Origin of the sequence: Kribbella voronezhensis (genome assembly GCF_004365175.1) — a bacterium.
Lineage (GTDB): Bacteria > Actinomycetota > Actinomycetes > Propionibacteriales > Kribbellaceae > Kribbella > Kribbella voronezhensis.
In genome coordinates, this window is record NZ_SOCE01000001.1 from 1,773,330 (window position 1) to 1,886,695 (window position 113,366).

The 113,366-nt window shown below is 67.7% G+C and carries 107 protein-coding genes, 1 pseudogene and 1 riboswitch (2 of these 109 cut by a window edge); of the genes and pseudogenes, 56 read left to right on the forward strand and 52 right to left on the reverse strand.

What is annotated here, in order from left to right; translation table 11 throughout:
• The 9 genes from EV138_RS07880 to EV138_RS07920 form a co-directional block, all read right to left on the reverse strand.
• A protein-coding gene (locus tag EV138_RS07880) for a DUF3618 domain-containing protein (protein WP_133977741.1) crosses the window boundary here: on the reverse strand, positions 1-566 show its 5' portion. Its footprint begins 55 nt before the window's first position; the window shows 566 of its 621 coding nt (coding positions 1-566); it begins with the start codon at positions 564-566; its stop codon lies beyond the left edge, outside the window.
• Complete coding sequence (locus EV138_RS07885) at positions 542-967, reverse strand: phage holin family protein (RefSeq protein ID WP_133977742.1); 426 nt, start codon at positions 965-967, stop codon at positions 542-544. Before EV138_RS07885 ends, EV138_RS07880 begins: the two co-directional genes overlap by 25 nt.
• Before the next feature lies 1 nt (position 968).
• Positions 969-1,742 carry an ATP synthase subunit B family protein gene (locus EV138_RS07890; RefSeq protein ID WP_133977743.1) on the reverse strand — a complete coding sequence of 258 codons (774 nt, stop codon included), beginning with the start codon at positions 1,740-1,742 and terminating at the stop codon, positions 969-971.
• A gap of 280 nt (positions 1,743-2,022) precedes the next feature.
• Positions 2,023-2,409: a hypothetical protein gene (locus tag EV138_RS07895; protein ID WP_133977744.1), complete on the reverse strand. Its 387-nt coding sequence runs from the start codon at positions 2,407-2,409 to the stop codon at positions 2,023-2,025.
• Complete coding sequence (locus tag EV138_RS07900) at positions 2,406-3,128, reverse strand: hypothetical protein (RefSeq protein WP_238158002.1); 723 nt, start codon at positions 3,126-3,128, stop codon at positions 2,406-2,408. The genes EV138_RS07895 and EV138_RS07900 overlap by 4 nt, the downstream gene beginning before the upstream one ends.
• A gap of 46 nt (positions 3,129-3,174) precedes the next feature.
• Positions 3,175-3,618: an Hsp20/alpha crystallin family protein gene (locus EV138_RS07905; protein WP_133977745.1), complete on the reverse strand. Its 444-nt coding sequence runs from the start codon at positions 3,616-3,618 to the stop codon at positions 3,175-3,177.
• A 113-nt stretch (positions 3,619-3,731) separates the two neighbouring features.
• Positions 3,732-4,205 carry a GNAT family N-acetyltransferase gene (locus EV138_RS07910; RefSeq protein ID WP_133977746.1) on the reverse strand — a complete coding sequence of 158 codons (474 nt, stop codon included), beginning with the start codon at positions 4,203-4,205 and terminating at the stop codon, positions 3,732-3,734.
• Entirely contained in the window at positions 4,202-4,822 is a 621-nt protein-coding gene (locus EV138_RS07915) for a TetR/AcrR family transcriptional regulator (protein WP_133977747.1), read from the reverse strand. The genes EV138_RS07910 and EV138_RS07915 overlap by 4 nt, the downstream gene beginning before the upstream one ends.
• Positions 4,823-5,031: 209 nt before the next feature.
• Positions 5,032-5,658, reverse strand: coding sequence for a hypothetical protein (locus tag EV138_RS07920; protein WP_133977748.1), 627 nt, complete (start codon positions 5,656-5,658; stop codon positions 5,032-5,034).
• 88 nt (positions 5,659-5,746) lie between these two features.
• Here EV138_RS07920 and EV138_RS07925 point away from each other — a divergent pair, with 88 nt between their 5' ends.
• The 6 genes from EV138_RS07925 (at position 5,747) to EV138_RS07950 (ending at position 11,879) form a co-directional block, all read left to right on the forward strand.
• Positions 5,747-7,678, forward strand: coding sequence for a thiamine pyrophosphate-binding protein (locus EV138_RS07925; RefSeq protein ID WP_133977749.1), 1,932 nt, complete (start codon positions 5,747-5,749; stop codon positions 7,676-7,678).
• Between the two features lie 29 nt (positions 7,679-7,707).
• On the forward strand, positions 7,708-8,418 hold the full coding sequence (locus tag EV138_RS07930; RefSeq protein ID WP_133977750.1) for a flavodoxin family protein: 711 nt from the start codon (positions 7,708-7,710) through the stop codon (positions 8,416-8,418).
• A 74-nt stretch (positions 8,419-8,492) separates the two neighbouring features.
• On the forward strand, positions 8,493-9,134 hold the full coding sequence (locus EV138_RS07935; RefSeq protein ID WP_238158003.1) for an RNA polymerase sigma factor: 642 nt from the start codon (positions 8,493-8,495) through the stop codon (positions 9,132-9,134).
• Positions 9,131-9,364 (forward strand): anti-sigma factor family protein, encoded by a 234-nt coding sequence (locus EV138_RS07940; protein WP_133977752.1) that lies wholly within the window; start codon positions 9,131-9,133, stop codon positions 9,362-9,364. The genes EV138_RS07935 and EV138_RS07940 overlap by 4 nt, the downstream gene beginning before the upstream one ends.
• A gap of 34 nt (positions 9,365-9,398) precedes the next feature.
• On the forward strand, positions 9,399-10,592 hold the full coding sequence (locus tag EV138_RS07945) for a cation:proton antiporter (RefSeq protein WP_133977753.1): 1,194 nt from the start codon (positions 9,399-9,401) through the stop codon (positions 10,590-10,592).
• Between the two features lie 99 nt (positions 10,593-10,691).
• Positions 10,692-11,879, forward strand: a complete 1,188-nt coding sequence (locus tag EV138_RS07950; RefSeq protein WP_133977754.1) for a tannase/feruloyl esterase family alpha/beta hydrolase — start codon at positions 10,692-10,694, stop codon at positions 11,877-11,879.
• Here EV138_RS07950 and EV138_RS07955 read toward each other — a convergent pair.
• Positions 11,876-12,376 (reverse strand): DinB family protein, encoded by a 501-nt coding sequence (locus EV138_RS07955; protein ID WP_133977755.1) that lies wholly within the window; start codon positions 12,374-12,376, stop codon positions 11,876-11,878. The two genes, EV138_RS07950 and EV138_RS07955, sit on opposite strands and share 4 nt — an antisense overlap.
• A gap of 82 nt (positions 12,377-12,458) precedes the next feature.
• Between EV138_RS07955 and EV138_RS07960 the strand changes: the two genes are divergently transcribed.
• Positions 12,459-13,049, forward strand: a complete 591-nt coding sequence (locus EV138_RS07960; RefSeq protein ID WP_133977756.1) for a helix-turn-helix domain-containing protein — start codon at positions 12,459-12,461, stop codon at positions 13,047-13,049.
• Here the strand turns inward: EV138_RS07960 and EV138_RS07965 are convergent.
• Positions 13,039-13,794: a lysozyme family protein gene (locus EV138_RS07965; protein WP_202866668.1), complete on the reverse strand. Its 756-nt coding sequence runs from the start codon at positions 13,792-13,794 to the stop codon at positions 13,039-13,041. The two genes, EV138_RS07960 and EV138_RS07965, sit on opposite strands and share 11 nt — an antisense overlap.
• A 219-nt stretch (positions 13,795-14,013) precedes the next feature.
• On the opposite strand from EV138_RS07965, the gene EV138_RS07970 reads away from it, so the two are divergent.
• On the forward strand, positions 14,014-17,244 hold the full coding sequence (locus tag EV138_RS07970; RefSeq protein ID WP_133977758.1) for a TIM-barrel domain-containing protein: 3,231 nt from the start codon (positions 14,014-14,016) through the stop codon (positions 17,242-17,244).
• A gap of 3 nt (positions 17,245-17,247) precedes the next feature.
• Here EV138_RS07970 and EV138_RS07975 read toward each other — a convergent pair whose 3' ends face one another.
• Positions 17,248-17,676, reverse strand: coding sequence for a hypothetical protein (locus EV138_RS07975; RefSeq protein ID WP_133977759.1), 429 nt, complete (start codon positions 17,674-17,676; stop codon positions 17,248-17,250).
• Between the two features lie 141 nt (positions 17,677-17,817).
• Between EV138_RS07975 and EV138_RS07980 the strand changes: the two genes are divergently transcribed.
• A complete protein-coding gene (locus EV138_RS07980; RefSeq protein WP_133977760.1) occupies positions 17,818-19,014 on the forward strand; it encodes a serine hydrolase domain-containing protein in 1,197 nt (398 codons plus the stop codon).
• Here EV138_RS07980 and EV138_RS07985 read toward each other — a convergent pair.
• Positions 19,011-20,246: a Gfo/Idh/MocA family protein gene (locus EV138_RS07985; RefSeq protein ID WP_133977761.1), complete on the reverse strand. Its 1,236-nt coding sequence runs from the start codon at positions 20,244-20,246 to the stop codon at positions 19,011-19,013. The two genes, EV138_RS07980 and EV138_RS07985, sit on opposite strands and share 4 nt — an antisense overlap.
• Positions 20,247-20,321: 75 nt before the next feature.
• Between EV138_RS07985 and EV138_RS07990 the strand changes: the two genes are divergently transcribed.
• From EV138_RS07990 to EV138_RS08015, 6 genes are all read left to right on the forward strand, one after another.
• Complete coding sequence (locus tag EV138_RS07990; protein ID WP_133977762.1) at positions 20,322-21,503, forward strand: ROK family transcriptional regulator; 1,182 nt, start codon at positions 20,322-20,324, stop codon at positions 21,501-21,503.
• A gap of 83 nt (positions 21,504-21,586) precedes the next feature.
• Positions 21,587-22,837, forward strand: a complete 1,251-nt coding sequence (locus tag EV138_RS07995; RefSeq protein ID WP_133977763.1) for an ABC transporter substrate-binding protein — start codon at positions 21,587-21,589, stop codon at positions 22,835-22,837.
• 1 nt (position 22,838) lies between these two features.
• Positions 22,839-23,810, forward strand: a complete 972-nt coding sequence (locus EV138_RS08000; protein ID WP_238158004.1) for a carbohydrate ABC transporter permease — start codon at positions 22,839-22,841, stop codon at positions 23,808-23,810.
• Positions 23,803-24,612, forward strand: coding sequence for a carbohydrate ABC transporter permease (locus EV138_RS08005; RefSeq protein ID WP_133977764.1), 810 nt, complete (start codon positions 23,803-23,805; stop codon positions 24,610-24,612). Before EV138_RS08000 ends, EV138_RS08005 begins: the two co-directional genes overlap by 8 nt.
• A gap of 30 nt (positions 24,613-24,642) precedes the next feature.
• On the forward strand, positions 24,643-26,391 hold the full coding sequence (locus tag EV138_RS08010) for a DUF4832 domain-containing protein (protein WP_133977765.1): 1,749 nt from the start codon (positions 24,643-24,645) through the stop codon (positions 26,389-26,391).
• Positions 26,392-26,406: 15 nt separating this feature from the next.
• A complete protein-coding gene (locus tag EV138_RS08015) occupies positions 26,407-27,828 on the forward strand; it encodes a DUF4832 domain-containing protein (protein WP_133977766.1) in 1,422 nt (473 codons plus the stop codon).
• A gap of 3 nt (positions 27,829-27,831) precedes the next feature.
• Here the strand turns inward: EV138_RS08015 and EV138_RS08020 are convergent, their stop codons facing one another.
• Positions 27,832-29,451, reverse strand: a complete 1,620-nt coding sequence (locus tag EV138_RS08020; RefSeq protein ID WP_166678527.1) for an alpha-L-fucosidase — start codon at positions 29,449-29,451, stop codon at positions 27,832-27,834.
• A 134-nt stretch (positions 29,452-29,585) separates the two neighbouring features.
• On the opposite strand from EV138_RS08020, the gene EV138_RS08025 reads away from it, so the two are divergent.
• Positions 29,586-30,866, forward strand: coding sequence for a sensor histidine kinase (locus EV138_RS08025; RefSeq protein WP_133977768.1), 1,281 nt, complete (start codon positions 29,586-29,588; stop codon positions 30,864-30,866).
• On the forward strand, positions 30,863-31,516 hold the full coding sequence (locus EV138_RS08030) for a response regulator transcription factor (protein ID WP_133977769.1): 654 nt from the start codon (positions 30,863-30,865) through the stop codon (positions 31,514-31,516). Before EV138_RS08025 ends, EV138_RS08030 begins: the two co-directional genes overlap by 4 nt.
• Here EV138_RS08030 and EV138_RS08035 read toward each other — a convergent pair.
• Entirely contained in the window at positions 31,513-33,798 is a 2,286-nt protein-coding gene (locus EV138_RS08035; protein ID WP_202866669.1) for a carbohydrate-binding protein, read from the reverse strand. The genes EV138_RS08030 and EV138_RS08035 overlap by 4 nt on opposite strands.
• 131 nt (positions 33,799-33,929) lie before the next feature.
• Between EV138_RS08035 and EV138_RS08040 the strand changes: the two genes are divergently transcribed.
• A complete protein-coding gene (locus tag EV138_RS08040; protein WP_238158005.1) occupies positions 33,930-34,307 on the forward strand; it encodes an ester cyclase in 378 nt (125 codons plus the stop codon).
• Positions 34,308-34,477: 170 nt separating this feature from the next.
• Here the strand turns inward: EV138_RS08040 and EV138_RS08045 are convergent, their stop codons facing one another.
• The 4 genes from EV138_RS08045 to EV138_RS08060 all read right to left on the reverse strand — a co-directional run bounded on the left by EV138_RS08045 (position 34,478) and on the right by EV138_RS08060 (position 39,409).
• The gene (locus tag EV138_RS08045) at positions 34,478-34,678 is read right to left on the reverse strand and encodes a hypothetical protein (RefSeq protein WP_133977770.1); all 201 of its coding nucleotides are present in this window, start codon (positions 34,676-34,678) and stop codon (positions 34,478-34,480) included.
• A gap of 50 nt (positions 34,679-34,728) precedes the next feature.
• Positions 34,729-35,703 carry a GNAT family N-acetyltransferase gene (locus tag EV138_RS08050; RefSeq protein ID WP_133977771.1) on the reverse strand — a complete coding sequence of 325 codons (975 nt, stop codon included), beginning with the start codon at positions 35,701-35,703 and terminating at the stop codon, positions 34,729-34,731.
• A 108-nt stretch (positions 35,704-35,811) separates the two neighbouring features.
• Positions 35,812-37,593 carry an ABC transporter ATP-binding protein gene (locus EV138_RS08055; protein WP_133977772.1) on the reverse strand — a complete coding sequence of 594 codons (1,782 nt, stop codon included), beginning with the start codon at positions 37,591-37,593 and terminating at the stop codon, positions 35,812-35,814.
• Positions 37,586-39,409: an ABC transporter ATP-binding protein gene (locus EV138_RS08060; protein WP_238158006.1), complete on the reverse strand. Its 1,824-nt coding sequence runs from the start codon at positions 39,407-39,409 to the stop codon at positions 37,586-37,588. The genes EV138_RS08055 and EV138_RS08060 overlap by 8 nt, the downstream gene beginning before the upstream one ends.
• A gap of 346 nt (positions 39,410-39,755) precedes the next feature.
• Between EV138_RS08060 and EV138_RS08065 the strand changes: the two genes are divergently transcribed.
• A complete protein-coding gene (locus EV138_RS08065) occupies positions 39,756-40,382 on the forward strand; it encodes a SecDF P1 head subdomain-containing protein (RefSeq protein WP_133977774.1) in 627 nt (208 codons plus the stop codon).
• Positions 40,383-40,410: 28 nt separating this feature from the next.
• On the opposite strand, the gene EV138_RS08070 is transcribed toward EV138_RS08065, so the two are convergent.
• The 6 genes from EV138_RS08070 to EV138_RS08095 all read right to left on the reverse strand — a co-directional run bounded on the left by EV138_RS08070 (position 40,411) and on the right by EV138_RS08095 (position 44,012).
• Positions 40,411-40,773 carry a hypothetical protein gene (locus tag EV138_RS08070; RefSeq protein WP_133977775.1) on the reverse strand — a complete coding sequence of 121 codons (363 nt, stop codon included), beginning with the start codon at positions 40,771-40,773 and terminating at the stop codon, positions 40,411-40,413.
• Positions 40,760-41,053: a hypothetical protein gene (locus EV138_RS08075; protein WP_133977776.1), complete on the reverse strand. Its 294-nt coding sequence runs from the start codon at positions 41,051-41,053 to the stop codon at positions 40,760-40,762. The genes EV138_RS08070 and EV138_RS08075 overlap by 14 nt, the downstream gene beginning before the upstream one ends.
• A 1-nt stretch (position 41,054) precedes the next feature.
• The gene (locus EV138_RS08080) at positions 41,055-42,284 is read right to left on the reverse strand and encodes an NRAMP family divalent metal transporter (RefSeq protein WP_133977777.1); all 1,230 of its coding nucleotides are present in this window, start codon (positions 42,282-42,284) and stop codon (positions 41,055-41,057) included.
• A complete protein-coding gene (locus EV138_RS08085; RefSeq protein ID WP_133977778.1) occupies positions 42,281-42,712 on the reverse strand; it encodes a BAR domain-containing protein in 432 nt (143 codons plus the stop codon). The genes EV138_RS08080 and EV138_RS08085 overlap by 4 nt, the downstream gene beginning before the upstream one ends.
• Before the next feature lie 70 nt (positions 42,713-42,782).
• Positions 42,783-42,938 carry a CsbD family protein gene (locus EV138_RS08090; protein ID WP_238158007.1) on the reverse strand — a complete coding sequence of 52 codons (156 nt, stop codon included), beginning with the start codon at positions 42,936-42,938 and terminating at the stop codon, positions 42,783-42,785.
• A 99-nt stretch (positions 42,939-43,037) separates the two neighbouring features.
• Complete coding sequence (locus tag EV138_RS08095; RefSeq protein ID WP_202866670.1) at positions 43,038-44,012, reverse strand: RNA polymerase subunit sigma-70; 975 nt, start codon at positions 44,010-44,012, stop codon at positions 43,038-43,040.
• Positions 44,013-44,145: 133 nt separating this feature from the next.
• Here EV138_RS08095 and EV138_RS08100 point away from each other — a divergent pair, with 133 nt between their 5' ends.
• The 4 genes from EV138_RS08100 to EV138_RS08115 all read left to right on the forward strand — a co-directional run bounded on the left by EV138_RS08100 (position 44,146) and on the right by EV138_RS08115 (position 46,751).
• The gene (locus EV138_RS08100) at positions 44,146-44,721 is read left to right on the forward strand and encodes a dihydrofolate reductase family protein (protein ID WP_133977781.1); all 576 of its coding nucleotides are present in this window, start codon (positions 44,146-44,148) and stop codon (positions 44,719-44,721) included.
• Positions 44,722-44,907: 186 nt separating this feature from the next.
• Complete coding sequence (locus EV138_RS08105) at positions 44,908-45,831, forward strand: endo-beta-N-acetylglucosaminidase H (RefSeq protein ID WP_133977782.1); 924 nt, start codon at positions 44,908-44,910, stop codon at positions 45,829-45,831.
• A 65-nt stretch (positions 45,832-45,896) separates the two neighbouring features.
• Positions 45,897-46,427, forward strand: a complete 531-nt coding sequence (locus EV138_RS08110; RefSeq protein ID WP_166678528.1) for a GNAT family N-acetyltransferase — start codon at positions 45,897-45,899, stop codon at positions 46,425-46,427.
• A 120-nt stretch (positions 46,428-46,547) separates the two neighbouring features.
• A complete protein-coding gene (locus EV138_RS08115; RefSeq protein WP_133977784.1) occupies positions 46,548-46,751 on the forward strand; it encodes an antitoxin in 204 nt (67 codons plus the stop codon).
• Between the two features lie 50 nt (positions 46,752-46,801).
• Here the strand turns inward: EV138_RS08115 and EV138_RS08120 are convergent, their stop codons facing one another.
• Positions 46,802-47,650 carry a DinB family protein gene (locus EV138_RS08120; protein ID WP_133977785.1) on the reverse strand — a complete coding sequence of 283 codons (849 nt, stop codon included), beginning with the start codon at positions 47,648-47,650 and terminating at the stop codon, positions 46,802-46,804.
• A gap of 84 nt (positions 47,651-47,734) precedes the next feature.
• On the opposite strand from EV138_RS08120, the gene EV138_RS08125 reads away from it, so the two are divergent.
• From EV138_RS08125 to EV138_RS08150, 6 genes are all read left to right on the forward strand, one after another.
• Positions 47,735-48,406, forward strand: coding sequence for a GntR family transcriptional regulator (locus EV138_RS08125; RefSeq protein ID WP_133977786.1), 672 nt, complete (start codon positions 47,735-47,737; stop codon positions 48,404-48,406).
• The gene (locus EV138_RS08130; protein ID WP_133977787.1) at positions 48,403-49,413 is read left to right on the forward strand and encodes a 1-aminocyclopropane-1-carboxylate deaminase; all 1,011 of its coding nucleotides are present in this window, start codon (positions 48,403-48,405) and stop codon (positions 49,411-49,413) included. The genes EV138_RS08125 and EV138_RS08130 overlap by 4 nt, the downstream gene beginning before the upstream one ends.
• Before the next feature lie 49 nt (positions 49,414-49,462).
• Positions 49,463-49,993 carry a type 1 glutamine amidotransferase domain-containing protein gene (locus EV138_RS08135; protein ID WP_133977788.1) on the forward strand — a complete coding sequence of 177 codons (531 nt, stop codon included), beginning with the start codon at positions 49,463-49,465 and terminating at the stop codon, positions 49,991-49,993.
• Positions 49,994-50,097: 104 nt separating this feature from the next.
• A complete protein-coding gene (locus EV138_RS08140) occupies positions 50,098-50,583 on the forward strand; it encodes a pyridoxamine 5'-phosphate oxidase family protein (protein WP_133977789.1) in 486 nt (161 codons plus the stop codon).
• Entirely contained in the window at positions 50,580-51,269 is a 690-nt protein-coding gene (locus EV138_RS08145) for a DsbA family oxidoreductase (protein WP_133977790.1), read from the forward strand. The genes EV138_RS08140 and EV138_RS08145 overlap by 4 nt, the downstream gene beginning before the upstream one ends.
• Positions 51,266-51,967 carry an MBL fold metallo-hydrolase gene (locus EV138_RS08150; protein ID WP_133977791.1) on the forward strand — a complete coding sequence of 234 codons (702 nt, stop codon included), beginning with the start codon at positions 51,266-51,268 and terminating at the stop codon, positions 51,965-51,967. Before EV138_RS08145 ends, EV138_RS08150 begins: the two co-directional genes overlap by 4 nt.
• Here the strand turns inward: EV138_RS08150 and EV138_RS08155 are convergent.
• Genes EV138_RS08155 through EV138_RS08170 form a run of 4 tightly spaced genes read right to left on the reverse strand, consistent with a single transcriptional unit; the run spans position 51,935 to position 56,605 of the window.
• Positions 51,935-52,951 carry a LacI family DNA-binding transcriptional regulator gene (locus EV138_RS08155; RefSeq protein WP_133977792.1) on the reverse strand — a complete coding sequence of 339 codons (1,017 nt, stop codon included), beginning with the start codon at positions 52,949-52,951 and terminating at the stop codon, positions 51,935-51,937. The genes EV138_RS08150 and EV138_RS08155 overlap by 33 nt on opposite strands.
• A 29-nt stretch (positions 52,952-52,980) precedes the next feature.
• Positions 52,981-53,883: a carbohydrate ABC transporter permease gene (locus EV138_RS08160; RefSeq protein ID WP_133977793.1), complete on the reverse strand. Its 903-nt coding sequence runs from the start codon at positions 53,881-53,883 to the stop codon at positions 52,981-52,983.
• Positions 53,880-54,947 (reverse strand): ABC transporter permease, encoded by a 1,068-nt coding sequence (locus tag EV138_RS08165; RefSeq protein WP_238158008.1) that lies wholly within the window; start codon positions 54,945-54,947, stop codon positions 53,880-53,882. Before EV138_RS08165 ends, EV138_RS08160 begins: the two co-directional genes overlap by 4 nt.
• Positions 54,948-54,955: 8 nt before the next feature.
• Positions 54,956-56,605: a type 2 periplasmic-binding domain-containing protein gene (locus tag EV138_RS08170; protein WP_202866671.1), complete on the reverse strand. Its 1,650-nt coding sequence runs from the start codon at positions 56,603-56,605 to the stop codon at positions 54,956-54,958.
• Positions 56,606-57,111: 506 nt separating this feature from the next.
• Positions 57,112-57,224: riboswitch (guanidine-I (ykkC/yxkD leader) on the forward strand.
• A 54-nt stretch (positions 57,225-57,278) separates the two neighbouring features.
• On the opposite strand from EV138_RS08170, the gene EV138_RS08175 reads away from it, so the two are divergent.
• From EV138_RS08175 to EV138_RS08205, 7 genes are all read left to right on the forward strand, one after another.
• On the forward strand, positions 57,279-58,841 hold the full coding sequence (locus EV138_RS08175; RefSeq protein ID WP_133977795.1) for an amino acid permease: 1,563 nt from the start codon (positions 57,279-57,281) through the stop codon (positions 58,839-58,841).
• Positions 58,838-59,440, forward strand: coding sequence for a DUF1989 domain-containing protein (locus EV138_RS08180; RefSeq protein WP_133977796.1), 603 nt, complete (start codon positions 58,838-58,840; stop codon positions 59,438-59,440). The genes EV138_RS08175 and EV138_RS08180 overlap by 4 nt, the downstream gene beginning before the upstream one ends.
• Positions 59,437-60,054, forward strand: coding sequence for an urea amidolyase associated protein UAAP2 (locus EV138_RS08185; RefSeq protein ID WP_133977797.1), 618 nt, complete (start codon positions 59,437-59,439; stop codon positions 60,052-60,054). The genes EV138_RS08180 and EV138_RS08185 overlap by 4 nt, the downstream gene beginning before the upstream one ends.
• Entirely contained in the window at positions 60,054-62,003 is a 1,950-nt protein-coding gene (locus EV138_RS08190) for a 5-oxoprolinase/urea amidolyase family protein (RefSeq protein ID WP_202866672.1), read from the forward strand. The genes EV138_RS08185 and EV138_RS08190 overlap by 1 nt, the downstream gene beginning before the upstream one ends.
• Entirely contained in the window at positions 62,000-63,592 is a 1,593-nt protein-coding gene (gene atzF / locus EV138_RS08195) for an allophanate hydrolase (RefSeq protein WP_133977798.1), read from the forward strand. Before EV138_RS08190 ends, atzF begins: the two co-directional genes overlap by 4 nt.
• 108 nt (positions 63,593-63,700) lie before the next feature.
• On the forward strand, positions 63,701-64,045 hold the full coding sequence (locus tag EV138_RS08200) for a UBP-type zinc finger domain-containing protein (RefSeq protein WP_133977799.1): 345 nt from the start codon (positions 63,701-63,703) through the stop codon (positions 64,043-64,045).
• A gap of 12 nt (positions 64,046-64,057) precedes the next feature.
• Positions 64,058-65,047, forward strand: a complete 990-nt coding sequence (locus tag EV138_RS08205; RefSeq protein ID WP_133977800.1) for a sigma-70 family RNA polymerase sigma factor — start codon at positions 64,058-64,060, stop codon at positions 65,045-65,047.
• On the opposite strand, the gene EV138_RS08210 is transcribed toward EV138_RS08205, so the two are convergent.
• From EV138_RS08210 to EV138_RS08220, 3 genes are all read right to left on the reverse strand, one after another.
• Positions 65,040-65,978: a TIGR03560 family F420-dependent LLM class oxidoreductase gene (locus EV138_RS08210; RefSeq protein ID WP_133977801.1), complete on the reverse strand. Its 939-nt coding sequence runs from the start codon at positions 65,976-65,978 to the stop codon at positions 65,040-65,042. The two genes, EV138_RS08205 and EV138_RS08210, sit on opposite strands and share 8 nt — an antisense overlap.
• A 71-nt stretch (positions 65,979-66,049) precedes the next feature.
• Positions 66,050-66,871 (reverse strand): ABC transporter permease, encoded by an 822-nt coding sequence (locus EV138_RS08215; RefSeq protein WP_202866673.1) that lies wholly within the window; start codon positions 66,869-66,871, stop codon positions 66,050-66,052.
• 11 nt (positions 66,872-66,882) lie between these two features.
• Positions 66,883-67,647: an ABC transporter ATP-binding protein gene (locus EV138_RS08220; protein WP_133977803.1), complete on the reverse strand. Its 765-nt coding sequence runs from the start codon at positions 67,645-67,647 to the stop codon at positions 66,883-66,885.
• 185 nt (positions 67,648-67,832) lie between these two features.
• Between EV138_RS08220 and EV138_RS08225 the strand changes: the two genes are divergently transcribed.
• Positions 67,833-68,786, forward strand: coding sequence for a GbsR/MarR family transcriptional regulator (locus EV138_RS08225; RefSeq protein ID WP_133977804.1), 954 nt, complete (start codon positions 67,833-67,835; stop codon positions 68,784-68,786).
• Here the strand turns inward: EV138_RS08225 and EV138_RS08230 are convergent.
• Entirely contained in the window at positions 68,755-69,873 is a 1,119-nt protein-coding gene (locus EV138_RS08230) for an NAD(P)/FAD-dependent oxidoreductase (protein WP_166678529.1), read from the reverse strand. The two genes, EV138_RS08225 and EV138_RS08230, sit on opposite strands and share 32 nt — an antisense overlap.
• A gap of 107 nt (positions 69,874-69,980) precedes the next feature.
• On the opposite strand from EV138_RS08230, the gene EV138_RS08235 reads away from it, so the two are divergent.
• A complete protein-coding gene (locus EV138_RS08235) occupies positions 69,981-71,621 on the forward strand; it encodes a DUF8189 domain-containing protein (RefSeq protein ID WP_133977805.1) in 1,641 nt (546 codons plus the stop codon).
• 43 nt (positions 71,622-71,664) lie between these two features.
• Here EV138_RS08235 and EV138_RS08240 read toward each other — a convergent pair whose 3' ends face one another.
• Positions 71,665-72,429 (reverse strand): DUF2231 domain-containing protein, encoded by a 765-nt coding sequence (locus EV138_RS08240; protein WP_238158009.1) that lies wholly within the window; start codon positions 72,427-72,429, stop codon positions 71,665-71,667.
• A 167-nt stretch (positions 72,430-72,596) separates the two neighbouring features.
• Entirely contained in the window at positions 72,597-73,424 is an 828-nt protein-coding gene (locus tag EV138_RS08245) for an SAM-dependent methyltransferase (protein WP_133977807.1), read from the reverse strand.
• A 372-nt stretch (positions 73,425-73,796) separates the two neighbouring features.
• Between EV138_RS08245 and EV138_RS08250 the strand changes: the two genes are divergently transcribed.
• Positions 73,797-74,030 (forward strand): DUF397 domain-containing protein, encoded by a 234-nt coding sequence (locus EV138_RS08250; RefSeq protein WP_112249185.1) that lies wholly within the window; start codon positions 73,797-73,799, stop codon positions 74,028-74,030.
• A gap of 238 nt (positions 74,031-74,268) precedes the next feature.
• On the opposite strand, the gene EV138_RS08255 is transcribed toward EV138_RS08250, so the two are convergent.
• Both EV138_RS08255 and EV138_RS08260 read right to left on the reverse strand, forming a co-directional pair.
• Positions 74,269-74,454 carry a hypothetical protein gene (locus EV138_RS08255; RefSeq protein ID WP_020390521.1) on the reverse strand — a complete coding sequence of 62 codons (186 nt, stop codon included), beginning with the start codon at positions 74,452-74,454 and terminating at the stop codon, positions 74,269-74,271.
• Positions 74,455-74,480: 26 nt separating this feature from the next.
• Entirely contained in the window at positions 74,481-74,672 is a 192-nt protein-coding gene (locus EV138_RS08260; protein WP_133977808.1) for a hypothetical protein, read from the reverse strand.
• Positions 74,673-75,140: 468 nt separating this feature from the next.
• Between EV138_RS08260 and EV138_RS08265 the strand changes: the two genes are divergently transcribed.
• Positions 75,141-76,016, forward strand: a complete 876-nt coding sequence (locus tag EV138_RS08265) for a Sco1979 family transcriptional regulator (RefSeq protein ID WP_133977809.1) — start codon at positions 75,141-75,143, stop codon at positions 76,014-76,016.
• Between the two features lie 27 nt (positions 76,017-76,043).
• Here EV138_RS08265 and EV138_RS08270 read toward each other — a convergent pair whose 3' ends face one another.
• Both EV138_RS08270 and EV138_RS08275 read right to left on the reverse strand, forming a co-directional pair.
• A complete protein-coding gene (locus EV138_RS08270; protein WP_133977810.1) occupies positions 76,044-76,670 on the reverse strand; it encodes a DUF2461 domain-containing protein in 627 nt (208 codons plus the stop codon).
• A gap of 4 nt (positions 76,671-76,674) precedes the next feature.
• Positions 76,675-77,544 carry a LysR family transcriptional regulator gene (locus EV138_RS08275; protein WP_238158010.1) on the reverse strand — a complete coding sequence of 290 codons (870 nt, stop codon included), beginning with the start codon at positions 77,542-77,544 and terminating at the stop codon, positions 76,675-76,677.
• A gap of 131 nt (positions 77,545-77,675) precedes the next feature.
• Here EV138_RS08275 and EV138_RS08280 point away from each other — a divergent pair, with 131 nt between their 5' ends.
• Positions 77,676-78,626, forward strand: coding sequence for a quinone oxidoreductase family protein (locus EV138_RS08280; RefSeq protein WP_133977811.1), 951 nt, complete (start codon positions 77,676-77,678; stop codon positions 78,624-78,626).
• A 40-nt stretch (positions 78,627-78,666) separates the two neighbouring features.
• Here EV138_RS08280 and EV138_RS08285 read toward each other — a convergent pair whose 3' ends face one another.
• The 5 genes from EV138_RS08285 to EV138_RS37925 all read right to left on the reverse strand — a co-directional run bounded on the left by EV138_RS08285 (position 78,667) and on the right by EV138_RS37925 (position 87,156).
• Positions 78,667-78,957, reverse strand: a complete 291-nt coding sequence (locus EV138_RS08285) for a hypothetical protein (RefSeq protein ID WP_166678530.1) — start codon at positions 78,955-78,957, stop codon at positions 78,667-78,669.
• A gap of 234 nt (positions 78,958-79,191) precedes the next feature.
• On the reverse strand, positions 79,192-81,954 hold the full coding sequence (locus tag EV138_RS08290) for a TIM-barrel domain-containing protein (RefSeq protein WP_238158011.1): 2,763 nt from the start codon (positions 81,952-81,954) through the stop codon (positions 79,192-79,194).
• Positions 81,955-82,034: 80 nt separating this feature from the next.
• On the reverse strand, positions 82,035-85,343 hold the full coding sequence (locus tag EV138_RS08295) for a TIM-barrel domain-containing protein (RefSeq protein ID WP_133977814.1): 3,309 nt from the start codon (positions 85,341-85,343) through the stop codon (positions 82,035-82,037).
• Positions 85,344-85,531: 188 nt separating this feature from the next.
• Positions 85,532-86,713, reverse strand: a complete 1,182-nt coding sequence (locus EV138_RS08300; protein ID WP_133977815.1) for an ROK family transcriptional regulator — start codon at positions 86,711-86,713, stop codon at positions 85,532-85,534.
• Positions 86,714-86,835: 122 nt separating this feature from the next.
• Entirely contained in the window at positions 86,836-87,156 is a 321-nt protein-coding gene (locus tag EV138_RS37925; RefSeq protein WP_238158012.1) for a hypothetical protein, read from the reverse strand.
• On the opposite strand from EV138_RS37925, the pseudogene EV138_RS38575 reads away from it, so the two are divergent.
• Positions 87,076-87,276, forward strand: a pseudogene (locus EV138_RS38575) (GNAT family N-acetyltransferase); the annotation flags it as partial. The gene EV138_RS37925 and the pseudogene EV138_RS38575 sit on opposite strands and share 81 nt — an antisense overlap.
• A 20-nt stretch (positions 87,277-87,296) precedes the next feature.
• Here the strand turns inward: EV138_RS38575 and EV138_RS37930 are convergent.
• A complete protein-coding gene (locus tag EV138_RS37930; RefSeq protein WP_238158013.1) occupies positions 87,297-88,583 on the reverse strand; it encodes a hypothetical protein in 1,287 nt (428 codons plus the stop codon).
• Positions 88,580-89,650 (reverse strand): XRE family transcriptional regulator, encoded by a 1,071-nt coding sequence (locus EV138_RS08310; RefSeq protein ID WP_133977817.1) that lies wholly within the window; start codon positions 89,648-89,650, stop codon positions 88,580-88,582. The genes EV138_RS37930 and EV138_RS08310 overlap by 4 nt, the downstream gene beginning before the upstream one ends.
• A gap of 485 nt (positions 89,651-90,135) precedes the next feature.
• Here EV138_RS08310 and EV138_RS08315 point away from each other — a divergent pair, with 485 nt between their 5' ends.
• The 9 genes from EV138_RS08315 to EV138_RS08355 all read left to right on the forward strand — a co-directional run bounded on the left by EV138_RS08315 (position 90,136) and on the right by EV138_RS08355 (position 102,008).
• Complete coding sequence (locus tag EV138_RS08315) at positions 90,136-90,504, forward strand: hypothetical protein (RefSeq protein ID WP_133977818.1); 369 nt, start codon at positions 90,136-90,138, stop codon at positions 90,502-90,504.
• 172 nt (positions 90,505-90,676) lie between these two features.
• A complete protein-coding gene (locus tag EV138_RS08320; RefSeq protein WP_133977819.1) occupies positions 90,677-92,893 on the forward strand; it encodes a glycoside hydrolase domain-containing protein in 2,217 nt (738 codons plus the stop codon).
• On the forward strand, positions 92,890-94,200 hold the full coding sequence (locus EV138_RS08325; protein WP_133977820.1) for a glycosyltransferase: 1,311 nt from the start codon (positions 92,890-92,892) through the stop codon (positions 94,198-94,200). The genes EV138_RS08320 and EV138_RS08325 overlap by 4 nt, the downstream gene beginning before the upstream one ends.
• Positions 94,201-94,279: 79 nt before the next feature.
• On the forward strand, positions 94,280-95,488 hold the full coding sequence (locus tag EV138_RS08330) for an ROK family transcriptional regulator (protein ID WP_133977821.1): 1,209 nt from the start codon (positions 94,280-94,282) through the stop codon (positions 95,486-95,488).
• Between the two features lie 236 nt (positions 95,489-95,724).
• The gene (locus tag EV138_RS08335; RefSeq protein ID WP_238158014.1) at positions 95,725-96,570 is read left to right on the forward strand and encodes a carbohydrate ABC transporter permease; all 846 of its coding nucleotides are present in this window, start codon (positions 95,725-95,727) and stop codon (positions 96,568-96,570) included.
• Entirely contained in the window at positions 96,563-97,387 is an 825-nt protein-coding gene (locus EV138_RS08340) for a carbohydrate ABC transporter permease (protein ID WP_133977823.1), read from the forward strand. The genes EV138_RS08335 and EV138_RS08340 overlap by 8 nt, the downstream gene beginning before the upstream one ends.
• A 21-nt stretch (positions 97,388-97,408) precedes the next feature.
• Positions 97,409-98,665 carry an ABC transporter substrate-binding protein gene (locus tag EV138_RS08345; protein WP_133977824.1) on the forward strand — a complete coding sequence of 419 codons (1,257 nt, stop codon included), beginning with the start codon at positions 97,409-97,411 and terminating at the stop codon, positions 98,663-98,665.
• An 8-nt stretch (positions 98,666-98,673) separates the two neighbouring features.
• Positions 98,674-99,807 (forward strand): glycoside hydrolase family 15 protein, encoded by a 1,134-nt coding sequence (locus EV138_RS08350; protein ID WP_238158015.1) that lies wholly within the window; start codon positions 98,674-98,676, stop codon positions 99,805-99,807.
• On the forward strand, positions 99,807-102,008 hold the full coding sequence (locus EV138_RS08355) for a glycoside hydrolase family 31 protein (RefSeq protein ID WP_133977826.1): 2,202 nt from the start codon (positions 99,807-99,809) through the stop codon (positions 102,006-102,008). The genes EV138_RS08350 and EV138_RS08355 overlap by 1 nt, the downstream gene beginning before the upstream one ends.
• On the opposite strand, the gene EV138_RS08360 is transcribed toward EV138_RS08355, so the two are convergent.
• Positions 102,005-105,172 (reverse strand): hypothetical protein, encoded by a 3,168-nt coding sequence (locus EV138_RS08360; protein ID WP_133977827.1) that lies wholly within the window; start codon positions 105,170-105,172, stop codon positions 102,005-102,007. The genes EV138_RS08355 and EV138_RS08360 overlap by 4 nt on opposite strands.
• A gap of 109 nt (positions 105,173-105,281) precedes the next feature.
• Between EV138_RS08360 and EV138_RS08365 the strand changes: the two genes are divergently transcribed.
• The 3 genes from EV138_RS08365 to EV138_RS08375 all read left to right on the forward strand — a co-directional run bounded on the left by EV138_RS08365 (position 105,282) and on the right by EV138_RS08375 (position 107,055).
• Complete coding sequence (locus EV138_RS08365; protein WP_133977828.1) at positions 105,282-105,758, forward strand: ArsR/SmtB family transcription factor; 477 nt, start codon at positions 105,282-105,284, stop codon at positions 105,756-105,758.
• Positions 105,758-106,696 (forward strand): cation diffusion facilitator family transporter, encoded by a 939-nt coding sequence (locus EV138_RS08370; protein WP_133977829.1) that lies wholly within the window; start codon positions 105,758-105,760, stop codon positions 106,694-106,696. The genes EV138_RS08365 and EV138_RS08370 overlap by 1 nt, the downstream gene beginning before the upstream one ends.
• A gap of 68 nt (positions 106,697-106,764) precedes the next feature.
• On the forward strand, positions 106,765-107,055 hold the full coding sequence (locus EV138_RS08375; protein WP_133977830.1) for a DUF1905 domain-containing protein: 291 nt from the start codon (positions 106,765-106,767) through the stop codon (positions 107,053-107,055).
• On the opposite strand, the gene EV138_RS08380 is transcribed toward EV138_RS08375, so the two are convergent.
• Entirely contained in the window at positions 107,052-107,579 is a 528-nt protein-coding gene (locus EV138_RS08380) for a CGNR zinc finger domain-containing protein (RefSeq protein WP_133977831.1), read from the reverse strand. The genes EV138_RS08375 and EV138_RS08380 overlap by 4 nt on opposite strands.
• A 76-nt stretch (positions 107,580-107,655) precedes the next feature.
• On the opposite strand from EV138_RS08380, the gene EV138_RS08385 reads away from it, so the two are divergent.
• A complete protein-coding gene (locus tag EV138_RS08385) occupies positions 107,656-108,501 on the forward strand; it encodes an alpha/beta hydrolase family protein (protein WP_133977832.1) in 846 nt (281 codons plus the stop codon).
• Positions 108,502-108,558: 57 nt separating this feature from the next.
• Here the strand turns inward: EV138_RS08385 and EV138_RS08390 are convergent, their stop codons facing one another.
• The 3 genes from EV138_RS08390 to EV138_RS08400 all read right to left on the reverse strand — a co-directional run bounded on the left by EV138_RS08390 (position 108,559) and on the right by EV138_RS08400 (position 112,369).
• Complete coding sequence (locus EV138_RS08390) at positions 108,559-110,157, reverse strand: ABC-F family ATP-binding cassette domain-containing protein (RefSeq protein WP_133977833.1); 1,599 nt, start codon at positions 110,155-110,157, stop codon at positions 108,559-108,561.
• Positions 110,158-110,273: 116 nt separating this feature from the next.
• Positions 110,274-111,689, reverse strand: coding sequence for a HAMP domain-containing sensor histidine kinase (locus EV138_RS08395; RefSeq protein WP_133977834.1), 1,416 nt, complete (start codon positions 111,687-111,689; stop codon positions 110,274-110,276).
• Positions 111,686-112,369 carry a response regulator gene (locus tag EV138_RS08400; RefSeq protein ID WP_133977835.1) on the reverse strand — a complete coding sequence of 228 codons (684 nt, stop codon included), beginning with the start codon at positions 112,367-112,369 and terminating at the stop codon, positions 111,686-111,688. Before EV138_RS08400 ends, EV138_RS08395 begins: the two co-directional genes overlap by 4 nt.
• Before the next feature lie 167 nt (positions 112,370-112,536).
• Here EV138_RS08400 and EV138_RS08405 point away from each other — a divergent pair, with 167 nt between their 5' ends.
• Positions 112,537-113,366 carry the 5' portion of an ABC transporter substrate-binding protein gene (locus EV138_RS08405; RefSeq protein WP_133977836.1) on the forward strand. Its footprint extends 961 nt past the window's final position, so the window shows 830 of its 1,791 coding nt (coding positions 1-830); its start codon is at positions 112,537-112,539; the stop codon falls past the right edge of the window.

The following is a 113,366-nucleotide window of genomic DNA, read 5'->3' on the forward strand; positions in this document are numbered from 1 at the left end:
GCCACCTGGTGGGCCGCCGAGCGTCCGTCGTCGGCCACCTCGGTGGCTGCCTGGGAGGCCGACTGCTTGACGTTCTCGACCGCCTGCTGCGCCGGCTCCTGGAGATTCTCCTTCATTTCCTGGGCTACGTGCGCGGCCTCTTCCTTCAAGGGCGCGGCGGCTTCCATCGCCTTGTCCTTGGTGTCCTGGGCCAGCTCGCGTTCCTTGGTCGAAGGCGGCACCGCGGCGGCCGCGACCCAGCCGGCCGCGAAGGCGATCACGCCGGCCGCGAGCGGCGTACCGCGGGTCCGTGCCCGGGCCATGTCGGGTGCCGAACTGACCGCGTCACCGACCCTGCTGCCTGCGTCCTGCACGGTCGACACCGCCGATCCGGCCGTACTGCCGACCGATTCCGCCGAGCCCATCACGTGCTCCTTGAGCCGGTGGACGCCGCCGCGGGCGCGCTCCACCCGCCGCCCGACCACCCGGCTGGGACTGACCTTCTCAGTCAGCGCGTCCACATCACGCCCGACGTTGCGCCGGGTCTGCTCGATGCTGCGCTTCAGCTCTTCCGGGTCTTCAGCCATTTCGCGTCCTCCTTGAGTGATTCGACCGTCTGGTCGGGTTTCGGGCTGACCTCCTGCAGTTCCTTGCGTCCCCTCGCCGCCAGCACCGCGGCGACGATCGCCCAGAGAACGGCGACGATGAGGGCGGCCCAGATGAGATCCATCGCCTCGTCCAGGGCCCACATCACCGTGAGCGAGACGAACAGCGCCACCATCCAGCCCGCGAACGCCGCGCCGCCGAGCATGCCGGCGCCCTTACCGGCCTTCTTCGCCTCTGCCTGGAGTTCAGCCTTGGCCAGCGCGAGTTCCTGGCGGGTCAGCTGGCCCAGATCGTTGGTCAGCTGCGAGACCAGCTCACCGACCGATTCGTCCATCGACGCCCGATGCGGGCTGCTGCCGGGTGGTAATCCGTCGACGGTCATGTCACTGCACCTGTCCCGGCCCGAAGCGGGGCGTCACGGGAGCCCCCGGGTCCGGGTCGGGCGCTACCGGGGTGGGCATCGGAGGAGGCATCGTCTCCCCGGCCGGCTGAGTCGGGACCGGCGGAGGCGGGGTGGTCGTACCGACCGGCGCGGCGCCCATCGGAGCCGCCGGCGGCGGGACGAGATAGTCGCTGCCCTGCTGCCCGGGTGTGCTCAGGCCGTTCGGCGATGCCGGCCTGCCATACGAGCCGAAGTCGCTCTGCGTATCGGTGCTACCCGCTGCCAGCGCACGCGTCAGCCGGCCGGCGACGACACCGGCAGCCGCGGCCACCAGGAGGAAGGTGCCCGGCCTGCGGCGCGCGAAGCCGCGAACCTCGTCGAGCAGTTCACCAGGCTCGTGGTTCTGCAGGAAGTCCGCCGCCTGGTGGCTGAAGTCGGCGCCGTGATGCGCCAGCTGTGCGCCGAGCCCGGACTGGCCGTGCTGGGCCATCCCGCGGAGCTCGTCGCCCACCGAACGGAGGCTGTCGGCCGCCCGCTGCTTCTGCTGGCCGGCCTGACCGACCAGTTCGTCCCGCGTCTGACTCGCCAGTCGCCGGGTCTGCTCGCGGGCATCCGACGTCACGTACGACGCCTTCTCCTTCACCGATTCCGCGACCTGGCGGGCCGCATCGGCCGAGGTCTCCTTCAGCTGCCCGGCTTCGTCCCGGGCTGTGCCGGTGACACCTTCGGTGGGCGGACTGTCGATATCCGCATGGTGGTTCGTCGTGGGCGACATGCAACTACTCCCTTCAGGAGCTGTAGTTGACGTCGCGAGACAACAGCCGGGTCCGCGCAATCAGCTGGACGGCTGGGGAATCTGCGGGTGGCCCGCCGGGAACGGCGAGGGCCGCGACAACTGTGCCTCGCGACTGGAACGAGAGGAATGAAGTGGCACACTTCCGTACCACCGCCGAAATCTGAGGGGCCTGTACCCCTAGGCAAACAGGCCTGTCAGCTCATCGGTGTCAGTTCGTTCCGATCGTCAAGCAACGAAGGGTTGTCGCCCCCGTCCCGGTTCAGCCGGCGATCGCGTAGAGAGAGGTCGCGCGGCCGGCCGCCGTACCCAGGTGCGGATCCGGATCGAGGAGACGGATGCAGGTGCCGGTGCGGTCGGCGAAGACGGCGTACCGGCCCAGGGAACTGGTGATCGGAGCGATCAGCCAATCGAGGTCGGAATGTGCCTCGAAGAAGGTGTCCACGTCGCCGACGTCGTACACACCACCGCAGCCCAGCGCGGCTTCAGCAGGGTCGCGGACGAGCACGATTGTCGCCTCGCCACGCGGTGGCGCGAGCAACGCGGTGTCGTCATCGGGCCAGGCGACCGGGTCGAGGCCGAGGGTGCGGTAGTAGTCGACACTGGCCTCCAGGTGTTCGACCGGACGGCATTCGAACAGCAACTTCATCGCTTTCCCTCCTGCTTGGTCTGCTCGGCCGGTTCCTGACCCGGTCGGCGCCGGCCCGCCTCTCGTACGGCGAGAGTCCGGGCGCCGATGTCCGAGATGCGGTCCGCCAAGGCCGGGTGATCACGGGTGAGCTGTACGCCGGCTGCCGCGAGCGGGCCGAGCAGCGCGGCGGAGTCGTTCTGGCCCAAGGCGTCATGGACCCGATCGACGCTGGCCTGCGCGGGACTGTCGAGATCGGCCAGCGAGGCCACCTGCCCGGCGAGCCGGCGCAGGTCGGCCGCGTTCTCCCTCGCCCAGACGGCCACCGCCCGGTCGCTGGCCCGCTGCTCCCGCGCGGCCTGGACCCGCTGCTCGCCGTTCATCGTCGGATCGGCGGCATTCGGGCTGATCCTCAGATACCGGCGCTCGGCCGCCTGCCTGCTGGCCACGCCGAGCGCCGGCGCGAGCTGGGCCCAGCTGACCCCGCCGGCTCGCGCGGCGTCGATCAGCCGGGGCTCCCACTGGCTCAGCTGCTCCCGCACCTCGCGGAGCCGGACGAGGGCATCGAGCACCTCGGCCGGGTCCCTGTCGTCGAGGCCGGCCAGCACATCAACGAGGAACGCCACAGCGGCGCCGGCGTCGATGTCGGCGCCGGTCTCAGCGTCTGTCTCGGGGCCGGTCTCGGCGCCTGTCTCTGGGCCGCTCTCGTCCAGCTGGTTCGGGTTCGCGGTCTCAGCCATGTCCAGGTCCTCGGGTCGGAGTGGCCGCAGGCATCGCGGCCGCGGCTCAGGCGTCGATCTGCTGCTGCTCCGACGACGCGCCGCCGATACTGATCTTGCGGGGTTTCGCCTGCGCGGCGACCGGGATCCTCACGGTCAGTACGCCGTTGTCGTACGCCGCCTCGATCCGGTCCGCGTCCAGGGTGTCGCCCAGGAACAACTGCCGGGAGAAGACGCCCAGCGGGCGCTCGGCCACCTGCATCTCCACGCCCTCGGCGACCGCGGCCGGCCGGCGCTCGGCCTTCACCGTCAACACGTTCCGCTCGACGTCCAGGTCGATGGCCTCGGCCGGCACACCCGGCAGATCGAAGACCACGACGAATTCGTCGCCCGACCGGTAGGCGTCCATCGGCATCGGGTTCGGCTTGGACCAGGTGCCGGCGCTCGTACCGCCGGTCATCAACTGGGCCAGCCGGTCGAACTCACGGAACGGGTCAGTGCGCATCAACATCGTTCCACCTCCAGACCATTCGACTTGTCGGTGTCAACACGCAGCAGTTTTATACCCCGTCATCGATTCGATGACAAGTCCTCTGTCGTCACCTTGATGACACCGTGTCGCGCTCAGAGGTCCTGGTCCAGCCAGACCCGGTCCCGCAGCGGAATACCGTCGATGACGATCCCCTCGGGATACCCCTCAGCGGGCCCGAACACGTCCCGCTCGACCTTCAACAGCCGGAATCCCTGGCGCTGGTAGAAACGAAGATTGCCGGTGTCAGCCGAGGCCGTGGACACCGTGATCCGGCGTACACCACGCTCGCGGCAGCGCCGAAGCGCGGCCGCCACGAGTGCGCGGCCGACCCCAGTACCACGGTGCGTCTCGGCCACCGCCAAGCTCTTCAGCTCGGCCTCGTCACCGTCGCCGACCAGCTGCAGATGCCCGACGACCTCACCGCCGTCGTCGGCCACGAGGATGTCACCGAGACCGAGGTACGCATCGATCCCCTGCTCGGAGTCGTCAGCCTCGCGAAAGAGCGGCCGCAGCACCTCCCGATCCCCCTCGAAGAGCCGAATGCGCGGTTCGCGGGCGGGCGTCATCGCACACCACCGGTGGAGCTGAGGCTGCGGAGGTGGTCGATCATGGTGTTGACAGCGGTCCGGAGCGGCGCCGGATCCCGACGAATCTGACTGAGCAGCAGACCACCCTGTACTGCGGCCAGCAGGGCAACCGCCAGTTCGCCGGGGTCGGCGTCCGCGGCGAGTTCGCCGCGGTCCTGCATCCGCTCCAAGCCGCTACGCAGTAGCCCTTCCCACGACTCGAAAGCGCTGGCCAGCTGGACCCGCGCCACCGGATCGGCCTCGGACAGGTCGCTCGCGAGCGAGCCCAGCGGGCAGCCGCCGACACACTGCACCTTGGTCAGGAGGCCGATCATCAGGTCCCGCCAGTCGCCCAGACCCTCGAGGTCGTCCAGCCGGTCGAGGCCCTCGTGCTGGATGCCCATCACCTGCCCGGCCTGGTGATCGACCACGGCGAGAACCAGCGCGTCCTTGCCCGGGAAGTAGTGGTAGAGCTGCGACGGACTGACGCCGGCGGTGACCTGGATGTCCTCGATCGTCGTCCGGGCGACCCCCTGCTCCAGCATCAGCCGCGCTGCGGCCTGCACGATCCGATCACGCGTCACCTGCCCTTTGCGGGTCAACCTGTCCGTCGCCATGGTTCGAGGGTACACAAAATTTTGGAGTTGATACTCCATTTTTGGATCCGCAGGATTGGAGCATCTACTCCAGAGCTACCGATGGGACAGTGAAATCCCTCGCCCACCACCTGCGAACGACCATCCACACCGGCCTCACCTGCAGCTACGACCCAGGCCCCACCGAGAGTCCACACTGGATTCTCGACTGAGGCTCACCCAGCGACGCCCTAAGCAGCGCCTGCCTGCCGTTGACCAGTGCGGAAGAAGGCGAGCACATCGTCTGGGGTGGGGAGGTCGGCCATGGGGCGCGTGGCCCCGAAGGGGGCGTTCCAGAAGTCGCCGGTGCGCGGGCTCCATGGGCCGACGTACGCGTACGGCTCGGGGATGGCGTCGTCGCCCGGTGAGACGCCGTAGTTGATCTCGTCCAGCGTGATGGCGACATCGAAATGCTCCGGCCACAGGACCGGGGTGGCGTCGGGGTCGAGGGCGCGCAAGGCGGCGTCACCGCGGGCGAAGGCGTCGGCGATGAGGCGCGCCGCCGCCGGGTCGAGCTCGATCCGGGAGTCCGGCGCGATCTTCGGGCCACCGGAGTAGACGTCGTCCAATCGGGTCGCCTCGACGCCGGCCTGCTTCGCGCGCTCGGCAAAGGTCCCGCCGGAGAGCTCGAACGACCCACCCGGTACGACGAGCAGGTCGCCGACCACGCTGAGGTCGGGCGCCGTGACCGTCGCGAACCCACCCGGTACGACGCGTAGCCGGATTCCACCACCGAGGCGGTGCTGCGGGCCGGCCAAAATCAGCTCGGCCACCCCGTGCAGAGCTCGTCGCGTGCTCACCAGTTTCTGTTCGTCCATGGTTCTGAGTCTCCTCGTGTAACGCCCGGCGCCCTGACGGCACTGATCCTTCAGACACGTTCGTGTCGCCGAGGTGGGGAGGCGTTACATGGCCGAGGACGGCTGGCATCGGGTCGAACCCGTCGACGTACCGGAGGACGGCCGGGTTCGCAGTGTGGTCGTGGACGGCCGGAGCGTCGCTCTGGCGCGCTGCGGGGCCCGGCTGGGAGCACTGGACAACCACTGTCCACACCAAGGCGGCCCGCTCGGGGAGGGCTCGATCGAGAAGGGTCTGCTGCGCTGCCCTTGGCACGGGTACGACTACGACCCGATCACCGGACAACCGCCCGAGGGGTTCTCCGACGGGGTGACCGCCTATCCCGTCGACGAACGAGCCGATGGGGTCTACGTCCGGCTTCCCGGCGTACCGGAGGAGGTGCGGACGGTGTCGGACGTGCTGGTCGAGACGTTGGTTGCCCATGGCATCAGTCATGTCTTCGGGATGGTCGGGCATTCCAACCTCGGGTTCGCCGAGGCGATGCGTCGCGCGGAGGAGCGTGGCGAACTCACCTACATCGGCATCCGGCACGAGGGTGCCGCGGCCTTCGCGGCCGGCGCCTACGGCAAACTCACCGGCCGTCCCGCCGCCTGCTTCGCCATCGCCGGCCCCGGTTCCACCAACCTGCTGACCGGCCTGTACGACGCCAAGCTCGACGGCTCCCCCGTTCTCGCCGTCTCCGGCCAGGTCCCGTCCAAGGTGCTCGGTCGCGGCGCGTTCCAGGACCTCGATCTCACCGCGGTCTTCAAGGACGTGGCGGTCTCGAGCACCGCGATCCAGGCCGGCAGCGACCACGCCGAGCTGGCCGGTCTCGCGGTGAAGCACGCGATCGACGGCCGGGGCGTGGCTCATCTGGTGCTGCCGGACGAGGTCCAGGTGCTGCCCTCGGACTCTCCCGCGGCAACGCCTCGCGGACGGCTGTCGGCCCGCCGGATCCGTCCGGACGAGGACGCGTTGACACGGGCCGCAACGCTGATCCGCGACGCCCGCAGGCCGGTGATGATCGTCGGCCACGGCGCGCGCGGAGCAGAAGCCGAAGTACGCCTGCTCGCCGAGCACCTCAACGCTCCGGTGCTGACCACCTTCAAGGCCAAGGGGCTCGTACCGGACACACATCCGCTCGGCGCCGGAGTCCTCGGTCGCAGCGGAACGCCGGTGGCCAGCTGGCTGATGAACGAGTCCGACCTGCTCCTCGTCGTCGGCGCCTCGTTCTCCAACCACACCGGCATCGCGGCGTACAAGCAGATCGTGCAGCTCGACGACGACCACGCCGCGATCGGCCGGTTCGACGCCGTCACGGTGGACGTGCTCGGCGACGCGGCACTCAGCCTCACCGCCCTGATCGACCGGCTGCCGGAGACGAAGGCCACGGATCAACGTCTCGACGTCGCCGAGCGCTGGGCGATCTGGCGGGCGGAGAAGGCGCGACGGGTGAACGACGACCGCGGTCGCGGTGTCTCGGCGGCCGCCGTCTTCGACGTACTCTCCCGGCACCTGCCCGCTGACGCGGTCGTGACTGTTGACGTCGGCAACCATGCCTACTCGCTGGGCCGGTATCTGGAGTCGAAAGGCCAACCGGTGTTGATGTCCGGCTACCTCGGCTCGATCGGCTTCGGTTATCCGGCGGCACTGGGCGCCTGGGCGGCAGCACCCGGCCGCCCGATCGTCGCGGTCACCGGCGACGGTGGCTTCGGCCAGTACGCCGCCGAGCTGACCACCGCGGTGAAGTACGGCATCGGCATCAAGCACGTGCTGCTGAACAACAACGCACTCGGCAAGATCAGCAAGGAACAACTGGCCGCCGACTATCCCGTCTGGCACACCTCACTCGTCAACCCCGACTGGGCGCAGTACGCCCGTCTCTGCGGCGCGACCGGACTGCGGGTCGACCGCCGCGAAGACCTCGAGGCGGCGATGACCGAACTGTTCGCGACCGACGGCCCTGTCCTGCTCTGCATCGAGCAGGACGCCGAACTGCTGTGAATCCCCTGACCCACAAGGAGAAAACCGCAATGACCGACACCCGGTACGACGACCTGCGCGCGTTGTTCGTCAACTGCACCCTGAAGCGTTCGCCCGAGCCGAGCAACACCGAGGGTCTGGTCGAGGTGAGTCGCAGGATCATGGAGAAGCACGGTGTCCAGGTCGACGTGATCCGCGCGATCGACCACGACATCGCGACCGGCGTCTGGCCCGACATGACCGAGCACGGCTGGGAAGTGGACGAATGGCCGGCGATCCAGGAGAAGGTGATGGCGGCCGACATCCTCGTCATCGCCGGCCCGATCTGGCTCGGCGACAACAGTTCCGTCACCAAGCAGGTGATCGAGCGGCTCTACGGCAACTCCTCGATCCTCAACTCCGCGGGCCAGTACGCGTACTACGGCCGCGTCGGCGGCTGCCTGATCACCGGCAACGAGGACGGCGTCAAGCACTGCGCGATGAACATCCTCTACAGCCTGCAGCATCTCGGCTACACCGTTCCGCCGCAGGCCGATGCCGGCTGGATCGGCGAGGCCGGCCCGGGACCGTCGTACCTCGACGAAGGTTCCGGTGGACCCGAGAACGACTTCACCAACCGCAACACCACCTTCATGACCTGGAACCTGCTGCACCTGGCCCGGATGCTCAAGGACGCGGGCGGCATCCCGGCGTACGGTAACCAGCGGTCGGAGTGGGACGCGGGCTGCCGCTTCGACTTCGAGAACCCGGAGTACCGCTGACGCGCCGTACCGGTAAGGCAGGGGTAATGAGCCGAACGCCTTCCAGCGCGGGGTTCGTCCACTACCTTCGAGCTGTGGTCACAGCCCTGCCGCCGGACGAGGTCCTGGTCGCCGCTCTCCGAGCCGGCGACGAGGAGGTGTTCGCGCGGCTGCTGGACGGCTGGTCCGCCTCGATGCTGCGGCTCGCGCGCAGCTTCGTGTCGACGGCCGCCAGTGCCGAGGAGGTCGTCCAGGACACCTGGCTGGCCGTCTTCCAGGGCGTCGGCGGGTTCGAGGGCCGGTCGTCGCTGAAGACGTGGGTCTACCGGATCCTGGTCAACACCGCACGCAAGCGCGGCGTCCGCGAGCAGCGCACAGTGCCGTGGGCGAGCCTGAGTACCGACGACGGGCCGACTGTCGCCCAGAGCCGCTTCCGCGGCCCGGAGGATCCGTACCCCGATGGGTGGCTGACGTTTCCGAAGGTCTGGCCGAGCACCGAGAGCGAGGTGCTCGCCAAGGAGGTGCGAGGTGTCGTGGCCGCCGCCCTGAAAGGGCTCCCGGCCAGGCAGCAGGTGGTCCTGACGCTACGCGACATCGACGGCCAGAGCGCGGACGAGGTCTGCAGCCTGCTGGAGATCTCGACCGCCAACCAGCGCGTCCTGCTGCACCGCGCCCGGGCGGCCGTCCGCAGCCACCTGGAGCAGTACTACGCGGCGACGACGGGCGGCGCCTCATGACGTGTGCCCAGCTGGTCGAACTCGTCACCGCCTTCCTCGAAGGAACCCTGGACAGCGAGACCGAACGACGGTTCGTCGAACACCTGGCGATGTGCGAGGGCTGCGAGATCTATCTCGACCAGATCCGCCGCAGTATCGACGAAGTGGGCCGGCTCCGCGCGGAAAGCCTCTCCGAGGAGACCCGCGACCGGCTGCTCGACGCCTTCCGCAACTTCCCGCGCGACAGCTAGTACCTGCGCGCCTGCTGCTTCACGAGGGGCCGCAATGCCGGATGTCCAGTTCACCAACCTCTTCGCCGTCGTCCTGGTCGCGCTGCTGGCGCCGCTGCTGCTCGGGCTCGCACCACGACTGCGGATCCCGGCCGTTGTCCTCGAGATCGTCGCCGGCATCGCGCTGGGACCGCACGGCCTCGGCCTCGTCGACATCGATTTGCCGGTCCAGATCGTCTCGCTGCTCGGCCTCGGCTTCCTGCTCTTCCTGGCCGGACTGGAAATCGACGTCCACCGGCTGCGCGGCCCGGTACTGCGGCTGGCCCTGCTCGGCTACCTGATCACGCTGGTGCTGGGCGGTCTCGCCGGCGCCGGGTTCGCCGCGGCCGGCTGGGTGCACAGCCCGTACCTGCTGGCGGTCACCTTGTCCGCGACCTCGCTCGGCTTGGTCGTGCCGGTGCTCAAGGACGCCGGCCAGGTCGACGGCGAGGTCGGGCAGTCGACCATCGCGGCCGCCTCGATCGCCGACTTCGCCGCCGTGCTGGTGCTGTCACTGCTCTTCTCCACCGAAGGCGGCAGCGCGGGCGAGCGGCTGGTGATGGTGGCGCTGTTCGCCCTGCTGGTAGCGACCGCGGGGTTGGTGGTCTCGACCGCGGCCCGCTCACGACGGATCGGAGCCACCTTGGTGAGGTTGCAGGACACTACGGCCGAGATCAGGGTTCGGGCCGCTGTGGTGCTCCTCGTCGCCTTCGTCGCGCTGGCCGAGCAGTTCGGCCTGGAGACCATCCTCGGAGCGTTTCTGGCCGGTGCCGTCGTCGGGCTGGTCGATCGCGACTCCAGCTCGCACCCGCAGTTCCGGGTGAAGCTCGCGGCGCTGGGCTACGGCTTCCTCATCCCGGTGTTCTTCGTCACCAGTGGCCTACGGCTCGACCTCGGCGGGCTGCTGGCCGATCCGGCGGCGCTCCTTCGGGTCCCGCTGTTCCTCCTGGCGCTCCTGGTGGCCCGCGGCGTACCGGCGTACCTGTCGATCCGGGCCCTCGGCGCACGCTCGACCGCCGCCATAGCGTTGCTCCAGGCAACCTCTTTGCCGTTCATCGTGACCGCGACCCAGATCGGCGTCACGACCGGCCTGATGTCCCCCGTCACTGCCGCCGCCTTGACCTGCGCCGGTCTCGTGTCCGTCCTGGTCTTCCCTGCCATCGCCCTCACCCTCCTCAAGCAACCCGCCGACGAAGAAGCAGTCTCGTGAGGTCACATCATTCGGGCGTCGGTTGTGTGGTCCGACCATGCTGCTGGTCCGGTGGCGGCCTCCTACCGTGTCAGGCGAAGCCGACCGGGAGGACCCGCCATGCGCCGCCGCCACGCTGTACCTGTCGCCGTGCTGACTGCACTGCTCCTCGCCTGCAGTCTCACCCCACCTGCTGCCGCTGAAGCCTGCCCGGGGATTCGGGTGCCTGGCGCGGAGTACCGGGAGGTTGTCTGTCTGGGGGATCTGACGACCGCTGGGACCGTGGCTTCGGGGCATACGAATCCAGCCGACTTCGCGGGGCTGACCCATGCGGGACTGCCCCCGCAGTCCGGGGTACCGGGCGTTCAGATCGACGGATACTTTCCCGACACCTCGCACACCAACACGAACCACGGCTGGAATCACGACTCGCAGTTCGTACTGCGCCTCCCCGCCAACTGGAACGGCGGCCTGGTGGTGACCGGCTCGCCCGGCGTACGGGCGCAGTACGCGAACGATCGCGCGATCTCCGACTACGTGCTCGCCAAGGGCTATGCGTTCGCGGCGACGGACAAGGGCAACACCGGCGCGAACTTCTTCACCGACGGCGTCAAGCCGGGCGACGCGATCGTCGAGTGGAACCAGCGGACCACGCAACTCACCCGGGCTGCCCGGGCAGTCGTCGCCCAGCACTACCACCGGCCGCCACGCCAAGTGATTGCCGCCGGCATCTCCAACGGCGGCTACCTGGTTCGCTGGCAACTGGAGAACCATCCCGAGCTGTACACCCGCGGCGTCGACCTGGAAGGCACCTTGTGGACAGCCGACGGTCCCAACCTGCTGACCTTCCTGCCGCCCGCAATCAGGGGCTATGAGCAACAATCTCCGGCACAGGTGGTCGCGGCGGGCTTCGATCCGCGGTCGGACTTCCTCTGGGACTACCACTACGCCGTCTACTGGAAGCTGACCCAGCGGATCTACGCGGCCGAGCTCGACCCGACGTACACGGGCAGCGAGGCGTCGTACGACTACGCGAGTCGCCCTGCCGCCCACCAGGCCGTACGCCGGATCGCGCTGACCGGCCGCATCGGACGCCCCCTGACCACCATCCACGGCACCCTCGACAGCCTGCTGCCGATCTCCCAGGATTCCGACGTGTACGCCGAACTGGTCCGCCACGCGGGCCGTTCAAGCCTGCACACCTATCGCCGGATCGAGGATGGCAATCACGTCGACGGCCTCGTGGACGCCTATCCGGACAGGCTCGTCCCCCTGGTCCCCCTCCTCCAGCAGGCAATCGCCCGCTAGCGGCCGGTGGTGCCGTCGAGTTGTTCGCGGAGGATGTCTGCGTGGCCCGCGTGGCGACCGGTCTCCTCGATCAGGTGGATCAGCAGCCATCTCATCGACGGCGGTTCTCCTTTCCGAGGAGTCCGGGGCGCGGGCCGAGTCAGGTCGGTGTAGCCGGCGATGACCTCGTTCGACCGGCTGACGGCTTCGCGGTACGCCGTGACGACGGTCTCCACCGTGTCGGTCGGGACCGGCCGCATCGTCGCAGCCCAACTCCGGACGTCCTCGCCCAGGAAGTAGAACCGCTCGACAGCCGTCAGGTGCTTGACCAGCCCGAGCACATTGGTGCCCGAGGCAACTCCAGCCGTCCGGACCTGCGGTTCAGGCGCTCCGACGACCTTCTCGACGATCGCACCTCTGAGGTAGTCGAGAAACGCCAACAAGACCGTCAATTCGTCACCATCGGTTCGCGGCGGACCGGTGTCCGCCCGCCGAGCCTCGACAGTCTTCGTGACCATAGGTTGTCACCTCCGATCGCCAGCGTGCAGTGCGGGCGAGCGACCTTGCAAGGAAAATTGCGGATCCGCAATCATGGGAAGCATGGCAACCACCGAGGAAGACGTTCTTGCCGGCGTAGGACCACGGCTGCGAGCCCTGCGCCGGGCGCGAGGGGTCACGCTGGCCGACCTGGCCGCCGAGACGGGTCTGACGGCGAGCACGTTGTCCCGGCTCGAGACCGGGAAACTCCGCCCCACGCTGGAACAACTGCTACCGCTGGCCCGCGCGCACGCCGTACCGCTGGACGACCTCGTCCAAGCCCCCTTGACCGGTGATCCCCGCATCCATCTGCGGCCCGTCCGGCGATTCGGGCTGACCGTGGTGCCACTGACCAGGCGGCCGGGTGGAATCCAGGCCTACAAGGTGATCTATCCGCCCGCGAACCGGAAGCGCTCGATCAAGCTCCAGACCCACGAAGGGTACGAGTGGTTCTACGTCCTCAACGGGCAGGTTCGCCTCATCCTCGGCGACCAGGATCTGCTCCTCGACGCCGGTGAGGCGGCCGAGTTCGACACCCGGCTGCCGCACGCGATCAGCAGTGCCGGAAACCAGCCGGCCGAACTGCTCACCTTGTTCGGAGCGCAAGGCGAGCGCGCCCATCTCGCCCCAGCGCCGGTGAGGGTCAACTCCTGACGGCGTCCCCGGCCTTCGTCCAGTTCTCGTGCAGTTCGTCGAGGTAGGACTGGGCCTGCGCGCCCGGCTTCGCGCCGGCCGCGAAGGCCCGCATGTTCCGCGCGCCGGTGTTGTAGCCGAGGGCAAGCAATTCGTCCCGGCCGAACTTCCCGCCGGTACGACGAGGCAGCCGGGCCGCGAGGTCGTGCAGGTGCCAGGCAGCCGCCTCGATCGCGAGGTCCGGATGATCGGGCAACTCGTCCCAGCGCCGGCCGGCGAAGGAACGGCCGCGCCTGACCTCCTCGAAGGCGGCTCGGTGCATGTTGGCGATCCCGAACGCCGCGTCCGGCTTGAAGTGCTGCCACGAGCGTTCGAGCTCCGGGTCGTGCGGCTTGTAGTCCTCGTTGTAGAGGATCGCCATCAGCAACTGAGCGCTCACTCCGGCCCGAGCCGCCGACCCACGAACCTGGACGGCGAAGTGCGCCGGATCGTAGTTCACGAACCAGTCCCCGGAAGCCTCACCACTCGGCTCCGGCGTGACCGTCGGCTCGGACGAACCACCCGGCTTCACCGTGCCACCAGGCTTCACCGTGCCACCCGGCTTCGATGTCGCACCAGGCTTCGGTGTGGCACTCGGCTTCGACGCGGCGCTCGGCGTAGCGGCAGCCGTGGGAGTGGACGGCGTCTTCGGTGAATCGTCCCCGCGGGCAGCCCACGCCGCGACCACAACGGCCCCGATCGCCACCCACCACCAGCCCTTACTCACCCACACCTCTCATCGACCCGGCACCGGACCACCAACGATACCGAGCACTCCACGCCCGGCCCGGCAACCTGCCCCGACCGGCTCAGGTGACACATCCGAGCCACCAATCGGCGAACAGGGGCGACGACCTCTGGACACGCTCCGCTCAGGTGTGGTCACATTCCGCTGCGACAGATTTACAACGCTGTAAATTTCCTCCTCCAGGAACGGAGTTCCATCGTGCGGACGAGAACAGCGACCACCTTCCGCCGGCTCTGCGCCCTCGCCCTCGCCGCCTGCGCGATCGCCGCGAGCACAGTCGCCCTGCCCGCCTCATCCGCCACCGCCACCGCGGACAGCCGGACGATCGTCGCCGGCAACGCCCGGTTCCAGGTGCTCTCCCCGACGCTGATCCGGACGGAGTACGCCGGTGACGGCCAGTTCCAAGACGCTTCGACCTTCAACGCCGTCGGCCGCAACGCCTTCCCTGCAACGCCCTTCACCTCATCGATCTCCGGCGGCGTCCTGACCATCCGGACGCGGGCGACAACCCTGACGTACCGGCTCGGCTCCGGCCCGTTCGACGCCGGCAACCTCAGCCTCAACCTCAACGCCGGAACCGCCGGAACCGCCGGGACCGCCGCGGTCGCCGCCGCGCCCTGGCATCGCCTGACCTGCCCGGTCGGCGCGCTCTGTGAAGCCGAAGACCTCACCGCCGACGGCCTCGGTACCGCGACCGACCACAACGGCTACACCGGCGGCGGATTCCTCGCCGGGTTCGAAACGACCGGCGCACAAGCCTCGGCAGACGTGAGCGCCACCACGGCAGGCACCTACACGCTGACCACGCGGTATGCCAATGGCACCGGCGGCGACGGCAAACACGAAGTACGGACGCTCAGTCTGTCCGTCGACGGCGGCGCGCCGACCACGCTGACCTTCGCGCCGACCGACGGCTGGGATTCGTGGGCGCTCGCGTCGGCTCCGATCACGCTCGGTGCCGGGCATCACGTCGTACGACTCAGCCGGTCCGCCGCCGACTCCGGGAACGTCAACGTCGACAGCTTCGCGATACTCAAGGCCGGCTCCGGCTATCCGCCTGCGAGCGCACGCGCGTACGGCGACTGCGCGTTCGGGGTCAGCTGCGAGGCAGAGGCCGGGCTGCCCGGTGGCTCGGCCAAGCTGGCGAGCGACCACCCGGCGTACGCGGGACGCGGCTTCATCGACGAACTCAACGACGGGTCGAGCCTCACCCAGCGCATCGTCGGCGTTCCCGCGGACGGCACCTATCAACTCTCCCTCCGCTACGCCAACGGCACCGGGGGCGACGGCAAGCACGAGACCCGGACCGCCGCCGTCACGGCAGCCGGCGTGACCCGTACGGCGTCGTTCCCCGCGACCACCGACTGGGACACCTGGAGCACCACCTCGGTCCCCGTCGACCTCAAGGCGGGCACGAACGAGGTCGTCCTCGGCTGCCCTGGTACGACGAGTTGCCACGTGAACCTCGACACGCTCGCGGTCACCACCATCGGCGTACCGGCTCCGCAGCCGCACCTCGCCCTCGGCGGATACCGTCGCGGGCTGGACGGTGTGAACGGCGACAACGGCACGCCCTCCACCACCGAGGGACTCCTCCATCGAGACGGCTGGTACCTCCTCGACGACACGACCTCGGCGCTCTACGACACCGGGAGTCGCAGGACAACGCAGCGACCGGCGCACGGCGCGAGCCCGTACCAGGACGGCTACGTCTTCGCATTCGGCCATGACTACAAGGCGGGCCTCGGCGATCTGGCAACGCTGACCGGACCACCGCAACTGCTCCCCCGGTGGGCGTACGGCGTCTGGTACTCCGAGTACTTCGATCGCACCGCCGCCGACTACCGCGACACCATCCTGCCGCGGTTCCGCGCCAACGGCGTACCGCTGGACGTGCTCGTCACCGACACCGACTTCAAGGCACCGGACACCTGGAACGGCTGGCAGTTCGACCGGACGAAGTTCCCCGATCCGGCCGGGTTCTTCGCCTGGTCGAAGTCACAGGGGCTGCACAACAACCTCAACGTCCACCCGAGCATCATGGGCTCCGACCCACAGTTCGCCCAGGCACAGGCCACCGCGAAGGGGAAGCTGACCAAATCCGGCTGCGGCACGGACTGCTACGTCTTCGACTGGAGCGACCCCGACCAGCTCAAGGCCTACCTCGACCTGCACCGCGAGATGATGCGACAGGGCAACGACTTCTGGTGGCTCGACTGGTGTTGCGACAGCTCTCGCTCCAGCCTGCCCGGCGTCACGCCGGACGCCTGGATCAACCAGCAGTACGCCGATCTCGCCGCGCCCGCGATCGGCCGCGGGTTCGTCATCTCCCGGGCCTACGGGTCCTTGCAGGCCGGTGGTTACGGCGGCCCGATCGGTCTGGCGACCGGTCCGTGGGCGGACAAGCGGAGCACCTTGCACTTCACCGGTGACACCTCGTCGACGTGGGGCACGCTGGCGATGGAGGTCGGCGTGACGCCGGCCGAATCCGCGGCGACCGGCATGTCCGCGATCAGCCACGACATCGGCGGCCACAACGACACCACCGGCCTGCCCGGCAGCGAGATCTACACGTCCGGCGGGCAACAGCGCCGTACGGCCAAGCTGCCCGACGACATGTACGCGCGCTGGGTCCAGCTCGGCACGTTCCAGCCGATCGACCGGTTGCACAGCAATCACAGCGACCGGCTCCCCTGGCAGTACGGTACTGCGGCGGCGCAGTCGGCGACCCGATTCCTCAACCTGCGCGAGAATCTGGTGCCTTACACCTACACGCTCGCCCAGCAGGCGGCGACGACCGGCGTACCGGTGGTCCGGCCGACGTACCTGGAGTATCCGGAGGAACCGACGGCGTACACGGCCGCCGGCAGCGAGTACTTCTACGGGCCCGATCTCCTGGTCGCTCCGGTGACGACGCCGGGGACGCAGGCGACCACCACCGTCTGGTTCCCGCCCGGCCAGTGGACGGACTACTTCACCGGCAAGACGTACGCCGGTGGAACGACCCAGCAGATCACGACCGGCCTCGACACCATGCCGGTGTTCCTCCGGGCCGGCGGCATCATGACGACGCGCACCGCGAACGTGGCGAACGACGGACAGAACCCGTTGACCAAGGCAACGGCAACCGTTGCCACCGGCGCCAACGGAACGTTCACGCTCTACGAGGACAACGGCTCGACGACGAACAAGTCGCAGAGCACGAGGACCGGGCTCACCTACACGGAGAATCATGGCAGGCACACGCTGACCATCGGCCCCTCACAAGGCCGGTTCCCAGGTCAGGTGAGCGCACGGGAGTGGACGGTCAAGTTCCTCGGCGTACCGACGGCACCCGCCAAGGTCAGCGGCAGCCGCAACTGGTCCTGGGACGCGACCACCCGGAGCCTCACCGTGCAGGTCAGCTCCACCCACCGGATCTCGTTCTGAGACTCAGTCGAAGGGACCCGAGCCCGGCTCGACGTTACCGCCGCCGAGCAGCTCCGAACCGTCGGTGGTCCGGCCGGGCTCGGGGATCCTGTCGGCGTACCGCTTGACCCGGGCGATCGCGAGCAGGATGGGAAGGCCGACGAGGCCGACGACGAGCAGCAGTACGCCGGGGAGCCGGTAGCCGGGATCGCGCAACAGCAAGATCCCGGCTACCGCCGCGCCTGCCGCCACCGCGCCCCACGGGCCGATCGTCCAGCGCCGCGCCATCCCGGCGACCGCCAGCCAGCCCGCCACCACGGCGACCACGGCCGCGGCAGTCGACGCCGCGCTCTCGTCGAGCGTCGCCGCGGCCACCAAGGCCGCGACCAGGACGAGGAGAGCAAGCCAGGCAGGAACCCGTGGCGCTGGTCGCGGATCGCGCAGTTCGGTCACGGCGACTCACAGTACAAGCCCCCGATCCGGCCCGGCAAAGGTAGAGCCTGCTGTAGCCCGATCCGCCCGGCAGCTGGATGGTTCGGCGACCGCTCCGTTCCTAGCGTTGGGACCAACCACAACGTCCCTCAAGGAGCAGTCATGACCGAGCCCTCCCGCCCAGATCTCAAGCACCGCATCCGCCTGTCCGGCAAGCGGTTCGCGGTGGCCGTGACCGCGGTCGCGGCGCTCACCGGTCTTGCCGGTGCGGCGAACCTCACCTCGGCCGCACCAGAGGCCGAAGCCGCGACCAGCCGTCCGCACAGCGCCGTCCAGGGCAGTTTGGACAAACTTGTCCAGGGCAACAGTTTTCCCGGCGCCATCGCCACCGTCCGGGATCGATCCGGCCACGTCCGCACCTACACGGCAGGCGTCGCGGACCGTACGACGGGTGCGCGGATCGCGCCCGACGGCCGGGTCCGGATCGGCAGCAACACCAAGCCGTTCACCTCGACCGTCGTCCTGCAGTTGGTGGGCGAAGGAAAGATCGGCCTCGACACCCCGATCGAGAAGTATCTTCCGGGCATGGTCCGGGGCAACGGCATCGACGGTCGTCGGATCACCGTCCGGCAGGTGCTGCAGCACACCAGCGGGATCCCGGACTACGACGACATCCTGGTCGACTTCCTGCCGCTGCAGCACACCTACTGGGAACCGCGCGAGATGGTCGACGTCGCGCTGCGCAGGAAGGCTTCCTTCCCGCCCGGTAAGGGCTGGGAGTACAGCAACACCAACTACATCCTGGCCGGCCTGATCGCCCAGAAGGTCACCGGCCGCCCGATCGGCGAGGAGATCACCCGCCGGGTGATCAATCGTGCGGGACTGCGCGACACCTACTGGCCCGCCTTGGGCGACCAGCGCATCCTCGGTCCGCACCCGCACGGCTACTACAAGACCACGCCCGACGGCAAGGAAGCCGACGTCACCGAACTCGATCCGTCCCTCGGCTGGTCCGCGGGTCAGATGATCAGCACCCCCGCGGACCTGAACCGCTTCTTCACCGCTCTCATCGACGGCAAGCTGCTGAAACCCGCGCAACTCAAGGAGATGCTGACGACCGTGGACGCACCCGACTTCGACGTCGTCGGCGGTTCGCGGTACGGCCTCGGTATCGCCCAGCTCAAGCTGTCCTGCGGGGGCACCGCCTGGACCCACGGTGGCGACATCTTCGGCTTCGAGACCCGCAACGCCGTCACCACTGACGGCCGTGAGGCGGCCATCGCGGTCACCGCCATGCCCACCACCATCGACGACGCCAAGCGAGTCGCGCACTCTCTCGACACCGCGCTTTGCAGCTAAAGAGAAACGACAGTGCCGGTCGTCCGGGCCTCTTCGGCGGCCCAGACGACCCGGTGCGTCGCAAGGCTGGTGACAGCGTCGGTGGGCAGCAGGGCCGGATCGTCTGACGCGACCGCTCGCAAGAAGGTGGCCGTGAGTTCCTGGTCGCCGCCACCGTGACCGTCGCCATCGGCTTCCGGTACGGCGAGGAGCTCTTCCGCGCCGGTCCGGAAGTCGACCAGCCGGATCGTGCTGCCGTCGCCGTCCAGGAAGCCGTGCGTACCGAGGAGTCTGGTCCGGCGATGCTCCATCGGCGTGAACGCGCTCATCGTGAACGAGCAGGTGGCGCCGTCGGCGAACTCCAGGTTCACCACCTGATGGTCGACGACGTCGTTGTCACAGGCATACACGCATCTGCCGTACGGCCCGGTCCGGAGCGCCTCCAGTACGCCGGCTTCCGTACGCTCGTCCGTCACCGCGCCGAGCGGCCAGAAATGCTGATCAGGCTCAGCCAGGCAGTCGAGATAGAGACGCTTGGCCGAATACGGGCAGGTCGGCTCCAGCGGACAGTCGAGGCATCGGGCCGCGGCCCCGGCCGGTCGCTCGGACGCCCGGAAATGGGTGAGGCTACCGAACGAACTGACCCGCGCCGGCGCGGCGCCGAACAGGTGCACCAGCCAGTCGAGATCGTGGCAGGCCTTGGTGAGCAGCATCGGCGCCGAGGTGTCCGCTCGCCGCCAGTGGCCGCGGACGAACGAATGCGCCTGATGCCACCAGCCGACCGGTTCCAGGTGCTGCACGTTCACCAGCCGGCCGATCCGGCCGGACCCGAGCAATTCCTTCACCATCCGCGTGTACGGCGTGTATCTCAGCACATGGCACACCGCCAGGATGATCCCGTTGCGTTCCGCAGCGGTCGCGATCGCGGCGGCATCCTGCTCGGTCGTCGCCATCGGCTTCTCCAGCAGCAGGTGATAGCCGAGATCCGCCAACCGCACGGCGGGAGCCCGATGCAACTGGTCCTGCGTCGCGATGATCGCCGCATCGGCCAGCCGTCCGGCGTCCGCGAGCTCGGCCCAGTCGGCGTACAGACGCTCGGGCGGTACGCCGAACTCGGTGCCGAGCGCCGATCGGCGACCCGGATCCGGCTCGGCGATCGCGGTCACCCGGGCCGCCCCGGAGCCGACCGCGCCGCGAGCGTAGAGCTGGCCCCGCAGGCCGCCGCCGACCAGGGCTAGAGTCACGGTTGTCATGGAATCCTTTCCCCGAGTTATTAAGGAGTCCATCATTATTGACATCAAAGACGACGAACCTCAAGGGGCGGGACGATGACCGAGGAGCCGAGCGGCGGCGACCTGTCGAGGCTGCGGCAGCTCAACGCACAGGCGGTCCTGCGCGCGCTGCGCGACGACAAACCGCTGACACTGACCGAGCTGGCCAAGCGAACCGGCCTGTCCAGGGCCTCCACCGAGGACGTCGCCCGGGAGCTGATCGAGCGCGGCTGGGTGGCCGAGGCCGAGCCGACCGCCGGGACCGTCGGCCGGCCCGCCCGGCGCTACCGGTTCCGCGCCGATGCGGGGCGAGTGCTCGGCGTCGACATCGGCGGGCACTCGATCCGGGCTCTGGTCACCGATCTCGACGGTGAGGTCCAGCACTCCACCAGTGTCGCAGTGACGCCCCAGCTCGGCCGCAAGGAACGCCTCGCCGCGCTGGACACCTGCGTGGCCGCGGCACTCACCGGCGCCGACGTGACCGCCGGGCAGATCTGGTCGACCGGCGTTGCCACCACCGGCCTGGTCGACGGAACCGGAAAGGTGATGCTGTCCGACTCGCTGGCCGAGTGGACCGGCGTCGACCTCGCGGCCCATCTCCGCAAGCTGGTCGGAGCGCCCGCTCGCGTGGAGAACGACAGCAAAGTGGCCGCACTGGCCGAATCGTGGCGTGGCGTGGCCCGGCACGCGAAGGACGTGGTGTTCCTGCTGGCCGGCGTACGGACCGGTACCGGCCTGATCATCGACGGCAAGCTGCATCGGGGCTTCGGCAACGCCGCCGGTGAGATCGGCGCCCTGCCGGCGATCGGCTGGCTCAAGGCTCCCGACCAGTTGCGCGCCTGGGCCGGCGGCAAGGACGAGTTCGAGGACGTCTTCCTGGCCGCCCGCAACGGCGATCGCGCGGCCGTCCGCGCGGTCCGGCGCTACACCCGCGACATCGCGATCGGCGTCTCGGCGCTCATCCTCACCCTCGATCCGGAGTTGTTGGTGATCGGCGGTGGCTTCTCCCGGTCGGCGGATCTCGTCCTCCAGCCGCTGCGCGCCGAGCTGGATCGCTGGTGCCTGCGGACACCCGAGATCAGGGTCTCGACCTTCGGCGACGAAGGGGTGGCGCTCGGCGCCGTCCGGCTCGCACTCGAACAGGTCGAGTCCCGCCTGTACGACGGCACGGAGCTCTCGCCGGCCGGCATCGCGGGCGCCTCCGGGCGACGGGCCTCCGGTTCGGCCGGCGAGAGGTGATCGGCGCCGACCCCTTGACATAATTTCCCTGGACTCCATGATTAATCCAATCACCGGGATGTGTCTGGAGGACCAGGATGTGGATGTCGAAGAGGCTGGGCGCGGTTGCGCTCGCGACGTTGCTGGCCGTGTCGGCCTGTTCGGGCGGCGGTGACGGCAAGGCAGCCGCCACCGACCCGAACGCGAAAGTCACGCTGTCGTACGGCGTCTGGGACGCCAACCAGAAGCCGGTGATGGAGACGCTGGCCGGCGAGTTCACCAAGACCCACCCGAACATCACCGTCCAGGTCCAGCTGACGCCGTGGGCCGACTACTGGACCAAGCTCAAGGCCGCCGTGACCGGTGGCGCAGCGCCGGACGTGTTCTGGATGAACGGTCCGAACTTCCAGCTCTACGCCTCGAACAAGGTGATCGCGCCGATGCCGGGCGACGCTGACCTGTCGGTCTATCCCAAGCCCCTGACCGACCTGTACACCTTCGAGGGCAAGCCGTACGGGCTGCCGAAGGACATGGACACCGTCGCGGTCTGGTACAACAAAGTGCTCTTCGACGCGAAGAAGCTCCCGTATCCCAAGGACGACTGGACCTGGGCGGACTTCACCGAGACCGCGGCGAAACTCAGCGACCCGGCCAAGGGCGTCTACGGCACCGCCGCCCAGTTGGGCAGCTTCCAGGAGTACCAGTACGACACGATCGCGCAGGCCGGCGGCTACGTGATCTCGCCGGACGGCAAGAAGTCGGGGTACGGCGACCCGAAGACCATTGCCGGCCTGAAGTTCTGGACCGACCTGATCGAGCAGAAGTCCTCGCCCGATCTGAAGACGATGACCGACACCACCCCGATCCAGCTCTTCGAGGCCGGCAAGATCGCGATGTACTGGGGCGGTTCGTGGAACGTCTCCGAGTTCACCGCGAACAGCTACACCAAGGGCAAGGTCGACGTCGCGCCGCTCCCCCGCGGCGAGAAGCAGGCCACCGTCATCCACGGGGTGGCGAACGTCGTCTCGACCAAGACCGCACACCCCGATCAGGCCTGGGAGTTCGTCCGCTTCCTCGGCTCCCGGCAGGCCGCGGAGATCCTTGGCCAGAAGGGCCCGATCCCCGCGTACGACGGCACGCAGACCGCGTGGGTCAAGGCGCACCCCGAGCTCAAACTCCAGACCTTCCTCGACTCGGTGAGTTACGCGGTGCCGTTCCCGGTGTCGAAGAACACCGCGGCGTGGAACGAGGCCGAGCTCACCTACCTCACCAAGGCGTGGACCGGTGAGGTCCCGACCGACAAGGCCGCCACCGAGCTGGCGCAAGCCATGGACGCCATGCTCGCCAAGGAATGACATGACGGTGACGACGACTCCTCAGCGAGACACCCTGCCGGCCAGGGCGCCGACGGCCGCCGCCGGTCAGCAGAGACGGCGGGGCCGGCTGAAGGAGGCCCTGTGGGGGTACGCGTTCATCGCTCCCACGGGGCTCGGGATAGCGGTCTTCTACCTCTGGCCGGTCCTGCAGACGGCCTACTTCTCGCTCACCGAGTGGGGTGCGTTCGGCGGCCACACGTGGACCGGTCTCGACAACTACCGGCGCCTGAGCAGTGATCCCGAGGTCGGCCGGGCGCTGGTGAACACCTTGACCTACACCGGCCTCGGTCTGCTCAGCATCCCGCTGGCGATCGGCTTCGCCGTCCTGCTCAACCGCAAGGGCATGCGGTTCGTGGGGTTCTACCGCACACTGTTCTTCCTTCCCGTCGTCACGATGCCGGTGGCGATCGCGATGGTGTGGCGGTGGCTCTACAACGGCGACTACGGGCTGACCAACTACCTGCTGTCCCTGATCGGGATCGACGGACCCAACTGGGTCGCCGATCCCGCGACCGCCCTGTACGCACTGGTCGTCGTCGGCGTCTGGAGCAGTGTCGGCTACAACCTGATCATCTTCCTGGCCGGCCTGCAGGCGATCCCCAAGGAGTACTACGAAGCAGCCGCCATCGACGGCGCCGGTCCGTTCCGCCAGTTCATCAGCGTCACCCTGCCGCTCCTTTCGCCGACGGCCTTCTTCGTCTCGGTCGTCTCGGTGATCGGTTCGCTGCAACTGTTCGACCTGGTCTACGTGATGGCGGGCTCCGGCGCCGGCGCGCGGGCGAATCCCGCGTTCCCGCGTCTGGAGACCGTCGTCCAGTTGTTCTACGACCGGGCCTTCGTCACCAACGACCGTGGCTACGCGGCGGCGATCGTGATGATGCTGCTGCTCGTCATCGTCGTTCTCACGGCCGTGCAGTTCCGGTTCCAGAAGAGGTGGGTGCACTATGCGTAAGAACCTCGGAGTGCACACCATCCTGATCGCCGCGGCACTGGCGATGGTGGCGCCTTTCGGCTGGCAGATCGTCACCTCGCTCAAGTCGTTGAGCAACGCAACGAAGGTCCCACCGTCACTGCTGCCGGAGGGCCGGTGGGACAACTACGGCAAGGTCTTCGACGTCCTGCCGTTCGGCCACCAGTTCCTCAACACCGTGCTGATGGCGGGGTTGCGGACGATCGGGCAGGTGCTGTTCTGCTCGATGGCGGCCTACGCTTTCGCCCGGCTGCGGTTCCCCGGCCGCAACGTGCTGTTCGGGATCCTGCTCTCGGTCCTGATGGTGCCGCCGCAGTTGTTCATCATTCCGCAGTACCAGATCATCTCGTCGCTCGGCTGGCTCAATTCCCTGCAGGCGTTGGTGGTTCCGGGCCTGTTCAGCGCGTTCGGCGTCTTCCTGCTCCGGCAGTTCTTCCTCGGCCTGCCCAAGGAACTCGAGGAGGCCGCCGCGATCGACGGCGCCGGGCCGGTGCGCATCTACTGGTCGATCGTGCTGCCACTGGCCCGTCCCGGACTGGTCGCACTCGCTCTGCTGGTCCTGCTCTGGTCCTGGAACGACCTGTTCTGGCCGCTGGTGGTGAACACCGATCCCGGCAAGATGACGCTGTCCGCCGGACTCGCCTCCTTGCAGGGACAGTTCCAGACCGACTACCCCGTCCTGATGGCCGGATCGCTGCTCGCCTCCCTGCCGATCATCGCCGTCTTCACCGTCCTGCAACGCCAGTTCATCCAAGGAATCGCCACCTCAGGCATCAAAGGCTGACCCCTTCCACCGCCCCAGGAGGACACCGCCATGAAATCTCTCCGCCCACTGAAACTGCTGGCCGGCCTCGTCGTCGGCAGCCTGGCCACAGCCTTCGCCGTCGTCTCGCCCGCCTACGCGACCATCAGCGGGCTCTCGGCAACCAATGACGCCACCACCGTCACGTACCAGTTCACCTTCACCGGCGCACCGCAGTACGCGCGGACCTACATCGACACGGATCGCAACGCCGCAACCGGCTTCGCGCAGGGCGGCATCGGCGCCGACTACCTGCTGGAGAACAACAACCTCTACCACCACAACGGCGGCGGCTGGAGCTGGACGCTGGTCAAAACAGTGACCTACTCCGGCACCGGCGGGGTGGCTCGGTGGACGGTGGCGCGCGCCGACATCGGCGAGACCGCTTCACCCGATGATGCCGATCTGATCTTCCAGGTGGAGAGTCCGCTGGAGACCTCCACCAAGTACACCCACGTCTACAGCGGCGGTGGCGGGTCAGGGACTCAGGTGACCTACACGCCGGCGACCGACAACTTCGCCAACCCCGAGCGCGGGCTCTACCACCACACCGGAGACTGCGACAAGACCGACTTCTCGCTCGCCACTCTGCAGAGCTACCGCACCAGCCAGGGCATCTCGCTGGTGATGTGCATCTTCTACCTTGCCGAGTACAAGAACTCGGCGATCGCACAGTCGGCACTGGATCACCTCCAGCAGCAGCTCGCGACCGTCCGGGCAGCCGGCCTCAAGGTCGTACTGCGGTTCGCCTACACCACTTCGACCAGCGGTGACGACGCGTCCTTGTCCCGGGTGCAGTCGCACCTCGACCAACTGGCGCCCTACCTGAGCAGCAACAAGGACGTCATCGCCGTCATGCAGGCAGGCTTCATCGGTGCCTGGGGCGAGTGGTACTACACCCAGAACTTCGGCAACGCCGGCGTGATCAGCGCGACCGACTGGGCCAACCGCAAGGCCGTCACCGACAAGGTCCTCAGCGTGCTGCCGTCGGACCGGATGATCCAGCTCCGTACGCCGAAGCTCAAGCGGACGCTGTACTCGACCAGCCCGGTCGCGTCCGGTCAGGCCTACAACGGATCGGCCCTCTCCAGGGTCGGTCACCACAACGACTGCTTCCTGGCCAGCGCGGACGACTTCGGCACCTACGAGAACACCTCGGTCGAGTATCCCTACCTGCAGTCCGACACGACGTACGTGCCGATGGGCGGCGAGACCTGCGGCACGAACCCACCACGGTCGAGCTGTCCCACCGCGCTGACCGAACTCGCGCAGTTCCACTGGTCCTACCTGAACACCGACTACGAACCCAACGTCCTCAACTCGTGGAGCACCGGGGGCTGCCTCGCCGACATCACCAAACGACTCGGCTATCGCTTCACCCTGCAGAACGGCACATTCCCGACCACCGCCACGCGAGGTGGCAGCCTTCCCGTGACGATCAACCTGCACAACGACGGCTTCACCACGCCATACAACCCGCGCAGCGCCGAGCTAGTACTGCGGAACACGTCGACCGGAGCCGTGCAGCGACTGGCGCTCAACACCGACCCGCGCCGGTGGACGGCCGGTTCGACGACCACCATCTCGCAGACCCTCACCATTCCCGCAGGCCTTCCGACGGGCAGCTATGCCCTGCTTCTCAACCTGCCCGACCCGCAACTGTCCAGCCGCCCCGAGTACTCCGTGCGCTTCGCCAACCAGTCCACCTGGGAGCCGGCGACCGGCATGAACTCGCTCCTCCGCACCATCACCGTCAGCTGATTCAAGGAGACCACTGTGAAACGGCTATTCGCGGGTATCGCCCTGCTCGGGCTGGTCCTGCCGACTCAGGCTGCTGTTGCCAGCAGCAACGGATCGAAGACCACTCTGACCTATACAACGTCGAGTGACGTGATCGCCAATCCGGAGCGTGGTTTCTACCACCACACGGAGACGCACTACTACGCGGACGGCAGCGGCTACGTGCCGCTCGACCTGACCACACTGCGTGACTTCCGGACCCAGGAGAACATCACCCAGATCCTGCGGGTGTTCTACCTGGAGAAGTTCGCGAGCCAGGACGTCCTCGACAAGGCCTACCTGGACAAGGTCCGGGCCGACTTCAGGACCGCCCGTGCGGCCGGGGTGAAGACGATCGTGCGCTTCGCCTACGCCCTGCCCGGCGAGGGGTGGCCACCGCCCACGCCGTACGGCGATGCGCCGGTAGCCCGGGTGCTCAAGCACATCGCGCAGCTGACGCCGATCCTGCGCGAGAACGCCGATGCCATCGAGCTCGTCCAGCAGGGCTTCATCGGGTTGTGGGGCGAGGGCTACTACACCGACCACTTCTCCGACCCGGCCGACCCGAGCATCGTCACCGACCAGAACTGGGCCGATCGCAAGGCCGTCACCGACGCGCTTCTCCGCGCGCTCCCCCGCGACCGGATGATCCAGGTGCGCACGCCGTACATGAAACAGCGCATGTACGGCCTCCCGACCGGGGCCACGGGTGGACTCGACGCCGAGCACGCGTACGACGGGTGGCCGGTGGCGCGGATCGGGCATCACAACGACTGCTTCCTGGCCAGCCCGGACGACTTCGGCACCTACCTCAGCGACCCGCTCGAACTCGACAAGGACTTCGTTGCCCAGGACACCAATTACCTGCCGGAAGGCGGCGAGACCTGCGCCGTGAACTCGCCCCGGTCGGACTGGCCGTCCGCGTCCGAGGAGATGGCGAGGCTGCACTTCTCCTTCCTCAACACCGACTACAACCAGGACGTGCTGAACACCTGGGGCGACAACATCACCACCGCGAAGAAGCAACTCGGCTACCGCTTCGAACTGGTGAAGGGGACGTTCACCGACAGCACCCGCCCGCACGGCAAGATGACGGTCAGCCTCGACATCCGCAACAGCGGCTGGGCTGCGCCGTACAACCCGCGCAAGGTCCAACTGATCTTCCAGAGCGCCAAGCACACCTTCAAGGTGACGCTCCCCGTCGATCCGCGCCGCTGGGCATCCGGTACGACGACCACGCTCACGCAACAGGTGAACGCGCCCGCCGTACCGGGCCAGTACCGCCTGCTGCTCAACGTCGCCGACGCGTCGCCGCGGTTGCAGGGCAACCCGGCCTACTCGATCCACTTCGCCAATGTCGGCACCTGGCAGCCCGCGACCGGCTACAACGATCTCGGTCAGGTCGTGACGGTCAGGTAGGCCCTAATGACCGGCCCCGTCTGTGATCCGGAAGACGGGACCATAGCGACCATCGGCGGCGGCCTTCAGTATCGTCTTGCCGCCGCCGGTGGTCAACTGGACGGCAGTGTTGTCTCTGAGCCTGGTCGCCTTGCCGGTCAAGGAGACGTCGTTGAGAACGACGTCGCCCTTCGGGTTGCCGAGGACAACGACGTACAGGTCGGTGCCTTTGGCCGTGAAGACGACCTTGTCGCCGGCGACCGTTGTCGTCGCGGACCTGGTCCACGGGCGGGTGCCGTCCATCGCCTCGCGGTTGGTGCGCAGCCAGGAGCCGACTCCGGTGAGGCGACTGAGCTGCGCCGGGACGATCTCGCCCTCTCCGCCGCTCGGGCCGACGTTGAGCAGGAAGGCACCATTGTTCGCCGCCGCCTTGGCCAGCGAAGCGATCAGCTCGGGCGTCTTGGCGTAGTCGGCCTCGGTCTCCGCCCGGTTGTAGCCGAACGAGCCGCCGATCCCGCGGTCCTGCTGCCAGAACTTGGTCTGGATGCTGTCGAAGTCGGTGTACTCCGGGGTCCGGAAGTCGCTGTGCGGCACGTCCCCTGGCGTACTGATGCCGTCGGCAACATCAGGGAGCTTGAACAACGGTTTCATCAAGGTATCGAATCCCCAGCGCATCGGCTTCGGGCTCATCACCTGGCTACCGAACGACGCCGTCCGCCAGCGGTCGTCGACGACTCCCTCGGGGACGGTGTTGTAGTAGTCCGCGATGAGCGAGTAGAGCCGCTTCGAGCCGGTCGGCCAGGAGATGTCGTTCCAGAGAATGTCCGGCTTGTACCGGTCGATCAGCTCGTGCACCTGGTCGATCACGTACCGGCGATAGTCCTCGCCGTAGTGCAGGTAGGAGTAGTCGCCGAGGGTCTGCACGACCTTCTGCTGGAAAGTCCAGTCGACTCCGCCGGAGTAGTACATCCCGAACTTCAGCCCTTGCTTGCGTACCGCGGTGGCCAACTCCCCCATCAGGTCCCGCTGGGAGTGGAAGTCAGGCGCATGCGGATTCCGTACTGCGGTGGGCCACATCGAGTACCCATCGGCGTACTTGGCCGTCACCACGACGTACGAGGCACCGGCTGCCTTGAACTGCGCGGCCCATTGGTCCGGGTTCCAGTTGGCGAGGCCGGCCGCGAAGGTCTTGGCGAAGTCCTCGTAGGGCGCGTCGCCGTAGCGCTCCCGGTGGAACTTCGCGGTCGGCGACGTCGGGTCCTTCATCGCGTTCGCGTAGTCCTCGGCGTACGGGTTGCGCGTCATGGCGCGGTCGTACTGCGTCTCCAGCAGCTTGTTGAAGGTCGTCCCGGTCGGCGCGTAGCCCGGCACGGAGTACAGGCCCCAGTGGATCATCACGCCGAACTTGGCGTCCTGGAACCACTTCGGCAGCGGGTGCTTGGTCAACGACTTCAGGTCCGCGGTGTAGGGGCCGGAGGTCGTCATCTCCGCCTTGCGGCCGTCCTGCCAGGACCAGATCTTCGTCCCGGCGAGAAAGACCAGGCCCAGCACGAGGACCAGGACGACGAGTCCGCCGAACACCCGGCGAATCCGGTGCCGCTTCTTCTTCGGGGGCTGCTGACTCTGGCTCGATTCGGTCGACATGCTCTCACCCTCGCCCCTCCACCCGCCCCGCGAGTCCTCCGAGAGCATCGACGAAACAACTAAAGGTTGACCCGAGATGCCGCCGCGGTGTCGCCGGGCGCCCCCGGCGCGGACCACCCGTTAGCCTGGGGAGGGTGGCCAGCCAGTCGGAAGCGGGGATTCTTGCCGCGTTGATCACGCCCGGCTCGCGGGCCGCGCCCGGGTACGACCGGCCGACCCCACGGGATCGCGTCGTGGACGTCGCATTCGTCGGGGTCGGATTCCTGCTCGGGGCGCTCGGACTCGGCGACGTCGCGAGTACGGCCAGGTTCGACCCGCCGGGTTGGCTGATCGTCACGACCTGGATCGGATCGGCGTTGTCGCTGGCCCTGCGGCGCCGGTGGCCGGTCGGTCTGGCCGTCGCCCTGATCGTGCTGTCGGTGTTCTTCCCACCGGTCGGTGGTCCGAGCGTGCTGGCGCTGTTCAGCGCGGCCGTCCATCGCAGCTCGGACGTCAGCCTGGCGCTCTGCGGAGCAGGTGTTGCCTCCGGCATCGTTCAGTTCTGGATCTATCCGCCGGCCGGGTCGGCGTCGTACTGGGTCGCAGTCGGCATCACCGCGCTGGGTTGTCTGGGTCTGACCGCCTGGGGCATGGTCGTCCGGACCCGGCGCGAACTGATGGCGTCACTCACCGAGCGAGCGGTCCGCGCGGAGGCCGAGCAGAGGTTGCGGGTCGAGCAGGGCCGGAGGCAGGAACGGGAGCGGATCGCCCGCGAGATGCACGACGCGCTCGGCCACCGCCTGTCACTGCTCTCGGTGCACGCCGGCGCCGTCGAGTTCCGCCCGGACCTTCCTCCCGATGAGCTCTCCCGGATAGCCGGCGTCATCCGCAGCAGTGCCCGCGACGCCGTCAGCGACCTCCGGGACATCGTCGGCGTACTCCGTTCCCACCACACCGTCGACGGCCCCCACCGAGGTATCGCCGAGTTCGACGACCTGGTCGCCGACTGCCGCTCGGCAGGCCTGGCCGTGGAAGTTGCCATCGGCATCGACCTCGCCACGGTCCCGGAGTCCGTCGGCCGGCATGCCTACCGCATCGCCCAGGAGGGCCTCACCAACGCCCGCAAACACGCTCCGGGCCAACCGGTGCGGGTCGCGATAGACGGAAAACCCGGCGACGGCCTCACCCTCGAGATCATCAATCCGCTCACCCCGCCCGGATCCCGCGTCCCGCGCGGCTCGGGTGACTCCGATGGCTCGGCTGGCTCGGGTGGCTCGGGTGGCTACGGAGGCTCGGGTGGGGCGGGGTCTCAAGTCGGTTTGATCGGACTCGGTGAGCGGGCTTCGCTGGTGGGCGGCCGGATCGAGCACGGCGAGACGCGGACCGGCGATTTCCGCCTGGCCGCCTGGCTCCCCTGGCCGAAGGACGCACGATGACAGTTCGTCTGTTGCTGGTCGACGACGATCCGCTGGTGCGTGCCGGACTGGCAGCGATGCTGGGCGGCGTACCGGAACTGGAGTTGGTGGGCCAAGCCGGTGACGGGCGGGAAGCGGTCGACGCAGTACGGGATCTTCAGCCGGACGTCGTGCTGATGGATATCGGGATGCCGGTACTGGACGGCGTTGCGGCCACCGCGGCGATCCGTCGGCGTACGGATCCACCGGCCGTGATCATGTTGACCACCTTCGGCTCCGACGAGTATCTGCTCAGCGCGTTGCGGGCGGGTGCGTCCGGCTACCTGCTCAAGGACGCTGCCCCCACCGAGATCGTCGACGCCGTACTGCGGGTCGCTGCCGACGAGTCGGTGTTGTCGGCGCGATCGACGCGTCAGCTGATGGACTACGTGAGCTCGACCGATCGTGACGGCCGCCGGGAAGCGGCCGTCACGACCTTGGGCGTGCTGACCGGCCGGGAGCGCGACGTCGCGCTGGCCGTTGCCCAGGGCAAGAGCAATGCCGAGATCGCCGACGAGCTCGATCTCGGCATCGCCACCGTCAAGACCCATCTGACGCGTGCGTTAAGCAAACTCGACCTGAACAACCGAGTGCAACTCGCCATCCTGGCCCACGACGCCAGGCTGGTTTAGCTCAGCTTCAGATAGTCGACATTGAACCCGCCGGTCTCGCAGAACAACGTGACCACCTGCTCGCCCGCGGGCAGCGTCACCTGCGTGTGGATCGACTGGTACGCCGCCCAGCCGCCCGTGTCCGGTACCGACACCTTGGCCAGTACCGCGCCCGAGGCGTCCCGCAGCGAGATCGCATCGGTGGCGACGGCGCCCGTACCGTTCGCGACCCGGAACTCCAGGTCGTAGGTACCGGCCTGGGCGACGTCCACCCGGTACTGCAACCAGTTGCCGGCCGCCGTCCAGCCGACGTTCTTGCCACCACTGGCCGCCGCGTTGCTCTCGATGAAGTTCGCGCCGCCGTCGGTCCAGCCGTGCTGGGCGACGTACGACTCCGCCTCGATCTTCTCGCCGACCGGCGTACCGTGCGGCCGGACCGTGACATGCACGGTCACCTCGTCGTGCGCCGCTCCATCGGTGACCCGGAACTTCAGGCTCAGCTCTCCGGCCGTCGTCGGGTGAAGCGTCACCAGGCCGGTGGTGGCATCGAGGCTGACGCCGTCCGGGAGGTCGGTCGCGTAGTACGCGAGGCGGTCGCGATCGCGGTCGGTCGCCGACAGTTGCACCTGGGTGGTGGCGTACTGGTCGGCGCCGACATCAGCTACGGCACGCAGTACGGGAGCGTGGTTTCCGTGCGCCGAGGGGACGTCGCCCTGCCAGCGGTAGGTGGCGTACGAGTTCGCGGGAACCGTTATGCTGAACGATTTTCCGGCGAGGAGAACCCGCACGGTCTTCGGGGTCGCGGTGCTGTTGCCGAGGATCGCGACGAAATGGTTGCCGCGGTCCTTGTAGACGACGTTGGCGATCCCGTTCGTGGTCGCGCTGGATTCAACCCGTACGTCGTCCGGCGTGAGGTACTTGGCGAACTGGCCCATCGCGTACAACTCGTCGCGGACACTGAACGTCTTCGTGGTGGTGTCGACCTTCACCAACCGGTTCGGCCACTTGGTGGTGCGGCCGACCTCTTCCCAGTCGATGTTGTTGTCCCGCGCAGGAGTCCAGTGCAAGGTGCCGCCGTCCTGATCGGTGGTCTGCGCCCACATGACGTACGACGAGGCGTCCAGCCGGAAGTAGTTCAGGATCGTGGCCGGGTTCAGGTCGCTGGTCTCGGTCATGTGCACCGGCTTGCCGGTCTGCTCGTACGCGTCGCGCATCACGGTCGGGTCGCCCCAGTACGGGTGGAACGCGATCGCGTCCGCGGCCTTGGCGGCCTTCGGGTCGTTGAGGATCCGGTAGTAGTTCTTGGTCTCGGTGCTGTTCGGGTCGCGCCAATCCCAGAAGTTGAAGTCGTGCACGTAGAGCTCCGTGGGCAGGCCCGCCCGCTTGACCTCGCGCTTGATCGCGACCGCCAGCTTCTGCTGCTGCTCGACGCTGATGTCCATCGCGGGGTAGACCACGTCGATGCCAGGCTCGTTCAGCAGGGTGAGGGCGTCGACCTTGATCCCGTGCTTCGCGTACGCCTGCACGTACTTCACGTAGTACCGGGCGAACACGTCGATGGCGTCGTCGCGCAACTTGCCGACCTGGTAGTACGACGTGGTGCTGCCGGGCTTCAGCGCGACCTCGCCGGTGAACTTGTTGTTGGTCTTCATCCAGGCCGGTGCACTCCAGGCCGAGGCGAAGAAGGTCGCCCGGGGGTTGTAGCGCTGGATCAGCTTGACCGTGTCGACGATGTGCGCGTCGAGATCGCGCTTGATCGAGAAGTACTTCAGGCCGAAGTCCTCGGTGACGCCCGGCGGAAGTTCGTCGTACGACCAGAACGGCAGGTGCTCGATCAGGTCGGGGCTGCCGATGGTCAGCCGGAAGCGGTCGAAGCCGGCGCCGGTCCTGGGGTCGACGAGGAGCTTGATCGCGCGGTCGCGCTCGGCCGGGGTCAGCTTCCAGAGGTTGGAGACACTGGTCTCGTCGAGCGAGAAGCCGATGCCCGAGTAGCGCTGGCGGAGCGTGCTCGGGTCGATGACGACGTCGGCGTCACCAGCGCCGCCCTCGTCTCGTCCCATCCGGGTGGCCGGCAGCGGCTGCCAGGCCTGTGCAGCGCCGCTGAAATACGTACCGGTGACGACAGCCCCGTGATCTGGGCTGTGGCTCGGGACGTGATCCGGGCTGTGATCTGGTCGGCTGACTGATGGCTCGGGCCTGGCTGCGACTGGCCGGCCGGCTGTCGCGGGCAGGCCTGCGGTCGCCGCGAGCACACTGCCTGCCGCGGCGGCGACGAGAACCGCCGCGGAGATGGATCGCCTCACGATGCCTCCTTCAAGGCGCGGGGAAAGCGCTTGCGGCCGACAGCCTAGACATAGTTCACCTCTTTATCTATGGCTTGAACTATCTGACCGCGGTGGCTTTGGGTACTTGTCCGGCAAAGGGAGGAGAGGTCGTGGACCACGAGACGGCGGAAGACTTCTATCGCCGGTACATGGAGCGCTGCAACGCCCACCGGTTCGACGAACTGGATGAGTTCGTCCATCAGGACGTGCGGATCAACGACGAACCTGCCGGGCTCGATCAGTACGCCGCCGGGCTGCGCGCGATGGTCGCGCCGTTCGTGGACTATCGCTGGCAGGTGCTCGAGCTGCTCGTGGACGGCGATCGGCTGGCCGCCCGGTTCAACGACACGGGCGTACTGCGGGACGGCCGGAAACTCGAGACCCAGGAGTTCGCCGTCTACCACCTCGACGACGGCAAGATCGCCGAAGTCCGGGGTGTCTGGGTCAAGGCGGACACGTCGGTGCTGAACCAGCTAGACGACGCCTGACCCGCCCTCAGACGCTGGCTCGTCGCCGGGCACTGGTTCGTCGTCGAGTTCCGGTAGCTCGTCCGGATCCGGTGTGCCCAGTGGGTGCACCGGATCCGGACCGGTCGGCGCCGGTTCCCCGGGCGTGCCGAGGGGTTCGATCGGGTTCGGCTCGGCCGTGGTGGACATGCTCAGTCGCGCGGTAGCTGCTCGTTGGGGTCCTCGTCCGGATCAGGCTCGGGCTCGGGCACCGGCTGCTGCAACGGGCTGTCGTCCCCCGGCCTGATGCCGATGTCCGGGGTGGCGGTGTCGGGGTTGCCGGGATCCGGATTGTCCGGGTCAGGCACCGGAACCACCGGCGGGACAGGCGGCATCGGATTCGTCGAACTCATCGCAGTACCTCCTAAGGTATTGCTCGCTGACCCTCCGGTACCCGATTCCGTCAGCTTCCAAGCCGGCCGGTGGTGAGAACGCAGCGCAGCCCGTCAATGACGAGGATGGGGTTCATGCCGACCGACAGGTAGAGGCCGAGCGCCGGGGTCGGGTTGTTCGTGTCGACGTGCAGCATCGTGCCGGCCCGCCCGGCCGCCGCATCGAGGGCGAAGGCGTCGCGCAGCAGGAACCTCGCCAGTCCCCGCCCGCGGAACTCTTCGAGCACGCCGAGCATCGCGATGTGTCCACAGTTCTCCTTCTCGACGAACCCGTCGTTGCACTGCCGGACCGCGACGGCCCGCCCGCCCACCTCCAGCACAGTCAGTTGGGACCAGTCGAACGTCGGAAGCGCCTCGAGTGCCTCGACCCACTCGTCGTGTGGCCGGGGAACGAAACCGAACTGGCCGCGGAAACTTTCGATGACCACCTCGTGGGCCGCCCACCGTGCCGCGTCGTCAAACGCCCCGCGGCGAACCACGACGCCCTCGGGCAGGCCCGGAACGGTGGCGTCCGCGGTGTGGTCGATCCGCATCCGGTGGTACGTCGTACCGAATGCGCAGCCGCGGTCGCTCAACAACGCACGCAGCGGCTCGTCGGCACGAAAGATGAAGAAGTCGACGGTGACCTGGGCGTGGCCGCGCTCGTGTCCCATCTCGCGGGCACGGCGGGTCGCCCGTTCGAACAACCAGGCCGCCACCGCAGGCTCTTGCGATGTCAGATCGATCTGCACCACCTGCCGATCGCCCAGGCCGAACGAGGCTGCCAGCCCGATCGGCAGGCCGTTCCCGGCGAGTACGAGCCAACTGTCGGTGCCGCGATCGAAGCCGGGCTCGGCGAGGAAGGCGGTCACGCCGTCCAGCGTGCAGTCGGGGAACCCGATCATCGCCAGGTTGTAGGCGGAGAGCAGGTCGACGATCGCCTCGGCGTCGTTCGGCTCAGGCGGACGGAAGGTGTACTCGTCCGGCAACGCAACCGTGGTGGTCATGCGGCGCGGAGAGGTCGGCGGAGATGGACAGGATGATTGCTGTGAAGAGATTTCACGGTGCCCCCTTGGACACCTGCTAGATGCGCCAAGGGGCCCTGAAGTTGCCGGTCAGCGGTAGGCGCGGGCCTGGAGGTTGAAGAGGTCGGCGTAGCGGGTGTTGGCGGCGAGCAGGGCTTCGTGGGTGCCTACCTCTTCGATGCGGCCCTGGTGCATGACGACGATGAGGTCGGCCATCCGGACGGTCGAGAAGCGGTGTGAGACGAGGACGGTGATGCCACCGGTCTCGGCGGCTGCGATCTTGGCGGCCGCGGCGTACTGCTCGTAGAGCCGGTGCTCGGCTTCCGGATCCAGCGCTGCGGTCGGCTCGTCGAGCAGCAACAGCAGGGGGCGTTCGCGCATGAAGGCACGAGCCAGTGCAAGTCGTTGCCATTGGCCACCGGACAACTCCACGCCGTCGGTGAACTTCTTACCCAGTTGGGTATCCAGGCCACGCGGCAATCCCGCGACGACCGACTCCGCGTCACCCCGCGAGACCGCGAGCCCGACGGCAGCCTCATCCGACATCCGGCCGACGTCGCCCAGGCCGACGACCTCCCGCACGATCAGTTCGAACTTCACGAAGTCCTGGAATCCGGCCGAAAGCTGTGCTCGCCACGAATCCGGTGCGATCGAGGCCAGGTCGGTCCCGTCGACCAGCACCTGTCCGGTCGTCGGGTCGTACATCCGCGCGAGCAGCTTCACCAGCGTCGTCTTCCCCGCGCCGTTCTCACCGACCAGCGCGATCGCCGAGCCCGCGGGCAGACGCAGGTCGATCCCACTGAGCACCGCGGAATCCGCACCGGGATAGGCGAATCCAACGTTCCGCAATTCGATCCCCGACGTGAGCCGCGCCGGCGCCGGCGTAGTACCGGCTTTCCACGAGTTGTCCTTCGCATACTCCCGAAGCCAGTCGTAGCGGCTGAAGCTGCGCACGACCTCACCCACCCAGTACACGTTCTGCGCGATGCCACCGGTCATCTGATCGACCTGCGACGCCAGCAGCAACACCAGTACGACGTCGCCCGCCGTCTGCTCTCCGGCCCGCGCCCGGGCGACCACCCAGACCACAGCACCGGCGTACGCGAGGCCGAACACCAGGCGCACCGCCCCGTCGACCTTCCCGCCCCAGCGGGCCGCGTCGACCCGGCGCCGGAATCTCTCGGTCTGCAAGGAGAAGATTCTGTCCAGCAACACCTGGCCGAGTCCGAAGACCCGCAACTCCAGGCCGGTCCGCGGATCCTTCGCCACCTCGATGAGCCGGTCGACCAGGCGCTCCTGCGGCATCGAGTCTTCCCAAGCCTTTTGCTGCCGCGTACTGCTCAGGTACGCCGACCAGATCCGCGCTGTGCCGAGCAAGGGCAACAACAGCAGCAACGGGTGCACCGAGCCGAGCAGGCTGAGCACGGTCACGGTGTTCGTCACCGTACCGAACAGCCACAGCAGCACCTCCGAACCGGCGCCCATCCGCCAGGCTCGTTCGCGCACGATCTCCAGCCGGTCGGAGACATCGGGCCGCTCATGATGCGCCAGTCCGGGGATGCCGGTCGTCACGTCCAGCAGGTCGGCGTGCACCCGGCCGGCCATCCGTTCCTGCGCGGTCGTCTGGAGCGGGAAGCCGACCACATCGGCGACGAACGCGACCGCCAGGCCGGCGACGATGATGCCGATCCCCCACCCGATCGTGCTCGGCCGATCAGCCGCCAGACCGTCGACCAGGCGGCTCACACCGTACGTCTGCGTCGGCGCGGTGACCGCTCGCGCCGCGACCAGCACGGTGGAGATTGCCATCGGCAACGGGGCTGCACGGAACGACGTCGTCAGCCACAGCCGGAAGATCCGCAGACTACGCATCGATGCCCTCCGGGTCCTCCGGAAGTGTGGCAGTCACGTACCGCTCGGCCTGCAGCCGGAACATCGCGGCATACGTGCCGTCCTGGTCCAGCAACTGCTCGTGCGTCCCGTCCTCCACGATCCGCCCGCCGGCCAGCACGCAGATCCGGTCGGCGTTGCGCACCACCGAGAACCGGTGGGAGATGATCAACGACGCCACACCCGAAGTCAGCTCGAGGTAGCGCTCGACCAACTCGGCCTCGGCCCGCACATCCAGCGCGGCAGCGGGCTCGTCGAGAACGAGCACACCGGCCCCGGCCTGTACGGCGAACAGCGCTCGCGCCAGCGCGACTCGTTGCCACTCACCACCGGAAAGGTCGACACCGCCGTCGAAAGTCTTGTCCAGCACGGTTTCCCAGCCGCTCGGCAACCGGCGTACGACGTCGTCGATGCCCGCTTCGCGCGCGACCTTCGCGAGCGCGGCCTTGTCGTCAGCGCGCTCCACCGCGCCGAACACGACGTTGTCGGTCACCGACAGCGGGAAGCGCAGGAAGTCCTGGACGATCGCGGCGACGCGTCGTTGCCAGGCGGCCAGGTCCAGCTCGGCGAGGTCCACTCCGTCGACGGTGATCCGGCCGCTGGTCGGTCGATATGCCCCGCCGAGCAACTTCACCAGGGTCGACTTGCCGGCCCCGTTGACGCCGACCAGCGCGAGCGCCTGGTGCGCATGGATCGTCAGGTCGAGCTCCCGGAGCACCTCGTGGCCGGAACCGGGGTACCGGAAACTCACCTTCTCGAAGCGGATCTCGCGCGCCGGCATGGTCTCGACCCGGTGCCGGCTCGTCACGACCGGCTCGGGGTGCCGCTCGGCGATGGTGCCGGGCAGCTTCTCCATCGCCCGGTACGCCGAAAGGCCGCGGCGCACCTGGGCCACGCCGTACCCGTTCATGGACACACCGATCGCGAGGATGGCCGGCACGGTCGTGGCGACCTGGGTGAGCGGGAGGTCGCCGGCCAGCGCGGCACGGCCGACCAGCACGATCGCGAACCCGTTCGCGGCCAGATGCAGGGCGCCGGTGAGGAAGGACCAGTACACGTTCTGGTGGCGGCGCTCCCAGACGGTCCGCAGGCCCGCGTTCCATTCGTGCACATACCGGCGTACGAGCCAGTTGTTCAGGCCGAAGACGCGGAGCTCTTTGGGCGCGTCGCGCATCCCGAGGTCGAAGACGTAGCCGGCGCGGCGCTGCTCCTCGGTGTTGCCCCACCAGACGTCGATCTCCCGCTCGACCATCTTGCCGGTGAACCACTCGAGGAAGATCGTCACCGCGAACAGCAGCGCCGCGACCAGCCAGGAGAACATCACGCCGACGATGACCGCCGAGCCGACGAGCGTGACCCGGCTGGCGAGCAACCAGGGCAGATTCGACAGACCCTGCGCGAGATGGAAGCCGCCCTTGCCCTTCGCCTGCTCCTGGACATTCAGTACTTCGGTGTCCTCGAGGTGCGCGATCCGGCGCGGACCAAGCAGCGGCCGCGTGATCCCGATGCCGATCTCCCGCGTGACCGCCGCGTCCATGGTGAGCGAGGCGACCTGCTGGACCGCGGGCTGCAGACTGTCCACGACGAACACGACCAACAGCCCCGCGAGCAGCCAACTGAACCCGGCGAGCGACATGGCTCCGGGCGCATCGTTGATCACGTCCGGCACAGCACCCACGACCCGGCCGGTGAGCAACGTGACGGCCATCCCCAGCACTGATCCCAGCACGGCCAACCCCATGGTCAGCACCGTGCTCCCGGGCGCTACCCGAACGGCATACCGGAGCAGAGTCAGCACCCGACAGACCGTAACCGCCCCCACCGACAACCGCACCCCACTTTCACCCCGGGCGGGCGAGACGGAACTGCCGGTAGAAGCTCGGCCTCCCCAGGAACAACTCGTCCTCCCCGCGGCCGATCTCGGCCATACCGAGAGCGCTGAGGATACGAACCGAGGCGTGATTGGCGTCGACGGCTTCGGCCCAGATCTCGTCGAGGCCGAGCTGACCGAACCCGTAGTCGAGGCCGAGCCGCGCGACCGCACCACATCGGACGCCGCCAGGAGGCGTAGGGAGACCTCCGGTGCCGTCATGAGGCGAGCTTAGACAGGAAGCGGTGACTCTCGGCGGCGATAGATTTGCGGGATGAGTGACAGTTCGCAGTCGCCGCAGTACGGGGGTCCACAGTACGGCGGGCCGCAGTACGGCGGGCCGCAGTACGCGGGGCCTCCGCCGAAGAAGGGGCGGGGGGCGTTGGTGTTGGTGGGCGTGCTCGCGCTGGTGCTCGTGGTCGTCGTGGCGGTGGGGGCTGTGGTGCTTCTCAGAGGTGATGACCACAAGGCGGACAGTGCGTCGCGGAGCCGGCCGGCTGCGCCTGAATCGGTGGAGTTCAGGCGGGTTGTCAAAGCCGAGCCGGGCACATGTGATGCCGCGCAGGCCGGGGTGGCCTGCGATTCGGCGGGGAACCGGTACTCGCTCGGCAAGGTGGAGCTGGACGGCAGCAACGTGACCCAGGTGAAGGCGGTCGCCGGCCAGAACTCCGACTGGTACGTGAATCTGAAGCTGGACTCCGCGGGAGCCCGGTTGTTCGGCGATCTCACCACGGACCTGGCCCAGAAGAAGCCGCCGCAGAACCAGCTCGCGATCGTGGTTCGCGGTCGCGTGGTGAGCGCACCCACCGTGATGTCAGCGATTCCCGGCGGCGACGTGCAGATCGCGTCGGGCTTCAGCAAACCGGACGCCGAGAAGCTGGCCGCGGACATCACCGGCTGACCTCAACCGGCTGATGTCAGCGCTTGGGTCAGTGGCTGGGGAGCGGGTGCTGGTCGAGGCGGTCGGGTAGCTCCTCGAAGAGCTGTAGCTCGGCGGAGCGGCAGCGGACGACGTCGGGCGAGAGGTGCTCGATGTCCTGCCACGGCAGATAGCGAACCGCGCCCAGGCGGCTGTGGATGATCCGGCGCAGGAGGGCCGGGCCGACATGCCGTTCGTAGCCGAAGAGTCTGGTGACCCGGCGTTCGACGACGATCAGCCCGTCGACCCGCAGCGCCGCCTGTTTCGACTGCTGCAGCGGGCCGTCCTGCACCAGCCGGACATCCGCCACCGTGCCGATGTTGTTGCCGTGGGCACCGACGACCCGTACTCCGAGCAGCTCACTCAGTCTCATCGCCGGCTCCCGGAATCTTGCCGATCAGATGCTGCTCGACCCAGTCGTCCCCCTTGGTCAGGTTCAACTGGTACGGCGTGATCTTCACGGCACTGTCGATCTCGGCGATATCGGCCGCCGGGATCCGCTGGTGCCCGGAGATCAGCGCGGCGACAGTCGGTATCTCGGAACTGAGGTCCAGCTCCACGTCGTCGACCTTGCCGAGCAGGGCGCCGCTGCGGTAGTCGATCAGCTGCCGGTCCATCAGGTGCAGCTGCGCGTGCAGGATCTTCCCGGTCATCTCATTGCCCCGCCTTCGTGATGATCATCAGTGGTATCGCCGCGATCGATGCCAACAGCAACAGTCCTAGATAGATCAGGGCCAGGAAGTTCAGCACCCGGCCGTTGGTCGCCTCGCCCATGTAGTCGGGATCGTTGGCGATGATCAGGATCGGCAGATAGGTCAGCGGCAGGGCCATCGCCGCGAAGACCACCGAGTACTCCGTCACCTTCACCGGATCCACCGCGGTCAGCAGGACCAGGATCGACAGCACCAGGCAGATGATGATGATCAGGTGGAACCGGGAGGCCTGCCGCGGCCGGACGAACTTGCCCCACTGCCACCCGAAGTACTGCGCGATCGTGTAACCGCACGACAGCGCCGTCTCCAGGGCCGCGCCGAAGGTGGCCGCGAACACGCCGACCAGCACGATCGCCAGCCCGAGTTTGCCCAAGGCAACGGCTGTCGGAAGGGTGACCTGGCCGAGGGTCTCGACCTTGATCCCGGCCGGCAGGAAGAGCACCGCAGTACAGCCGGCGATCGCCAGCGACAGCAGGCCGCCCAGCGGGAAGCCGAGGTAGACGTTCGCGCGCTCGACGCCGAGATCCTTGCGGCCCCACTTCTCCTCGACCCCGCCGGAGGAGAAGAAGAACACCTCGTACGGCGTCATCGCGGCACCGAACAACGCGATCGCGTAGTACGCGTAGGTCAGCCAGGTTTCGTGACCGGTCGGCACCGGATGAGTGACCTGGTGTGCCAGTTGGCCCCAGTTCGGGCCGAGCTTCCACAGCGCCACGGCGAAGACGATGAGCAACAGACCCAGCAGGCCGAAGACCTTCTCCAGGTGGGAGAACTTGACCCGCCAGATCACCAGCCACACGGCGATCGCGGCCAGCGGCATCCAGAGCAGGTAGTTCACCCCGCTGGCCAGTTCGAAGGCCAGCGCCACGCCACCGATCTCGGCGATCAGGGTCAGCAGCGTGACCAGGAACGACGCGGTGAGGGCGAACAAGCCGGTACGCCGGCCGAGCCGCTCGCGAATCAGGTCGAACACCGGCCGTCCCGACATCGCGACCACCCGGCCCGACATCTCGGCGTACAGGCAGATGCCGATCACGCCGACCACCACCACCCAGGCCAGCCGCATCCCGAACCGGGCGCCGACCAGCGCGTTGGTGACCAGGTCCCCGATGTCGACGAAGCCGCCGATCGCCGTCAGGATGCCGAGCGTGACGGCGAGCAACTTCTTCATTTCGCCTGCTCCCCGAGCCGGTGCAACTGCTGGCCGAGCGTCTGCAGCTGGGTGACCTGGTCGGCCACGGTGCCGAGATCGTTGTTGGTCAGCGCGATCCGCAGATCGGTGATCTCGTCCTCAGCGGTCGAGAGCGCCTTCGAGTACGAGTCGTAGGTCGCGCGCGAACGACCGGTCTTGGGCTGCAGGGCGTCGAACGTGGTGGCGACCTTGCCGATCGACTTCTCGGCGTCGGAGACGACCTGCGTCGCCGGGGCGTTCCAGAGTTTGTGGTCGAGCACGGACTCGGCGGCCAGTCGCGCGGTTCCGACTTCAGAGGCAGCGTCGCGGGCCGCGCGTGCGCCCTCGGTCAGCATCTTCTGATCCGGATCGCCACAGCCGGCCAGAACGGCCAGGACTGCGGCGACGAGCGCCAGCGTCCGTAACATCAGCGACTCCTTGGGTCCGGTCCGATAGTCGTGCGGTCCGAGTACCCAAGGAGTCCTGGTTACACGCGTGTCATCCCTTGAAGGCGTCCTTGGCCTTCTCGGTGGCCTGCTTGAGGTCGGCCTTGCTTTCCTCGACCCGGCCCTCGGCCTGCAGGTCTTCGTTGTCCGTGGCGTCGCCGACCTTCTCCTTGGCGTCACCCTTGAGCTTGTCGGCAGCATTCTTCATCTTGTCTCCGGCTCCCATCGGGAACCTCCCTTCGCTAGGCACCCCTAGTGCCCACGAATCCGCCGGATATGTGCGATCCGCCCAGAATCACGCCGCTTGTCACCGGCTCGGCAGCGACCGCGGCAACCCGAACGCGTCGAGGACGCCGTTCTCGAAGCGGGTCATGGCACTGATCCGGTCGCCGGCCAGGCTGAGCACGTAGAGCCCGGTGCCGTGGCTGACGCCGTCGGCGCCGCGCAGGTACGCCCCGAACGCAGGCTGACCGTTCGCCCGCGTCGGCACGAGCTCGAACCTCCGGCCGGCCCCGAAGATGCCGGCGCAGAACCGGCGTACGACGTCCTGCCCCTCGTACTCGAAGGGAATCGGCGGCATCGCCAGCGTGATGTCGTCGGTCAGCAGCGTCAGCAGCGCGTCCAGATCGGCTGACTCCCACGCCCGGACGAACCTCGCCACGATCGCGTTCTCAGCGGCCGAACCGGCAGCGGGCGGCCGTTCGCGACCGTGGACCTGCCGCAGCCCCGCCCGCGCCCGTTTGAGAGCGCTCTTGACCGACTCGACGGTCGTGTCCAGCATCCCGGCCACCTCGGCCGCGGGGAATTCCAGGACGTCCCGCAGGATCAGTACGGCGACCTGGCGTGGTGGCAACGTCTGGAGGGCCGTCACGAAGGCCAGCGAGATGGACTCGGTCTGCTCGAAGCGGGCCTCCGGGCCTTCGAGCAGGAGGTCCGGGATCGGCTCCAGCCAGACGACCTCACCCAGACGGGTCGGTTCGGGCGGTTCGACGTTCGGCACGTCCCACGCCTTGGCGGGGCGGCGCGCGGCTGACCGGCGCGTATTGAGGCACTGATTGGTGGCGATCCGGTAGAGCCAAGTCCGCAGCGAGGCGCGCTGCTCGTACCCGCCGAAGCCGCGCCAGGCCGCGAGCAACGTGTCCTGCAAGGTGTCCTCGGCGTCCTGCAGCGAACCGAGCATCCGGTAGCAATGCACTTGCAACTCGCGGCGGTACGGCTCGGTCAGCCGCCGGAACGCCTCCCCGTCGCCCGCGCGCGCCCTGGAAATCAGGTCGGTCGCCACGTCGCCCACCTTCCTCTCGGCAAACCCCATCACGCGTACGGACACCGCGCGAGGCCGGAAAGGGGCGGCCCCTGTCCCACGCAGCCGGTGTCTGTATCGGTGACAGTCACACACAACCATGGGAGGACCCGAGATGGGCAGGATCGTCATCAGCGAGACCATCACGGTCGACGGCGTCGTACAGGACCCGACCGGGGACGACGGCTTCGAGCGCGGCGGCTGGTTCAACACCATCGGCGCCGGGGATCGCGAGGCCTGGGCCTTGTCCGAGTTCGAGGAGGCGCAGAGTGCCGCGGCCCTGCTGATGGGCCGACGCAGCTACGAGTACTTCATGGCGCGGGGCTGGGGCTCGCGGACCGGCGACTGGGCGGACAGGTTGCGAAGCCTGCCGAAGTACGTCGTGTCCTCGACCCTGGAGGACCTCGAGTGGGCCAACTCGACCGTACTGCGCGGAGAGGTGGTGACCGAGGTCTCGAAACTGAAGGAGGCGCTGGACGGGGACATCGTGGTCTACGCCAGCGGCCGACTCGTCCCCACGCTGATGGAACACGGCCTGGTGGACGAACTCCGGTTGATGGTCTACCCGTGTATCGCCGGTGCCGGCGACCGGCCGCTCGCCTCGGCCGGCAAAGTGCGGGACCTGCGGCTCACCGGATCCCGCAGTGTCGGCGACGGCCTCGTCCTGCTCACTTACGAGGTCGCGGCCTGACCCGGCTGCCGGGGTACAACTTGCTGAGCTGACCGGGCGTGGTCACGTCTTGACACAGGGTGCGAGCCGTTCGATGATCTGGGAGCTATACCGGTTTATCTCCCTGACCCACAGGCAGCCTCTTGGGCGGGTCACGGATGGTTAACCGGTATAGCGCTCTCCCGCCCGCCCGAAGAGGAGTTGAGAATGAGTCAAGAGCTCATGCGGCGCAGGACCTTGTTGTCCCTGCTCGCGGCCGGCACCGCCGCCGCAGCGACCGGAGTGACCTCGGCCGGCCCGGCCGCCGCGGCGCGGCCCGCGTGCCGGCACGCGGCGAAGTCCGGCCCGATCTCGGTCGCCTACGTCGAGGTCAACAACAACAGCATGGTGAACGTCGGCAAGTACACACTCGCCAACGGCGGCGCCCAGGTGTTCGACATCGGGGTCATCTTCGCCGCCAACATCAACTACGACGGCACGAAGGCCTACCTGTCCTTCAACGAGAACGTCCAGCGCGTCCTCGACAACGTCGCGACCGAGGTCCGGCCGCTGCAGGCCAAGGGCATCAAGGTGCTGCTGTCCGTGCTGGGCAACCACCAGGGTGCCGGGTTCGCCAACTTCCCGTCCCAGCAGGCGGCCGAGGCGTTCGCCCAGGAGCTGGCGGACGCGGTCACGCAGTACGGGCTGGACGGGATCGACTTCGACGACGAGTACGCGGAGTACGGCAACAACGGCACCGGCCAGCCGAACGACAGCTCGTTCTTCTACCTGGTCTCGGCGTTGCGCCAGAAGCTGCCGACCAAGCTGATCACCCTGTACGACATCGGCCCGTCGGCCGAGCGGCTGGCCTACAACGGCCAGAGCATCGCCAACACCTTCGACTACGCCTGGAACCCGTACTACGGCACCTGGTCCGTACCGCGCGGTCCGAGCGACAAGTCCAAGCTCTCCCCTGCCGCCATCCAGATCAACGCGACCAGCACGTCGACCGCGGCGAGCCTGGCGACCCGCACGGTGAACGAGGGGTACGGCGTGTTCCTCACCTACGACCTCGGCGGCACCGACAGCCACACCTACATCTCGTCCTTCACCAACAAGCTCTACAACAGCGCCGCCGTCTACAAACCCTGATCCTGGACCGCCTGCTCCTTCCGCGTGCTCTGATGTGGTGTTCGAGAACGCGGAAGGAGCAGAGCATGGGACGATCCGGGCCGATCGAGCCGCCGGGTGAACCGTTGACGGACGGGGCGGTGGCGGTGAGGCTGCGACGCGAGTCCGACCTGGCGGCGATCGCGGCGGCCAGTCACGATCCGGAAAGCCTGCGGTGGTTGACGGATCCACCGATGGACGCCGAGGCTCGGCGGACCAGCCTGGACCGGAACGCCGAGGCATGGCGGACCGGGCAAGCGGCACCGATGGTGATCGCGGCCGCCGATTCCGACGAACCGATCGGCATCGTGAACCTGCAGTTCCGCGACGACGAGGTGGCGACGATCGCGTACAGCGTCTTCCCCGCCCATCGCGGTCAGGGCATCGCGCCACGGGCGGTCGAACTGGTGAGCGGCTGGGCCTTGGGCCAACTGCGACTCAGCCGGCTGATCCTGGAGGCGGACGAAGGAAACGCGGCGTCGATCCGGGTGGCCGAGAAGTGCGGATTCGAACGAACCGGCAGCCGCGTCGAGGACAGCGGCGCGACGACCGTGATCTTCGCCCGGACGGCTTCCTGAGGTTCTTGCGTTTGGCAACCGGATCGATGGGCACCTGGCACGCAGAGTGAACATCAGGAGCGTCTCGGCTACACCCCAGACGGTTCCAACGGGGCGCCAACGGGAAGGAAGTTCGGCGAGATGAGTGCTTTCGACAGTTTCAAGGACAAGGCCGCCGACGCAGTCGACAGCCAGGGCGACAAGATCGGCGAAGGCGTGGACAAGGCCGGCGATGCGCTGGACGAGAAGACCGGCGGCAAGTACGGCGACAAGATCGACCAGGGCGGCGACATGGCGAAGGACCGCCTCGACTCCCTGGACGGCCAGGACGACGACATCCAGTAGTCACCCCTGCCAAATACGGGCCGCCGGCAACTACCGGCGGCCCGTCCGCGTCACCGGGATTCCAGCGTGCTCAGGTCCCGGGTTGCGTAGCGGTGGTGCTCGATCTCTTCCTCCATCACGACCCACAGGCATTCGCTCACGGGCCGATCCTCCTCGGGATAACCGGGGGCCGGCGTCCGCGCGCAGACCCGCCCCAGCTCGGCATCGCTGAGTTCGTCGACGATCCGGCGAACCACGGCCATCCGGTCGGCCCGTACTCCCAGCACTTCCTCGTACTTCGGGTTCGCGTCGGGGTCGATACCGAGGGCCTTCGCGTCCTCGGTGCGATACCAGCTCTGGGTGATGCCGATCGGATGGTAGGGCCGCTCCTGATCGAGGATCGTCCGGCTCGCCCACGCGTCGGTGATGAAGATGAGGTGCCGCAGTGTCTCGGCGAACGACCACTCGCCGTCGACCCGCTGGTGCTGCCCTCTGTCCTTCCTTGCAAAGTCTAATGCTTCTTCCGCCGCTCCAGCCGGGTTATCCACAGGCTGCCGCGCCGGAGCCGGTAGTCGGTCGGCGCGAGCCGTGGTCTCTGCCCAGAGTTGCTCGATGGTGGTCCACATGGCGCGGAAGTCGTCGGCTGAACCGATCGAGCGGAGCTGGACCCGCTCGGGATGAAGCCGGTCCAGCTCGGACTCCACGAAGGCGGTCACGTCGACGCCGTTGACGACCAGGCTGCTCACGTAGCCGGAGATGTCGACATCGACCAGCGTGGAGTCGATGATCTTGACCCCGCTCAGATCGCAGTCCCGCAACCTCGCGCCGCGCAGATCCGCGACCTCGAAGGTCGCCCCCTGGTAGGCCGTGGTCTCGTCGCCGCCGCCGGAGAACCGATGCGGTCCGTACTGAGCTTCCATGAGCGCCATCGTAAAGCGGGTTCCAGACGCTATCCGTCCTGTTCTGCGATTGACGCCGGTCACATTTCGTGTGCAATATATTGCATGCCAATCCCCCAGACCCAGGGCCTCGTTGCCCGGTCCCTGCTGCGCGACGACGCCTACCGGGCGATCCGGGACGCGATCGTCGACGGCACGCTGGCGCCAGGCGAGCGATTGAGCGATCCCGAACTCGTCGCCTGGCTCGGCATCAGCCGTACGCCGATCCGCGAGGCGCTCGCCCGGCTCGAACAGTCCGGGCTGGTGCAGACCAAGCCCGGCAGGTTCACCATCGTGAGCCCCCTGGATCTCCGACAGACGCGATCGGCCCAACTCGTAGCAGCGGCGATGCACGAACTCGCAGTACGGGAAGCCGTTCCGCTCATGTCGGATCACGAACTCTCGGCGATGCGCGAGGCGAACGACCGGTTCGCCAAGGCGTTGCGGGCCAACGACGTCGACGCCGCACTCAAAGCCGACGACGACTTCCACGACGTCGCCGTCGTCGCCAGCGCGAACCCGATGCTGCGCGCAGTACTGGAGCAGGTCACGCCGATGCTGCGCCGGATCGAGCGCGTCCAGTTCTCGTCGCTGTCCGGCCGGTCGTCGGTAGCGATGCACGAGCGGATCATCACCCTGGCAGCGGCCGGCGACGCGGCCGCCGCCGGACTCGCGGCCCGGGAGAACTGGCAGACCCTGGAACCCTTGCTGGCCATGGAATCGGAGCGCGACCAATGAGCTTGAGCGACTTCCCGCGGTACCCACTGACCTTCGGTCCGAGCCCGGTCCACCCGCTCAAGCGCCTCTCCGCGCACCTCGGCGGCGCGGCGATCTGGGCGAAGCGCGAGGACTGCAACTCGGGCCTCGCGTTCGGCGGCAACAAGACCCGCAAGCTCGAGTACCTAATGCCCGATGCGCTCGCCCGAGGCGCCACCCACCTCGTCACGATCGGCGGGGTGCAGTCCAACCACACCCGCCAGGTCGCCGCGGTCGCGGCGTCACTCGGACTCAAGGCGCGGCTGGTCCAGGAGAGCTGGGTGGACTGGCCCGACCCGGTCAACGATCGCGTCGGCAACATCCTGCTGTCGCGGATCATGGGCGCCCAGGTCGAACTGGTCGACGCCGGTTTCGGCATCGGCTTCAAGGAGAGCTGGGAGAACGCGCTGGAGGAGATCCGCTCGGCCGGCGGTGTTCCGTACGCGATCCCGGCCGGCGCCTCCGACCACCGCCTGGGCGGTCTCGGCTTCGCCAACTGGGCCGACGAGGTGCAGCGGCAGGAGGCCGAGCTCGGCATCTTCTTCGACACGGTCGTGGTCTGCTCCGTCACCGGTTCGACCCACGCCGGCATGATTGCCGGGTTCGCGGGTCAGGACCGGCCGCGCCGGGTGATCGGGATCGACGCGTCGGCCAAGATCGAGCAGACCCGCGCCCAGGTCGAGCGGATCGCCCGCGGTACGGCGGAACTGATCGGCCTCGGGCGTGACCTCCGCGACGACGAGATCACCGTGCTGGGAGGCTGGGCCGGCGAGTACTACGGGATCCCGGTCGCCTCGACGCTCGACGCGATCCGGCTCACCGGCAGCCTCGAAGGCGTCATCCTCGACCCGGTCTACGAAGGCAAATCGATGGCCGGCCTGATCGACCTGGTCAGCTCGGGCGACATCCCGCGGACGTCGAACGTCCTCTACGCCCACCTCGGTGGCCAACTCGCCCTGAATGCGTACAGCGCCCTCTTCAAATCGTGAGGACCGGGTACAGGGGGCGCGACATCACACAGCGAGAGGGTGAACGGATATGGCAGACAGCAAGAAGGTCGCGTTCCTGGTGGCCGCCGAAGGGATCGAGCGGGTGGAACTCACCGAGCCCTGGGAGGCTGTCTCGAAGGCCGGTCACCAGCCGGTGCTGCTCAGCCCGAAGACCGGCGAGGTGCAGACCTTCGACCACCTGACCGCGGCCGAGAAGCGGCCGGTGGACCAGGCCGTCGGCGACGCGTCGGTCGACGACTTCGCAGCGCTGGTGCTTCCTGGCGGCGTGGCCAACCCGGACGCACTTCGCACCGATGATGCCGCGGTGAGCTTCGTGAAGACGTTCGTGGACTCGGGCAAGCCGGTGGCGGCCATCTGTCACGCGCCATGGACCTTGATCGAGGCCGACGTCGTGCAAGGCAAGACGGTCACGTCCTGGCCGAGCCTGCAGACGGACCTGCGCAACGCCGGCGCGACCTGGGTCGACCAGGAACTCGTGACCGACGGCAACCTCATCACCAGCCGCAAACCGGACGACCTGCCCGCCTTCAACGATGCCCTCGTCAAAGCCATCGGCTGAGGCGCGCCTCTGCAGCCGCCGTGACGCAGGCCTTGCCATAGCGGACCGCGGTCCGTAACATCGTCAACCGGACCGTGGTCCGATTGACGATGTGGAGGGGCGCGATGGCGTTGGAGACGAGCGATGGGCTCGGGCTGGTTCGGAAGTACGGAGCCGCGGACAGTTGGCTCGCGGTCCTGGTGACGTTGCGGGAGTCGGGCGAGCCTGCCGTCAGCGTGGTGAACAGCGGGATCGTCCGGCACCCCGTCACCGGTGCCGAGGTGGTGGCGTTTGTTGCCCGGGGCAACACAGCGAAGACGCGGTACCTGCGGAGGCATCCGCAAGCCACCTTGGTCTTCCGGGCCGGGTGGGAGTGGGTCTCGGTCGAAGGTGAGATCGCTCTCGCCGGACCGGACGACCCACTGGAAGGGCTCGACGCGGACGGCCTGCGGAAGCTGCTGCGCGACATCTACCTCGCCGCGGGCGGACAACACGACGACCTCGACGAGTACGACCGGGTGATGGCGAACGAGCGGCGTACCGCCGTACTGCTTTCTCCGCGGCGATTCCGGACGAATCCGGCCGGTACCGAGCACCAGGAGCACGGATGAACAGCATCCAGCGGCCGGCCGTCGCGGCCCGGACGATCCAGGTCTGGTCGGATCTGCTCTGCCCGTTCGCGCATGTCGCGATCCACCGGCTCTGGGAGACGCGGGCGAAGCTGGGCCTGGAAGAGGTGGTCGGCTTCGACCACCACGTGTTCCCGCTCGAGTTGTTCGACGGGCCGCACCCGCGACGCGGTACCGACACCGAGGCGGTCGGGCTCGGTCAGATCGCTCCCGAGGCCGGCTTCCGGGTCTGGGCCCAGGCAGACGACCTCTATCCCCACACGGTTCTGCTGGCTGCCGAGGCTGTTCTTGCTGCCAAGGCGCAGAGTCTGCGCGCGAGTGAACTGCTCGACCGGGCGCTGCGGGTCGGGTTCTGGCTGGAGAGCAAGTCGATCAGCCATCGCGGCGCGATCCTGGAAATCGCGAGCGGTCTCGACCTCGACCGCGCCCGGCTGACCGAGGACCTGGACAACGGCACCTACCGGCGTGCCGTGATGGACGACTTCGCGATCAGTCAAGGTGAAGAGGTGAAGGGCAGTCCTCACCTGTTCCTGGCCGACGGTTCGTCGGAGCACAATCCGGGCATCACCGTGCATTGGGAAGGTCCGTGGGCGGCCGGTTACCCGGTAGTCGACAGCGATCAGCCGGAGATCTTCGAAGATCTCCTCCGGCGTGCGGCCCAAGGATGACCGACCGCGTCGTACTGCGGCGGTGTGTCGCCGGCGCGCTCGAAACCAACACCTGGGTGGTCCGCGCGCCGGACAGCCGGGACGCGTTGCTGGTGGACCCGGGCGATGATCCGGAGCGGCTCGCCGCCGAAGTACAGGATCTCCGGATCCAGGGCATCGTGCTGACGCATGCGCACTGGGATCACGTTCTCGCGCTGCCGTTGCTCGCGGAGCTTGTGGACGCGCCGGTTCTCGCCCATCCGGCAGCGACCGAGGTGTGGGCACACGAGCTCGAACAGGCCCGAAAACAAGGGCATTGGGATGCCGGTACGGCGACCGGCGAGCTGCTGCCCACCGGTCTGCTCGACCTGGATCCCGGACGACGACTCTGGGACGGCCGGATCGACGGGGAACTCGCCGACGGCCAGGAGTTGGTCGTCGGTGGACTCGTAGTGCGGGTGGTGCACACCCCCGGGCACACGCCGGACGGGGTGACGCTGGCGATGCCTGGTCACCTGCTCACCGGGGACACGTTGTTCCCTGGTGGTCCGGGATTGACCGGCTGGCCGTTGTCGGACTTCGACACGATCATGACGTCGGTCGAGCACCTGCTCACGGCGTACGACGTTGCCGTCGGCATCCATCCTGGGCATGGCGACTCCACGACGGTCGGGGCCGAAGCGCCGTCACTGCAGGCTTGGCGCGCCCGAGGCTGGTGAGGTGGAGTCGCGGACGATCAACTGCCAGGGGAAGTCGAAGACCTTGCCGGGGGCACCTTCGCGAGTGGTCAGGCGGTCGACCATGATCTGGCTGAGAGCCTCGTTGAAACCGACCGGGCCGACGGTCGACAGGGAGGGGTCGTAGCGCTCGCCCTCGGGGGTGTTGCCGACGCCGATGACGGCCAGGTCGCCCGGTACGTCGAGGTGCAGGCGGTGGGCCACCCGGATCGCGGCGATCGCCGCGAAGTCCGTCGTGCAGTAGAGCGCGGTCGGCCGGTCGGCTTCGGTCAGCAGCGCCCGCGCGGCGCGGTAGGCACCCTCCGGATGCGGCTCGAACGTCGCCACCGGTCCCAGCGGCAGGCCGGCCGCGGCCATCGTGTTCCGGTAGGCGTCGAAGCGGGGTGATCCCTCGGTCTTCGAGGTGAGCGCGCCGATCCTGGTGTACCGCTTCAGCAGGTGCTCGACGGCCAGATGGCAGCGCGGTTCGGCGCCGGACCGGATCACGTCGAAACCGCGCGGCTCGAGGACCTCACTGAAGGCGACGATCTGTACGCCGCGCGCCGCGAACGCCTCCAGATCGGCGACCAGGTCCGGGTCGGCGGGCACGTGGTCGATGAAGATCACGTCCGGCGTCCGGTTCGACAACACCGTGCGCCAGTCACCGTCGGCGACGATCAGCGCGGTCTTGCCCAACGGCGTCACCGCGGCGCTGATCTCGGCCGCCACCGCCTGGGCCCACGGATCGGCGAGCACGCTGAGCGACAGCAGGACGAGGTCGGACTTGCCGGTCCGGATCGCCCGGGCCGCGTCGTTGCGGCGATACCCGAGCCGGTTCGCGGTGTCCCGGACCCGGCGCGCGGTCGTCTCGGAGATCGCCTGGCTGCGCGGGTGCCCGGACAGCACGTAGGAGACGGTCGCGATCGACACTCCCGCGGCCGCGGCGACCGTCCGGAGGGTCGGCTTGTCGGTCATCCCCGTGGACATGACGTCGATTCTCTCAGAGGTGGTGAAACTCAGCCCTTGACGGCGCCGGTGATGACTCCCTTGGTGAAGTGGCGCTGCAGGAAGGGATAGACCATCGCGATCGGCACCAGCGCCACCACTACGACCGCCATCTGCAGCGACTGCGGCTGCGGCGGCGGGGTCACTCCGAGCTGATCGGCCGACAGCGACTTGCCCTGCAGCACGTACGTCCGCAGGATCACCTGGACCGGCCACTTCGACGTGTCGTTGAGATACAGCAGCGCGTTGAAGAACGCGTTCCAGAACCCGACGGCGTAGAACAGCCCGACCACCGCGATGACCGCCTTCGACAGCGGCATCACGATCCGGCGCAGGATGGTGAAGTCACTGGCACCGTCGATCCGGGCGCTCTCCAGCAATTCCTGCGGCACGTTCATGAAGAACGTCCGCATCACCACGAAGTTGAAGGCTCCGAGCGCCCCGGGCAGGATCAGCGACCACAAGCTGTCGATCAGCCCCAGTTGCTTGACGATCAGGAACATCGGAATGATGCCCGGGGCAAACAACAACGTGAACAGCACCAGCAGCAGCACCGGCCGGCCGAACAGCACCGGCCGCGAGGTCGCGTAGGCCAGCGAGATCGTGGTGACCAGGGCCAGCGCGGTGCCGACCAGCGTGACGAAGACGCTGACCATGATCGCCCGGCCCATCAGCCCACCGGAGAACAGCGTCTCGTACGCCTTCACCGTCGGATGCTTCGGCCAGAGCACATAGCCGCCCGCCTCGATGATGTCCTGGTCGCTGGCCAGCGACGTCGACACCACCACCAGGATCGGGACGATGATCGCGATCGCGAAACCACCGAGCACGAGCGCCTTGATCGACTGGTACGCCGGTGCCGGCCGCTCCTTCCAGATCGGCCGGGCCGCCGGCCGGAAAACCTGGCTCGTCATGATCCACTCCGCTTCTGGAAGATGCCCGGTTCACCGAGGCGATGGGCGATCGAGTTCGCGCCCCACAGCAACAGGGCCCCGACGACGCCCTTGGCCAACCCGGCCGCCGCTCCGCTGCTCCAGTCGCCGCCGACCACGCCCGCGTAGTACGTGAAAGTGTCGAGGACCTCGGCCGCGCCCGGGCCGACCGAGTCGCGTTGCAGGATGAACTGTTCGAAGCCGACGCTGAGGATGTCGCCGATCCGCAGGATCAGCAGCAGGACGATGACGGTCCGCATCGAAGGCAGGGTGATGTGCCAGAGCCGGCGCCACCGGCCGGCACCGTCGGCGGCGGCCGCCTCGTACAGGGAGACGTCGACGGCGGACAGCGCGGCGAGGAAGATGATCATCGCCCAGCCGGCGTCCTTCCAGATCAGCTGTCCGACGACCAGCAACGGGAACGTGTCGGGGTTCGTCATGAACGGGATCGGATCGAGGCCGGCCTGCCGGAGCAGGTTGTTGACGAACCCCGCGCCACCCAGCGACTGCTGGAACAACGCGATCACCAGCACCCAGGAGAGAAAGTGCGGGAGATAGGCGATCGTCTGGAACGCGCGCCGGATCCTGTTGCTCACCAGGGAATCCACGATCAGCGCCATCGCCAGCGGCACCGGGAAGAACAGCAGCAACTGGACGCCGGCCAGGATCATCGTATTTCTCAGCGCGTCCCAGAAATCCGGGTTGGCGTAGAGGTTGACGAAGTTCTGCAGGCCGTTCCACTCGCTGTGCATGATCCCGAGATACGGCTGGAAGTCCTGGAACGCGACGACGTTGCCGAGCACCGGGAGATAGAAGAAGACGATGAGGAACAGCACGCCGGGCACCATCATCAGCACCATCTGCCAGTCCCGCCGCCACCGGACGCCGAACGGCAACTGGGCCTTCACCCGTCTCGTACTGCGTGGGCCGGCGCCTGGCGTGCGCTCGGTGGCGCGCGGCGGGCCGGTTGTCGCGCCGGCCGTCAGCGTGCTCGGGTCCGTCGTCGTGCTGGTGCTCTTGGCATCCATCGGCGTGCTGGTCTCCATCGGCGGACTCAGGACTGGGTGACCGGGACGCTCGACGGCAGCACGGCCTCGAACTCGCCGCGCATCTTGTCGCCGCCGCCACTCTTCCAGCGCTTGAGGGCGTCGTCGTACGCGCCGATCTTCTGCCGTCCGGTGACGATGTCGACGATCGTGTCGCGGAACGCCGCGGTCAGCTTGGGGCCGACCTTGCTGCTGGTGTCCGAGTACGTGCCCGCGGTCGGGTTGCGCATCGCGTGCTCGAGCAGCTTCTGCTCGGTGGCGTGCACCTTCTTGGTGTCCTCGGGGAACGCCGGGTTGAAGATCACGCTCTCCGGCGAGGTCATGATCTGCAGCGCGCTGACCAGGCCGGGCGCCTGCTGGTTGCCGGCCTGGGTGAGCACCGGGTTCTTGTTGGCGTCGAGGTTGTACTGCTCACCCGCCGTACCGAAGTTCTTCTGCAGGTACTCCTTGGTCCCGAACGGCGCCGAGAGGTAGTTGATCAGGGCAAGCAGTTCGCGGATCCGGCCCTCGTCGGTCTTCTTGAACGGGGTGAAACCGACGGTGCCGTAGCCCATGTCGTAGACCGGCTTGGCCTTGCCGTCGTGGCCGAACGGGATCATCGTCTCGACGAACAAGCTCGGGTCGAGGGCGCGGAAGTCCGCGGTCGCGCGCGGTCCGACGACGACCTGGGCGGCGATCTGGCCGTTGACCGTCTTCGGGGTGGCGTCGGCGAGGTTGAGGTCGGGGTAGAACACCTTGGCGGCCCACAGCTTCGCGGCGTACTCGACGGCAGCCTTGTAGTTGTCGGTCTCGTACAGGTGGGTGAGGGCCCGGTCCTGGTTGACCCGCCAGCTGTTCGGGGCGCCGAACCACTCGCCGAACATGTGCAGCATGTTGATGATCGCCGGCTCGAGGGCGTAGTTGGTGCCGTTGGTGAGTTCCTTGCACTTGGCGAAGAACTCGTCGGCCGTCGTGCACTGCAGGCCGCCGACCTTGGCCCAGGTCTTCGGGTTGCCCATCATCACCTGGCCGAACGGCGTGGACGGGATCGGAGCGCCCCAGATCTTGCCGTTCACCACCGCGGTCCGCCAGGAGGCGGGCTTGAGCGCGGCGAGGTTCGGGTACTCCAGCACGGCGTCGCCCGACAGGTACTTGGTGAGGTCCTGGAACTTCGCTTCCAGCATCGGACCGACGTTCGGGATGCCCTGGTTCGGCGGCAGCCACATCAGGTCCGGCAGCGAGTCACTGGCCAGCAGGGTCGCGAACTTCTCCGGGTAGCCCGGATCGGTGCCGATGGTGAGCTTCAGGTCCGCGCCGAGCGCCCGGTTGAGCGCCTGCCACATCTGGTTGCTGCCCATCGGCGGCGGCGGCGTCGCGAACGTCTCGGTCAGCGCGGTCACCGCGTTCTTCAGCGGCGCCGTCTGCACACTGGCGATCGCGTCCTCCGGGAACCGCAGGAACCCCGGCTCGAGCCCCGACTCGGCTCCCGGCAGATCGGGCTGCACTCCTTCGAACGCCTTGTACGTCGGCAGCTTCAGCTCACCCGACGCCTTCGCCCCACCATCCGCCGCCCCGCCGTCCCCACACCCCGCCAAGGTGGGCCCGAGCGCAGCGGCGCCCAGCGCCCCGCCGGTGAGCTGCAGAAACCGCCGCCTGCTGACGTGACTCTCCGTAGACATCGCTGACCTCACTCCCATTCGCTGACCGTTAGTGATCTAATCCCGCTCAAACCGCTCACCAACGCTCACTTAAACGTTAACCGGGACCGTAAACCCACCCCCACCCGTCGCGCAACCCATCAGCCCGTACTACGACCCGCTTCGCCCCTCCTACGTCGGAGCTCGACCCACCCACCCCTGGTCCGCCGCTCCTCCGTCGCGGCTCGCGGTCAGGCGCGGCTCGCCTCCTGCCGGATCGTTACCGGGCGAGCGAAACTCGCTCGCCGGTCGTCGCAAACCACAGCGGCGGTTGCCTGACTGCGGTGGCGCGCCACGTTGAGCTGCGACGGAGGAGCAGCGGCCTGGGGTGGGTGGGTCGAGCGGCCGACGGAGGAGGCGCGAAGCGGGCCTCACAGGTGCCGGGTGGGGTGCGGGTGGTGGTGTGAGGTTGTGTTCATCGAGGTGTTACAGCGGAGGGGGTGGCGGGAAACACGTGGGGGTTGGACTGAGGGGGACCCGCCGACGTGGTGGGGCGCCCCTAGGGTTCCGCTTCCGGTGACGGGAGGGCTGGTCCGAGAGGGGAGACGGACCGGGTGCTGTCGCCGGGTCCGTTCCACGGCGGGACAAAAGCCCGGGAGGCCTTGATGGCCCGGGTTGCCGTGTGGGTTCCGGGCCGACGATGCGGGAGGCCCGAATGTCAGCAACCCTCGATCACACCGCGGTTGCCGGTACGCCGGACGGTGTCAGCGCGGCCGAGCTCGGCGGCTTCGGCTATGAGCAGCAACTGCATCGGCGGGTCGGGCGCTACGCGTCGTTCGCGGCCGGCTTCTCGTTCGTCTCGATCCTGACCACGGTCTTCCAGCTGTTCGGGCTGGGCTTCGGGTTCGGCGGTACGGCGTTCTTCTGGACCTGGCCGGCCGTTCTCGCCGGCCAGTTGACGGTGGCCCTCTGTTTCGCGGAACTCTCCGCCCGCTACCCGCTGTCGGGCGCGATCTACCAGTGGTCCCGACGACTCGGTGGCGCCGTGGTGGGATGGTTCGCGGGCTGGACGATGGTGATCGCACAGATCATCACGGTCGCCGCCGCCGCGATCGCCTTGCAGGTGGTCCTTCCGGCGGTTTGGACAGGTTTCCAGCTGATCGGCACCGATCCCTCGCTGGCGTCCCGCGACGGTGCGGCCAACGCAGTACTGCTGGGCTGCCTTCTGCTCGTGGTGACGACCACGCTCAACGCGGTCAGCGTCCGGGTTACCGCGATCGTCAACTCCGTCGGCGTCACTTGCGAGCTCATCGGCGTGGTCCTGCTCGTCGTCCTGCTCGTCACTCACTCCAAGCGCGGCCCTTCGGTGGTGCTGCACACGACCAACCTGGACCACACCACCGGGTACGTCGTACCGCTGCTGATCTCCGCCTTGATGGCGGCGTACGTCCTCGTCGGCTTCGACAGCGCGGGCGAACTCGCCGAGGAGACGCACAAGCCTCGGGCCACCACGCCGCGCACGATCATCCGCGCGGTCGTTGCCTCGGGCATCGGCGGTGCGTTCCTCATCGTCGCCGCACTGATGGCCGCGCCCTCGGTCACCGACGGCAAACTCGCGCTCGGCGGTCTGCCGTATGTGCTCACCAGCAGCCTCGGAACCACTACTGGCAAGCTGCTCCTGCTCGACGTCGCCTTCGCAGTTTGCGTTTGTACGCTGGCGATCCAGACGGCGGCAGCACGGATGATCTTCTCGATGGCCCGCGACAACGTCCTGCCGTTCTCCGGTCCACTCCGCCGCGTCTCGGCACGAACCGGTACGCCGGTACTGGCGACCGTCGTACCAGGTGTCGGGGCTGCCCTCTGCCTCGTGGTCAACGTCGGGAACGCCGGCCTCTTCCTCGGCCTCGCGAGCGTCTGCATCACGCTGCTCTACATCGCTTATCTGCTGGTCACCGTGCCGTTGTTCGTCCAGCGCCTCAAGGGCGATCCGCTGCCGGACGGTGTCGACGAGGACGGCCGCAAACTCTTCTCCCTGGGCCGATTCGGTCTGCTGGTCAACGGCGTCGCGGTGGTCTACGGAGTAGCGATGGCGATCAACCTCGGCTGGCCGCGAGCAGCTGTGTACGACCCGGCCGGCGACGGCTGGTACCTGCACTACCTCCCGCTGATCACGCTGGCAGTCACCGCTGTCGGCGGCGTCCTGGCTTATCGGTACCAGCGCACGCCGTACCACGCGGCCATCGGCCGGCCCCGCCAGGTGGCAGAGGTGAACGCATGAGCTACCAGCACGAGCTCCCCGGCGGCACGGCCTGGTCGTTCCCCGTCCGCGCGGGACGCCTGATCAGATTGACCGCCCTAGGCCCCGACGCGAACGCGACCATGCTGTTGTTCGGCCCGGACCACCTCGACCGTCTCAACGTCCCCGACACGTTGAAGGCGCAGATGTCGGCGTGCATCCGACCGCCGATGGTCCTGATGTCGGATCGCGGCCTGGCGCTCGCGTCCGTCACCGCATCCACGCTCGACTGGCACGACTGCCTCACCGGTTTCCGGCAGGACCAACTCCTCTTCACCGAACTGGCGAAGCACGGCCTGGGTGAGGCCGACCTGCACGCCAGTATCAACTTCTTCTCGAAGGTCGCCATCGCCGACGACACAAGGCTGGCCTACAGCCCCGGCCACGCGGCAGCAGGCGACACCGTCGATCTCCGCACCGAGCAAGACGTCCTCGTCGTCATCTCGACTGCCCCACACCCGCTCTCCCACCACGACCCCGCCTCCGTCCGGGTCGAGGTGACAGCGGCGACAGAAGTTCATCGACCCCAACGGGACGAGGCGGCCCGCGCTCTCGAGATGTCGAGGAGGACGCTGGTATGACGACCGTCCTCGAGACCACCCTGGACACGACCGTCGCAGCAGGCGATGGTGCCCTGATCGCCGTACCGGCAGGCGGCCGGCTCCGCATCGTCGACCTGCACGGCAACCAGGCCGTCGACACCTTGCTCTACGACGCCCATGATCTCGACAACCGGTACTCCGCGTTCGACACCATCCGTGAACAACGAGCGGTCTTCCTCACCACCGGATCCCGCCTCCTCTCGACCCGCCTCGACGAGCTCGCGGTCATCACCGGCGACACCTGCGGACGGCACGACACGATCGGCGGCGCCTGCTCGCAGGAGAGCAACGTCATCCGGTACGGCGAGGCGACGCGTCACCAGCACGCCTGTCGCCAGACCTTCCTCCGGTACGGCGCGCAAGCCGGCATCGGCCAACGCCACCTCGGCCACAACCTCAACTTCTTCATGAACGTCCCCGTCGATCCGGGCGGCAACCTGACCTTTGCCGACGGCCTCTCGGCCCGGGGCAAGTACGTCGAACTCACGGCGTCTCGCGACCTCCTCGTCCTGATCAGCAACTGCCCCCAGCTGAACAACCCCTGCAACGGCTGGAATCCGACTCCCGTACAGCTCCTCGGCTGGTGGCGCTGATGGCTCGACTCACCGTCGTCCGGCCGGGAATGCAGACCACGATCCAGGACCTCGCTGGTCGCCAAGGTCTCTGGGATGTCGGCGTTCCGCCTTCGGGCGCTGTCGACGAACTCACCTTCGCCCTCCTGACCGCGGCCGTAGGCAACCCGGACAACGCAGCCGGCCTGGAATGCGTCGTGACCGGGCCGACCCTCACGGCCGACGAAGACCGGTTGGTCTGCGTAGGCGGTGCGGCAACGCAGGCCACCATCGACGGACGACGGCTGAGGGCAGGCAAGGTCGCCAAGCTCCCGGCCGGCGCAACGCTCGACGTCGGCCCGCTCGACGGTCCCGGCATGCGCGGGTACGTCGCGATCGAGGGCGGCCTGGACGTTCCCCGCGTGCTCGGCAGCCGCTCGACCTTCACCCTCGGCGGCTTCGGCGGCCAAGAAGGTCGGGCACTCCAGGACGGTGACGAGATTCCCCTTGCCAGGAAGGAGAATCTCCTTACGCCGGCACCGATCACGCTCCCCGTGCTGACCGGCAACTGGACCCTGCGCGTCATCCCCGGGCCCCACGGCGCGCCCGACCACCTCACCGACGAGGGCGTCGAGGAGTTCCTCACCACGAGCTGGCTGGTCGACCATCGCTCCGATCGCACGGGCGTCCGCCTGGTCGGCCCCACGCCAGGCTGGGCCCGCGACGACGGCGGTGAGGCCGGCTTGCACCCCTCGAACCTGCACGACTCCGCCTACCCGGTCGGCGGCATCATGCTCTCGGGCGACACCCCGGTGATCGTCGGCAAGGACGGCCCGTCGCTCGGCGGGTTCGTCGTACCGGCGGTGGTGATCCAGGCCGATCGCTGGATGCTCGGCCAACTCCGGCCAGGCGACGCCGTCCAGCTCCAGCCGGTATCACCTGACGACGCGGCAGAGGCCATGCGCGTACGCCGTACGTGGTTGGCCGACCTTCGCCAGGATCCACCACGGGTGACCCCCGTCGGGTGCGGCTCGGAGCGACCGGAAGTTCTTCACCAAGAAGGTGGGGCGGGTTCCGTACCGGCGTACACGATCAGGCGGTCCGGCGACCGGCATCTGCTGGTGGAAGCGGGACCCACCGAACTCGACCTGACTGTCCGGGTCTGGGTTCACCTCCTGGCCGAGGCGTTGCGCGCCGACCGACCCGACGGCGTCGTCGAGATCGTCGAGGGGGTCCGGTCGGTGCTGGTGGCCATCGACTCCGCCCGCATCGGTCTGGACGAACTGGCGAAGCAACTGGCGAGGCTGGCCGGCGAACTCGCGGATCCGGCGGCGGTGATCCTGCCGGCCCGCGAGGTGATCCTGCCGATCGCGTTCGACCATCCGCTCGCTCACGAGGCGATGCGGCGCTACCAGACCTCGGTCCGCCCGGACGCGCCCTGGTGCCCGGACAACGTCGAGTTCATCCGCCGCGTGAACGACCTGGACGATCGCGCCGAGGTGTTCGACATCGTTGCCGCGGCCACCTATCTCGTGGTCGGCCTGGGCGATGTGTATCTCGGCGCACCGGTGGCCGTACCGCTCGACCCACGCCACCGGCTCGTCACCACGAAGTACAACCCGGCCCGGACCTGGACGCCGCAGAACGCGGTCGGAATCGGCGGGATCTACCTGTGCATCTACGGCATGGAAGGGCCCGGCGGCTACCAACTCGTCGGCAGGACCGTGCCGGTCTGGCGGATCTCGGACAACGACGAGCAGCCCTGGTTGCTCAGGCAGTTCGACCGGATCCGCTTCACCCCCGTCAGTCCGCAGGAACTCGCCGACCAACGGGAACAGATCAAGGCCGGAGCAGACCTGGACGTGAGACCCGCGACGTTCTCGATCGCCGACGTCCGCCGCATCGAGCAGGAGGCACCGATGGACATCGTCACCCTTCGCGCCAAGAGGCGCGCCGCTTTCGACGCCGAGCGGGCGAGGTGGGGAGCATGACGGTCTGGATCACTCGGGTTCCGCCGGCCCGGCCGAAGCCCGGTCCCCTGCACGGGTTGACGATGGCGATCAAGGACAACATCGACCTGGCCGGCGTACCGACCACGGCCGCCGACCCGCGCAGTACGACACCTGCCGTTGCCAACGCCTTCGTGGTCGAGCGGCTGATCGAGGCGGGCGCGGTAGCGCTTGGCAAGACCAACCTGGACCAGTACGCGACCGGGCTGGTCGGCACGCGTTCGCCGTACGGGGCCTGCCACTCGGTCTTCTCCGAGCAGCACATCTCCGGCGGTTCGAGTGCGGGCAGTGCCGTCGCGGTCGCGTCGGGCGAGGTCGATTTCGCGCTGGGGACGGACACCGCGGGCAGCGGGCGGGTCCCGGCCGCCTTCAACGGGATCGTCGGGATCAAACCGAGCAAGGGGCTGGTCTCCACGTCCGGGGTCATTCCGGCTTGCCGGTCGCTCGACTGCGTGTCGGTCTTTGCCCGCACGGTCTCCACCGCTCGCCGGGCCTTCGAGGTGATGGCGGTCTACGACCCGGCCGATCCGTACTCGCGCAAGTTGCCCCGGCCGGCCGCGTCGACCGGAACCCCGCTGATCGGCGTACCGGATCGTCCACTCGGAATGGACCCATTGCACGAGCGCGCCTGGGCGGAGGCGGTCGACCGGGCGGCCGAGCTCGGCGTCGTCGTACCGGTCGACGTGAGCGTGCTGCTCGAAACCGCCGACCTGCTGTACTCCGGGCCATGGCTGGCCGAACGCTGGCTCGCCTTCGGCGACAAGCTGGACGACGACCCGGCGGTGGACCCGACGGTCCGATCGATCGTACGACGCGGCGCCGAGCTGACCGCGGCGGAGACGTTCGCAGGGTTCGACCGGCTGGCCTCGCTGACCCGGCGGGCGGAGCCGTTGTGGACCCGGATCGACGCGTTGCTGCTGCCGGTGACCGAGTCGCATCCGACCCTGGCGGAGGTGGCGGCCGATCCGGTCGGCGTGAACAGCCGGATGGGCAGGTTCACGAACATGGTCAACCTGCTCGACCTGTGCGCCGTCGCCTTCCCCGGTCCCGCTCGCGACGACGGCCTGCCGTTCGGCGTACAGCTGCTGGCGCCCGCCGGGCACGACGAGCTGGTCATCGACCTGGCCGCTGCCTGGTGTGGTGAGCCGGTGTCGTCGCAGGCCCCGGCTGCCGACGAGGTACTCCTCGCGGTGGCGGGTGCTCACCTGTCCGGTCAGCCGCTCAACCACGACCTCGTACTCCGCGGCGCCAGGCTGGCCTTCGAGAGCCGCATGGCTCGCGACTACAGGATGTTCTTGGTGGACGGCCCCGTACCTCGCCCCGGCGTGACCCGCACTCTCACGCCGGGTGATGGACCAGGCGTCGAAGTCGAGGTCTGGGCCTTGCCCAGCGCCGAACTGACCGGATTCCTCGCGACGGTCCTGGCTCCGCTGGCGATCGGTCCGGTGGAACTCATCGACGGCCGGCAGGTGCTCGGCTTCGTCTGCACCGCCGATGCGGCCGATCCGAGCCGGGAGATCACGACCTTCGGCAGCTGGCGCACCTACCAGGCCACTCCCAGCCTGCACTAGGCGTCGAGGTGGGTGCGCGGGTGCCGCACCCGGGTGCTTGTGTCAGGGTGGTGGAATGCAAGGGAGCCGCTCTACGGCGGGCTCTGGGGTGTGGTGAGAGGAGTGTGGATGACCGAGATCGCCGGGATCCGGCCGGAGGTTGGTCCGTCCGGGAACGGGTGCGTGGAATGCCTGGACGGGGGCGGCTGGTGGTTCCATCTGCGGCGGTGTGCCGAGTGTGGGCACGTCGGGTGCTGTGACAGCTCCCCCGAGCAGCACGCGAGCAAGCACGCGGCCGAGGCGGGGCATCCGATCATTCGGTCGTTCGAGCCGGGTGAGGACTGGTTCTGGAACTACACGACCGAGCAGTTCGTCGATGGTCCCGAGCTGGCCGCTCCGGACAGCCACCCGGTCACCCAGCCCGTGCCTGGCGGAACGGTGCCGCCCGATTGGGTCGACCACGTCCGCCAGTAGCGGAGGTCCGGAGTGACAGCTGATCTGGAGTTGGCGCGGGCCGGGGACGACGCGGCGTTCGACCGGCTGGTCGGGCCGTTGCGGCGGGAGTTGCACGCGCACTGCTATCGGATGCTCGGTTCCTCGTACGACGCCGACGATGCGCTCCAGGACGCGTTGTTGCGGGCCTGGCGCGGGCTGGCGAGGTTCGAAGGGCGGAGTTCGGTCCGTTCGTGGCTGTACACGGTCGCCACTCGCACCTGCCTCGATCTGGCCGAGCAACGCGGCCGGCGGGCGCTGCCGATGGATCTCGGGCCGTCCAGCGACCGCGCCGTACTGGACAATCCGCCGCTGACCGAGATCAGCTGGCTCGGACCGTACGCCGATCAGCCGGGCGACAGTTACGAGCAACGCGAGTCGGTCCAGCTCGCCTTCGTGGCGGCCTTGCAACACCTCCCGGGCAACCAGCGGGCGGCCCTGCTGCTGTTCGAAGTACTGGACTTCAGCGCCGCCGAGATCGCCGAGATGATGGACACCTCGGTCGCCTCGGTGAACAGTGCGCTGCAACGCGCCCGGCGGATCGTCGCCGACAAGGTCCCGGACGGCAGCCGGCAGCAGAACCTGCGCGAGCTCGGCGACGCGCGGGTGCGCGACATCGTCAAGCAGTACTCGACCGCCCTCGAGCAGGGCGATGCCGACTCGCTCATCGCCCTGCTCACCGAGGACGTCACCTGGTCGATGCCGCCACTGCGTCACTGGTACGACGGGATCGCCGCCGTCACCGACTTCGCCGTCGCGATCCCGCTGACCAGGTGCCCGAGCTGGCAACACCTGCCGATCACGGCGAACGGACAACCCGCGATCGCGTCCTATCTCGGCGCCTCGGCGGACAGCGACCATCTGCCGTGGTCCATCGAAGTGCTCACCGTGCGGGCCGGCAAGATCGCCGCCGTCACCTCCTTCATCGACTCCAACGCCTTCGCGCTCTTCGGCCTGCCGCCCGCCCTGGGCCCGATCAGCTGACGAACTCCTTGGCGAACAGCCGGATGGCCTCCGGATCGGTGGAGTTGTGGAAGCCGACGATCAACTCCTGGACGCCGGCCGCCCGGTAGGCCTCGATCCGCCGGCGCACCGTGTCGAGCGAGCCGTAGAGCAGGTAGGAGGCGAAGTCGCCCGGGTAGAAGGCACCCATCCCCGGATGCAGTTGCGCGGCGGCCTCTTCGTCGGTGTCGGTGATCAGGCAACTGGTCGTCACCGTCCGGGTGATCTCGCCGACGTCCCGGCCGGCCGCGGTCGCGTGGTCCCGCAGGATCGCGAACTTCCGTTCCGCATCCGCCGGAGACACCATCACGTTGCACAGGTCGGCGTACTGCGCGGCGATCTTCAGCGTCACCTTCTCGCCGCCGCCCGCGATCATCACCGGGATCGGCTGCTGGATGCCGCGCGGCTGGTTCACCGCATCGACCAGCCGGTAGTACTTGCCGTCGTACGTCGTCAGGTCCTTCGTCCACAACGACTTGATCACCTCGACGGCCTCCCGGAGCTGCTGCAGTCGCTCCGGCGCGGGCAGGAACGGATAGCCGAACGCCTCGTAGTCCCGCTCGTACCAGCCCGCCCCGATCCCGAACGTCAACCGGCCCTTGGACAGGACGTCGACCGTCGAGGCGATCTTGGCCTGCAGAGCGGGATTGCGGTACCCGTTCCCGCTGACCAGCTGGCCGATCCTGATCCGGCTCGTCCGACCGGTCAGTGCCGCGAGCAACGACCACGACTCGAACACGTACGACGCCGACGGCGGGATCGTCTGGAAGTGGTCCGGCATCCAGACCCCGTGGTACCCGCTCTCCTCCGCCGTCACCGCCAGCTCGAGCAGTAGATCGGCCGCGGCCGCCGGCTCGGTGAACCCGGCCAGATCCCCAGCGAACCCGGTCGGCAGAAACACACTGAACTTCATCGAACGATCCCTTCGTCGTGGAGCTGTCGACTGACAGACCGAGCAGCCCGCCAAAAGGAATCGCCCAGAAGTCACCCGACTCGCCGCAGCGCCCGCTCCCGCCGGCCCGCCACGGCCGACCCGGACTCGCGCCGCGCCATCCGCCGCAGTACGACGGGTGCCACCAGCAACCCGAAGACTGCCCAGGCGCCCAGGACACCGACCGTTGCCAGGTGACGCCACGAGTCGCCGATCTCCACGCTCGCAAAGGAATCCGCCAGGAACGCCGACCGCATCCCCAGGCCCAGCCAATAGATGGGAAACACCTGCGCGATCGCCTGCACCCAGCCCGGCAATGCGGTGATCGGATAGAAGATGCCCGAGATCGCGATCAGTCCGAGCACCGGCAGCTGGATCAATCCTTGTGCCCGGGTCGTGGTGAAGACCGACCCCAGCACCGCACCGAGTGGCAGCGTCGCCACCAGACCGAGCAGAAGCACCCAGAACAAGGCGATCCACGAACCGCCGACCGTCAGCCCGTCGACCAGGAGCAGTCCGGGAATCAGCAGGATCGCCAGATCCACCACCAAGCCGGCCGCTACCGAGACGACCTTGCCGACGAGGTACCCGAGCATCCCGTTCGGCGTGGCCTTGGCCCGCAGCAGGGTCCCGTCCTCGCGGTCGGCCGTGAGCAGCTGACTCATGCTGACCATGCCCATCGCGGCATTCATCCCGACCATGCTCGGCAGCACCAGAACGCCGAGCTGAAACCCGCCGAAAGTCCTGTCCCGCAAGAAGAACAGCGCGATCAGCAGCAGCACCGGCCAGAGGAAATGACTGACCAACTCGGCCGGATTCGTGAACGACTGCCGCAACTCGATCCACCCTTGCGCCAGTCCGCTGCGAACCGCCACCCTCCGCGCGCTCACAGCGCCGCCGCACGGATGAGCTGGAGATAGGCGTCCTCGAGCGAAGCCGGATGCGACTCGTCGGTGCCCGCGATCTGCCGGGTCAGCTCGGTCGGCGTACCGGCTGCGATGATCCGCCCACCGGCCAGGACCAGGATCCGATCGGCCAACTTCCCCGCCTCGTCCAGATCGTGGGTGGTGAGCAGCACCGTCGTCCGCCTGCCAAGTCCTTGCAGGAGTTGATGAAACTCGTACCGCGCGGCGGGATCGAAGCCCACCGTCGGCTCGTCCAGGAACAGCACCTCGGGACGTCCGACGATCCCGATCGCCACATCGAGCCGGCGCCGCTGACCACCGGACAACGTCTTGATCTTCTGCCGGGCCTGCCCGCTCAGGCCGACGGTCTCGATCAACTCGGCCGCGTCCCACGGTCGCGGCACCTCGGCGGTCGCGTACGGCGCGTAGTACGTGCCCAGATGCGCGAGGAGTTCCTGCACCCGCCAGTTGCCGTGGTCACGCCACGACTGCAGTACGACGCCGAGCCGCGACCGCCATCGCTCGTCACCGGCCGCCGGGTCGCAACCCAGCACCGACACGTCGCCGGCGGATCGGCTCCGGAAACCCTCGAGAATCTCGATCGTCGTGGTCTTGCCCGCCCCGTTCGGGCCGAGCAGCACCAGCGTCTCCCCCTGTCTCGCCTGGAACGTCACGTCCCGCAGCACGTCCGTCGCGCCGTACCGCATCCGCAGTCCGTCGACGGCCAGCACAACCTCGTTCGTCATCCTCAGCTCCCTCGGTTCTGACCGGGAAACTACGTTGCGTTTCATCTTCCGGCAACGATCGTCAAGTGCTTGAGGACGACTTTCGGTGCTGGATTCGGCTATTGTTGCAACGGAAATGACGGTGAACGCAAAGGCGGCTCCAGTGCCGTTGCAATGACCAGACGACGAATGCATCGGGAGGACGGATGCCAGGGGGCAGGCTGCGGCACACCGATCGCCAGGCGATCGCGGCCGGCCTCGCGGACAGCCTCGGCTATGCCGAGATCGCCCGCCAACTGGACCGGCCGACGTCGACCATCAGCCGCGAGGTCGCCCGCAACGGAGGGCCGGCCGGCTATCGCGCCGACCACGCGCACTACGCCACCGAGAGCCGCGCCCGCAGGCCGAAACCGCCACCGCGCGAGCAACCGATCGAGCCCGACGCCTACGGGCGTGACCCCGACGCGGTCCGCGAGTACGCCGAGCAGTTCGCCGGCTTGATGGTCGAAGCCGGTCTCCCCCGGATGGTCGCGCGCGTCCTGGCCAGGCTGTACACCACCGATTCGCGCAGCCTGACCGCCGCCGACCTGGTCCGCCAACTCCGGGTCAGCCCTGCCTCGGTCTCGAAGGCGATCGCCTACCTGGAACGGGTCGAGATGGTCGAGCGACGCCGCGAACCGGGCCTGCGGCACGAGTACTACGTGATCGAGGACGACGTCTGGCTCCGAGCCTGGATGACGAGCGCCCGGACGAACGCGAGCTGGGCCGAAGCCGCGCAGTACGGTGTCAAGCTCTTCGGCCCGGACACCCCGGCCGGCTCCCGGCTGGACAAGATGGGGCACTTCTTCGCCCAGCTCAGCAACGACATGAGCGGCGGCCCCACCGCCCTCGCCGCGGAAGACGTCATGACCGTCCTCGCTGCTCTGGTACACGCCGGTGCACCACTCACCGCGTCCCAACTGAGCACTGCGCTCTCCTGGCCCCGCCCCCGCGTCGACGAAGCCCTCGCAACCGCCGAAACCTACGCCTACTTCACCGACCCGGTCGTCATCGAGCATCGCGCCGACGACACCTACGGGATCATCGCGAAGCCAGCCCGGTTGACTGCGGCTCAACGGAGGGCGCTGGCTAGAGCAGCGCGCGTACCAGCCGCGGTGTGATGTGCCCGTTGGCCAGACCGATCTCCACGAGATCGTCGAAGACCGCCTGACTCGCCGCCGACGCGCGGATCCCACGGTCCAGCACATGTCCCGACCTGCACAGCAGCGCGGTCAACGCGGTGTGCCGCAAGTGCCGTGCGAGCAAACGTCCAGCCGTACGCCGGTACGCCGTACCCGCGTCGCCCGATCGCAGGGCACCCGCAGCAGCCCGGCCGGCGAGTAGGCCGGTGGCGACGGCGTAGTAGATGCCTTCACCAGTCATCGGGTTGATCAGCCCGGCCGCGTCTCCCGCGAGCAGCACGCGCCCACTGCGAGGACGCCACGACCAGGAGGACAGCGGAAGGTGATGCCCTCTCCAGTCGGTTCCGCCTTCGCTCGCTCCAGGAAGCAGTTCCTCCAGCCGGTCGAGCAGGTCACGTCGCGTCGGACGCGGGCGACTCGGCAGCAGTTGTTCGCCGTAGCCGACATTGGAGTAGCCGTCGCCGCGGTCGAAGGACCACGCGTACGACGGCTGGCGGCCGAGGCCGAACACGATCTCCTGCCGAGCCGCCCGCTTGGGCGGAGTGGGCGCATAGCCCCGAATCGCCAGCGCCACGGGTCCGGTCTGGCTCTTCGGGTCGCCGACGGTCCGGCGTACGACGGAATTCGCGCCGTCCGCGCCGACCACGACCGAGCCTTGGAGGTGGTCAACCTGGACGGCGTCACGGCGTACGTCGATCGTCCTGACGCGGTGGCGTACCAGGTGGGCCCCGGCCGCTTGCGCCGTTTCCACGAGGCGCTGGTCGAAGACCTTGCGCGGTACGACCCAGGCAGGCCGGGCCATGTCCCGGGCGACCTCGAGATCTCCACGGCGCAAGGCGAGACGGCGTACCGGCGTACGGTCGTCCAGCAGGCCGGTGACGCCGACCGACTCGAGCAGGTCGAGCACGTGGGGCGCGATGCCGTCGCCGCAGGCCTTGTCGCGCGGGAAGTCGTCGCGGTCGAGCAGGAGCACCGACAGTGAAGGATCCTCGGTCAGCGCGCCGAGAGCCGTTGCCGCACCGGCCGGTCCCGCGCCCACCACGACCAAGTCCCAGACCAGCTTCACCGGCACCTCCCTCGACCCAGTTTGCACTCTGATCGAACAGGTTGGGCGGATGCCCGGCGCGGGCCAGGATCAGGGTGCCCAGGTCACGGACGACAGGAGACAGCCCGGTGAGGCTCCGCAAGCTCGTAGTACTGACTTCCGCCGTTCTCACCCTGCTCGGCGGCATGGCCTTGCCGGCAACAGCGGCCACGGAGACGAGCCAGACGACGATGCAGCCGGCGAGCGTCGCGAACGGGGCGATCTCGCGACAGGAGATGCTGCTGCGATCCGCCTCCTGGATCCGCGACCAGGTGCCGTACAGCCAGGACAACGCCAGCCCGCACGTGAACGAGTTCGGCAGTTATCGCCGGGACTGCTCCGGCTTCCTCTCGATGGCCTGGCACCTCGGCAGCTCGCTCACCACGGCTTCACTGCCGAGCGTCATGCACGCGATCGCGTACGACGACCTGCAGCCGGGCGACGCCTTGCACCGTACTTCGGGCGGCGTCAACCACGTCGCTCTGTTCGTCCGCTGGGCCGACGTCGCGCGGACCCGGCCGACGGTGCGCGAGGAGTACGACTACGGGCACATCGCCGAAGAGCGGACCTGGACCAACTCGTACCTGAAGACCTTCACGCCGTACCGCTACAACAAGGTCGCCGGTGCGACGGCGAGTCCCGGCTCGTGGGTCGGCCAGGATGTGGTCGGGCGGCTGATCTCGTTCGCTGCCACCGCGGACGGATCCGTCCAGCTCACCGCACAGACCGCACCGGCGACGCAGACCTGGCAGTCGACGGTGATCGAACCGCCGGGCAGCGTCGCCGTCGACAGCCGGATCACCACCACCCTCGACGCGGTCGGCCGCGCGTACTACTTCGCCATCACCCCTGACGGCAAGCTCCGGGCCGGCTACGAGACCAGCCCCGGCGCCGCGCAGTGGGTCTCGGGAACGATCGAGCCGACGACCGACCTCGACGGCGTCGAGACCGTCCACCTGACCGGCGATCCCGCCGCCTCGATCGATGCCCGGGGCAAGCTCACGTACTTCGCCCGGACCACCGACGGTCGGCTCTTCCACGGCTGGCAGGACACACCCGGCAGCTCGCTGTGGCACGCCACCATCATCCCCGATTCGGTCTCCAACCAGCAGCTCAGCATCACCTCGCGGCCGGTCGTTGCCCAGGACAGCCTCGGCCGCATCGCCTTCCTGACCCGCAAGGCCGACGGCAACCTGCTCTACGGCCGCCAGGCGGCACCGGGTACAGGTCCTTGGAAGACCGCCACCATCGCAACCTCGCCGCTGGCCGGTGACCCGTCTGTCGCCGTGGATGTCTCCGGAAAGCTCGTCTACTTCGCCCGCACGGTCGACGGGAAGCTCTTCCACGGCTGGCAGACCACGGCGGGCGCGGACACCTGGCAGTCGACCACCATCCAGCCGACCACCGACACCGACGGCGTCGAGACCGTCCAGCTCGCCGGTGAGCCGGTTATCTCCCTCGACAACGGTGCCAAACTCACCTACTTCATCCGTACGACGGACGGCCGCCTCCTGCACGGCTGGCAGCAGACCCCGGGCTCGGACCCCTGGCACTCGACGATCATCCGCGACGCCACAACCAGCCAGCCGCCAAGCCTTGCCGCCGACCCCGCCGTCTACCTCGACTCCGCCGGCAAACTGGTATTCGTTGCCATCAGCACCAACGCCACCCTGATCCAAGCCTGGCAACACACCCCCGGCACCGGCCCCTGGCACCTCGCCCCCCTCTGACCCCCACCTCCACCCAGCCCTCGAGGCCGCATCCCGTGCCTGCTCAGCGCTCTGGGCGTCGGCGGGGGCGGTGGGGGCGGCGGGATGGGGGGACGGACGGCGTGCGGCGTGGGCGGGGCACCAGGCGGTCGGCGTGGCCGGTGCCCTCGGAGCGTAGGACGACCTCGCGTGGTTCGTCGAGGTCGACCACCTTCGGCGGCGGTGGGACGTACGCCGGCTCGGCGTACGACTCTTCGACCGGCTCGGGCTCGGGCTCGGGCTCGACCCGCGCCGGCTTGGCGCGGGCAGCCGCCTCCTTGCTGACCCGCGGCTTCGGCGCCGCGATCGGCGCCGGAGGAACGTAGACCTTGACCTTCTTCTTCGGCAGCTTGGTCCTGAGCTCGATCCCGAGTTGCGGAATCAGGTTGCCGATGACAACGATGGTGACAGCAACGGACAACACGCTGCAGCCTGCCAGCAGGATCGAATGGAAACCGGCCGCCCAGTTCGACGGACCCGTCCGGCGCATCGCGGCGATCATCGCGACCACGACGACATTGGTGATCGCCACGGAGATCGTCGCGGCCGTCGTCCAGCCGAGCACCTTCCGCTCCAGCCCGACTTCGTCCGACGCCGCGACCAGGCCTGCGATCAGGCCTGCCAGGACGGGAACGGTGTAGACCATCGCCAAAGTCAGGCCCGGACTGGCGACCAGGTAGAAGACGTCGAAGACGACCGCGGTACCGGCGAGGGCCGCGGCGAAGCAGATCACCATCGGCGGGTACGCCCGCACGATGGCGACCGCGTCGGCGGGCACCGTCCTGATCATCCGGTAGTGCACAGGGTCCCCATCGATAGAAGCTGTCAGCCCCATTGTGCCGGTACCCGGCACGCAGCGTCACAATCGGCACACCCCGATCGACGGTCGGCGGCCGCGGACACGCAGAAGGCGCGCGACCAGCTGCTGGTCGCGCGCCTTCTGATTGCTGCTGTAGGTCAGTTCTTCTTGGCGATCCCTGCCATCAGAATGCGCTGGTACGGCTGGAGATCTTCGGCGGCCGGCACTTCGGCATCCGGGTCCTCCGGGAACCAGCGAGCCAGGAAGTCCAGGCCGGGCGGCACCAGCGGCAGGCCGAGGAAGTGCTGCTCGATCCGCTCCGGCGTCCGGATCCAGCCGTTGCCCAGGCTCTCCAGGCCGGCCTGCTCCATCGCCTTCTGCAGCGGCTCACCGGTGTCGACGAAGTCCGTGATGAACAAGTAGCTGCCGGAGGGCAGCGCGTTCATCAGCGTGCGGACCCACTCGTCCGGCTTCTCGTCGTCGTGGAAGTGCATGTGGATGCCGACGATCATCAACGCGATCGGACGGGTGAAGTCCAGGTGGTCGGTGATCTCCTTGTTGTCCAGGATGCCCTGCGGGTCGCGCAGATCCGCGGTCACGACGATCGTGCTGTCGTCGGTGGCCAGCAGCGCGCGGCCGTGCGCGAGCACGATCGGGTCGACGTCGACGTACACGACCTTCGCCCTCGGGTTGACCTCCTGCGCCGCCTGGTGCGTGTTCTTCTGCGTCGGCAGGCCGCTGCCGATGTCGAGGAACTGGTCGATGCCCGCCGTGCGCGCGAGGTACTGAACGCCCTTGACCAGGGCAGCCCGGTTCTCGATCGCGCAGCGACCGGCGTCCGGCACGTACTTCAGGTAGGTCGCCGCACCCTCGCGGTCGGCGGCGAAGTTGTCCTTGCCACCGAGCAACGCGTCGTACACGCGCGCGATGGTCGGCTGGGAGGTGTCGAAGCCGGGAGTCGCGTCCGGGCCGTCGGGAGTCGCCATCGGCGGAGCCTTCGTGTGGAGGGGAATCGTCGCGCTCAGCCTAGTGCATATCCATACCAGTGGAAGGCTGGATCACCCGTCCCGGGAGTGTTTCTGGCAAGGATTCCAGGTCCCCCGCCCACCTACCTGATCCCTCAACCAAAGAGCCCACTTTTCACTTCTCCCCGGCACTCGATCCTCCTCCTCGTTCGGGAGGCTTTTTGCGCGGTATGGAGGCGTTTCCACTCACCGTGAGCTACCGCCGCGCCCAAGCCGCGCGACGCGATTTGCACGGTGGGTAATCGATCGGACACAGAGGCCTTGAACGTGTACGATGCAAATGCAAGCCCAAATGCACGTGCATATGCCAAAGACGTACGGAAGGTGCAGCTGATGACTGCTATCTACAACGGCATGCCCGGGGACGCGACGAGCGAGCTGACCTGGCGGAAGAGTCAGCGCAGCGGCCCCAACGGCAACTGCGTAGAGGTGGCGAAGCTGGCGGATGGTGGCGTGGCGATGCGGAACTCGCGTTTCACGTCCGGACCGGCGCTGGTGTTCACCAAGGCTGAGATCGAGGCATTCCTCGGCGGAGTCCACGACGGGGAGTTCGACGATCTCGTCTGATCCAGACCAGCACAAGCAAGAGGCCCCTTCCCCAGGCGAGTGGTGAGGGGGCCTCTGATGTTCTGGGCGGCCCTGCAGCCCCGGCCGAGCAAGTGGAGACAGCAGAACAGCTGCGGGCAGCAAGACAAGAAGGCCGATCTTCAGCGAAGATCGGCCTTCTTGTTCACCGCGGCGGTGGCTGGCCGCGGGGCGGCCACCGAAGTGGCCGTCGCTCGTCGAGGAGGAAGTGGCTACTGCTTCACTGCACGGTGAGCGGCCAGAGCTGCTCGCTCGGAAGTTCGGAGGCGCCGGTGGTCGCCGCGCCGTCCACAGTGATTCGCAGTCCGGTGAACTTGGGCGTCATGACTCGCTGGTACCGCGACGCCCGGTCGGGCTCCGCGACGTACTCGGCGATCAGGTGATCACCCAACCAGATCCGCACCATCTTCCAGCCTCCTGCTCGGTCGCTGTTCATCCCAGGCTCACGATCGGATCCCCGTCGAGTTGACGGACGCCGCGAAGCCAGCCTTCGAAGGCCCATCGCTGCTGCTCGGGGCAGCGCGCGACGAGTTCCTGGATCTCCCGCTCGGTCAGCTCGTCGGGCGCCCGGCCACCGCTGGTGTCGGCGCCGCTCTCGACGGCCTCGATGTCGTGGTTGCTCATCGACTCGGGTTCCCCAACCAGTCGTGCCGGCGTCTCCGCCGACGATCAGTGGACCGGCCTGCCGAATCACGCGATGTCACTGGTTGCGAGATTCAGCTCACCTTCTGTGCATGAAGCAATCATGGCGGTCGCACAGTACGAATGCAAGCGCCCAATGCACGTGCATCCGCACGTTTTTCAGTTGTGACCGTTTTGAGGCCGTTTTCAGGCGTGGATCGGCCTTCCAGGCCCCTCGCCGGGCCGGAGATCAGGGCCGAAACGGCCGAACTTTGTCAGAACATGTCCGAAAACTGGCATCGATGCCGCAACCGGCTACGATGACGCTCTGTGACCGGAACCCAGAGTGCGGCCACTCGAGGCGACTCTTGTGTAAGAACTTCGACAGTTCGGTGCGAGGACGTGCGATGATTTGGTCGGGGTGGGCAGACCGTCCGCTACGGGGCAGCTGGGGTGTCGTCGGAGGTGAGCGTGACTGAGTCGGGCGCGCAGAGCGGACCGACAGCGCTGCGAATCATTCTCGGAGCGCATCTCCGCCGGATGCGGGAGGCGGCCGGTATCAGCCGGTCGGACGCCGGCTGGGAGATCCGCTCATCGGAGTCCAAGGTCAGCCGGATGGAGCTCGGCCGGGTCGGGTTCAAGGAACGCGACGTCGGCGACCTGCTCACGCTGTACGGCCTGGACGACGGCGAGGAGCGCGAGCGGCTGATGGCCCTCGCCCGGGACGCGAACAACCCGGGCTGGTGGCACCGCTTCGGCGACGTACTGCCGAGCTGGTTCCACTCCTATCTCGGCCTCGAAGCGGCCGCGCAACTGATTCGTACCTACGAGCTGCAGTTCGTCCCCGGCCTGCTGCAGACCCCGGAGTACGTGCGGGCAGTCGTCCAGCTCGGTCGCGGGCTGATCCCGGCCGAAGAGGTCGAGCGCCGGGTCGCGCTGCGGGTCAGCCGCCAGGAGGTGCTGCACCGTACGCCGACCCCGGTCCGGCTCTGGGCGGTCGTCGACGAGTCCGTCCTGCGCCGTCCCATCGGCGGCGTGAAGGCGATGCGGATCCAGCTCGAGGCGCTGCTCGAAGCAACCCACATGCCGAACGTGACGCTCCAGGTGATGCCGTTCGAGTCCGGCGGCCACGCGGCCACCGGCGGTGCGTACAGCATTCTCCGTTTCCCGGAGCAGGACCTGCCGGACATCGTCTACATCGAGCACCTCACCAGCGCGCTCTACCTGGACAAGCTCGAGGACCTCGACCAGTACACCGCGACCATGGAAGCCCTCTGCGTCGCTGCTCCCCCGCCGAACAAGACCCGCGACCACCTGCACCGGATCCTCAAGGACTTCGACGACTGACGTCCGTGCCCGCTCGGCGAGGACTGGTCAGCCGTTGGTGGTGAGCCAGTCCAGGAATGGGCGGGTGGCTCGCCAGTCGTGGCGGATCTGGTCGACCAGGTCGGCGCTGTGGATGATCGGCTCGAACCCGTACGACTTGCCCAGGGTGATCGATTTGTGCCGGAGGAGTTCGATTCTCGGGTGGTCGGCGTCCCAGCCGCGCGGGCTCGTCTTCAGTTTCTCTCCACCCAACGTCCAGCCGGCCTTCTGCAGCTTGCCGAGCAGCTTCTCGAGTTCCTTGCCGCGCCGGTCGTCGTCGATCGCGGCCCGGATGCGTGCCAGCCGGTCGGCCGAGGCCTCGTAGAAGCCGGCCCCCACCCGGACGCCGGGCGCCGACACCTGCACGTACCAGCCGGTCGACGGGCCGAGGTCGATGAACGCGCCCTGGTGTGTCTTGTACGGCGTCTTGTCCTTGGCGAACCGGACGTCGCGATAGGGCCGGAAGAGTTTGGCCGTCCCGAACTCCGCCTCCAGTTCGGCGAGCAACGCGGCCATCGGCGCCTTCACCGACTCCTCGTAGACATGCTTGTGCTCGGTCCAGAACGTCTTGGTGTTGTCCATCTCCAGGTCGTCGTAGAAGTCGAGCGCGGCGGTCGGGAACCCGGTGAAACTCATGGCCTCACGATAATGACCGCAGTTCGCGGACCAGTTCCCGGACCGCCGTACTGCGCGCCAGCTCGGGCGCGGCGACATAGCCGACCGTACGCCGGGGCGCGTCGGCCCCGAGCTCGGCCAGTACGACGTCCGCCGGGCGATCCGCCGCGGTCGAGCGCGGCACGACCGCCATCCCCAGGCCGTGCGCCACCATCGACAGCAGCACGCTGTCGTCGGCGACGTTGATCGTGGCCGTTGGCAACCATTCTTGGGTGGCGAACCAGTCCTTGGTCGCGGCCGAGCAGTTCTCCGTCCAGTCGATCACCGGCAGCGAGCGCGGATCCGGGTGACCGGACGGATGGATCAGCACGTACGGCTCGTCCAGCAGCGTGCCGCCGACCAGGCCGGCCTCGGCGGGCAGCCGGTGCGGCAGGTTGACGATGGCGATGTCGGCCCGGCCGGCCACCACCTCGTTCGCGGTACCGCCGCCGACGTCGCGCACGATCGACACGTCGTACGCGAGTTGTGGGTGGCGTGCCCGCAGCCTGGTGAGGGCCGGTGGCAACAGTTGGGCGGCCGCGCTGCGGAAGGCCGCGATCCGCAGGCGATCGGTCAGTTGCTCGCCCGAAGCGGCCCGCACGTCCTGCTGGAGCACGGTCATCAGCCGCAGGACACCGCGGCCGTGCTTGATCGCACTCAGCCCGGCGGCGGTCGGCCGGGCTCCATGCCGGCCCCGGTCGAACAGGACCGCGCCGACCTTCCGCTCCGTGCCCCGGACCGAGTGTGAGACGGCGGACTGCGTCAGCCCCAGTCTGGCCGCGGCGGCGGAAAAGCTGCCTTCCGCATCGACGGCATCCAGAATGCGCAGCTCGGCCGCGGTGAGATCGTCCAGCACCTCACCAGGCTAGCGCTCTTCCATGAGCGGCTCTCATGGACCACGAATTTCCATCGACGACGACAACTGTCCGGCGGGTTCAGGCCGTTACTACCTTTGCCGGACCAGTCGTCGACGGAACGGAACCAGCCATGCGCGCCATCCAGGTCAGCCGGTACGGCGGACCAGAGGTCCTCGCCCTCACCGAGCTCCCCACGCCGGTCCCCGCCCCGGACGAGCTCCTGGTGGAGGTCAGCGCGGCCGGCGTGAACTACGCCGACACCCATCGCACCGACGGGTCGTATCGCGGCGGCTCGCTGCTTCCGTTCGTCCCCGGGGTCGAGGTGGTCGGCCGAGGCGCCGACGGCCGGCGCCTGCTCGCGCCGATCTTCTCCGGTGGCGGCTATGCCGAGGAGGCCGTGATCCCGGCGGCCCGCGCGGTCGAAGTACCGGACGAGGTCAGCGACGGCCAAGCGCTCGCGCTGCTGGTGCAGGGGCTGACCGCTTGGCATGTCCTGCGCAATTCCGCCCGCCTGGCGCCCGGCGAGACGGTCGTCGTGAACGCGGCCGCCGGCGGCGTCGGGACGCTCGCGATCCAGCTGGCCAAGTTCTTCGGCGCGGGCCGGGTGATCGCGGTCGCCTCACGGCCGGACAAGCGCGAACTCGCGATCAACCTCGGCGCGGACGTCGCCGTGAACAGTTCACTCGACTCGTACGCCGAGCAGGTGCTCGCCGCCAACGACGGCCGCCCGGTCGACGTCATCCTCGACGCCACCGGCGGCAAGATCCTGCTGGCCGGTCTGGAGGTGCTGGCCGGATTCGGCCGGCTGGTGTCGTACGGGAACGCCGCCCGCGAAGGGCGGCCGCTGGTCGACATCGGGGCGCTTGCCGAAGGCAACCAGTCGGTGGCGGCGTTCTGGCTGGTGCCGGCGCTGGAGTATCCGGGCGGCTATGCCGAACCGCTGGCCGAGTTGCTCCGCCTCACCGCGAACGGCACGATCAGCCCGATCCTCGGCGGTGAGTACGCGCTCGACCAGTCCCGCCACGCGCACGAGGACCTGCTGGCCCGGCGCACCACCGGCAAGCTGATCATCCGGCCCTGATCATCCGGCCCTGATCATCCGCGGGCCGGGTGGCCGACGCTCAGGCGTGGACGCGGTCGCGCACGACCTTCAGCGTGATGGCGGCCGCCACGGCCAGGCCGCCGACGACCATCAGCACCGTGACCAGGGTGGCCGAGTTGTTCAGCCGCCCGTCGCAGGCCATCGGGGTGATGCCGCGGGCGGGCTGGAAGACCGAGCCGCAGTTGGTCGAATCAGCGGAGACCGAGCGGAAACCCAGTGCCAGGCCGCCGAGCAGCAGTGCCACCCCGGCGATCGCCAGAATCTTGTTCAGCGTCGTCATGACGGCGCCGACGCCGATCTCTGCAGGCATGCCGACGGCACGGCCTGACTGCCCCGTTGCACTTCGCTCACTCCTGACTTCGACTGACACCTCTCCGAATTTACGGCCGAGACCGCGCGGATCCACCTCGGCAGAGCCGACAGCAGCCAATCTTCACTAAGTCCTTACTCAGGACATGGAAGGCCGTTACCAGGGTCTCAGACGCCGTCGCGGGCTGTGACACTGGCATCGCTGTGCCACAGCCCGCGTGATCGGTGAGAGAAGTCAGAACCCGCCAGTAGTAGTTCCACCACTGCCTGTCGCCGGCGTGGTGAAGGTGATGTTCGGGTCCGGCCCCCAAAGGTCTGCCGTCGCCGGGTAGTTCGCCTCCTGCCGCTTGATGCACTTCCATTCCACCGAGATGTTCGGCGGCAGGTTGCTGATCGTGCCGGTCCAGGTCGGGTAGCTGGTCGGCGCCAGCTTCACCGCGCTCGCGACCGACCAGGCCCCGAGTTGCGGCACGTTGCCCACGACGTACACGGACTGGCCGGTCGTGGTGGTCCCGTTGCTGCAGCTGAACGTCTTCGAGACGACCGCCTGGCCGAGGGTGAAGACGAACGACTTCGCCGTACTGACTGCGAGCGAGGCCGACTTGGCGACGACGAGGTTGCCGCCGGCGTTGTACCAGCCGCTGGCGGCCGCGTCGAAGGCTGCCTTGTTCGCGTACTGCGTGAGCGCCGACCCGTTGAGCGTCACGGCCGACGCCTGGGTGTCGGCCACGAGTTCGACCACGTTCGAGCGGCTGCTCGGTGCTCCGGTGTAGGTGCCCGACGCGGCCGCGATGCCGACGGTCGCAGTACTGCCTGATCGCGACTGGGTCAGGTCGGTGGTCCGCTTGGAGCCGGTCTGGTAGCCGATGGTGGAGCCGTCGTCCTCGGCGAGCGTGAACGACGACGCGGTCGGGTCGGAGTACACCCGGGCCACCAGCTCGTTGCGCGTCGTACCGTCGGCGCGCTTGCCCATCACGTTCATGGTCTGGTCGTCGACGTACATCTTCGGGATGATCGCGCCCGCTCTTGCATAGGCCGGCAGCTGGAACTTGCCGTTGCGCCACAGCGGTACGTCGGTCAGGTTCTGCCCGGTGCTGACCGTCTTGGTGTTGGTGTAGTAGTCGTACCAGGTCCCGGCCGGCAGGTAGACGTCCCGCTTGCGCTGGTTCGCGCCGGCCGCGACGCCGACGAGCAGGTCCTTGCCGATCAGCTTCTCGTGACCGGTCTCCCGCACGTTCGGGTCGTTCTGGTACTGGTAGACCAGCGGCGGCATCAGCGGTTCGCCGGTCGTGTAGGCCTTGTGGGCCAGGGAGTAGTAGTACGGCGTGAGCTCGTAGCGCTGCCGCAGGTTCGCCAGGTTGCTCGGCACGTCGCCGATCGAGTCCGGCGAGGTCTCCGCGCAGTTGCAGAGGTTCTCGGTGTGCGGCCGGATCGGTACGTCGAACCAGGACGAGTTCGCGAACCACTGGGTGTAGAGCTCGTTCAGGTCCGAATTGAGCATCTCCCGGCGGAAGCCGCCGATGTCGGAGCCGAAGTAGTCGATTCCGGACATCGACATCTGCATCTGGACGTTCTGCTGGTCGGCGAGGGCGGTCAGCTTCGACCCGATGTCGCCGGACCACATCGCCGTACCGGTGCGCTGGATGCCACCGGCCGCGGACCGCGCGAGCATGAACGGCCGCTGCTGCACCGCGTTGTCCGTATAGCCCTTCGCGATCCCCTTCGCCCACTCGAGGTTGTAGAGGTTGTGGTAATCGGAGTGCGCGTGCTTGCCGGCCAAGACTCCTGACGTCCAGTCATTGGAGTCGTACATCTCCGGCTCGCCGAGGTCGAGCCAGTGACCCATCACGCCGTCGTTGATCAGCGGCTGCCGCTGGGTCGTGTGCCAGTGCGCGCTAGCGGCCGGCTGGGTCCAGTCGATCATGCCGCCGCGGCCCCACCAGTCGTTCCCCGTCAGGTACGACGGGCTGCAACTCGAGCAACCCGCCCTGATCAGGTAGCCGCCGGACGCCATGTCGGTGTGCTCGGGCAGGTTCTTCCCGACGTACGACTCCTCGATCGTCATCACGCCGACACCGTTGGTGTTCTTGTACGTCGCCAGCTTGGCGGCCGCATTGGGGAAGTTGACCGGATCCCAGTCCAGGGTGCCCATCCGGGTGTTGTCGGAGCCGGCCGTGACGCCGCCGAACCAGTTCACGTCCAGCATCACGCCGTCGGTCGGGAACTTGTTCGCCCGCAGTCCGCTGAGCGTCGTGTCGATCTCGTTCCAGTTGTCGTAGCCGTACTCCGACATCCACAACCCGAACGCCTTCTTCGGTGGCACCGGCGGGCGACCGGTCAGCTCGAGATAGTCCTTGCGCAGGTCGGGCAGATCGGGGCCTGACATCACGTACCACCGCAGCTGGTCGCCGTACGTGTCCATCGTCCAGGGATCGCCGGTCAGGTTCCAGTCCTGCTTGTAGACCTGGTCGACGAACATGCCGTAGTTGGTGGTGTTCGCGCCGACCGCAAACAGGACCGGGATCTGCGCGTTGCCGACCGGACCGTTGTCCGTGTCGTAGAGCATCGCGTTGCCGTAGGCGCCACTCGTGCGCTGCCGGCCCACCCAGTCGCCGTCGGCACTGCCACCCATGAAGAACTGCTCGCCGAGCCCGTACGCGTTCTGCATGGACGACTTGGTGAAGCTCAGCCCTTTCCAAGCTTGGCTGAGGTTTCGGGGACAGGTTGTGTTGAGCAACAGTTGCGGTGAACGGGTGATGTCGGTGACGGTCGCGCAAAGGGTGGTCGCGTTGACGTCGACCTTGAGCCCGGCCGTCGTCAACGTGTTCCCGGTCTGGTTGAAGGTGGTCGGTCCGGTGTAGTTCGTCTTGCCGATCTGATCGGTGCTGAAGATCGGCGAGCCGCTGCCCGGCCCAGCTCCCGCTCCCAGCTCGAAATGCACGAGATCGTCGTCGAGGAACTCCACCACCAGATAGTTGCCCCCGGCAGTGAACTGCACTCTTTGCACTGCGGCCTGTGCAGTTTGAGTCGGCAGAACAACCAACAACGGAATCAGTAAGAGGAAGGCTGCTAATCGCTTCATGGTCGGGCCACCGTCACGTTGTCGAGGTTGATTCCACCGCTGCCGTACAACACTTTGACCACGCGTTTCCCGGCGGTGAGGCTGGTGGTCAGCGTTGCCGTCCCCCAGGTGTCCCAGTTGCCTGTGCTCGGGAGATTGACCGAGCCGACAGACACGCCGTCGACCTGGATCGTGCGGGTCGCGGTGGTTGCCGCGCCGTTGGAGTAGCGGAGCTTGATCACGTGGCTGCCGGTGACATCGGCGTTCGTGTCGACCGACACGAGGTCACCCGACGTCTCGAAGCCGTCCACGAAACCCGTTCCCGTGTAGCCCGGGTGGTCGGTGTTCGTCGTCGTACCCGTGTTCGTGCCGAACTCGGCCTCGTAGCCGGCCTTGTCCACGCCGTTCAGTACTACGCTCCGCGCGCTGGCGCTCGACGCGGTCTTGACGAGCGTGAGCTGCTGGACCGGATCCCAGTACCAACCCTCGGTCGCGCTCTGCAGAGCGGCGAGAGTGGCGTGCGCGGTCATCGTCGTACCGTCCTTCGTCACGCTCGTCGGCTTCGACGAGGCGACCTGCAACGTGCTCTTGGTGGCCAGCGGTGGGACGCTGACAGTGACCTGGTGACCGGCGAAGTTCTCGGTCGAGGTGACCGTGCGGGTCTGGTTCGCCGAGTCCTCGAAATACCCGTAGCTCGTCGTACCTGACGGGTAGATCCGGAACGCGAGGTTCGTGTAGTTGTCGACGCTGTTGCCGATGTTGCCGCCCAGTTCGTAGTTCGCGTTCAGGTTGAGCGGGACGATCGCGCCGGCCTTGGCGTAGACGGGGATGGTGCCGGTGTCGGCGTTGTAGACCTTGGTCCCGGCGCCTTGGGCGCGGCCACCGTTCCAGAAGTCGTACCACTCCCCGGCCGGCAGGTAGACGTTCTTGCTGGTCGCACCCTGCGTGGTGATAGGGGCCACCAGCAACTGACGGCCGAACATGTACTGCTGGTCCTGCGCGGCCGCGGTCGCGTCGTTCGGGTAGGCGATGCTCATCGCCTGCATCATCGGAAGGCCTGTGGTGGAAGCGTTCTTGGCTTCCGTGTAGAGGTAGGGAATCAGGTTCATCCGGGTGTTGGCGAACTTGCGGAACTTCGGCACCACGGTCGCGTCGCCCGAGCGTGCCTGCACGTTCCACGGCGTACGGGCTTCGGAGACCGCCGGGTTCGACTTCTCCGAGTGGTACTGCATGATCGGCGCGAAGGTCGCCTGCGCGGCCGCTCGGAGGTAGAGCTCGCTGCTCGGGAACGTCCCGGTGAAGCCCGCGAGATCCCACGACCAGAACGGGATGCCACTGGCCCCGGCGCTCTGGCCGGCCCGGACGGCCTGCTGGAAGGCGTCGAAGGTGGAGGACTGGTCACCGGCCCAGAAGATCGAGTTCGCCTGTGCGCCCGACGTACCGCCGCGGCTGAACAAGGTGCCCTGGGCACCCTTCTTGGTGGTGACGAAGTCGTTGTAGGCCCGGGTGTACTCGTTCGGGTAGCCGTTGTGCAGTTCGTCGCCCTTGCGGCCGGAGCCACTCGTCACGTTCCGGCCGAAGACCGCCTCGCTGCCGTCCGTCTTGAGGCCGTCGATGCCGATGTCGTCGAACAGGTACGACCGCTTGCTCATCCACCAGTTCGTCGCCGCGGTCTTCGTGAAGTCCGGCACCGTGCTGTTGCCGAACCACTGCCCCGCCGGGATCCGATACGGGCCGCCGGCGCCATCGCCGAGAACGTAGCCCTGGGCAACGGCATAGTCGCGGTCGTTGATGTGCTGCTGCGGCGGCGTCGACGGGTTGGTGTCGAAGTCCTGTTTCAGGACCGGGATCTGCCAGAGCACCATCTTCACGCCCTGGTTGTGCGCGGCCGTCACCATCGCCTTCGGATCGGTCCATTCGCCGCCGGCCGGGAAGGTCAGGTCGGCGTAGGTGAGCGCCTGGCTGCCCGGCTTCGGTGTGTACGTCGCGCCGTGCCACAGGTAGAAGGTGGCCTCGTCACTCCACTGCTCGAGCACCATCGCGGTGTGCGGGATCTGGTTGGACGTCATGTTGGCGAGTTCGGCGTTGACCTCCGCCTGGGTGTTCCACTCGTTCGCGGAACCCCAGAGCCCGAACGACCACTTCGGCGGCAGCTTGGGCCGTGCGGTGGTCGCGGTGTACTGGTCGAGGATCTCGGCCCGCGTGCCGGTGAAGAAGTAGTAGTCGACGGTCGAGTTGAGCGCGCCGCCCGTGTCGACGGTGAAGCCCGCCATGTCGCTGAAGTGCGTGCCGAGGTTGAACACGGAGTACCGCGTGCTCGGGACGTAGATGCCGTAGCCTGCCGAGTTCGTCACGAATGGGACGCTGAGATAGGTGCGCGCGGTCGGGCCCTGGTCCTGGTACTGGTTGTAGACGTAGTTGCTGACGTCCTTGCCGCGCTGGTTCAACGCGTCGTACCGCTCGCCGAGGCCCTCGAAGCGCTCGGTGGTCGGGGACAGCCAATGGTCCTCGACCTTGGTGACCGTCGTACTGCCGTCACTGGCCCAACCGGTGTTGCGGAAGGTGGCCGGGTCGTACTGCCGGGCGATCAGCGTCGTACCGTCACCCTTGTAGACGGCCACCCGATAAGGCGACTTCTGGATCTTGAGGACCACCTTGGTGGTGGCGATCTGGAGGGTGCCGGCGCTGTCGGTCACCGTGTACGCCGAGGAGCCGGTGATGTTGAGGCCGCTCCCGGTCGGCGCGACCTGGACGTGGAACCGGTCGATCGCGGGGAACGCGAAGCGCACCTTCGGCGTGAAGCTGCCCGCGGTGTCGCCGGTCGTCACGTCGACGCTGGTACCGTTGTTGACGAAACCGGAGACGTTGCCCGTACCGGAGTACGACGTCACCGCGAACGAGAACGGACCGGTGGTCTTCTGGTTCGCGCCGTCCACGTCGGCGTTCACCGTGTAGGTGATCTGGTCGCCGCGCGCGAACGTGCCGAGACCGACCTTCCAGTACGTGTTGTTACCACTGTTGTAGTCGAAGGACGCCCCGATCGGCGTCTGGTTCACGCCGTTCTTCGTCCAGGTGATCCAGACCGTTTGGCCGGGCGAGATCGGCCACGTGGTGGCCTTGATCTGCACCGCCTCACCGGCCATCGGGTCGCGCGGCGCACGCTCGGTGGCGGTGGTGTTGTACAACTCGTCGGCGCCGTACGGCGCGTGGAAGACGCCGGTCAGCGTGCCGGCCCAGGCGGGGGCCGGTGTGAATTGGAAGATCAGCGCTGCGAGCACCAGGATCGCAGCGGTCCACCGCCTTCGCGGCGTGACGGCATGCCTCATCTACGGCCTCACTTCTCTCCGGTCGCCGACCGGACGTGGGTGTGGTGTGTCACCGGCGGCTGGGCAAGCCGGCCGGGTGGAGTTGCTGGTCGCGCCGGCCTCGGGCGGGCCGGGCCGGGATGGGTGGAACTGCTGGGTCGCGCCGGCCTCGGGTGGGCCGGGTCGGGATGGGTTGTCAGGGGCGGGTGTCAGCTCGCCGATCTGGCGGTGAGAGAGGGCCTGCCGGCCTCGTCCGGTCGCAGGTTCGGCTGGAACAGCTCGCCCAGGAAGAGACCCGCGGCGCCTTGCGCCCAGGCCTCGTCGTCCCAGTCGTCCACGACGATCTCCAGGTCGCGCTGGAGTCCGTCGAAGACAGTGCTGCGCACCGCGTCGTCGAAGCCGGGCAGGAACAGGTCTGCGGCGCGGGTCCCCTCCCCGGCGAGGACGATCAGCTTCGGATTGAGCAGATTCACCAGGTTGCCGACGGCCGTCCCCAGGGTGCGGCCGACTTGGTCGAAGATCGTTGTCGTCGTTTCGTCGCCCTGGCGGGCTTTGTCGATCGCTTCCTCGATGGTTGCCGTACCTGCCTGCGCGCAGATCGCCGGCTCACCGATCAGCGCTTCCAGGCACCCGCTGCCACCACAGTCACACAAGGGGCCGTCAGCAACGACTTTGGTATGGCCGAACTCGCCCGCGCCACCACCGGCACCGCGGTACAGCCTGCCGTCCAGAACCATGCCGAGTCCGATACCGCGGCCGATACTGACCACCGCGACGTCGGACACACCCCGCCCGGCCCCGAACCACTGCTCGTTGGCCACCAGGGTGTTGACGTCGTTGTCCACCACCACCGGCAGGCCGAGCTTCTTCTCCAGCAACGTCGCGAGCTCCACGTCGTGCCAGTCGGAGTACGTCCCGTGCCGGACCACCCCGCCGGCCCGGTCGATCACGCCGGCCACGCCGACGCCCACGCCGTACACGGATCTCTTGCCGGTGAGCTTGCGGACGACCCTGGCAACAGACCGTACGACGGTGCCGACGTCGTTCGTGGTGACGGTCTCGGTGGCCCGCTCGACGATCCCGGCATTGAGATCGGTCAGTACCGCGATCACCCGGGTCTCGGTGAGCTTGATGCCGATCACGAACCCGGCATCGGCCTTGAGCCCGAGCAACACCGGCCGCCTACCGCCACCGGAACTCGCCGTCTCCCTCTCCTCGATCACCCCGCTACCGAGCAACTCCCCGACGATCTCGGACACGGTAGGCAGACTCAACCCGGTCCGCTTCGCCAACTCGGTCCGCGAAACCAACCCACCCCGGAGCTCACCGAGCACCAGCGAAGAGTTGATCTCCCGGATCAACTCCTTGCTCCCCACCCGCACCGGCTGCATCCCCACCCCTTACTAAGGTCACCGAAGGAAGTCCCCCGGACGCTAACCCCGGCACCGCAGCCTGGTCAACACCTCACGCCCCAAACAAACGACCGACCCACTCGCCGACCTCCGCCCGACACTCAGCGCGCGATTGCCGGTGCTGCCTGGAGAGCCAATACTGAAACCGTCTCAGCAGTACTGCCGAGACGCGCCGGGGGAGGTCGACTTTGCACGTCGAAGTACTTGCTGGAGACGATTGGAAAATCCTCCAGGAGGTTCGACTGCGCGCCCTCAAGGACTCCCCAGCCGCATTCCTGGCGACAGGTGAACCATCTTGGGGCGAGGCGGAATGGCGCACGTACTCTCGCGAAGGTGCCTGGATCGTCACTCGAAGCGGCGATCAGGTCATCGGCATCCTGCACTGCATCCGGGTCGACGACCGACCAACGGACGAACGACATCTCGAGTCGGTCTGGGTCGACCCAGACCACCGCAGAACCGGCGTACTGCGCACCATGCTTCAGTACCTAGCCGCTATCGAACCAGGCGTTCGCATATTGATGGCATGGATCCTCGACGGCAACGACGACGCCCGCGCGGCCTACGAACGACTAGGCTTCGAATCCACCGGCGAGCGCCAGCCTCTCACCAAACCTCGACTTTGCGTTGAGGAACGGTTGAGGCTGGATCGCCAGGCAGCAATCAGCGACTCGACCGATAGCTGACCGGCGTCGTAGCCGGCGGAATAGTAGGTCTTCAACTCAAGTTCGTTCATAGCCTCGCGTTCGGTGAGTACAGAGCCGAGACTCGGCATGAGCTCCTGCCAGCGAACTTCGTCTTCGCGCCAACCGTTGATGAAGTCGACGCAGAGCTCTGGCGTAACGAAGTTGTCCAGTTGCGTCGCGGCGCGGTGCAGCGATCTCCGCGCATCAAGGATTTCATCTGAGTCCGTCGAATCGCTGATGTACGGCGCAGCTGAGAGGCGATTGCAAGTCTCTGAAATCATGGAACGGCGGTCCGCTATGAACAACTTCCAATGATTGACGCTGGTCGCCGCCTTTAGTTGGTCCTTAAGATCCCAGCCAGGCGTACCACTGAACAGCGCGTAGAGCCCTTCGGCAAGGACATCACCCCATTCCTCGCGGGCAGCCCGCTCCGGGTCGGCGTACGGCTGATACTCGTCCTGTCGGACATCGCCGATCTTGGGTAGCGAGCGTGCGGCCGCGTGCTGAGCGAAGAAGAACCAGTCCTCGTTGTAAATATCAGGAAAGAACGACAATGTCGGGTACTGCGTGTTGACGCCAAGTACCGCGCCGCTTACGAACACGTCCTGCGCTAGTCCGGCCAGGCGTCGCGCATGACATACCACCGAGTTGTCCGGGAAATACTTGCTGGCCATCGAGGCGACCGGGTGGCGGTCGAGTGAGCCGGCCAGCCGCCAAACATGGCGCGGTTGGAGTTGGTAGATGTCATCGTCGACGAAGAGGATCTTCTTCCATCCCCGCAGACGAGCCAGGACAAGTCCGATATTGCGTTTGAGACTGAGATCGCTCCAACGATGGGCGCTGGCCTTCTGGAAGGTTTCTTCGGAGGTAACGTGGCGATGACCCGGCAACTGATAGCCGTCGGGCACGTCGATGACCAGAGCCCGCGCGCCAAACGTCTCCTCCACTCGTGCCGCGATCTTGTCTGCCTGCGCCTGCTTGCTACACAGCACCACCAACGGAACTGACAGCTGGGCAGACAGCGAGATGAGGCGCTGCAACGATGGTCGCGAAGCCGGAACCACGATCGCGTCCAGACGACTGCTTGCCGGCGACACGGACACAGCCGGCACGTCTCGCAGAAGTGACGCGTGTGACGGCACATGGTGGGTCTTACTGCTCACTCGGCCGTCGCCTTCTTCGGAGACCATTCGTAGAGTCGGTTCGAGGCGATCTCCAAATCGGGTGAGAGCGCCTCGCCACCCACAACAGGTACTCGCATGAGCAAGGCGAATGAGCCGCCCGGAAAGTGTTCGGAGAGGAAGGCCTCGTTGCGCTCGCGGACATTGAGATCGGTAAGTACTCGCACGGACCCCAGCACTCCGCGACTGTGGATGCCGTTGCAAATGGTGACGGTTCGGCTGTGATTGAACGGATTACGCAGGCGTGCCAGGAGCGCGACATCCTCGACCAGCACCCGGCCATCTTCCGATTCTTCCCACAGCGGACGGAAGTCCCGGCCACCAGCTCCGCTGGATCTGAAGATCTCCCCTGAATCCAGGTCATCAACTTCAACCTGGGATACTGGCAACTCGCGGAATGTTTTTAGCAGCCGTCTCGTCAACCCGTTCCAAGCGATGCCGCCGAGCACGACAACATGACCGGACAGGTGATCGGCCGTTATCTCCGAAGGTAACCAATGCCTCACGGTCAGATCGGGGTTGACAGCGCGGATGTGCCCCCATAACTCGATCAAAGAGTCAAGGTCGGCGTACCGATACATCCTCGTGTAGTTGGGATCCTTGTCGTTCGCTAGTGGAGGCCAATCCACACGCGGCGCCTCCGGGCAAATGATCGTGACCGGTCCGTCATCGAACTTCCACGTGGCCGAGCCGCTCAGCGAGGAACCGCGCGAACCACCCTGGGCTGCGTCGCGTAGTTCGAGGAGCTCCTTATGGAGGCCTTCAAAGCGCGTTTGCTCATGCGTTGAGAGTTCGTTCTCCTGCACGAGATGGGGAGGATCTGCGCTCGACCTATCCGTACAGAAGAACAACGCATATGAGTGGAGTCGCTCCGCCGGCGGCAGCTTCGGGGTGGTCAACGACTCCCACGAACTGATTGTTGCGACTGCTACCGGCTTCTCAGCGCTCAGGGCGTCCGCCAACATCGCCTGAGTCAGCCGCGGCTCATGCGATTCGCGGAGGTCACGGAGCTTGCCGGCAAGACGGACAGCCTCGACTGAAGCAGCCAAGATCACTCCCGGATTTGTTGCTACCCGCCACTGATGTGGTCGACACCGTACACCTTTTGTATACACCCGAAAACACCCAAAGCGACGTAGACAGGCGGACCACTTGACTCCAATGGGCCGAACCATCCCTCTAGTTGGGTGCAGTCCGTGAGGAGCGTCCAGCGCACAGTAGCGAACTTTCGGGAGCCGGTCCAACTCACGCTTGTATGCGCGCTCCGCTGTACCGATATCAACTGAATTCTACTGAACTATGTGTGAAGCTACGCGGCTTCGGGTATAGCCAGACATACCAGTAGCAGTAGTGAAGGAGACGACAGGACCCCACTCAGCCCATGCGAAGCGCTCATGGAGTCCTGCCCCGACTTTGTCGGTTCGTCGAACCGCAGCGGGCGCCCGATGAGCGACGCAACCGACGTGGCGAGTTGTCGAAGTCCAGCCCATGCCGATCTACCGCGGCATCGCTGGTCCTCCGTGCAAGTAGGAGGGTGACGATCTTGAAATCCACGGGCAGTAGCTCTCGCTCAGGCATCAGGATGTGGCTCCTGATGGCCTGCGATCTGATGGCAGTCGTCTATATGCACACCTTCGGTCCCTGGCTGGACCAATCGTCGCGGCTCACATCGACGACCACCCTTGGCGGGCATCACCTGATCGTGATGATTTCCGCAAGCATCGGTTTCGGTATGCTCGCCGCTCTCGCGATCCTGACCGAAGGCTTCGAGAAGTCGGACGCCAAGCTGACCCTGGCCACGAACATCGCTTGCGTCGTCTCGGTGATCGCCTTGGCAGGGCTCATCGCCTTCGTTTTGGTTGCTCTCCTCAGTCGGTTGGTCTTTGGGAAGCTGCGGCCCTGAAGCGTTTGCAGCGGCGGGTCTGTCCGGACTGAACAGGCCCGCCGATGCCAGCGGGACGGACGATCCGGGGTGGGTGGGGTTGTCGTAACCTGGGCGCCTTCTGTGGCTCATGTGGGGGAAACCTGGGGTCCTTACGGTGGGAGCTCATTGAGCCGCGTGAGGCGGTGAGCCGATGTACGAGTACGTCGACCCGTTCATCGGGAGCGGCGCCACCGAGTTGCCTGCGCCGCAGGGGCTGGCGTCGACCTGGTGGTGGCCGAAGCCGCAGGTGGGTAACACCCATCCGGGGGCCGTGCATCCGTTTGGGATGGTGTCGGCGTGTGCGTACTCGGGGGCCTATCCGACGGGGTACGGGTTGTACGACTTCAATACCGAGGGGGTGCCGGGGCTGCTGTATGACCGGCCGGTCGCTTCGGGGTTCACGCACTTCCAGCAGTCTGGTACTGGAGCGATTCGCAAGTATTACAACTACTTTCGGGTCACGCCGATGCTGGGGCCGCTTGATGAGCTGGGTACTACGTGGGATTTGTTGGACGAGGTGGCCGAGCCTGGGTACTACGCGGCGACGTTGAGTTCGGGGGTGCGTTGTGAGGTGACGGTGGGGCCGAAGTCGGCCGTTCATCGGTACACCTTTCCGGCGCATGACGCCGCGCGGATCGTGATCGACGCCTCGACCGGTGGGCTGGCCATCCCGCATGGCCGGACCGTGCCGTTGAAGGCGCATCTGGCGATGCTGGAGCCGGGGGTGGCTCAAGGGGAGATTCACGTCGAGGGTGTGCCGCTGGCCGTGCACTTGGAGGTCGATGCGCCGGGCTGGCGGCAACTGCTGTGGTACGACCGGCGTCTGATGCCCGGCGGCACCCGGCTCGACTTCGATTACATCCGGCCGACGACCTTGCGGCCGTTCGGGCTGATGTTCATGGGTCCCTCACGGGGAGAGCAGACCATCGAAGTACGGCTGGGGTTTTCCTTGCGCGGGTGCGAGGCTGCCCGCGACAACCTGCACGCGGACGTCGGCCGCAGCCAGGCCACCTTCGCCGAGCGGCGCGTCACCACTGCAGCCACCTGGCGCGAACACCTCGGCAAAGTCCAGATCAAGGCCGGATCCGATGACCAGGCAACGGTTTTCGATACTGCGCTCTACCACTCGCTGGTCAAGCCGTGCTTCGCCCCGGACGAGAGCCCGTGGACGACCAGCGGCCCCTACGCCTTCGACATCTGCACCATGTGGGACATCTACCGCACCCAGCTTCCGCTGATGACCACGCTGTTCCCGCAGCGCTCGGTCGCGCTGGCCAACTCGATGCTGTCGATCTGCGAGCAGGAGGGCAACCTGCCGATCGGCTACCGGATGGCCAAGGGCGCCGACCGGTTCTCCCGGCAGGGCAGCGCGCTCGCGCACACCTTCCTGGCCGACCTCTGCCAACTGGATGTGCCGGGGATCGACTGGGACTGGGCCATGGTGCACCTGGAGATGGACCTTCGCCGGACGTACGGCGAGGACTACCTGGTGCACGGCGTCGCGCACCCGATCAGCCACACCCTCGACCTGGCGTACGCCTACCACTGCACGGCCGCGATCGCCCGCAAGGTGCGCGACCGGACGCTGGCCCAGCAGATGCGCGACCTCGCCCGAGGCTGGCAGGCGGCGTACGACCCGGACACCGGTCTGCTGCGCGACTCGACGTTCTACGAGGGCGGCCGGTGGAACTACTCCTTCCGGCTGCTGCACGACATGCGCGCCCGGATCGCGCTCGCCGGCGGCGACGAGGCGTTCGTGGGGCTGCTCGACCGGTTCTTCGGGTACGACGCCGCACCTGTCACCCAGCCGGGGGTGGCGCCGAGCGTGGCCGAGATGAACGCCGGGTACGAGCTGTGCCGGTTCGAGGGACTGAACAACGAGCCGGACTACGAGGCGCCGTGGTCCTACCACTACGCGGGCCGGCCGGACCGAACCGCAGAGGTGGTCCATGCCGTCGTCGCCAACCAGTTCGGCACCGGCCGGGGCGGGTTGCCAGGCAACGACGACTCCGGCGGGCTGTCCGCCTGGTACGTATGGGCGACGCTCGGGCTGTTCCCCGTGGCCGGGCAGAACCTGTTCCTGCTGAGCGCTCCGGCTGTGGCGGAGTCCACGATCCAACTGCCGGACGGCGACCTTTTGATCACCACGACGGGACTCGAGCCGGTCGAGGCAGGTGGACCGGTCTCCTACGTCCGATCCGTCGCGGTGAACGGCAAGACCCTCGACCGGCCCTGGATCTCCGGCCGGGAACTTCGGCGGATCCGCAACCTGCACATCGAGCTCGGCCCTCGGCCCTCCGGTTGGGGCACCCGGATCAGGCCACCCTCCACATCCGACCCGCTGCCCGCCACTGGAGGTGAGGCATGAGCATCACCGACGACACGACCCTCCCGTCCGCACCGACCCGCCGTCTGGTCCTGGTCGTCCGCGCCGACCCGGTGATCTGCGGGCACTCCGGTGAGGCCCGATGTCTCGCCGAGGTAGCACTCACCCGGGGGTTCGACGACGTACGGATCGTGACCTGGCCGCTGGAGGCGCTGGAGGCGGCCGGGCTGCCGTTGAAACCACTCGACCGCGTGCTGCCGTACAGCCCTGGTATCACCGTGGAGCGGCCCGGGCCCGTCGGTGACTATCGGGTTCCGGACGGGCGTTACCTGTCCGGGTTGATCGGGCGGCTGGTCGAGTTGTTCACCGACGGCGTGCCGACGGTGGCGATGTCGCTGTACCTGAGCCCGCACGCCATCGCCGTACAGGAGGCCGTCCAGGTGGCGCGCCAGCTCGGCCCTGCACGAGTTACTACGATCGCCGAGGCGGTGGGGTCCGACATCACCAACGTGGTGCGCGAGTGCGTGAGCACCGGCCGGTTCGGAGCAGCGGCGCACATCCTGTCGGTCTACCTGGCGGCCGACCACTGCGTGGCGGTGTCGGAGTACACCAGGGACCTGATCGTCGCCTCGGCGGCCACCCTCGACGGCATGCACGGTACGACGTTCGCCCAGCGTTGCCGCGAGCGCATTGCGATCTCCTACCCCGCGGTCGATTCCTGGTCCTACCTGTCGCTCACCGACGAGCGGATCGCCGAAACTCTTGCGCGACGTGGCCTTCTGCGGGACGGGTACGTGCTGTTCCTGTCACGGATCGCCTCGGCGAAGGGCGTCGACGACCTGATCGAGGCGTACGCCGGGTCGCGGTCAGCCGAGCGGGTCCAACTGGTCCTGGCCGGGCGTGGGCCTCAGGAAGACGAGGTGGTGGCGCGGGTAGCTGCAGCGGGCCTTGGCGAGCGGGTGCGGGTGCTGACCGACGTGGACGACGGTGAGAAGCCGGCCCTGATGGCCGGGAGCGCGGCGTTCGTGCTGCCGACCCGCGAGCAGCCTGAGTTCGTCGAGACGTTCGGGATCGCGTTGGTCGAGAAAGCTCTGGCCGGCGGCGGGCCGATCATCACCTGCGCGACCGGCGGCGTACCCGAGGCGGTCGGCGACACCGCCCTGCTGGTGCCGCAGCGTGACCCGGCCATGCTGCGGACCGTGCTCGACGAGGTCGTGTGCGACTGGACCTCCGAGCAGCGGGCCGCCGCCGAGTCACGCGCCCGGGCGTACGCGTTGCAGTTCGACCGGGTCGCGGTATTCGACCGCCTCTTCGCCCTCGCCGAGCCGCCTGCCGCACACGTCGCCTGAGTTCGAGGTCTTGACAGCCGTTCTCGGTCGGCTTAGTTTTTGGCTAAATTTAGTGCCGAACTAAGTCGGGAGCGTTGCTGTGGTCAACCTGCAAGGTCCCATCCCCCGGGGTGACCTGGTGCCGTCGGGCATCGTCGGGTTGCTCGGGACGCAAGGGCCGACGGCGCGGACGGATATCGCCCGTGCGCTCGGGTTGAGCCCGGCGACCGTGACGCAGGTGACCAAGGACCTGATCGCTCGCGGGCTCATCGAGGAACTGGAGTCGGTGCCGTCGAAGGGCGGCCGGCCGTCGCGGTTGCTCGGGTTGGTGCGGGATGCGGGCGTGGCGCTCGGGGCGAAGGTGACGGCTGATCATGTCGCGGTGGTGACGGTCGAGCTCGATGGGACCGTTCGGTCGTCCACGGAGATCGAGTACGACCCGGGTGCCGGGGATGCGTTGGAGCGGCTCGGGCAGATTCTTGCCAAGCAGGTTGCCGAGCTCGACGACACGCTGCTCGGCGTCGGCGTCGGCGTACCGGGGGCTGTTGACTCGCAGGCGTCCGGGGTGGTCGATGCGCCGACTCTCGGTTGGCAGGCCGCACGGGTTGGGCCCGTACTGCGGGCCGCTATCGGTACGCCGGTTCTGGTCGACAACGACGTCAACACCCTTGCTGCGGCTGAGCGTCTCTACGGCATCGGGCGCGACCATTCGTCGTACCTGGTGGTCACCATCGGTCGCGGTATCGGCTGCGGCATCGTTGTCGACGGCGGGATCTATCGGGGCGCCAACGGCGGCGCGGGCGAGATCGGCCACATCCCCGTCTGGCCGTCCGCTGCGGAAGAGCCGCCTTGTACCTGCGGGTCCACCGGGTGCTTGGAGGCGCACATCGGCGCGGCCGGGTTGCTCCGTACCGCTCGGAGTCGAGGCGCGGTCGGTCCGCGGGGAACGATGGCGACTCTGTTGCGCGCGGCAACTAGCGGCGAGGTGAGCGCGCAGGAGGTGTTCGGAGATGCGGGCTCGATGCTCGGGCGGGCGCTGGCGGGAGTCATCCACACGGTCGATCCCGAGGTGGTGGTGTTGATGGGTGAGGGAGTGGACGGATGGGAGTTCTGGGAGACCGGCTTCGAGCCGTCGTTCCGGCGATCGTTGCTTCCGGCCCGCAAAGCGGTATCCGTCGTGGTGGAGCCGTGGACGGAGATCCAGTGGGCCCGCGGCGCCGCCTCCCTGGTCCTGTCCAGTCCCTTCGACTCAGCCGGCAACGGCGGCGAACAAAGCCGCCTGGTCCGCGCACGACTGGGCGCCGGATGAACCGCCGAGGCGGCACCGCCGACTCGCGGCTCACGGACAAGGGCGGCGCAGCAGCCGAGCACCCGCTGGACGCTGCAAGCGACGCTCAGACACCTCAGCAACCGAGCGCCGACACCCCTACTCGATCGCCTTCCCTGACCTCAGCCACCACCAGCCGGAGGCGCGGAGGCAGTGGCAACCCCGTAGGCAGCGTGCGTCGTAGTACGGGATCTCAGCGGCTGAAGAGGGCCGGGTGGGTGGCGTTCTTCCTGCTGCCCAGTGCGATTCCGTTGTTCGTCTTCACGTTGGTGCCGATGGTGTCCAGTTTGTGGGTGAGTTTGCACAAGTGGAATCTGATCTCGCCGATGGAGTGGGTCGGGTTCAGGAACTACACCAATCTGCTCGGGGACGAGATGACGCGGCGGGTGTTCTTGCACACGTTGATCTACGTCGTCGGCTATCTGCCGATCGTGTACGCCGGTGGACTGCTGCTCGCGCTCGCGCTCAACCAGAAGCTGAAGGGGCGTTCGTTCCTGAGAGCGACCTACTTCCTTCCGGTCGTCACCAGCTGGGTCGTTGTCGCGCTGGTCTGGAAATGGTTGCTCAATCCAACGAACGGTTTGGTCAACCAGATCCTCGGCGGCCTCGGGCTCCCCCAGCCGGGCTGGTGGACCGACCCGCACTGGGCGCTGCCGGCGGTGATCCTCTCGTCGGCCTGGAAGGACCTCGGATTCGTGATGGTGATCCTGCTCGCGGGCCTGCAGTCCATCCCGACCGACGTCCACGAAGCGGCGAAGGTGGACGGATCCAATGCCTGGCAGCGGTTCTGGCGGATCACGTTGCCGCTGCTGTCGCCCTCGACCTTCTTCGTGGTGGTGATCTCGTTGATCAACGGCTTCCAGGTCTTCGACCAGGTGTATGTGATGACAGCCGGTGGCCCAGCCGGCTCGAGCCAGGTCGTGGTCGGCCAGATCTACGACCTCACCTTCCGCTACGGCCGCGCGGGCGAGGCGTCCGCGCTGTCCTGGATTCTCTTCGCGGTGATCCTGATCATCACCGTCTTCCAGATCCGCGGCCAGCGCCGGTGGGTGCACTATGCGTGACACCAGGTCTCTCACCGCGAAGATCGCCCTGTACGCCGCTGTGCTGGTCGGCGCCGCGATCATGCTCTTCCCGTTCCTGTGGACCGTGATCACCTCGATCACGCCGGAAGGGTCACTGGCCGACGGCCCGACAGTGTTCGTCGACAACCCGACCCTGAACGCCTATCGCACCCTGCTGGACGCGATGCCGATCTGGCGGATCATCCTGAACTCGCTCGGCGTCGCGCTGGTCTCCACGGTGCTGCAACTTGTCACCGGCTCGATGGCGGCGTACGGCTTCGCGCGGTTGCACTTCCCGTTTAAGAACGTGATCTTCGGGTTCTACCTCGCCACCTTGATGGTGCCGCTGCAGGTGCTCGTCGTCCCGCTGTTCATCGAGATGAAGACTTTGAACCTGCAGGACACGTACTTCGCGTTGCTGGCACCCACGATCGCCTCGGCCTTCGGTGTGTTCCTGCTCCGCCAGGCCGTGATCGGCGTCCCGATGGAGCTCGACGAGGCCGCCACCATCGACGGCGCCGGGCACCTGCGGATCTTCACCACCATCGTGCTGCCGCTGATCCGGCCGGCACTGGCCACCGTCGCCGTGTTCGCGTTCATGGGCAGCTGGAACAGCTTCCTGTGGCCGCTGGTCGTGATCCGGTCGCCGGAGTTCATGACTCTTCCGCTGGGCCTGTCCACGTTGCAGGGCCAGTTCACCACCCAGTGGGACGTCGTGATGGCGGGCTCCGTCGTCTCGATCGTGCCGATCGCCATCGTGTACCTGCTCGCGCAGCGCCACATCATCGCCGGTGTCGCCCACACAGGCATCAAGTAAGAGAGAGTGAAGGAAACCGCCATGCGTCATCTCAAGACCGTGGGCCTCGGCCTGACCGCAGCGCTCGCACTGACCCTGACCGCCTGCGGGCAGGGCTCGGCGACCAAGGAGGCCGCCGCGCCCGAAGGCAAGAGCGTCGTCCGCTACATGAACTTCTCCTCCAACGACGGCCACGAGAAGGACCTGACGGCGATCGTCAACGCCTTCCAGACGGCCAACCCGAACATCACCGTCCAGGTCGAGACGGTGCCGTACGCGGACTACTTCACGAAGCTGCAGACCTCGGTGGCTGGTGGCACCGCGGCCGACGCGTTCGAGCTGAACTACGAGAACTTCGTGACGTACGCGAAGAACGGCTCGCTGGCCGAACTGAAGAACGTGGACACCGCGGCGTACAAGAAGTCCCTGGTGGACGCGTTCAACGACGGCGGCAAGCAGTACGGCGTACCGGAGTCGTTCTCCAATGTCGTGCTCTTCTACAACAAGGCGCTCTTCAAGAAGGCCGGGGTCGCCGAGCCGACCGCTGACTGGACGTGGAAGGACGAGCAGGCCGCCGGGCTCAAGCTGACCAACAAGGCGACCAAGACCTGGGGCGACTACCAGCCCGTGTCGTACAACGAGTTCTACAAGGTGCTCGCGCAGAACGGCGGCGAGTTCCTGAACGCCGACCGGACCGAGGCGACCTTCAACTCGCCGCAGGGTGCCGAGGCGGCCAAGTTCCTGATCGACAAGGTCGGCAAGACGATGCCGACCGAGGCGGACGGAGCCGGTACGCCGGACTTCGACTCGAAGTTGTTCAAGTCCGGCAAGCTCGCGATGTGGCACACCGGGATCTGGATGTTCTCCGCGATGGCCGACGCACCGTTCGACTGGGACGTCGTGGTCGAGCCCGGCAACACCAAGAAGGCGTCGGCGATGTTCGTGAACGGCCTGGTCGTGTCGGCCGCCTCCAAGAACGCCGAGGCCGCGCAGAAGTGGGTCACCTTCCTGGCGTCGTCCGACGACACCACCAAGACCCGGCTGGCCACCTCGTGGGAGCTGCCGCCGGTCGCCGACGAGGCGAAGCTCGCGCCGTACCTGGACCAGAAGAAGCCGGCCAACCGCAAGGCTGTCTTCACCGCGCTCGAGGACACCGTCCTGCCGCCGGTGATCGAGCGCCAGCAGGAGATGCAGGACCTGGTCACCCAGGAACTCACCTCCGCCGCTGCCGGCCGCAAGCCGGTAGAGAAGGCGCTCGCGGATGCCCAGACCAAGGTCAACGGCCTGCTGAAGAAGTGAAGGAACCGATGATCGCCGCCCTGGACCTGTCCGAACTCAGTCGCCTGCGCTCCTTGGCCGAGCACAGCCACGCCGTGATCACCGAGCGCCAGGACGCGGGCGGCGCCTATCCCGCCGCGCCGACCTTCTCGGCCTACCGGGGGTATGCCTGGCTGCGCGACGGTTCGTTCACTGCCGAGGGCATCTCCCGGTACGGCGATCTGGTCTCGGCCGGCCGCTTCCACGACTGGGTGAACGACGTACTGCGTCGTCGCCGCGCGCAGGTGGACTCGCTGCGTGCGGCGCTCGGTCGCGGCGAGGTGCCGCCGAACGAGGCGATGCTGCCGACCCGGTTCACCTTCGACGGGAACGACGGATCCGATCCGTGGTGGGACTTCCAGACCGACGGCTACGGGATGTGGCTGTGGTCGGTGGTCACGCACGCGTCGCGGCACGGGCTGGACCTGTCGCGGTGGCGGGAGGGGATCGACGTCGCTGTCGACTACCTGGTGGCGTTCTGGGACCGGCCTTGTTACGACTGGTGGGAGGAGCATGTCGAGCATCGGCATGTCTCCACCCTGGGGGCGATCCACGGCGGATTGGTTGCCGTGGGCACCTGTGAGGCGCTGCGGTCGGCGCCTTGGTCGGCGGCGGCGTTGAAGGTTGCCGCCGACATCCGTTCGCTGGTGACAGCGGAGGGGATCGTGGACGGGCATCTGGTGAAGTGGCTCGGGAGTTCGGCGGTTGACGGGTCGCTACCGGCCTGCGTCGTACCGTTCGGGTTGGTTGCTCCCGACGACGATCTCGCGGCGATGACGCGTGCTGCCGTGGCGAAGGATCTCGACTTCGACGGCGGGGTGCATCGGTTCACCGCAGATGTGTTCTACGGCGGTGGTCAGTGGATCCTGCTGTCCGCGCTGCTCGGCTGGAACCTGGCCGTCGCCGGTGATACGGCGGGAGCGCTGCGGCACCTTCGCTGGATCGCCGACCAGGCCGACGAGCACGGCGACCTCCCCGAGCAGGTGCCGCATCACCTCCTGCACCCGGGATCCCGCGACGAGTGGATCGCCCGCTGGGGCACGGTGGCGACGCCGTTGCTCTGGTCGCACGGGATGTACCTGATCCTCGCCGACGAACTCGGCATCACTTCGAAGGACTCTTGATGATCACCCACCGCCCGCACGGCATAGAACACCCCTACGCCACCTCCCCCGACCAACGTGTCCCGGTCCTGCCGTTGACCGGTACGCCGGTCCGCCTGGGCGTAGTCGCCCCAGACGTAACCCGCGTGATCTGCGAATGGGGCGACGTCGAGCTGGAACTCGAACCAGCCAAGGCGAACACCGCCGACGCTGCAGCCCTGGCCGGCGGCGAGGGCCACCTCAGCGAAGCCCAAGCCAACGCCCTGGGAGCTGAGGACGCGTGGTCGGTGGATACGCCACCAGTCACCACTCTCACCCGCTACCGCTTCCGCGCAGAACGCGACAGCGCGGACGCGGGCGGCGAGCGCGCCGAAGAAACTGCGGTCGAGTTCAGCGAGTGGTTCGAGGTGGCGCCCGCAGAGTGGGTGGCCAGCGGTGGTGAGGTGCGCGGTGGTGGGGATCGGGTTGAGCAGGTCGAGTGGTTGGTGTCTGAGCGTGGGGTGCATCGGGCGCGGTTCAGGTTGGGGCTGGCGAGTGGGGATCGGCTGGTCGGGTTCGGTGAGCGGTACGACGTACTGGACCAGCGGGGGAAGCAGCTGGATGCGGTGGTGTTCGAGCAGTACAAGTCGCAGGGTGTCTACGGGCGGACGTATCTGCCGATGCCCTTCGCGCACGTGGTGGGTGAGAACGGGGAAGGGTGGGGTTTCCACGTTCGGACCTCTCGGCGTACGTGGTACTCCTCGGACGACCGCGAGCTGGTGGTCGAGGTGGAGCTGGGCGACGAGCCGGTGGTCGATCTGGCGATCTACGAAGGCGATCCGACCGCGGTGCTGAAGCAGTTCCTGGACGAGGTCGGCCGGGCCGAGGAACTGCCCGACTGGGTCTTCCGGTTGTGGGCTTCAGGCAACGAGTGGAACACCCAAGAGCTGGTGATGGCGCGGATGGACGCGCATCGCGACCTGGCGATCCCGGTCGGCGCGGTGGTGATCGAGGCCTGGAGCGACGAGGAGGGCATCACCATCTGGCGCGACGCCCGCTACGAGGTCACCGCCGACGGAAGTGCTCACAAGGCGTCCGACTTCGAGTACCGATCGGACGGCGCGTGGCCCGATCCGAAGGCGATGATCGACGAGCTGCACGCCCGCGGCATCAAGGTCATCCTCTGGCAGATCCCGTTGCAGAAGACGGAGTTCAGCACCGGCCAGGTCGCGGCCGACGCCGAGGCGATGGTGCGCGACGGCCACGCGGTCCTGGAGTCCGACGGTACGCCGTACCACAACCGCGGCTGGTGGTTCCCGAAGGCGCTCATGCCCGACCTCTCGGTCCAGCGCACGCGCGACTGGTGGACCGAGAAGCGCCGCTACCTGGTCGAGGACCTCGACGTCGACGGTTTCAAGACCGACGGCGGCGAACACGCGTGGGGCCACGACCTCCGGTACGCCGACGGCCGACTCGGTGCTGAGGGCAACAACTTGTTCCCGGTGCACTACGCCCGTACCTTCGGCGACCTGCTCCGATCGGCCGGCAAGGCGCCGGTGACGTTCTCGCGCTCGGGGTTCACCGGATCGCAGGCCCACGGTATCTTCTGGGCCGGCGACGAGGACTCCACCTGGGCTGCGTTCCGCTCGTCGGTGATCGCCGGCCTGACCGCGGCGTCGTGTGGAATCGTCTACTGGGGTTGGGATCTGGCCGGCTTCTCCGGCCCTGTGCCCGACGCCGAACTGTACCTGCGAGCCGCCGCCGCGTCGGTCTTCATGCCGATCATGCAGTACCACTCGGAGTTCAACCACCACCAGCTCCCGCTGCGTGACCGTACTCCGTGGCACGTCGCCGAGACCACCGGAGACGAGCGAGTGGTCCCCCTGTTCCGCACGTACGCCGAGCTCCGGGAACGCCTCGTGCCGTACCTGACCGAGCAGACCGCCAGGACGATCAGCACCGACCGACCGCTGATGCGTCCACTCTTCTTCGACCACGCAGACGACCCCGAGGTCTGGAATCACCCACACCAGTACCTCCTCGGCGACGACCTGCTCGTCAACCCGGTCCTCGAGCCCGGCGCGATCACCTGGACGACGTACCTGCCAGCGGGCGACTGGACCGATGTCTGGACGGGCGAACCAGTCGGCAACGGCCAGGTGACTCGCGAGGTCCCACTCGACGTCGTGCCGGTCTACGCGAGGACCGCGCGTTGGCCCGGGTTGGCAGCAGTTTTTCGCTAGGACTTCGGCGGCGGTGGCCTGAGGATGTCGACGAGATCGTGCAGGGTCGGGTACGCGGCACAGGGGGCCGGACAGCCCTTCTCTGCCTGCATCGCCAGGTCACCGTTCAGGTCGCTCTGACTGCTTTCGGACAACACCCAGCCGAGCGGCGCGGACAATGACGGCTGCTTGCTCTGATGCACCACGAACACGTTGTTCGGCAGCAGTGTCTGCGACCGGAGCTGATCGCAGAGCGTCGACGACGTGCACAGCGAATCCGGCTGCAACCTGCGCGCGACCTCCGAAAGCAACTCAGGACTCCTGGTGCCGTCCCCCTTCGCCGTAACGAGCTTCGTGATCAGCGGCACGATCACCTCAGGAACGAGCGGCACCGCTCCCCTTGGCAGCAGGAACGAGTCGGACGGCCACACCCGACCTGTACCGGGCGGCACCCGGCTGTCGTGCAGGGATTCCTTGCGACCGGTGCTGAAGTCAGGACCCGTCCCGTTCTCGACGTACACGACCATCGGTACGACGAACTCGCCGGCGCCACCTCGGGCGACCTGATCGTTGTGGTCCTTGACCAGCCTGTTCCACTGCGGCGCAAGGTCGACGATGGTGCCCAGGCCGGTGTTGTCGGTGTACCCACCGTCGACCAGCTGAGCCGGATCCAGTCCGCGGCAGCGCGCCGCAGTACCGGAGGGCGTCACGTACGGGAAGCGGTTCGCCAGCATCGTGCCGGACAACGCGGGAAGGTCGCCGACACAGTCCTTCGCGGCATCGTCACTGTGCCGGCCGTAGAAGCCGAAGAAGTCGTAGTTGTGCGCACCGGCTCCCTCGGAGCCACAGACCGGCGTACCGTTCGCTGATCGGGCTCCTGCGGAGAGATCCACCTGACTCACCAGCGCGATGCAGCCGTCGCGAACGACCGTCGAGTTGAGGACGAGCTGACCGGTCACGGCCCCGGCGCCGTCGTCGGCAGCCGTACCGGCGTCGGCGGCGAGGAACGGCGTCCGAAGGCCGGGCAGGACGTCTTCCCAGGAGGTCTCCATCAGCCCGGCCCGGTCCAGTGGCTGACGCTTCGGATCACGGTACGGCGAATCGGCGTCGAACCGCAGGCCGGTACCGGTGGCCAGCAGATCGCCGGTCAGCAACGAGATCATCGCGGCACTCAGCGCCTGATGCCCGGTGATGGACTTGACCGCGGCCGCCGGATCGGTGGTGAACCTGCCCAGACTCAACCCGAGTGCGCCGCCACTCGCGCCCGCCGAGAACAGTGCGGAGTGGCCGCCGCATCCGTTGCCCGCGGCACTGATGCGCCCCAGCGCCGCCGCCGTCCAGTACGCCGCGCGGATGCCGCCACCTTCGGCCGCGATCATCAACATCGGCCGGACCGAGAGCCCAGGATGCCCGGTGAGCTGGACGCTGCACCCGGCATCCTGCTTCAGCCAGGCGTCGAACGCCTGCTGCATCGTCGGCCGCGGCGGAACGACCCCACGGGCGGTGACCGGATGGATGTCGTTCTTCCCACCCGCCAGCCCGGTCAGCACCAGCCCGACGACGAGCACCGTGATGATCGGAGTCGACCTCGTTCGCAGCCACTCGGGCCCGGACTGGAAGAGGTCGGGCGGCTGGCGGTCCTGCGCGTAGACCACCATGACGCCGACCATCGTGACCAGGACGCTGAGGGCGAGAATCGCGGCCGCGAGCACCCCGAGGAAGTCTCCGAGCTGGCGAGGTTTCCAGGCCAGCAGGAGGAAAGTGGCCACCGAGATCAACAGCAGCCCCATCCGCACCCAGACAAGCGGGACGATGTTGATCCCGGAGTCCTGTTGAGTGTTCTTACCGGGCGTCAGGAAACGGCCGATCGATCCGCGGACCCCACTCGCGCTGTCCCAGTCGGCAATCTTCCCCAGGACCGGGCCGGCCGCGAACCAGGGCCCGACCGCCAGGACGGCACCGACCAGCAGCGCGATCAGCGGACGCACGTGCGGCGGCGGAACCAGGTCGACAAGGTCGAGCGCCGTCACCGCGGAGAAGGCGCGGATCATCCCCAGTCCCGCGAGTGACAGCGAGGCAACGGCGATCGCGTCCCCGGCGGCCATCACGTCCTTCGGGTACTCCGGATAGACGTCGCGCAAGGGCCGCGGATGCCGTCCAGGCTTGTCCCGGCGCCAGCGGGAAAGACCCACCACCACCAGCGGAATGGCACAGAAGATCGCCAGCCGCACCAAGAACACGGTGCCGCCGCCCGTCAGCCAGGTCACCAGGGCAAGGATCGGCAGCAGAACCGGCCCGATCAGCCAGAGCTTGGGGTCGTAGTGGCGTTCGTTCGTCTGCCCGGGCCCGTCGTAGAACGGCCACAGACCTTGACCGCGCACCCGCCGGAGAGCCCAGTCGCTGCGAAGTCTCCCGAGCACGAAGATCGTCGGCATCAAGAGCACGAGGTAGACGACAGCCGCCGCCGCGGCATGACCGAGGCCCGGGCCTTCATCCAGCCAACGGCGTTGTACGTCGGGCAGTTGGTCGAGGACATTGCTGCCCGGCACGATGCTCATGGCCGCGATCGGCAGGAACGCGAGCAGACTGAACCGCTGGATATAAAGGGCTCGCCGCATCCGCCGCAGCGTCTGGTCCTCGAGCTTGATCAGGCCCAGGACGACGAGAGCCACGATCGCCAGCCACTTCAAGGCTGTGAGCCAGGTCAGCCCGTGGACCAGTCCGTCGGGCACGCAGTCGAGGCCGGCGCAGCGCTTGCTTCGCAGTACGGCGGTGACGAGGTTCTCGAGCAGATCGAGCGCCGGCAGAGCGAAGAGGGCCTTCCACAGCTTGGGGCGGCCGGCGACTACGCGGTACAGCGCGATCGTGTAGGTAGCGATGAACAGGCAGTCGAGAACGAGGTAGTCGCGCAGCAACTCCTTCCAGTACGGCAACTGGTCGGCGGTCAGGATGCTGTTCCAGTCCGCGATCCGGGGACCGTCCTGCGGGCCGGACATCCCGTTGAACGACCACGACGTTCCGTCCGTGGCCAGGAACCCGGCCGACAACAGGCTGAGCTCGTTCATCGCCAGCCAGAGCAGTAGCAGGACGGCGAGAAAGCCGCCGATCGTCCGCAGGTTGGCCGGCTCGGGCGCAGGCACCGGTGGCGGCTCGACCTCGGCTTGGACAGGCGCAGCAATGGTCATGGCGACCCCCTGCCTCTTACATCGCATCAACCCGCACACCGTTACAGTCCGTAATGGAGTAGATCTCCACCGCTCGCCCGAGTGCGCGGCGATCGGCTAGGGTGGACGTATGAAGAGTTCTGCAGATGTGCAAGCCGCTGCGGTGATCGACGGCTGCACCGTGCGGCTGGTCGATCCCGAGCGGGTGGCTGCCGTCAATGCCAGGATGCCTTCGGAGCAGGACGTGGTCGACACGTCGGACGTGTTCGGGCTGCTCGGCGACCCGCGGCGGTTGAAGCTGTTGGTCGCGCTCCTCGACGGCGAACTGTGCGTCTGCGATCTCGCCGCGGTGACCGGGATGAGCGAGTCCGCCACCTCGCACGCCCTCCGGCTCCTGCGCGCACACCGCGTCGTCTCGGTCCGCCGCGACGGCCGGATGGCGTACTACCGGCTCGACGACGCGCACGTCCGGATGCTCGTCGACCTGGCAGTCGCGCACACCGAGCACACCGATGCCATCCACCCGGAACGCAGCCACGCCGAGCGCAGCAGTCACCCGGAGCACGGCAGTCGCTCGGAGCACGGCAGTCGCCGGGAGCGGCACTGATGGGCGCCGGTCACGGGCACGGGCACGGCGTCGACGCCGCTGCGGACCGGCGGTTGCTGAGCGGCGCCCTGGCGCTGATCCTCGCGTTCATGGCGGCCGAGGTGATCGTCGGTTTCGCCGCCGGATCACTCGCCTTGATCACCGACGCCGCACACATGCTCACCGACGCGGCCGCGATCGCGCTCGCGCTGGTCGCGATCCGCTTGTCGGCCCGGCCACCGGCCGGCGGGTTCACCTACGGGCTCAAGCGGGTCGAGATCCTGTCCGCGCAGGCGAACGGGATCACCCTGCTGCTCCTCGCGGCCTTCTTCCTGTACGAGTCGGTGGCCCGGATGATCCATCCGCCCGAGGTCGAGGGCGCCCTGGTCCTGATCACCGGCGTCGTCGGTATCGCGGTCAACCTGGTCGCCACCTGGCTGATCAGCAAGGCGAACCGCACCAGCCTCAACGTCGAGGGCGCCTTCCAGCACATCCTGAACGACCTGTTCGCCTTCGTCGCCACCGCGGTCGCCGGTCTGGTCGTGCTGCTGACCGGATTCACTCGCGCCGACTCGATCGCCGCGCTCGTCGTCGCGATTCTGATGCTCAAGGCGGGCATCGGCCTGGTCCGCGACTCGGGCCGCATCTTCCTGGAGGCGGCGCCGGCGAGCTTCGACCCACAAGCGCTTGGCGCGGAACTGTGCGCAGTACCGGGCGTGGTCGAGATCCACGATCTGCACGTCTGGGAGATCACGTCGGGCGAGCCGGCCGCGTCGGCGCACATCATGGTTCAGGAGGGCCTGGACTGCCATCAGATCCGCGGCCAGATCGAGGCGCTGCTGGCGGAGCGACACCACCTGACCCACTCGACGCTCCAGGTCGATCACGCCTCGGCCGACGACCAGACCGCTCACTGCAGCGACGCGCACGGCACTTCGCACCGCCCCATCCCGACCTGACGTGTCGAAAACCTCGCCGTGGCTTCTACGTACCCGATGAATGCACCATGGGATCGAAGGAGACACCGATGAAGAACACCAACGCCGGACCGCTCGACAAGACCTTCACCGCACCCCTGCTCCAGAGCCCCGCGAAGGGCGGCTGGACCTACGTCCAACTCCCCGGGTCCGCCGAGTTCTTCGGTACCCGCGGTCTGGTCAAGGTTCGCGGCACGATGGACGGCCACCCGTTCGAGAGCGCGTTCATGGCGCTCGGCGACGGCACGCACAAACTCCCGGTCAAAGCCGACCTTCGGGCCCGGTTGGCCAAGGCTCCCGGCGACTCCGTCACCGTGCATCTGCTGGAACGCCTGAGCTAACGATTGCGCCGGCGGTAGGCGGCGGAGGCCATCCGGTCGTTGCAGAGTTCGCAGCAGTAGCGTTGGCGGTTCGCCTTGGTCCGGTCGACGTACACGCAGCGGCACGGATCGCCCGCACACGTTCGGAGCCGGTCGGCGGACCCGTCTGCGATCACCCGGGCCAGCGCATCCGCCGCCAGCACCGCCAGCCGCGCAACGCCTTTCCCGCCCGTGGCCACCATGCGGACCGGTTCGTCGAGGACCAGGCGGGCGACGGCGTGGTGGGTGATGAAGAGCTGGTTTAGCCGGTCCACCTGGGCCTCGGTCGAGTCGGCGGCGAAGACGGCGTACAGGTGGTTGCGCACCTCCCGGACCGGTTCCAGGTCCGCTGGGCGGAGGCCGAAGGCGGGCAGGCCGTGGTGGGCGGCGACCCGGTCGAAGAGCGGGATGCTCAGCCGGTCCGGCGGGTCCTCCAGCAGGTCGTAGGTGTTGCAGAAGTCCAGCACGAAACCCAGCAAGGGATCGGCGGCCGGCACTTTGCTCATCCGTCACATCCTCCCCCGTCTTGACCGGCAGGCCCAGCCGGCTCTACCGTCATCAGTTGTTAAAGCATTTTAGTAGATGACTGCAATCAAGGGGTGGGCGATGAAGAGATTCCTGATCGCGACGGTCGCCGGGGCACTGATCCTCGGCGTCACGGCGGCCGGCGCGTCGAGCGCGGCGCAGAGCAAGCGAGCCCCGGAGGCCGTAGTGGTGACCGACATCCAGATCCCGGTCGCCGGCCAGGCACCGGTCACGGCGTACCTCGTCCGGCCGGCGAAGCACCACAAGCACCTCGCCGGAGCCCTTTATCTGCACTGGTTCGAGCCACCGGCGTCGACGCAGAACCGGACCGAGTTCCTCTCCGAGGCGATCGCGCTCGCCGGCCGGGGTGCCGTCGCCGTCCTCCCCCAGCTCACCTTCCCGTGGGAGGGCGACCCGGTGGGCGACCAGACCGACCGCACCAAAGTGACGAACCAACTCAAGGCGGTCGAAGCGGCGTACGGGACGTTGCTTCGGCAGGACGGTGTCGATGCGCAGCGGACAGCGGTGATCGGCCACGACTACGGCGCGATGTATGCGTCGCTGCTCGGCAAGCGGGCGCACGCCCTGGTCTTCATGGCCGGTGACGCGACCTGGGCCAACTGGTTCGACACCTTCTGGCTCGGACTTCCGGCCGACCAAGCTGTTGCCTACCGCAAGGTTTTCGCGGGCCTCGACCCGGTCGACAACGTCGGCAAAGCCCACGACGTCTACTTCCAGTGGGCCGGGCGGGACAGATTCGTGACCCCCGAGGTCCGGGCCGCCTTCAGCGCCGCCAAGCCGTCGGCCAAGGTGAGCCTCTACGAGACGGCCGACCACTTCCTCGACCAGCCCGCCAAGGACGACCGCCTCGCGTGGGTGAGCACGGAACTCGGCCTGCGCTGACCCGAGAACCCGCGGCCCCTGCCGGAATCCACCACCAGGCAGGGGCCGCGGCTCACCTCAGGCGAGCGAGACCAGCGACAGATAGTCGTCCGTCCACAGATCCTCGACCGCGTCCGGCAGAATCAGTACCCGGTCCGGCTGCAGAGCCTCGATAGCGCCCTCGTCGTGGGTCACCATCACCAACGCGCCCGGATAGTTGCTGACAGCACCCAGTACTTCGTCCCGCGAAGCCGGATCCAGGTTGTTGGTCGGCTCGTCCAGGAGCAGCACGTTCGCCCCGGAGTGCACGAGCCCGGCCAACGCCAGCCGGGTCTTCTCACCACCGGACAGTACGGCGGCAGGCTTGTCCGCGTCGTCACCGCTGAACAGGAACGACCCCAGCACATTCCGTACTTCGCCGTCGGTCAGCCCCGGCGCCACGGCAGCCAGATTCTGGCGGACCGTTCCGGCCAGGTCGAGCGTGTCGTGCTCCTGAGCGAAGTACCCCAGGCGCAGGCCATGGCCGTGCACGACCTGACCCGAGTCGGGTTGCTCGTGGCCGGCAAGGATACGCAGCAGCGTGGTCTTTCCCGCACCGTTGAGTCCGAGGATGACCAGCCGGCTGCCCCGGTCGACGGTGAGGTCGACGCCGGTGAGCACCTGCAACCCGCCGTACGACTTGGTCAGGCCGGTGGCGCTCAGCGGAGTCCGTCCGGACGGTGCCGGCTCGGGCAGGCGAATGCGGGCCACCCGCGAAGTACGCCGTACCGGCTCCAGGTCGGACAGCAGTTTGTCTGCCCGGCGAGCCATGTTGCGCGCGGCAACGGCTGTGCTGGCGCCGGCCTGCATCTTGGCCGCCTGGGCGTGCAGGACCGCCGCCTTCCGTTCCGCCGTACTGCGTTCCCGCGCGCGCCGGCGCTCGTCGGTCTCGAGCTGGGTCAGGTACTTCTTCCAGCCGGTGTTGTAGATGTCGATCGTCAGCCGGGCCGGATCGAGCTGGAACACCCGGTTGACCGTTGCCGCGAGCAACTCACGGTCGTGGCTGATGACCACCAGGCCGCCCTGGTACCCGAGCAGGAACGACCGCAGCCAGGCGACCGAGTCCGCGTCGAGGTGGTTGGTCGGCTCGTCGAGCAGCAGCGTGCCGTGATCGGCGAACAGGATGCGGGCCAGCTCGACCCGGCGTCGCTGACCACCCGACAGTTGGCCCACCGGCTGCTCCAGAGCGCGCGTCGGCAGACCGACACCGGCGGCAAGCCGGGCCGCCTCGGCCTCGGCCGCGTACCCGCCACCGGCCTGGAACTCGGTCTCGGCCCGCGCGTACGCCGCCATCGCCCGCTCCTGCGCCGCGCCGGTGGCACTACTCATCGCCGCCTCGGCCTTGCGAAGACGCTGGACTACGGCGTCCAGGCCGCGGGCGGACAGGATTCGTGCGGTGACCGTGATGGTGGGGTCGGCCGCGCCCGGGTCCTGCGGCAGATAGCCGACGGACCCCGTGGCCGCGATCGAGCCGGCGGCCGGCCGCAGTTCGCCCGCCAGGGCCCGCATCAAGGTGGTCTTGCCCGCACCGTTGCGCCCGACCAGACCGATACGGTCGCCGGGGCTGATGTGGAAGGACAGGTCGGACAGCAGAAGCTGAGCGCCGACGCGCAGGTCGACACCGCGAGCGGTGATCATAAGGGTTACTCTCCGTGATAGCTGGTGGACGCACTTCTGGTACGGAAGCGGGTCGCGCAGCTAGACACAGAGGCAAGTAGCCATGAAGACAGGGTAGAGCGGAGGGGCGGGGAGAGTCAGCTGGTTTTCGCCGGGAGCTCGACGATGAACCGTGCGCCGCCTTCGGGGCGGTCCTTGACCCGGATGGTTCCGTGGTGCCACTCGACGTGCCGGGCCACGATCGCCAGCCCCAGCCCGATCCCGCGGCGATTGTCCTCGCTGCGGCCGAACCGCTCGAAGATGCGCTCCCGATCCGCGACCGGTACGCCGGGTCCTGCGTCGTCGACGTACACGATGACGCCGAGTCCGCCCGCCTGGACCAGCACGCCCTTGCACCCGCCCGCGTGGTACTCGGCGTTCTCGACGAGATTGGCGATCACCCGTTCGAGCCGGCGCTTGTCCGCGTGCAGAGTCAGGCCTTCGGCGTCCTGCGCGACAGTCGTGACCTCGCGCCCCGCGGTGGCGTCCGCGGCCGCCCGGGTCAGGTCGGCGATCCGGACGATCTCGCGACTGCCCTGATCGCCACCGTCGTCGCGGGAGATCTCCAGCAGGTCGATCACCAGGCGGCGGAACCGCTCCAGGTCGTCGCCGAGCAACTCGACCGGTTCGCGCACGGCCGCCGGCAGTTCGGCGCAATGGTTCTGGATCAGCTGCATCGAGTTGAGCATCGTCATCAACGGCGTCCGCAGCTCATGGCTGATGTCACCGGCGAACCGGGCATCGGCGATCACGCGCTGCTCCAGCGTCGCGGCGGTCTGGTTGAACGATCGCGCCAGCCCGCCCAGATCGGGATCGTCCTCGGCCTGTAGCCGGGCATCGAGCCGCCCCCGGGCCACCGCCGCCGCGACCTGGGTCAGTTTCGCCAGCGGCCGCAGCGCCACCGTGCTGGCCAGCTTGCCGACGGCGAGGCCGAGCAGCGCGGTCAGGATCGCGGCGACGACGAGCGTGATCTTCAACGTCCGCAGGGTGTTGTCCAGGTTGGACAACGGATGCCACTCGAAGAACGCCTCGTCCGGCCGGGCCATCGGTACGCCGACCGCGAGCACCTGCTGACCGCCGAGCTTCATCCGGCGGTGTTGCTCGGAGCCGGCCCGCACCGCCGTCGCCATGTCCGCCGGGAGATCGTCGGGCCGCCCGGTGGCGGAGAACCACTGGCCGTCGTAGTACAGCATCGAGGCCGCGGAGTCGGTGGACGGCAACGAATACAGCAGATCCAGCACGTCCACGTTGGGCCGTACGGCCATGCCGCCGCACTCGTTGGAGTTGCGGTTCCGGTTCGGCAGGCACTGGGAGGCGCTGCTGAACAGGCCGTAGTGCAGGGCCGCCGCGTTGTCCGCGGTCTCGACCACTGCCGACGACTCGCGCTGGTTCGTGAGGTAGTTCGAGACCACGTTGAAGGTGACCAGGGCGAGCACCGTCGAGAGCCCGAGCGCCAGCAGACCGTAGGCGAGCATCACCCGGTCACGCAGGCCGAACCGCCGCCGCAAGGTCAACTCACCAGTCGATAGCCGAGGCCGCGCGCGGTGACGAGATGTTTCGGGCCGGCCGGGTCCCGCTCGATCTTCAGCCGCAGCCGGCGGACGTGCACGTCGACGATCCTGCTGTCACCGAAGTACCCGTAGCCCCAGACCTTCGACAGCAGATGCTCGCGGCTGCACACCTTGCCCTCGGCGCCGGCCAGCTCCACCAGCAGCTTGAACTCGGTCCGGGTCAACGGCAGCACCTCGCCGTCGCGCAGCACCTCGGCGGCCGCGACGTGGATCTCGAGGTCGCCGATCAGGAAGGTGTCCGACTGCGGCGTACTGGCCGGCTCGACCCGGCGGAGCAGCGCCCTGATCCGGGCGGACAGCTCCTTCGCGACCAGCGGCTTCGTGACGTAGTCGTCCGCCCCCGCCTCCAGCCCGGCGACCACGTCGTGACTGTCGGCCCGGGCGGTCACCATGATCACCGGCACATCACTGGTACGGCGGATCTCGCGGCAGACCGTGAAGCCGTCCCGGTCCGGCAGCATCAGGTCGAGCAGCACCACGTCGGGTGGCTCGCGGCGCAGGGCGGCCAGCGCATCCAGTCCGTTCGCCGCCTCGGCCACGTCGTACCCCTCGTCCTCCAGGGCAAGGCGCAGGACCCGCCGGATCCGGGGCTCGTCGTCCACCAACAGCAAGCTGTGTGCCACGTCACCAGTGTCGCTCCCCAAAGGGCGACCGGTCAGGTGACGTCCGTCATGACTTCGTCATGTTCGCGCGGTCGCCGGATGACAAGATCTTGACGCTTGCGTGACCGCGCTCACGCCCTCCTCCGGCGGTCCTACTTTCGCAGCTATCGAGTCTCCGAGGAGGACCAATGGCAGTAAGGCGGTTCGCGGCCGCATCCCTGGTCGCGGCGATGGCGATCACGCTGGCGGCGTGCAACAGCGACGGAACCCCACCCGGCGGCACCACCACGAACGCCGGTGACGCGGTCCGGGGCGGCACCCTGAACATGCTCGGGGGCGGCGACGTCGACTACATGGATCCGAACATCAGCTACTACTCGCTGGGCTACCTCAACCTGCGGATGTGGAGCCGCCAGCTGTTCACCTACCCGGCGGACCCCGGCGGGAAGAACACCACACCGGTCGCGGACCTGGCCACCGAGATCCCGACCGCGCAGAACGGCGGGATCAGCGCCGACGGCAAGACCTACACGATCAAGATCAAGCCGGGCGCGAAGTGGAACACCACCCCCGCCCGCCAGATCACCGCCGCCGATCTGGTCCGTGGCGTCAAGCGGACGGCGAACCCGGTGCAGCCGTTCGGCGGTATCCCGGACTTCGCCGACCTGCTCGTCGGCTACCAGGCCTTCGCCGACGGCTTCGGCAAGGTCGCCAAGACGCCGGCCGGGATCAAGGACTACATCGAGAAGACCCCGCTGCCGGGCGTCGAGGCCAAGGACGAGACCACCGTGGTCTTCCACCTCACCCAGCAGGCCACGTACTTCGTCGACATGCTCACCCTGTCGGCCTTCTCACCGGCGCCGGTCGAGTCGCTCAAGTACCTGCCGGCCAGCACCGAACTGGGCAACAACTTCCCCTCCGACGGGCCGTACAAGATCGACTCGTGGGTGCCGACCAAGTCCATCACCTACTCGCGCAACCCGGCCTGGGACCCGGCCACCGACCCGGTCCGCAAGGC

Excerpts from the sequence above, each read along its gene's own strand:
- EV138_RS08225 (WP_133977804.1), top strand. The coding sequence starts at position 67,833 with ATGCCAGGGGGCAGGCTGCGGCACACCGATCGCCAGGCGATCGCGGCC.
- EV138_RS08115 (WP_133977784.1), top strand. The coding sequence starts at position 46,548 with ATGAGTGCTTTCGACAGTTTCAAGGACAAGGCCGCCGACGCAGTCGAC.
- EV138_RS08380 (WP_133977831.1), bottom strand. The coding sequence starts at position 107,579 with ATGAGCAAAGTGCCGGCCGCCGATCCCTTGCTGGGTTTCGTGCTGGAC.
- EV138_RS37925 (WP_238158012.1), bottom strand. The coding sequence starts at position 87,156 with ATGTCGTTCGTCCGTTGGTCGGTCGTCGACCCGGATGCAGTGCAGGAT.
- EV138_RS08050 (WP_133977771.1), bottom strand. The coding sequence starts at position 35,703 with ATGACCACCACGGTTGCGTTGCCGGACGAGTACACCTTCCGTCCGCCT.
- EV138_RS08070 (WP_133977775.1), bottom strand. The coding sequence starts at position 40,773 with ATGAGACTGAGTGAGCTGCTCGGAGTACGGGTCGTCGGTGCCCACGGC.
- EV138_RS08155 (WP_133977792.1), bottom strand. The coding sequence starts at position 52,951 with ATGTCCACGGGGATGACCGACAAGCCGACCCTCCGGACGGTCGCCGCG.
- EV138_RS07990 (WP_133977762.1), top strand. The coding sequence starts at position 20,322 with ATGACCGAGGAGCCGAGCGGCGGCGACCTGTCGAGGCTGCGGCAGCTC.
- EV138_RS08030 (WP_133977769.1), top strand. The coding sequence starts at position 30,863 with ATGACAGTTCGTCTGTTGCTGGTCGACGACGATCCGCTGGTGCGTGCC.
- EV138_RS08300 (WP_133977815.1), bottom strand. The coding sequence starts at position 86,713 with ATGCAGCCGGTGCGGGTGGGGAGCAAGGAGTTGATCCGGGAGATCAAC.
- EV138_RS08005 (WP_133977764.1), top strand. The coding sequence starts at position 23,803 with ATGCGTAAGAACCTCGGAGTGCACACCATCCTGATCGCCGCGGCACTG.
- EV138_RS08355 (WP_133977826.1), top strand. The coding sequence starts at position 99,807 with ATGATCACCCACCGCCCGCACGGCATAGAACACCCCTACGCCACCTCC.
- EV138_RS08180 (WP_133977796.1), top strand. The coding sequence starts at position 58,838 with ATGAGCTACCAGCACGAGCTCCCCGGCGGCACGGCCTGGTCGTTCCCC.
- EV138_RS07885 (WP_133977742.1), bottom strand. The coding sequence starts at position 967 with ATGACCGTCGACGGATTACCACCCGGCAGCAGCCCGCATCGGGCGTCG.
- EV138_RS07945 (WP_133977753.1), top strand. The coding sequence starts at position 9,399 with ATGCCGGATGTCCAGTTCACCAACCTCTTCGCCGTCGTCCTGGTCGCG.
- EV138_RS08055 (WP_133977772.1), bottom strand. The coding sequence starts at position 37,593 with ATGCGTAGTCTGCGGATCTTCCGGCTGTGGCTGACGACGTCGTTCCGT.
- EV138_RS08170 (WP_202866671.1), bottom strand. The coding sequence starts at position 56,605 with ATGTCTACGGAGAGTCACGTCAGCAGGCGGCGGTTTCTGCAGCTCACC.
- EV138_RS08320 (WP_133977819.1), top strand. The coding sequence starts at position 90,677 with ATGTACGAGTACGTCGACCCGTTCATCGGGAGCGGCGCCACCGAGTTG.
- EV138_RS08080 (WP_133977777.1), bottom strand. The coding sequence starts at position 42,284 with ATGAAGAAGTTGCTCGCCGTCACGCTCGGCATCCTGACGGCGATCGGC.
- EV138_RS08220 (WP_133977803.1), bottom strand. The coding sequence starts at position 67,647 with ATGACGAACGAGGTTGTGCTGGCCGTCGACGGACTGCGGATGCGGTAC.
- EV138_RS08185 (WP_133977797.1), top strand. The coding sequence starts at position 59,437 with ATGACGACCGTCCTCGAGACCACCCTGGACACGACCGTCGCAGCAGGC.
- EV138_RS08270 (WP_133977810.1), bottom strand. The coding sequence starts at position 76,670 with ATGAGTTTCACCGGGTTCCCGACCGCCGCGCTCGACTTCTACGACGAC.
- EV138_RS08190 (WP_202866672.1), top strand. The coding sequence starts at position 60,054 with ATGGCTCGACTCACCGTCGTCCGGCCGGGAATGCAGACCACGATCCAG.
- EV138_RS08125 (WP_133977786.1), top strand. The coding sequence starts at position 47,735 with ATGCCAATCCCCCAGACCCAGGGCCTCGTTGCCCGGTCCCTGCTGCGC.
- EV138_RS07905 (WP_133977745.1), bottom strand. The coding sequence starts at position 3,618 with ATGTTGATGCGCACTGACCCGTTCCGTGAGTTCGACCGGCTGGCCCAG.
- atzF (WP_133977798.1), top strand. The coding sequence starts at position 62,000 with ATGACGGTCTGGATCACTCGGGTTCCGCCGGCCCGGCCGAAGCCCGGT.
- EV138_RS08165 (WP_238158008.1), bottom strand. The coding sequence starts at position 54,947 with ATGGAGACCAGCACGCCGATGGATGCCAAGAGCACCAGCACGACGACG.
- EV138_RS08340 (WP_133977823.1), top strand. The coding sequence starts at position 96,563 with ATGCGTGACACCAGGTCTCTCACCGCGAAGATCGCCCTGTACGCCGCT.
- EV138_RS08110 (WP_166678528.1), top strand. The coding sequence starts at position 45,897 with ATGGGACGATCCGGGCCGATCGAGCCGCCGGGTGAACCGTTGACGGAC.
- EV138_RS07980 (WP_133977760.1), top strand. The coding sequence starts at position 17,818 with ATGACCGAGCCCTCCCGCCCAGATCTCAAGCACCGCATCCGCCTGTCC.
- EV138_RS08360 (WP_133977827.1), bottom strand. The coding sequence starts at position 105,172 with ATGACCATTGCTGCGCCTGTCCAAGCCGAGGTCGAGCCGCCACCGGTG.
- EV138_RS08090 (WP_238158007.1), bottom strand. The coding sequence starts at position 42,938 with ATGAAGAATGCTGCCGACAAGCTCAAGGGTGACGCCAAGGAGAAGGTC.
- EV138_RS08135 (WP_133977788.1), top strand. The coding sequence starts at position 49,463 with ATGGCAGACAGCAAGAAGGTCGCGTTCCTGGTGGCCGCCGAAGGGATC.
- EV138_RS07930 (WP_133977750.1), top strand. The coding sequence starts at position 7,708 with ATGACCGACACCCGGTACGACGACCTGCGCGCGTTGTTCGTCAACTGC.
- EV138_RS08020 (WP_166678527.1), bottom strand. The coding sequence starts at position 29,451 with ATGTCGACCGAATCGAGCCAGAGTCAGCAGCCCCCGAAGAAGAAGCGG.
- EV138_RS08350 (WP_238158015.1), top strand. The coding sequence starts at position 98,674 with ATGATCGCCGCCCTGGACCTGTCCGAACTCAGTCGCCTGCGCTCCTTG.
- EV138_RS08000 (WP_238158004.1), top strand. The coding sequence starts at position 22,839 with ATGACGGTGACGACGACTCCTCAGCGAGACACCCTGCCGGCCAGGGCG.
- EV138_RS07900 (WP_238158002.1), bottom strand. The coding sequence starts at position 3,128 with ATGGCTGAGACCGCGAACCCGAACCAGCTGGACGAGAGCGGCCCAGAG.
- EV138_RS07890 (WP_133977743.1), bottom strand. The coding sequence starts at position 1,742 with ATGTCGCCCACGACGAACCACCATGCGGATATCGACAGTCCGCCCACC.
- EV138_RS08365 (WP_133977828.1), top strand. The coding sequence starts at position 105,282 with ATGAAGAGTTCTGCAGATGTGCAAGCCGCTGCGGTGATCGACGGCTGC.
- EV138_RS08375 (WP_133977830.1), top strand. The coding sequence starts at position 106,765 with ATGAAGAACACCAACGCCGGACCGCTCGACAAGACCTTCACCGCACCC.
- EV138_RS07940 (WP_133977752.1), top strand. The coding sequence starts at position 9,131 with ATGACGTGTGCCCAGCTGGTCGAACTCGTCACCGCCTTCCTCGAAGGA.
- EV138_RS07895 (WP_133977744.1), bottom strand. The coding sequence starts at position 2,409 with ATGAAGTTGCTGTTCGAATGCCGTCCGGTCGAACACCTGGAGGCCAGT.
- EV138_RS07985 (WP_133977761.1), bottom strand. The coding sequence starts at position 20,246 with ATGACAACCGTGACTCTAGCCCTGGTCGGCGGCGGCCTGCGGGGCCAG.
- EV138_RS08145 (WP_133977790.1), top strand. The coding sequence starts at position 50,580 with ATGAACAGCATCCAGCGGCCGGCCGTCGCGGCCCGGACGATCCAGGTC.
- EV138_RS07910 (WP_133977746.1), bottom strand. The coding sequence starts at position 4,205 with ATGACGCCCGCCCGCGAACCGCGCATTCGGCTCTTCGAGGGGGATCGG.
- EV138_RS08175 (WP_133977795.1), top strand. The coding sequence starts at position 57,279 with ATGTCAGCAACCCTCGATCACACCGCGGTTGCCGGTACGCCGGACGGT.
- EV138_RS08280 (WP_133977811.1), top strand. The coding sequence starts at position 77,676 with ATGCGCGCCATCCAGGTCAGCCGGTACGGCGGACCAGAGGTCCTCGCC.
- EV138_RS08130 (WP_133977787.1), top strand. The coding sequence starts at position 48,403 with ATGAGCTTGAGCGACTTCCCGCGGTACCCACTGACCTTCGGTCCGAGC.
- EV138_RS07955 (WP_133977755.1), bottom strand. The coding sequence starts at position 12,376 with ATGGTCACGAAGACTGTCGAGGCTCGGCGGGCGGACACCGGTCCGCCG.
- EV138_RS07960 (WP_133977756.1), top strand. The coding sequence starts at position 12,459 with ATGGCAACCACCGAGGAAGACGTTCTTGCCGGCGTAGGACCACGGCTG.
- EV138_RS08045 (WP_133977770.1), bottom strand. The coding sequence starts at position 34,678 with ATGAGTTCGACGAATCCGATGCCGCCTGTCCCGCCGGTGGTTCCGGTG.
- EV138_RS07950 (WP_133977754.1), top strand. The coding sequence starts at position 10,692 with ATGCGCCGCCGCCACGCTGTACCTGTCGCCGTGCTGACTGCACTGCTC.
- EV138_RS08260 (WP_133977808.1), bottom strand. The coding sequence starts at position 74,672 with ATGAGCAACCACGACATCGAGGCCGTCGAGAGCGGCGCCGACACCAGC.
- EV138_RS08285 (WP_166678530.1), bottom strand. The coding sequence starts at position 78,957 with ATGCCTGCAGAGATCGGCGTCGGCGCCGTCATGACGACGCTGAACAAG.
- EV138_RS08240 (WP_238158009.1), bottom strand. The coding sequence starts at position 72,429 with ATGATCAGGACGGTGCCCGCCGACGCGGTCGCCATCGTGCGGGCGTAC.
- EV138_RS08010 (WP_133977765.1), top strand. The coding sequence starts at position 24,643 with ATGAAATCTCTCCGCCCACTGAAACTGCTGGCCGGCCTCGTCGTCGGC.
- EV138_RS08120 (WP_133977785.1), bottom strand. The coding sequence starts at position 47,650 with ATGGAAGCTCAGTACGGACCGCATCGGTTCTCCGGCGGCGGCGACGAG.
- EV138_RS08140 (WP_133977789.1), top strand. The coding sequence starts at position 50,098 with ATGGCGTTGGAGACGAGCGATGGGCTCGGGCTGGTTCGGAAGTACGGA.
- EV138_RS08370 (WP_133977829.1), top strand. The coding sequence starts at position 105,758 with ATGGGCGCCGGTCACGGGCACGGGCACGGCGTCGACGCCGCTGCGGAC.
- EV138_RS08200 (WP_133977799.1), top strand. The coding sequence starts at position 63,701 with ATGACCGAGATCGCCGGGATCCGGCCGGAGGTTGGTCCGTCCGGGAAC.
- EV138_RS08210 (WP_133977801.1), bottom strand. The coding sequence starts at position 65,978 with ATGAAGTTCAGTGTGTTTCTGCCGACCGGGTTCGCTGGGGATCTGGCC.
- EV138_RS08105 (WP_133977782.1), top strand. The coding sequence starts at position 44,908 with ATGAGTCAAGAGCTCATGCGGCGCAGGACCTTGTTGTCCCTGCTCGCG.
- EV138_RS08085 (WP_133977778.1), bottom strand. The coding sequence starts at position 42,712 with ATGTTACGGACGCTGGCGCTCGTCGCCGCAGTCCTGGCCGTTCTGGCC.
- EV138_RS08075 (WP_133977776.1), bottom strand. The coding sequence starts at position 41,053 with ATGACCGGGAAGATCCTGCACGCGCAGCTGCACCTGATGGACCGGCAG.
- EV138_RS08390 (WP_133977833.1), bottom strand. The coding sequence starts at position 110,157 with ATGATCACCGCTCGCGGTGTCGACCTGCGCGTCGGCGCTCAGCTTCTG.
- EV138_RS08245 (WP_133977807.1), bottom strand. The coding sequence starts at position 73,424 with ATGGCGACTCCCGACGGCCCGGACGCGACTCCCGGCTTCGACACCTCC.
- EV138_RS07925 (WP_133977749.1), top strand. The coding sequence starts at position 5,747 with ATGGCCGAGGACGGCTGGCATCGGGTCGAACCCGTCGACGTACCGGAG.
- EV138_RS08255 (WP_020390521.1), bottom strand. The coding sequence starts at position 74,454 with ATGGTGCGGATCTGGTTGGGTGATCACCTGATCGCCGAGTACGTCGCG.
- EV138_RS07915 (WP_133977747.1), bottom strand. The coding sequence starts at position 4,822 with ATGGCGACGGACAGGTTGACCCGCAAAGGGCAGGTGACGCGTGATCGG.
- EV138_RS08345 (WP_133977824.1), top strand. The coding sequence starts at position 97,409 with ATGCGTCATCTCAAGACCGTGGGCCTCGGCCTGACCGCAGCGCTCGCA.
- EV138_RS08160 (WP_133977793.1), bottom strand. The coding sequence starts at position 53,883 with ATGACGAGCCAGGTTTTCCGGCCGGCGGCCCGGCCGATCTGGAAGGAG.
- EV138_RS07995 (WP_133977763.1), top strand. The coding sequence starts at position 21,587 with ATGTCGAAGAGGCTGGGCGCGGTTGCGCTCGCGACGTTGCTGGCCGTG.
- EV138_RS08295 (WP_133977814.1), bottom strand. The coding sequence starts at position 85,343 with ATGAGGCATGCCGTCACGCCGCGAAGGCGGTGGACCGCTGCGATCCTG.
- EV138_RS08150 (WP_133977791.1), top strand. The coding sequence starts at position 51,266 with ATGACCGACCGCGTCGTACTGCGGCGGTGTGTCGCCGGCGCGCTCGAA.
- EV138_RS08325 (WP_133977820.1), top strand. The coding sequence starts at position 92,890 with ATGAGCATCACCGACGACACGACCCTCCCGTCCGCACCGACCCGCCGT.
- EV138_RS08250 (WP_112249185.1), top strand. The coding sequence starts at position 73,797 with ATGACTGCTATCTACAACGGCATGCCCGGGGACGCGACGAGCGAGCTG.
- EV138_RS08065 (WP_133977774.1), top strand. The coding sequence starts at position 39,756 with ATGAGTGACAGTTCGCAGTCGCCGCAGTACGGGGGTCCACAGTACGGC.
- EV138_RS08100 (WP_133977781.1), top strand. The coding sequence starts at position 44,146 with ATGGGCAGGATCGTCATCAGCGAGACCATCACGGTCGACGGCGTCGTA.
- EV138_RS08385 (WP_133977832.1), top strand. The coding sequence starts at position 107,656 with ATGACTGCAATCAAGGGGTGGGCGATGAAGAGATTCCTGATCGCGACG.
- EV138_RS07920 (WP_133977748.1), bottom strand. The coding sequence starts at position 5,658 with ATGGACGAACAGAAACTGGTGAGCACGCGACGAGCTCTGCACGGGGTG.